Origin of the sequence: Rhodococcus sp. SORGH_AS_0301 (assembly GCF_030818285.1) — a bacterium.
Taxonomy (GTDB): Bacteria; Actinomycetota; Actinomycetes; order Mycobacteriales; family Mycobacteriaceae; genus Rhodococcoides.
Genome location: NZ_JAUTAC010000002.1, coordinates 281,343 through 396,685, shown reverse-complemented (window position 1 = coordinate 396,685; position 115,343 = coordinate 281,343). Strand labels below are relative to the sequence as shown.

Genomic DNA, 115,343 nt, shown 5'->3' with positions numbered 1-115,343 from the left:
AACGCCCCCGACTATCTCGCCGCCGGCGCCGACGTCGTCGCCGTCGGGTCCGCTCTCGAGGACGACACCCAGATCGACCTTCTGAAAGACCTCTCCCTCACCCGATAGGAGCCCTCCTTCATGCCCTCCCTGCTCCGTGACGCCTACACCCCGGCGTCGACCCGCTACGACTCGATGGCCTACCGGCCCGTCGGGACCTCGGGCCTCCTGCTGCCTGCCGTGTCACTCGGTATGTGGCACAACTTCGGCGACGACACGCCACTGCAGAAACAGCGCGAGATCATCCGCAGCGCATTCGATCTGGGCATCACCCACTTCGACCTCGCGAACGGCTACGGCCCGCCGATGGGCTCCGCGGAGAAGAACGTCGGCCGCATCCTGGCCGAGGACTTCGCGACACTCCGCGACGAGATCGTCGTCTCCACGAAAGCGGGATACGACTTCTTCCCCGGACCGTACGGCCGCGGCGGTGGTGCGAAGTACCTGCTGGGCAGCCTCGACCACTCGCTGACCAGTCTGCGGCTCGACTACGTCGACATCTTCTACAGCCACCGGTTCGATCCGAACACCCCGCTCGAGGAGACGGCCCGTGCACTCGACTCCGCGGTGCGCTCGGGCAAGGCACGGTACGCGGGCATCTCGTCCTACTCCGCGGAGCGGACCGTCGAGATGGCAGCTCTTCTCCGGGATCTCGGCACGCCGCTGGCCATCCATCAGCCGTCGTACTCGTTGCTCAATCGCTGGGTGGAGCAGGGAGTTCCGTCACTTCTGGACGTGCTGGACGCGGAGGGCATCGGCTGCATCGCGTTCTCTGCCCTGGCGCAGGGTCTGCTGACGACCAAGTATCTCGACGGCATCCCCGAGGGATCCCGCGCGACTCAAGGCAAGACCCTGCGTGACGGCATGCTGTCGGAGGAGAACCTCGGCAACGTCGCGGCACTGAACGGCATCGCCGAGCGGCGCGGACAGTCGCTGGCGCACATGGCACTGGCCTGGGTGCTGCGTCGCCGACAGGTCTCCTCGGTGCTCGTCGGTGCGTCCCGGCCGTCGCAGATCGCGGACAGCGTCGCAGCCCTCGACAGCCCGCCCTTCAGCGATCAGGATCTCGCCGACATCGACGAGTACGCCGTCGACGGCGGTCTGAACATCTGGCTCGCCTCGTCCACCGCATGAGCACCCCGGAACTCGCCGCGGTGATCGCCGACGAGACCGCGGTCAGCTTCGCCTCGTTCGACCTGGACGACGCCTGGGCTCTCGGTTGCCGGATGCGCGAGGCCGCGGCGACGCGTCGGCTCCCCCTCGTCATCGGCGTCGTGCACGGCCACCAGCGGGCGTTCCACACAGCTCTGCCGGGGTCGTATCCGGAGAGCGACGACTGGTTGACCCGCAAGACCAACACCGCCACGAGGTACGGGCGGAGCTCGCTGGGCGTGCTCGAGTTCTTCACCGCCACCGGCCGCGACTTCGATGCGCAGTCGCGCCTGCCCGCCGAGACGCACGCCGCCGCGGGTGGAGTGCTGCCGCTGCGGGTGGACGGCGTCGGAGTCGTCGGGTACGCGGGCGTCTCGGGTCTACCACACCGCGACGATCACGCGTTCGTCGTGGAGCAGCTGCGGGAGTACCTAGTGAGCCGATGAGCGCCGGCGCGCACAGGTTCCCGCGCCGCACACCCTCGTCCGCCGTATAGAAGGGGTGTGCACATCACGGAACCCGTGCACCCCACGCACGAGAGAGCGGACGCACCCGAATCGGGTGCGTCCGCTCTGTCGTCGTCGAACTAGTTGTGCGACGCGTCGAACCGCGAGTGCACGTCCGGCACGTGGACGTCACCGAGAACGCGAGCGATCTGGTCCTCGCTGAGACCCAACCGGCGCAGTCGTTCGCACACGGCGTCGAAGCTCAGCATCTTGGAGTCGAGTTCCTGTTGGAGCTCGGCGACCTCGGCGCGCAGCACCTCGGCCTCCTCGAGTGCGTCGAGAGTCTCCGCGGGCTTGGGCAGCAGCAGCGACAGCAGCCGGTCGCGGGCATCGGTGCTCAGTCCGTCGAACGGTGCGGAGCCCTCCGCGGCCTCGTGCTTGCCGACGGGAGCGGTCACCGGTGCGATCTCCGTGGTGTCCGCGGTGTCGGTGCGAGCCTCGTCCTTCTGCATGTCCACGGCGGTCTCGCCCTGCACGTCCGAGCCCTCGACGGGCACGGCCTGCTCACCCTGCGGCTTCAGGTCGATCGTGGTGCGCAGCGGGCGGTTCGGAATGAACAGCACCGCGAGCACGGTGACCAGTGCGACGAACCCGGCGATCAGGAAGATGCGTCCGGTGGCGTCACCGTAGGCGGTACGGATGACCGCGGCGATCGGGTCGGGCAGCGATCCGATGTCCAGGGTGCCGCCGCCGTTGGAGCCGGCGGGGACACCGAGGGCGGCGAGTCCGGAGGCCGAGTTGTCGGCGACGCGGGTGGCGAGGACCGATCCCAGAACCGAGACGCCGATGGCGCCACCGAACGTCCGGAAGAACGCGACGGTGGACGATGCCGCACCGATGTTCTGCACGCTCACGGTGTTCTGCACGGCCAGCACCAGGTTCTGCATCAGCATGCCGGTACCGAGGCCGACGATGGCGATGAAGACGCCCACGAGCCACAGGTTGGTGGCGTGATCGAGCGTGCCCAGCAGACCGAAGCCGACCACGAGCAGGAAGGAACCGGTGACGATGAAGGGCTTCCACTTGCCGAAGCGGGAGATCAGCTGACCCGAGCCGACCGACGAGACAAGCATGCCGGCGACGAGCGGGATGGAGAGCAGGCCTGCCGCGGTGGGCGAGTAGCCACGAGCGGTCTGGAAGTACTGACCCAGGAAGGTGGTGGCGCCGAACAGGCCGACACCCACGGCGACGGAGGCGATGATGGCGAGTCCGGTGGTGCGCTCGGTGACGATCTTGAGCGGGATGATCGGGCTCTTGACCTTCGCCTCGACGAGGACGGTGAGGATCAGCAGAGCGACACCGCCGCCGACGTACATCGCGGTCTCACGGGAGATCCAGTCGTAGTACCCGGCCTTGCCGGCGAACGAGACCCAGATGAGCAGCACGGACACACCGGCGGTGAGGAGAAGCGCGCCGAGCCAGTCGATGGAGACGTCGTCCTTGCGCTCGGTGGTGATGTGCAGCGTGCGCTGCAGCAGCAGCAGAGCGATGACGGCGAGCGGGATGCAGACGAAGAAGCACCAACGCCACCCGAGGGGGCTGTCGACGATGACGCCGCCGAGGATCGGGCCGCCGGACATCGAGACGGCCATGACGGCGCCCATGTAGCCGGAGTAGCGACCGCGCTCACGAGGAGACACGATGCTGCCGATGATGGCGACGACGAGTGCGGTCAGACCACCCATGCCGATGCCCTGCACCACGCGAGCGGCGAGCAGGATCGGCACGTTGTGCGCGAGGCCGGCCATGACGGAGCCGATGACGAAGATGACGAGCGAGCTCTGGACCAGCAGCTTCTTGTTGAAGAGGTCGGCGAGCTTGCCCCAGATCGGCGTCGAGGCCGCGTTGGCGAGCAGTGCCGTCGTGATGACCCAGGCGTACGCGGTCTGCGAGCCCTTCAGGTCACCGATGATGGTGGGCAGGGCGGTCGAGACGATGGTCGTGCTGAGCAGGGCGGTGAAGAGCCCGGCGAGCAGACCGATCAGGGCCTCGAGGATCTGCCGGTGCGTCATCGGGGTCGAGTCCGCGGCGGCCTCGGCGGGAGCCGAGAGCTGATCGGTGTCACTCACCCGGGAGGGCGGAGTGTCGTGTGTGACGGTCATGTCTGTGGTTCTTCCTATTCTCAGTTATGCGAGAGGATGCGCTGGCCGGAGTGCCGGGCCTGCGCCTCGTCGGTGAAGGTGGACGTGAGTCGACGGATGGAGTCGAGGGCGGCATTCGCCTGGTCCTCGTCCCAGTCCCCCAACATGCGGGACAACCGTGCGACTCGGTGCTCCTTGATGCGGTCCAAGCAGGCGAGTCCGGCGTCGGACACCCGAACCCGGGTGGCACGTCCGTCGTCGGGATCGGGAGTACGCACGACGTGGCCGGCGTCCACCAGCTCGGCGAGCTGACGGCTGAGCACGGACTGGCTGGTGCACATGGCGTTCGCCAGTTCGGACTGTCGGCACTCGCCGTGGGTGGCGAGCGTTCCCAGTACGCCGACCAGGGCGGCCGGCAACTCGGTGCGGTCGTCCCCCGTCGACACGGCCACGCGCAGTGCGCGGCCGAAGCGGAAGACTTCTTCCATCAGCAGCTCTGCTGTCTCGGTGTGGACGGCCACGGCGATCTCTCCTCGAACTCGTTTACTTGCTGTCTGCAACTATATAGATAGATACCTGAGGTAAACAACTATTAATGTGTCTCTCTTCCCGAGCCGTGGGGCGTGGCCCGGACCAGCAGTCGTCGCCGCCTCCTGTGAGTCCTCCAGAAGACGGCGAGCCCGACCGAACGGGCAATTCCCGCGGATAGGTTTCGTCCTGTGGGAGACGACCGGAACGAGGGGGCGGTCGTGTCCCCCGAACCGGACGGCGGCCCCGCCCGGGTTCCGCTGACGGGTGCGCAACGGCCGTTCTGGCTGGCCCAGCGCCTCGATCCCGACGCGGCACTCACCGTCGCCCTGTACGTCGACATCTCCGCTCCGGTCGGCTCCGGTGTCGACCTCGTTCGGTTGGAACGGGCGATGTACGCCGCGGGAACCGAGTCCGGCCTGCGGCAGACCCGCCTCGCGCAGGGAGAGAACGACGAGCCGTGTCTGATCCACGTCGAGGACGCCGTCATGAACCTCGACGTGCTCGACCTGCGCGGCGACGCCGACCCCGAGGCGTCCGCTCACGCGTGGATGCGCGCCGAGTTCCGGGAGCCCGTCGATCTCCACGGAACCGTGCTGGTTCGATGCGTGTTCCTCCGACTCGACGATCACCGCACGTTCCTGTATCTGCGGGCGCACCACGTGGTGCTCGACGGTCAGGGCGCCTTCACCCTCCTCGGACGTATCGCCGGCCACTACTCGGGAACGTCGGCTCCGGGACCGGCGCCGACGCCCGACACCGCCGCCCGCATTCACGATGCGGAGGTCGCCTACGCCGCGTCACGTCGCCACGACACCGACCTCGCCCACTGGCGCGAGCACCTCGCCGACGTCGGCGGCCCCACGGCCCTGTCGGCGGCACCCCCGAGCGCACCCCGGCAACCCGTCGCGACGCGCCTGCCGTGGACCCAGCCGAGGGGAACCGCAGCCGACCCGCTCGCCGTCGTCGCCGCTCTCGCCGTGCATCAGTCGCGGGTGCTCGACACCGACGTCGTGGTCCTCGGCTTCCCCGTCACCGGACGCACCACCGCCGCTCTGCGGGCGACGGCCGGGATGATGGCCAATCTGGTGCCGCTGCGGCTGACGGTCGACGCGACCACGACGGTGCGAGAACTGCTCGTACAGGTACGGCGGGAGATCACCGGAGCGCTTCGGCACCAACGCTTCCGGGACTGGGATCAGCTTCTGGCACCGGAGGTGCGGCCGTTCGGAGTCTCCTTCGGCCCCGTAGTGAACATCATGCCGTTCGTCGCCCCGTTGCAGTTCGACGACATCTCGGCTCCAGTCGGGATCCTGTCGTCGGGGCCCGTCCACGACACCGCGATCAACATCTACACCGGCGACACACTGACGCTGGACATCCAGTGGAACCCGGAGCGCTACGACGCCTTCGACATCGACCGGCACGGCGTGCGGCTGACGCGACTACTCGGCGGCATCGTCGCGGCGGACGACCACACCACCGTGGGCGATCTCGCGTTCCTGGACGACGGCGAGGCGTCCGATCTGCTCGACCGGTCGGGCGGGCCGGCACCGACGGCGACGACGCTGGGGGACCTCATGGCGGCGGTCGTGCGCAGCGACCCGGCGGCGCCGGCCGTGCGCGGCGGAACGGCCACGCTCACGTACGGCGAACTCGACGACGCCTCCGGGCGCCTCGCCCGCACTCTCCGCGATGCGGGGGCGACTCCGGGAACCGTGGTGGCGCTGGCACTTCCGCGGTCCGTCGACCAGGTGATCGCGCTCTGGGCCGTCGTGCGCACCGGTGCCGCGTTCCTCCCGGTCGACCCCGCGGACCCCGTCGAGCGGCTCGCCGCCGTGCTGGCCGAATCCGGGGTGACCCTCGTCGTCACGACGGATCGACATCCCGTCGATCTGCCGAGCGGAACGACCGGGATGTCCGTCACGGACGTCGCACCGGAGCCGCTGACGAGGGAGCGGCCGGCGATCACCGACCTCGCCTACGTCATGTACACCTCCGGCTCCACCGGCCGTCCGAAGGGCGTCGCCATCACCCACGCCGGACTGCACGGTGTCGTGGCCGGCCACCGCGCACGCGGTGCGGAGACACGGGTTCCGGAGGTCGGGGGCAGTCGCGTCCTCGCCGTCGCGGCTCCGACCTTCGACGCGTCGATCTCGGAACACCTTCTCGCCCTCGCACTGTCCGGCTGCCTCGTCGTCGCCGATTCCGACGCGTACTCCGGTGCACCTCTGCAGGATCTGCTGCGACGAGAATCGATCACCCACGCGATCCTGACTCCGCGGGTGCTCGAGACACTGTCCCCGACCGAAGCTCCGTCGCTGCGACAGGTCCTCAGCGTCGGCGACGTGTGCTCTCCCGCGCTGGCGTCCCGGTGGTCGACGTCACCGGACCTCCTGCTGCACAACGACTACGGACCCACCGAAGCCACGGTGTGGGCCACCGGGACCGCGCCGCTGACGGAGGCCGGAACCGTCACCATCGGGCGTCCCCTGCCCGGAGTGCGCGCCGTGGTGCTCGACTCCCGCCTGCGCCCCGTCCCGGTCGGAGTTCCGGGTGAGCTGCACCTCGCCGGAGCCGGCCTGGCCCGCGGGTACGTCGGACGGTCGGCGGAGACCGCGGCGCGCTTCGTGGCCGGGGTCGACGGAACGCGGCTGTACCGCACGGGTGACCGCGCACGGTGGACGTCGTCCGGTGACCTGGAGTATCTGGGGCGCACAGACAGTCAGGTCAAGGTACGAGGACGCCGCGTCGAACCCGGCGAGATCGACACGGCCCTCGTCGCGGTTCCCGGTGTGACGCAGGCCGTCACAGTGGTCCGCCGTGACGGCGACAGCGAGCAGCTGGTCTCGTACGTGACCGGTGACGCCGACCCCACGGACGTTCTCGCCGCCGTCGTCCGGACGCTGCCGAGCCACCTCGTCCCGGTGCACGTGGTGCCGCTGGACGCGCTCCCGCTGAGCGCCTCCGGCAAGGTGGACGTCCGCGCACTCCCCGAGCCGGAGCGCCGGACCACGACCCGCCGTGAACCCGCCTCCGACGTCGAGCGGCGGCTGCTCGACGCGGTGTCACACGTGCTGTCCCGCAACGATGTCGGGGTCGACGACGACTTCTTCGCGCTCGGCGGTGACAGCATCCTCTCGATCCGACTGGTCACCGTCGCGGCGGCGTCGGGCGTGCGGATCAGCGCTCGTGACGTCGTGGAACAACGCAGTGCCGCCGGGCTCGCGCGCGTGGCGGACACGGTCGGCACCGTCGACGAGCCACCCGGCAGCGGCATCGGCCGCGTCGACCCGACACCCATCGTGCGCCACCTACTGGAGCGCGGCGGAACACCGGATCGGTTCGCTCAGACCCTCACGCTCTCGCTCCCGGTCGGCATCGACCGCGCATCCCTGGTGTCCACGATCGAGGCCGTGGTCGCGCACCACGACATGCTGCGCTCCGTGCTCGTCCGCGACGCGGACGGCGTACACCTCGAGGTGCGCCCGCGGGATGCCGTCCGGGTCGACGGACTGCTGCGCCGCGGCGCCGATCTCGCGGTGGAGGACATCGTCGCGACACTCGATCCCGAGAACGGCGTGATGCTCGGACTCGGCTGGAACGGCGTCGGCGAGCACACGGCGGGACGACTCGTGATCGCGGCGCACCACCTGGTGGTGGACGTGGTGTCGTGGGGCGTCCTCGTCGCCGATCTCGTCGCGGCGTGGGCCGCGGTGCGCGACGGGGCCGCACCGACTCTCGCCCCCGTCCGCACGTCGATGCGGCGCTGGTCGTCCGGTCTCGCAGCGCACGACGCGAGCGCGCGGCTGCCGTACTGGACCGGCGTTCTGGACGGCCCGGATCCCGTTCTCGGACAACGACTCCTCGACCCCGTCGTCGATCGGGTACGGGACACGACGGTCCGGGACGTCGCCTTTCCAGCAGAGATCGCCGACGCACTACTGGTCCGCGCGCCCACCCTGTTCCACGCCGGACCGACCGACGCGCTCCTCGCCGCGCTCGCCCTCGCGCTGGCCGCCTGGCGACAGGACGACGCACCGACGAGGCTCGTCCAACTCGAGGGACACGGACGGGAGGACGACCTGGTTCCCGGCGCCGACACCGCGCGCACCGTCGGCTGGTTCACCACGGTGTTCCCCGTACGACTGGACCTCACGGGTCTCGACCTCGCCGAGGCGCTGCGCGGCGGACCTGCTGCGGGCGAGACGATCCTGCGGGTCAAGGACCACCTCGCACGAGTTCCCGACCACGGTGCGAGCTACGGGCTGCTGCGGCACGGGGCCGACGACGACGCGCGCGACGATCTGCGCTGGGCACCGCAGATCTCGTTCGCGCACCTCGGCAGGATGACGACGACGGACACCGGTGACTGGCTCCCGGTTCCCGGCATCTCCCCGCTGTCGGGACCACGGCCCGACGACCTGGGTGCGGCCGCCGTGCTCGAGATCGACACCGTCGTCCTCGGGGACACCCTGATCGCACGACTGAGCACGCTCGACGCCGTCCTGGCGGACGCGGACGTCGCGGCCTTCGTCTCGCTGTGGGTCGAGGCGGCGACGGCCGTCGCGCGCCACGTCGACACCCCCGGCGCCGGCGGGCGGTCACCGTCGGACTTCCCGCTGGTCGATGCGACACCATCCGATGTCGACGGGTGGACCGGGCGTCATCCCACGCTGATCGACGTCCTGCCCACCGCGCCACTGCAGGCGGGCCTGCTGGTGCATGCCCGTCTCGCCGCCGGGAGCGTCGATCCCTATGTGGTGCAGACGATCGTGCACCTCGGTGGAGCGCTCGATGCCGGCCGTCTGCAGCGGGCCGCGTACTCGCTGGTGGACCGTCACGACGCGCTGCGGGTCGCCTTCGACACCACCGCCGACGGGACGGACGTCCAGGTGATCGCGGCCTCCGTCACGGTGCCGTGGACGGAGGTGGACGTCCGGGCCGATCCCGACCCTGCCGCCGTGCTCGACGCCTTCCTCGCGCACGATCGCGGCGTCGCCGTCGACGTGGCCGCCGCACCGCTGCTGCGCGTCGCTCTGCTGCACACCGGGGACGAGCGGCACACCCTGGTGCTCACCCATCACCATCTGCTCCTCGACGGCTGGTCCCTGCCGATCGTCCTCGCCGACCTCCTGGCCGACTACTCCGGCGAGGAACCCCGGCGCGCGCCGCCTCCGCTCCGCGGCTTCCTGCAGTGGGTGAGCGAACGCGACACCACGGCCTCGCTCGCGGCATGGTCGGAGGCCCTGACCGGGTCGACCGAGGCGACGCTGCTCGCTCCCGCGCACGGTTCCGGAATCGACGAGGCACCCGGACAGCGCATCGCGACCCTGAGCACCGAGCGCACCGCCGAACTCGTGGCGCGCGCCGGCGCCGCGGGGGTCACGGTCAACACCCTCGTGCAACTCGCGTGGGCACTCGTACTGGGCTCCGCGGCGGGCCGTACCGACATCGTCTTCGGAGCCACCGTCTCGGGCCGACCGGCCGAGCTGGACGGTTCCGCATCCATGGTGGGGCTCTTCATCTCCACCGTTCCGGTTCGCGTGCGCCTCGAACGCGCAGCGACGGTGCGGGAGTCGGCTCAGCGACTGCAGCGTGAGCAGGCCGCGCTGCTCGATCATCATCACCTCGCTCCGTCCGCCATCGAGGCGGAGGTCGGGCCGGGCGCCGGATTCGACACGTCGCTCGCCTTCGAGTCGTATCCACTGGATCGCACCGCTCTGACCGCGGCGGCGGGTGACCTCTCCGTTCTCGGCGTCGAGGCGCGGGACGCGACGCACTACCCGCTGTCCCTGGCGGTCGAACCGGGAGAGAGCCTCGTCGTGCGCGCGACGCACCGCCGCGACGTCCTCGACACCGACGCCGTGGACCGACTGCTGGACCGACTCCTGCGGGTGCTCGAGGCACTCGACCCCTCGCGTGTGCTCGCCGAGATCGACCTGCTCGGGGCGACGGAGCGCACCCTCGTCACCGAGACGTGGAACTCCACCCGGCACCCCCTCGTCCCCACCACACTCCCGGGCGCCGTGCCGGCTCTGGATCCGTCCCGTGTGGCCTTCACTCACGGCGATCGACACGTCACCCGAGCCGAGTTCTCGGCTCGCGTCCACCGCCTCGCCCGGTACCTGATCAGCCGCGGCGCCGGACCGGAGACGGCCGTCGCGGTGGCGCTCGAGCGGTCGATCGATCTGCTCGTCGCCGTGCACGCCGTCGTGGCCACCGGCGCGCACTACGTCCCGCTCGATCCCGGCCATCCCGCGGAGAGGCTCCGACACGCAGTGACCATGTCGGGTGCGCGGCTCGGTATCGGGAGTGCGGCAACGCTTCCCGAGGACGTCGAGTGGATCACGATCAGCGATGCGCCCCTCGGGTCCTTCTCCGACACACCCCTCACCGACGACGATCGCCTCGCACCCCTGCGCCCGGACCACCTCGCCTACGTGCTCTTCACGTCCGGCTCCACCGGGCAGCCCAAGGGTGTCGGGGTGTCGCACGCCGCGATCGTGAACCAACTGCGTTGGCGCGCCGAGTTCGTCGGTGTCACCGCGGACGACGTCGTGCTCCACAAGACACCCGCCACCTTCGACGTCTCGGTGTGGGAGCTGTTCCTGCCGTGGCAGATCGGTGCCCGGGTCGTCGTCGCGGATCCGGACGACCACCGCGACGCCGATCTGCTGGTGGAACTGATCGCACGGCACCGCGTCACCGTGGTGCACGCCGTCCCGTCGACGCTGGCGCTCATGGCGGACGCACCGGGCCTCGCCGCCTGCACGTCGCTGCGCACGATCCTGTCGTCGGGCGAGGCACTGCCCGCGGGGGTCGCCGCCGCCGTCCGCGCCGTGCTCCCCGTACGAGTGGTGAACCTGTACGGGCCGACCGAAGCGGCGGTGGACGTCACCGCCCACGTCGTGACCGACGCCGACACGACGGACGTCCCCCTCGGGGGGCCGGTGTGGAACACGACGACCCTCGTGCTGGACGACGCCCTGCGCCCCGTTCCCATCGACGTCCCGGGCGAGCTGTATCTCGGTGGTGCGCAACTCGCCCGCGGCTACGCGCATCGCACCGCGTTGACCGCGGAGCGGTTCGTCGCCGGACCGGACGGATCTCGTCTCTACCGGACCGGCGATCGTGTCCGCTGGTCCGCCGCCGGCGACCTGCACTTCCTCGGCCGGAGTGACGACCAGCTGTCCGTGCGCGGCGTGCGCGTCGAGCCGGCGGAGATCGAGGCCGTGCTGACGCGGTCGGGCCTGATCGACCGCGCGGTGGCAACGGTCGTCGGAGACCGACTGGTCGCGTACGTCGTTCCGACACGGGGCCGTTCAGCCGTCACGGAGGCGCTGCTGCAGTCGCTGCGCTCGTCGCTTCCGCGCCATCTGGTTCCCGACGACATCGTGGAGATCGAAACCATTCCCCTCACCGCGTCGGGCAAGGTCGACAAGCGCGCGCTGCCCGCACCCGCGCGCCGCGGCCAGGTCCACCGCACTCCCTTCACACCGACCCAGCGTGTCGTCGCGGACATCGTGGAGGCCGTCCTGCAGACGTCCGCTCCGGTGGGTGCCGACGACGACGTCTTCGCGCTCGGCGCCACCTCCCTCAGCGCGGCGCGGGTCGTCGCGCGCATCCGGTCGGCGACCGGACGCGACCTGACGCTCCGCACGCTCTTCGACGTCCCGACCATCGCGGGGCTGGCTGCCGCCGTCGATGCGGGAGACGCGTACACCGACCACGGGTTCCACGCTGCGCGTCCCGACCGCATCCCGCTCACGCACGCCCAACACCGGATGTGGTTCCTCGACCGGTACGAACCGGGGTCCTACGTCATGCCGCTGGCGTTGCGCGTCCTCGGCGACCTGGATCTCGGCGCGCTGTCGTCCGCGATCGGTCACGTCATGACTCGCCACGAGATCCTCCGTACCGTCTACGCCGATGCGGACGGTGTCGTGCACCAGGTCGTGCTGCCGCCCCCGGCACCGACCACCCTCACGGTCACCGCCGTCACACCCGACGCACTGGCGGAGCGACTCTCGGATGCCCGGACCACGCGGTTCGACCTGGCCACCGAACCACCTCTGCGGGCCGAGGTGCTGCGCCTCGCCGACGACGAGCACGTCCTGCTGCTGACCGTGCACCACATCGCGGCGGACGGTCTGTCTCTCGCCCCTCTCACGCGAGACCTGCTGTCGGCGTATCAGTCCCATCGCTCGGAACGGGTACCGGCACAGTCGCCGCTGCCGGTGCAGTACGCCGACGTCGCTGTGCGGCAGACGGAACAGGGCGTCGACTCCGACGCGGCGGCATGGTGGGAGCGCCGTCTCTCCGGACTGCCCGACGTCCTCGACATGCCGCTCGACCGACCGCGCCCGGAGCGGCCCGGCCGGGCGAGCGCCGCGGTGCGCCTCGATCTCGACGACGCGACCGTGGCCGCACTGAGCGAGCTCGCCGTCGCTCACCGGGCCACGGTGTTCATGGTCGTGCACACCGCCCTCGCCGTCGCCCTCGCGCGCTGGACCGGGTCGACGGACATCGCGGTGGGATCACCGATCTCGGGTCGACCGGATCCTGCGCTCGACGACCTCGTCGGCCTGTTCGTCGACACCGTCGTGCTGCGCACCCGCGTGGATCCGTCGGAGTCGTTCGCCGAGCTGCTCTCCCGCACCCGAGACGAGACGGTGGACGCCTTCGCGCGCGCGCACGTCCCGTTCGACCACGTGGTCGACACCCTCGGTGCGGCTCGCACGTCGGCGCATCACCCGGTCTTCCAAGTCGTGCTGGCCTTCCAGGACGTGGATCCGCTCCAGGGCAGTCCCGACATCGAGGTGCTCGACGTCGGGCCGGCACCCGCGACCTTCGACCTCACCGTCGACGTCCGCCCCGCCGGCGCCGGCCTCGCGGTCGTCCTCACCTACGCGTGCGACCTGTTCGATCACACGACCGCGGAATGCCTCTCGTCCGTCCTCGAGCACGTGCTGCGCGCGGCGGCCCCGGGTTCGGAGATCGCAGTGGGCGACATCGCGATCCGCGGAGCGGACGAGCCCGACACGTGGACGCATCCCGACGCCCGCACGACCCCGACGACGCTCCCCGCCCTGCTCGACGCCCACGCGGACGGCTCCGCAGTCGCGGTGATCGAGGGCGACACCGTTCTCACGCGGGACGAGTGGGCACGAGCGTCGAACCGGTGGGCGCGCCGTCTGATCGCGCTCGGTGCCGGTCCCGAGACCGTCGTCGCGGTCGCCGTCGCCAGGTCGGCGCGGTACCTCGTTCTCGTCGCGGCGATCAGCCGTGCGGGAGCCGCGTTCCTCCCGATCGATCCCGAGCAGCCGAGGGCTCGGCTCGCGGACATCCTGACCGAGGCGGCGCCCACGCTGGTGCTCACCGACACGGCGGCGCCGTTCCCGACAGACGTCGTCCGGATCACGGTCGACGATCCCGCCACACTCGCCGCGGTCGCGGCGCTGTCGGACGCAGCGATCACCGATCGCGACCGTCGCTCGACTCTGCGACCCGACCACCTCGCCTACGTCCTCTACACCTCGGGATCCACCGGACGGCCCAAGGGCGTCGCCGTCACGCACCGCGGACTCCACAACGCCGTCCAGGACCAACGGGCCCGGCACGCACCGGCATCCGATGCCCGGGTGCTCGCTGTGTCGTCGACGACGTTCGATGCGTCCGTCGGCGAACTGGTCATCGCACTCGCACTGGACGCCGCACTCGTCGTCGCCCCTCCCGAGGTCTACGCCGGTGTCGAACTCCGCGACCTGATGCGGCGGCACCGCGTCACCCACACGCTGATGACACCCCGCGCTCTGGACGCGACACCCGATCCCGGCGGTGACCTCCGCGTCGTCATGAGCGCCGGCGAGGCGTGCCCGCCGAGTCTCGTCGACACGTGGGCACCCGGCCGGACGATGACCAACGTCTACGGACCCACCGAGGCGACCATCTGGTCGACGACGGCACTCCTGGCCGCCGGGGATCCCGTGACCGTCGGGTCCCCGACTCTCGGCGTCGAGGTCTCGCTTCGCGACGTCCGCCTGCACGCGGTTCCGGACGGCGTGGTCGGTGAGCTGTACGTCGCAGGCGACCATCTCGCACGCGGGTACTTCGGTAGGCCGGGACTCACCGCGTCCCGCTTCGTCGCGGCTCCCGACGGACAGCGGACGTACCGTACCGGAGACCTGATGCGCCGCAACGCCGTCGGCGACCTGCTGTACCTCGGACGGTCCGATCACCAGATCACGGTGCGCGGCCTGCGGATCGAGCTCGGGGACGTCGAGACCGCGCTCGTCGGCGCCGCGGGCGTCGGCGCCGCCGCGGCCGGGGTGATCGACGAGCGTCTCGTCGGCTACGTGGTCGCTGCCGACGGGCACAGCATCGACGCGGCAGAGGTGTCGGCCGCAGCCGCGGCGGCACTGCCGCGGTACCTGGTTCCCGCCGCGGTGGTCGTGATGGACGCACTGCCGATGACGACGTCGGGCAAACTCGACCGCGCGCGGCTGCCCCGCCCGCCCCTCGACACGGCCGAGTTCCGCGCTCCGTCCACCGCCGGGCAGGTCGCCGTCGCGGCCGTCTTCGCGACGGTCCTGGAACTCGCGGACCCCGTCGGACTCGACGACGACTTCTTCGCGCTCGGTGGCCACTCCCTCAGTGCCACCAGAGTCGCTGCCCGACTGCAGGTTCCGGTCCGTAGCGTGTTCGAGGCACCGACCGTGCACGCACTCGCCGCGCAGATCGACGCCGTGCCTCGGAGCGCGATCGCACCGCGGCGGACGCGGCCGCGCCCCGACGTGGTGCCTCTGTCGTTCGCCCAACAGCGCATGTGGTTCCTGAACACGGTCTCCAGCGACAGCGGCTACGTCATCCCGCTCGCACTCGGGCTGCGCGGTGTCCTCGACCACGGCGCGCTACAGGGCGCACTCGCCGACGTGGTCGACCGCCACGAGATACTGCGCACCGTCTACCCCGCCGTGAACGGTGTTCCGCGGCAACACGTTCTCGATCACGCGCGGATCGCGATCGACCGGGAGTCGGAGACACCGGAGGCCGTCCTCGACCGGATGGCGTCGGCACCGTTCGACCTGGCAACGGATCTCCCGCTGCGCGCCTCCGTCGTGGCGGTGACCGAGGAGCATCACGTCCTGCTTCTCGTGCTGCACCACATCGCCGCGGACGGCTGGTCCCTGGCGCCGCTCACCCGCGATCTCACGGCGTCCTACGCGGCGCGCCGGTCCGGCCGAGAGTGGACTGTCGACCCCCTGCCCATGCAGTACGCGGATCACGCCGTGTGGCAACAGGATCACGCGGACGACATCCGTGGTCGAGTCGCGTTCTGGACGGACCGCCTGGCCGGTCTCCCGGACGTGCTGCCATTGCCGACCGATCGACCGCGGCCGCCGGTGGCCTCGCACCGCGGGGCGCGTGTACGCGTGACGGTGCCGGACGCCACGACCGCGGCGCTGCGTGCGCTCGCCACCGCCCACCACGCGACGCTCGTCATGGTCCTGCAGGCGGCCTGGGCCGTCACTCTCGCCCGCGTGACGGGAAGCGAGGACATCGCCGTCGGAACACCGGTGGCAGGCCGCGGTCACGAGGATCTCGACGAGCTGGTCGGCATGTTCGTCGACACGGTCGTGCACCGCGCGTTCGTCACCGGTACCGATACCGTCGCGGCTCTGGTCGATCAGGTGCGCGAGGACACCGTGGCGGCCCTCGACCACGCCGACGTGCCGTTCGAGCTGATCGTCGACGCTCTCGATCCGGTGCGCTCCACCGCGCACCATCCCGTCGTGCAGGTCATGTTCGCGTTCCAGAACCAGACTCCGCCCACTCTCGTGGCCGCCGGACTGGAGATCGACGTCCTGGACTCGGTTCCCGTGGCCGCGCCGGTGGACCTGACCCTGGATCTCACGGAGACCGGGGACGGACTGAGCGGCGCACTGACCTACGCCGTCGACCTCTTCGACCGGCGGACCGCGGCCGGAATCGTCGACGTCCTGCTCCGCGTCCTCGACGCGGTGGCGCGCAGGCCCTTCGACCGGATCGGCGCCCTCGAGATCCTGCACCCGTCGGAGCGGGCACTGTTGCTCTCCCAGCACGGCAGCGCCGGACTACCACCGCGCGTGCTGCCTCGTCTGCTGGCCGACGCGGTGGCCGGCAACCCGGACGGGCCCGCCCTGATCGGGGAGCGCACGCTCACCTACACCGAGCTGGACCGCCGCTCCAACCGCTGGGCGCGGGCATTGATCGCCCTCGGCGCCGCGCCCGACACCGTCGTCGCCGTCGCGCTGCCGCGCTCGGTGGACCAGATCACCGCGGTGTGGGCGGTAGTGAAGACCGGCGCGGCGTTCCTGCCGATCGACCCCGACGGGCCACCGGACCGACTGCGGCACATGCTCACCGAGACGGGCGCCAAAGTCGCCGTCACCGCCGTGACGGTTCCCGCCGCACTGGTACGTCTCGCCACGGTGTCACCGACGGTCCTCGACACGGGCGCGGAGTCCGAGGCCGACGTGACGCCCGCCGACCGGCTCGGTGCCATCCGTCCCGACACCCTCGCGTACGTCATCCACACCTCCGGCTCCACCGGAACCCCCAAGGGCGTGGGCGTCACACACCGCGGCCTCGTGGACGCGTTGTGGGACCAGCGACTGCGCGGCGCTGCGCGGCCGGACCAGCGACTGCGTGAGGCTGCGGAGGCACGTGTGCTCGCGGTCGCGTCCCCCACGTTCGACGCGTCCATCGCCGAGCTGCTCATCGCCGTGGCCCTGTCCGCTCCCCTGGTGGTCGCTCCACCAGACGTGTTCGGCGGACCGGCACTGGGTCGCCTCGTGGCTGAGTCGGCGGTGACCCACGCTCTCCTCACGCCGCGAGTGCTCGACTCGCTGATCCCCGAAGACGTTCCGTCACTCCACGTCCTGGTCACCGCCGGTGAGGCCTGCCCACCGGCACTGGCCGCCCGGTGGGCCCCCGGTCGACGCCTGTTCAACGACTACGGTCCCACCGAGACCACCGTCTGGGCCACGAGCAGCGGCCCGCTCCGGGCGGACGACGCCGTGACCATCGGGCGGCCCGTCCGCGGGGTCGGCGCGCGGGTGCTCGACACGTTCCTGCGTCCGGTGCCGATCGGGGTGGTCGGAGAGCTCTACCTCGACGGCACCCACCTCGCGCGCGGGTACGTCGGCCGCCCCACCGCGACGGCCGAGCGGTTCGTCGCCGCGGCTCTGGGCGCGCGGCTCTACCGCACCGGCGACCGCGTGCGCTGGACCAGCGGCGGAGATCTGGAGTATCTGGGCCGCACCGACGTCCAGGTCAAACTGCGCGGATTGCGCATCGAGCCCGGCGAGATCGAGGCGGCACTCGCCTCGCACCCGTCGGTCGACCGTGCCGCGGTGCTGGTGCAGGACGACCACCTCGTCGCGTACGTGGTGCCGTCCGGCACGAGTGCCGTCGACCCCGCCGACCTCCGACACGACGCCGCGCGCCGCCTGCCGCGGTACATGGTGCCCGCGCACATCGTCACCGTGGACGCGATCCCGTTGACGGCGTCGGGCAAGCTCGACCGTCGCGCACTCCCGTCGGCCCCTCGCCGACCGACCTCCGGCCTTCCCGGGACCGTGGCGACGGTTCCGCGTCGCGAGGCGGTCGGCCCGGCCGAGCGCGCCGTCGCCGAGGCCTTCGCCACCGTGCTCGAGTTGCCGGAGCTGCCGGGGCCGGACGACGACTTCTTCGCTCTCGGTGGCCATTCGCTGTCCGCGACCCGGGTGGCCGCGCGGGTGTCGGCAGCGACGGAGCGCGAGGTGTCGGTGCGCGCGGTGTTCGACCACCCCACCGTGGGTGCGCTCGCCGCAGTGCTGGTCGCGGCGCCGACCGCGGCGCGCACTCCCCTGACGGCGGCGCCGCGCCCGGACAGGGTGCCGCTCTCCTTCGCTCAGCACCGGATGTGGTTCCTCGGCCGCGTCGACGCCGACCGCGGTGGACAGTTGATCCCGCTCGCGCTGAGGCTGACCGGTCCGCTGGACGTCGACGCGCTCCGGTCCGCCCTCGACGACGTGACCCTCCGGCACGAGATCCTGCGCACCGTCCATCCCGCCCTCGACGGCGTGCCGCACCAGGTGGTGTCGCCCACGGTCGACGTTCCCGTCGAGATCGTGCGCACCTCTGCCGCAGACGTCCCCGCGGCGGTACGCACGGCCGCGGCGGCGCGCATCGACGTCACCACCGAGACTCCGCTGCGCGCCACTCTTCTCGTCGTGTCGCCGACCGATCACGTGCTGGTGATCCTCGTGCACCACATCGCCGCGGACGGGTGGTCGATGGCGCCGCTCACGCGCGACGTCGTCACGGCGTACGCCGCTCGCGCGGAGGGACGGCCACTCGACCTACCACCGCTGCCCGTGCAGTACGCCGACCATGCCCTCGCGCAGCGCGCAGCGTTGGGATCGCTGAACGATCCCGGCTCCGCGTTGTCGCGACACCTCGATCACTGGCGGGAGCGGTTGGCCGGCGTACCCCTCGATCTCGCGCTGCCGACCGATCGCGCCCGGCCGAGAACCCCGTCGCAGCAGGGCGATCGGGTGCGGACCGTTCTCGACGCGGACGCGCTGGGCGCGCTCCGATCCGTCGCGCAGGCCCACGACGTCACCCTCTTCATGGTCGCGCACACCGCGCTGTCGATCGTGCTCGCCCAGTGGGCGGGAACCCGCGATCTCCTCGTCGGGACGGCCATCGCGGGTCGCACCGATCCGGCACTCGACGACGTGGTCGGCATGTTCGTGGACACGGTGGTCCTGCGGTCCACGATCGACGAGGACGGCACCGTCGCGGACCACCTCGCCGCAGCGCGCGAGACCACGCTGGACGCCTTCGCGCATGCCGCTCTGCCGTTCGAGACCCTGGTGACGGCCCTCGACCCGGTGCGTTCCACTGCGAGTCACCCTGTGGTGCAGGTGATGCTGACTCTGCAGAACACCGCGCCGCCGCGATTCCCCGTCACCACACCGGCAGTCGAGGTGCTCGATCTCGGCGGCGCTCCCGTGCAGTTCGATCTCGCCGTGACGCTGCGCGAGGACCAGGGGCGCCTGCTGATCGAGCTGTCCTACGCGACCGATCTGTTCGACCGGAGCACCATCGAGCGGGTCTCGCGCAGACTGGTGTGGACACTGCGGTCGATGACACGCGACACCTCGGTCAGGATCGGGGACCTCGAAACGGTGGAGCCCTCGGAGCGTGCCGCGATGCGTCCCCGCAGCGGTGCCCCCGCGCTGGCGGCCCGGACTCTCGACCACCTCGTGGCCGACGCGGTAGCGGCCCGTCCCGGCGCGATCGCCCTGCGGGCGAACGGCATCGACCTGAGCTACGCGGACCTGTCCGCGCGCGCGAATCGTCTCGCGCGGGAACTCATCGCATGCGGCGCAGGACCCGACGTCGTGGTCGCGCTGGCGATGCCGCGCTCGATCGACCATGTCCTGTCCGTGTGGGCCGTCGCCGCGGCCGGGGCCGCGTTCCTGTCGGTCGATCCCGCGCAACCCGCCGACCGAATTGCGCACATCCTCCAGGACTCCGGCGCCGTCGTCGTGATCACGGACTCCCGGTCCCAGCAGGCCAATTCGACCGCCGCGCGGTGGATTCCGCGCATCGTGCTCGACGATCCGGACGTCGTGTCGGCGCTCGACCGTCACCCGTCCCACACGGTGCTCGCGTCGGAGCGTCGTCCGGGGCTGCATCCGAGCTCGATCGCGTACGTCATCTACACCTCCGGCTCCACGGGCCGACCCAAGGGCGTCGCCGTGACCCACGCGGGCCTGGCGGATGCGCTGGCTGACCAACGTTCCCGGCGCGGCGACGTGCCGGACGTGCGTGTACTCGCGGTGGCCTCACCGACCTTCGACGCCTCGATCGCCGAGATGCTGATGGCACTGGCGCACTGCGGCACTCTCGTTCTCGCGCCGGCGCACGTGCACAGCGGCGACGAGGTCGGCGCGCTGATTCGCCACGAGAGGGTCACGCACACGATCATCACGCCCCGGGTGCTCGACTCCCTGGACCCCGCCGGCCTCGACTGCGTGCGCGTCCTCGTCGTGGGCGGCGAGGCCCTCCCGGATCACCTCGCGGCGACGTGGTCCGCCGGACGCGAGATGTACGACGACTACGGCCCCACCGAGACGACCGTCTGGGCCACCGCGCACGGACCGATCACGCCGGACCGCCCCGTCGGCATCGGCACACCGGTCCGCGGTGTCGACGCGGTGGTGCTCGACGGCCGCCTGCGGCCAGTTCCTCTCGGCGCCGTCGGTGAGTTGTACCTGTCCGGACCACATCTCGCCCGCGGGTACGTCGGGCAGACCGGGCTGACGGCGAGCCGGTTCGTCGCCGCGCCGTACGGACCGCCGGGCGCGCGCCTGTACCGCACCGGCGACCTGGTGCGGTGGAACTCGGCCGGAGAGCTGGCGTATCTGGGACGTAGCGACTTCCAGATCAAGCTCCGCGGACTGCGCATCGAGCCGGGCGAGATCGAGAACGCCGCCCTCGCCCATCCCGCGGTGACGCAGGCGGTGGTCCTCCTTCACCGCGACGCCGGAACCGGATCGGATCATCTCGTCGCGTACGTCGCCGGCGACGGGATCGACGTCGCTTCTGTCAGAGAGGCGGTGGCGGAACGGGTTCCGCAGTACATGGTGCCGTCGCGCGTCATCGCTCTGGACGCGGTACCGCGCACCACCGCGGGCAAGGTGGATCGGGCGGCCCTTCCCGCACCGACGTTCGCACCGACGGTGTACCGCGCGCCGACGACCTCGACGGAACACATGGTCGCCGACGCCTTCGCCCTCGTGCTGGGCGTCGGCGACGTCGGACTCGACGACGACTTCTTCGCCCTCGGCGGGACCTCGCTGACCGCGACCAGGGTGGCCGCACACCTCGGTCGTGCCGCCGGGGTCGACCGCGTGCTCCGACTCCTGTTCTCGCACGGCACCGTCGGCGCCGTCGCCGAGCATCTCGACCGCGAGGACGACGACGAGTCGATCGCCTCGTCCGACGCAGTCGGTCCCGTTCTCCGACTGGGCGGCGGAGACGAGCTCGCCCCGGTGTTCTGCATCCACCCGATGATGGGGCTGGCCTGGCCGTACTTCGAGCTCGGCCGCCACCTCGAGAGCGGCCGCCCCCTGTACGGCGTGCAGACGCCGGCGGTGGCGGACCCCGACTTCGCACCACGGTCGATGGACGACGTCGTCGAGCGCTACCTCGAGGAGATCCGTCGCGTGGATCCCGTCGGCCCGTACCACCTCGTCGGATGGTCGGTCGGCGGTGTGCTGGCCCATGCCGTCGCGGCCCGGATGCAATCGCAGGGCCACACCGTCGCGTCGCTGTCGCTGCTCGACCCGGTGCACAGCATCGTGCCGGGCAGTGCGGTCAAGAAGGCGCAGGCGGACGCCATGTTCGGCGCGTACCAGCACCTGACCGACGACCTGGCGGACATGACGCCGGACGCGCTGTGGTCGGTGTGGTCGGCGATGGGCGGCGACCAGCTACCGGTCTCGGACATCCAGGCGTGGTTGATCACCAAGGCGATGCTCACCCTGTTCGCCCTCGTCGACGAGCACGTGCCGCCGACCTACAGCGGCGCCGTCCTGATGATCGACTCCGACGTCACCGCCGTCGAACTCGGCCGCATGTCGGACTTCTGGTCGCAGTACTGCACCGGACCCGCCGACGTGGAGTCGGTACCGTGGCGACACGGCGAACTGCTGTCGAGCGACGCCGTGGCGGACATCGGTCCCCTGGTGGGACGGTGGCTCGGACGCGTGGAGACCGCGTCGTTACTGTCGACGGGTGAGTGAACGCAGCACGGATGGTTCCGAACCCGGCCAGTTCCACCTGCACGGCGCGTGGAACTTCCGCGACACCGGCGGCCTGCGCACGTCCGACGGCGGACGCACCCGCAGCGGACTTCTCTTCCGCGCGTCGGCACTCACGCACCTCTCCGACGAGGGCCGGGCCACGCTGGCCGGACTCGGGGTCAGCGACGTGTTCGACCTGCGCGGCGACGCCGAGGTGACGCGGTGGGGCTCGGACCGGGCCCCGGACACGGTCACCGTGCATCGCGTCCCCTACATCGCCGCGGAACGCGACGCGCCGCACGAGCGCGGCGTACCCGCCACCACCGCCCGCGGCTACCTCGACGGCGCCTACCGCGCCTTTCCGACGCTGCCCGGTGCGCGGGTGGCGATCAGGTCCGTGGTCGAGGCCCTGTCGTCCGGTACCTCGTCGCTGGTGCACTGCGCCGCCGGCAAGGACCGCGCGGGGTGGACCGTCGCCACCGTGCTGCGCGCCGCCGGCGTCGTCGAGGAGGACATCGTCGCGGACTACCTGCGCAGCAACGCCGCCGTCGCTCCACTCCGGCGCCACATTCTCGATCACGACGAGGTGGCCCCCGCCGACCTCGACGACGACCTGCTGGGCGTGCGGGAGGAGTACTACCGCGCCGGGCTCGATGCGATGACCACGGCGCACGGCTCGTTCGACGGCTACCTGGACCGGCTCGGCCTCGACCACGACGCCCTCACGGGACTGCGACGTGCGCTGGTGGACCCCCAGCGCTGATCAGCGCCCGGTGTAGGTCGCCTTGCCGGGCCCCACATCGAGGAAGCTGCGCACCGCGCCCTGCAGATCCTCGGTCTCGAACAGGGCACCCGACACCGCAGACGTCACCGAATCCGCATGGCGCACACCGCCGGAGCGCCACGCACCGATGATCTCCTTCGTGGCCGCATGGGCGCGCGTCGGCCCGTCCGCGAGCCGTGCGACGAGAGCCCTGGCGGCGGAGTCCACGTCCTCGTGGATCTGGTTGACGACTCCCCATTCGCGCATCGTCTCCGCCGTGTACAGGTCGCCCGTCATGACGAACTCACGCGCCCGGCCGCTGCCCGCACGCTCCGCCATCCTCTGCGGACCACCCATCGACGGAGTCAGACCCACCACCGTCTCCACCAGACCGAACTTCGCCTTCGGCGACGCGAGGATGATGTCGCAGGCCAGGGCGATCTCCAACGCGGCCGTCAACGTCAGACCGTGCGCGGCGAACACCACCGGGCAGGGCAGCGCCTCGAGCGGGTGGGCGATGGCCGCGAAGAGCCCCTCCCACAACGCCGTTCCCTCGGCCTCCGACAGCCCCTCGAAGACGTGCACGTCGACCCCACCCGAGACCACCTTGCCCTCCGCGCGCAGCAGCAGCGCACGCGGAGGAGCGGCCACCAGCTCGACGACGTCGGCCGTCACGGCATCGAACATCGCCTGGTCGAACAGGTTCAGGGCGCCGTGGGCGAACGTGAGGATCGCGACCTCGGCGCCCGCGTCGGTGGTGGTGCGCTCGAGACGGGTGGGCTTCTCACTCATGGATCGGAGCATGCCAGGTGAGCACACATCCTCGTTCTCCGGCCTCGGGCCTCCGCCCTGCCCGCCTACCCCGACCGGCCTCCGGCCTGCCCGCCTACCCCGACCGGCCTCCGGCCTGCCCGCCTAACGGACGGGCGTCGTCCCGGCCGGAACACTCGCCTCGACCGACGGATCCGGAACCGCAGCCCCGTGCCCACCGAAGTTGGGGCGCGCGTAGAAGAGCGTCGCGATCGCTCCGACCAGCAGGACCGCGGCCGGGAGGTACAGCGACTGGGCGAGCGCGGTGGCGAACGGTTCCGCCACCTGTGCCGGCACCCGGCCCGTGGACAGCTCGCCCGACGCGCCGGCCGCACCGGCGAACGGCACCTCGGCAGAGATGCGGGACTGCATCAGCACGCCGATACCCGCGCTGCCCAGCACAGACCCGGTCATGCGGGTGGTGTTGTAGACGCCGCTGCCCGCGCCGGCCTGCGACATCGGCAGGTTGCGGGTGGCCGTGGCACCGAGCGGAGACCAGATGAGCGCGTTGGCCACACCCATCAGTGCGATGGGCATGAGGAGCCGGACGATCGCCGTGGTCGGTGTCATCTCCATCGCGAGCCAGACGAGGGCGACGGTGAGCAGGGTCAGGCCGGTACCGGCGATGTAGCGCGGGTGCACGCGGTCCACCAGACGGCCGACGTTCGGCGCGAGCACGCCGGTGAGCACCGCCATGGGCACGAACAGCAGGGCCGAACGCGTGGGCGTCAGTCCGGTGACGCTCTGCGCGTAGAACATGATCGGCAGCATCATGCCCGTCATCGCGAAGCCCATGGCCGCGATGCCGATGTTGCTGAGCGAGAAGTTCCGGTCGCGGAACAACCCGAGCGGCACCAGAGGCTCGTTGCGGTTGCGCGACTGCCACACGATGAACGCGGCGAAGACGACCACGCCGACGGCGATGGAGGTCCAGATCCACCCGTTCCAGTCGTACTTCTGACCCTCCTGCAGACCGAAGACGATGAAGAACAGGCCGGCGGCGGACAGCACGACGCCGGGGATGTCGAACTTATGGTCGTTGGTGGGGAGCGTCGGCACGAACTTGACGGCCAGTGCGATGGCGACGACACCGACGGGGAGGTTGATGAAGAAGATCCACTCCCACCCGAACGCGTCGACCAGCACGCCACCGAGCAGCGGACCCACCAGGGTCGCGACGCCGGCGACCGCGCCCCAGGCGCCCATCGCGGCACCGCGCTTGTCCTTGGGGAAGATGCGGGTGATGACGGCCATGGTCTGCGGCGTGATCATCGCGGCGCCCAGGCCCTGCACGGCGCGCGCAGCGATGAGCATCTCGATCGACCCCGACACGCCACACCACAGCGAGGCGAGAGTGAAGACGACGAGCCCGCCGATGTAGAGGTTCTTCGGCCCGAACCGGTCGCCCAGACGGCCGGTCACGAGGAGCGGTACCGCGTACGCGAGCAGGTACGCACTGGTCACCCAGATGACGTTCGAGATGTCGGTCTGCAGACCCTCGAGGATCGCCGGCTGCGCGACGGCGACGATGGTGGTGTCCACGAGAATCATGAAGAAGCCGAGGCACAGGGTCCAGAGCGCGATCCAGGGGGACGCCTCCTTCACGGCCGGGCTGGTGGTGCTGGTCATCGGTGGTCCTGTCGTTCGGTGAGAATGCTGTCCAGCCAGGGGAGACGTCCGGAGTCGATGTCGTCGACGAAGGCCCGGAGCCAGGTGAGTTCGGCCTCGCGCAGGGCGAGGGTGTAGTCGAGGCCCACGGAGAAGAGCCGGGGAACGTGGCGATCGACGGCCATCGCATCGATGACGCGCATCTCGTCGAGATCCTTCTCCAGCAGAGCGATACGGGTACGGACGAGTGTCGCGACCTCCGGCCCGGGGAGGTTGTGCGACTCGGACAAGGCGAGGGTGAACTGCGAGTACTCGGGCGTGGGTTCCGCCAGGAGAGTACGCAGGGTGTCCGACAGAGCCGCCCGACCCGAGTCGGTCACCGAGTAGGTGGTGCGCTCGGGCCGATTACCTTCCCGTTCGGTGCCGACCGCCACGATCAGCTCACGCTCCGCCAGGCGGTCGACCGCGTGGTAGAGCGACCCCGGACGTACCTTGAGCAGTCGGTCGTCCTTGCGCTCGAGTAGGAGCTGATACATCTCGTACGGGTGCATCGGCCGCTCGAACAGGCACGCGAGCACGGCGATGGCCAGCGGTGTCACGCGTTCCATGTCGATCCCCTCGCCCGTCTATTCCGCTTGGAATATACGGCGCCGAGCATGGTCGCCACAAGCGGCGCTAGCGTGGACGGCGATGAACTCCCACCAGATCGACATCGTCCGTCTCGCCTGGGCGCGAGAACTGGGTCTTCCCGACGACGCCTCGCTCGACGACGCGGAGCGGTTGCACGTGGTCGACGACGACGCGACCCGCCTCACGTTCGTCGTCCTGGACGGCCACGCGGTCCTGGTCGGACCCGGCGACATCCTCGACCGCGCCGAGGCACTGGGCAACGACGTGCTCGCGACGCGGGACGGTCTCGCCGAGCTCGCGGGACAGCGCCGGGGTCGTTGCGGTGGACCACGGGTCCTCGCCTTCCTCGACGACAGTCGCGACGACGTGCGCGTCGAACACCCTCTGATCTCCCACGACGGGCACGATGTGGACCGCGTCCTCGCACTGGTGCCTCCCGACGACGCCACCGGGATCCGCGCGGTCGGCGTCGACTCGTGGTTCACGGTGTTCGACGACGCCGACGGTGAGGACGACGCTCTCCCCGCGGCCGCAGCCGGGTACGTCGAGTGGCGTGGCTTCCTCGCCGACACCGTCGCGGTCACCGTGCCGTCACGACGCCGGCGGGGGTACGGCTCGACCGCCGCACGGCTGGCCACGAACGAGGCCATCGACGCGGGACTCGTGCCGCAGTGGTCGGTGCCGATGGACAACGCGACCGCCCGGCTGTTCGGCCTCTCGCTCGGCTTCACCGAACTGGGAGTGCACATCGGGATGGAATTGACCGACCCCGGGTAAGTTACGACCATGAGCACCGACAGCGGTACCCCGTCCTACGTGGAGAAGGGCGGCTTCGACCGCGACACGAACTACATCGAGGACCGCATCACCGACGATCCGTCGTCGCGCTACCCGGTGGAGGCCGGTCGTTACCGCCTCGTCGTGGCCCGCGCCTGCCCGTGGGCCAACCGCGCCATCATCGTGCGTCGGCTCCTGGGTCTCGAGGACGCCATCTCGATGGGAGTGTGCGGACCGACCCACGACAAGCGGAGCTGGACCTTCGATCTCGATCCCGACGGCCTCGACCCGGTGCTGAAGATCCCACGTCTGCAGGACGCGTTTCTCGCGCGCTTCCCCGACTACCCACGCGGGATCACCGTGCCCGCCATGGTGGAGGTGTCGACGGGCGAGGTGGTCACCAACGACTACCCGCAGATGACGCTCGACTTCTCGACGGAGTGGACGCGGTACCACCGTGAGGGCGCACCCGACCTCTACCCGGAAGCGTTGCGCGGCGAGATCGACGAGGTGGCGGAACTGATCTTCCACGACGTCAACAACGGCGTCTACAAGTGCGGTTTCGCCGGCTCCCAGAGCGCGTACGAGAAGGCGTACGACGCTCTCTTCGCGAGACTGGACTGGCTGAGCGACCGCCTCGAGAACCAGCGATTCCTGGTGGGCGACACCATCACCGAAGCCGACGTCCGCCTGTTCACGACGCTGGCGCGGTTCGATCCCGTCTACCACGGCCACTTCAAGTGCAACCGGAGCAAGCTCTCCGAGATGCCGGTGCTGTGGGCCTACGCCCGAGACCTGTTCCAGACACCGGGATTCGGCGACACCACGGACTTCGTGCACATCAAGTCGCACTACTACGAGGTGCACACCGACATCAACCCGACCGGCATCGTGCCCAAGGGGCCGGACCTGTCGAGCTGGTTGAGCCCACACGGCCGGGAAGCGTTGGGCGGCAGGCCGTTCGGAGACGGCACTCCCCCGCCGCCGCCGAAGGAGTCGGAGCAGGTTCCGGCCGAGCACTGGGCCTGACGACCCGGACGGGTCGGAAGGATCTGCGTCAGGGACGCAGAGTGAGAATCCTCGGCCCGTCCTCGGTGACGGCGACCGTGTGCTCCCAGTGCGCGGATCGCGATCCGTCCGTGGTGACCACGGTCCAGTCGTCGTCCAACACGCGGGTCTCGTGGGTGCCCAGTGTCAGCATCGGCTCGATGGCGAGCGTCGACCCCACCACCAGCTCGGGGCCCTTGCCCGGCGCACCCTCGTTGGCGAGGAACGGCTCCATGTGCATCTCGCGGCCGATGCCGTGGCCGCCGTAGCCGTCGACGATGCCGTAGGTACGTCCGTGCGCCGCCGAGGCGGCCAGCGTGCCCTGCTCGATGGCGTGCGAGACGTCTGTCAGGCGGTTGCCCGGGAGCATCGCGGCGATACCGGCCTCCATGGACAACCGAGTGGCCTCGCTCAGCTGCTCGTCGGCCTCGATGACGGCACCGACACCGAACGTCCAGGCGGAGTCGCCGTGCCAGCCGTCGAGAATGGCGCCGCAGTCGATCGAGACGAGGTCGCCCTCGGCGAGCACGTCGGACGAGTTCGGGATGCCGTGCACGACGCGATCGTTGATCGAGCTGCAGATGCTGCCCGTGAAGCCGTGGTACCCGAGGAACGACGGCACCGCGCCGGCGGCGCGAATAACCGACTCGGCGACGGCGTCGAGTTCGAGCGTGGACACGCCGGGCTTCGCCGCGTCGCGCACTGCGACGAGGGCGGCGCCCACGACTGCCCCGGCCGCAGCCATGGCGTCGAGCTCACCGGCGCTGCGGAACGGGACCACCTTGCGCTTACGTCCGAAAGCCATGGGTCAGTCGTCGCCCTGGATCGCGTCGATGACCTTCTTGTTGACGTCCTCGACCTCGCCGACGGCGTCGACCGTCACGAGGCGACCGTGGCCCTTGTAGTACTCGAGCAGCGGAGCCGTCTCGTCGCGGTAGACCTTCATCCGATTCCGGATGACGCTCTCCTTGTCGTCCTCGCGCCCACGGGCGAGCATGCGCTCGACCACGACGTCCTCGTCGATGACGAAGGAGACGACGGCGTCGAGCGTCGTGCCCGCGTCCTCGAGGATGGAGGCGAGTGAGTCGGCCTGATCGGTCGATCGCGGGAAGCCGTCGAGGATGAAGCCGTTGGTGGCGTCGGGCTCGGCCAGACGGTCGCGCACCATGTCCACGGTCAGCGCACTCGGGACCAGGTCGCCCGCGTCGAGGTACTTCTTGGCCTCGATGCCCAGGGGCGTCTTCTGGCCGATGTTCGCGCGGAAGAGATCGCCCGTCGAGACGTGGGGAATTCCCAGCTTCTCCGACAGCAGCGTCGCCTGCGTACCTTTGCCTGCTCCGGGAGGACCGAGGAGGACGAGTCTCACTTGAGGAACCCTTCGTAGTTGCGCTGCATCAGCTGGCTTTCGATCTGCTTCACCGTGTCGAGTCCCACGCTCACCATGATGAGCACCGCGGTTCCGCCGAAGGGCAGGTTCTGGGCGCCACCGGAGTTACCGATGTCGAGGAACAGGTTGGGAAGCACAGCGATGGTGCCGAGGTAGATGGCACCGGGCAGCGTGATGCGACTGAGAACGAAATTGAGGTAGTCGGCCGTCGGACGTCCCGGCCTGATGCCCGGGATGAATCCGCCGTACTTCTTCATCTCGTCGGCACGTTCCTCGGGGTTGAACGTGATGGCGACGTAGAAGTAGGTGAAGAAGACGATGAGGCCGAAGTAGATCGCGATGTACACCGGGTTCGCCGGGTTCACCAGATACGTGTTGATGGCGCGTTGCCACCAACTCGGATCCGCCGCCGTGCTGGCATTGGTCAGCTGGGCGATGAGATTGGGGAGGTACAGCAGCGACGACGCGAAGATCACCGGGATGACACCGGCCTGGTTGACCTTCAGCGGCAGGTAGGTGGACGAACCGCCGTACATGCGGCGGCCGACCATGCGCTTGGCGTACTGCACCGGGATGCGGCGCTGGCCCTGCTCGACGAAGACGACGCCGATGATGATGGCGAGAGCGGCGAGGCAGACGAGCGCGAAGACGATGCCGCCGCGGCTGTCGAGAATCGACTTGCCCTCGGACGGGATGCGCGAGGCGATGCCGGCGAAGATGAGCAGCGACATGCCGTTGCCGACGCCGCGCTCGGTGATGAGCTCGCCGAACCACATGACCAGGGCAGCACCCGCGGTCATCACCAGCACGATGGTGACCAGTCCGAAGATGGACGAGTCCGCGATGATGTCGAGGTTGCAGCCCTGGAGCAGCTGCCCGCGCGAGGCGAGCGCAACGAGACCCGTGGCCTGCAGGATCGCCAGCGCGATGGAGAGATAGCGCGTGTACTGCGTCATCTTCGCCTGGCCGGCCTGGCCCTCCTTGCGGAGTTCCTCGAACCGCGGGATGACCACGGTGAGGAGCTGGACGATGATGCTCGCGGTGATGAAGGGCATGATGCCGATCGCGAACACGGACAGCTGCAGCAGAGCGCCGCCCGAGAACAGGTTGATCAGCGAGTAGATGCCGGCGGAGTCGCCACCCGACACCTGGTCGATGCACTGACGGACGTTGCCGTAGTCGACACCGGGCGACGGCAGCGTCGCGCCGAAGCGGTACAGAGCGATGAGGCCGAGAGTGAAGAGGATCTTCCGTCTCAGGTCAGGTGTCCTGAGGGCCGACACAAAGGCGGAAAGCAACGATCCTCCTGGACGGGGTGACTAACGAGGGAGATGGTCGGGGCGCACTGGCACCCCGTCGAACTCTAACAGCGCCGCGGAGTGCGCAGCCCGGGCCGAGCCGGACAACCCACTCACCGTGGCACCGAACGGCCGATGGCCGCAGCACGAGAGTCGTACCACGGCCATCGGTCCGTACTGCCGGAGGCCCGCTCACTCGTCGAGTGAGCGGGCCGCCGAACTCACAACTCGGTGACGGATCCGCCGGCTGCGTTGATCTTTTCCTTGGCACTGCCGGTGAACTTGTCGGCGGTGATGGACACCTTCACCGACAGGTCGCCGTCGCCCAGGATCTTGACGAGACGGTTCTTGCGCACCGCACCCTTGGCGACCAGATCGTCCTTGGAGATCTCGCCACCCTCGGGGAACAGTCGCTCGATGTCGACCAGGTTCACGACCTGGTACTCGACCCGGTTGCGGTTGGTGAAGCCCTTGAGCTTCGGCAGCCGCATGTGGATCGGCATCTGGCCACCCTCGAAGCCGGCCGGGACGTTCTTACGAGCGCCCGTGCCCTTGGTGCCACGACCTGCGGTCTTGCCGCGCTTTCCGCCTTCACCGCGACCGACGCGGATCTTCGCGCTTTTCGAACCCGGTGCGGGGCGAAGATGATGCAATTTGATGGTCACTTGGTGACCTCCTCAACGACGACGAGGTGACGCACCACGTTGATCAGCCCGCGGGTCTGCGGGGTGTCCTCGCGAATCACCGACTGGCGGATCTTCTTGAGGCCCAGCGTGCGAATGCTGTCACGCTGGTTCTTCTTCTGACCGATGGTGCTCTTGATCTGGGTCACTCTGAGGTCAGCCATGAGCTGCTCCTGCTGCTGCCTGGGCGCGAGCGCGCAGCATGCCGGCGGGAGCGACGTCCTCGATCGGCAGACCACGACGAGCCGCGACCTCTTCCGGACGCTGCAGGCTCTTGAGAGCCGCAACGGTGGCGTGCACGACGTTGATCGCGTTGTCGCTACCCAGCGACTTCGCGAGGATGTCGTGGACACCTGCACACTCGAGCACGGCACGCACCGCGCCACCGGCGATGACACCGGTACCGGGGCTTGCCGGGCGCAGCATGACCACACCGGCCGCAGCCTCACCCTGGACGGGGTGCGTGATCGTGCTACCGATCAGCGGGACGCGGAAGAAGCTCTTGCGAGCCTCCTCGACACCCTTCTGAATGGCGGCCGGAACTTCCTTGGCCTTGCCGTAGCCGACGCCGACCAGACCGTTGCCGTCTCCGACGATCACGAGGGCGGTGAAGCTGAAGCGACGACCACCCTTCACGACCTTGGAGACGCGGTTGATCGCGACGACGCGCTCGAGGTTGTTCTTCTCGGGAGCGTTGCCGCCCCGCGAGTCGCGACGGTCGCGACCTCCACGGTTGTCTCCGCCGCGGTTGTCACCTCCGCCTGCATTGGGTCCTGCGTTGGCTCCGGCGGGTCCGCTGCCGCCGTCACGCCGTTGACGTCCCGGCATCAGGCTGTCCTTCCGTTGGTGAGCTGAATCTTCGCTGCGTTGGTCATCAGAACGTCAGCCCGCCTTCGCGAGCTGCATCGGCGAGTGCCGCGATGCGTCCGGCGTAACCGTGGCCACCGCGGTCGAAGACCACTGCCTCGATGCCGGCCGCCTTGGCACGCTCGGCGATGAGAGCGCCGACCTTCGCGCCACGGGCCTTCTTGTCGCCCTCGGTCGCGCGCACATCGGCCTCGATGCTGGACGCGGACGCGAGAGTGCGGCCGGTCAGATCGTCGATCAGCTGTGCGTGCAGGTGACGCGAGGAACGGTTGACGACCAGACGGGGACGCTCGGCGGTTCCGGAGACCTTCTTGCGAAGACGGAAGTGGCGGCGCGTCTTGGACAGGCGACGACGCGTGGAGGCGTCCTTGCCCAGCGGGATGCGCTTCGGGTTCGCGTCGGAACCCTTCGTTGCTGCGGAGTTGCTCATCACTTACCTGTCTTTCCGACCTTGCGGCGGATCTGCTCACCCTCGTACCGAACGCCCTTGCCCTTGTACGGGTCGGGACGACGGAGACGACGGATGTTGGCAGAGATCTGGCCGACCTTCTGCTTGTCGATACCCGAGACCGAGAATCGGGTGGGCGTCTCGACCGCGAAGGTGATGCCGTCGGGCGCCGTGATCGGCACCGGGTGGCTGTAGCCGAGAGCGAACTCGAGGTCGCTGCCCTTCAGTGCCACGCGGTAGCCGACGCCGTGAATCTCCATCTTCGTGGTGTAACCGGTGGTCACACCCGTGATGAGGTTCGCGACGAGAGTGCGCGAGAGGCCGTGGAGCGAGCGGCTACGACGCTCGTCGTCCGGCCGGTTGACCGAGAGGGATCCGTCATCGTTCTTGGCGATGGTGATCGGCTCGGCGATGGTGAGACTCAAGGTGCCCTTGGGTCCCTTGACGGTGACATCCTGGCCGGCGATGGTGACATCGACTCCGGCGGGAACTGTCACAGGAAGCTTTCCGATACGCGACATAGTGGTGGCCTCCCTTACCAGACGTACGCGAGGACTTCGCCGCCGACGCCCTGATTGGCCGCCTGGCGATCGGTCAGCAGGCCGGTGGACGTGGAGATGATCGCCACGCCGAGGCCGCCGAGCACCTTGGGCAGATTGGTGGATTTTGCGTACACACGCAGTCCGGGCTTGGACACCCGACGCACACCGGCGAGGCTGCGCTCGCGGCTGGGGCCGTACTTGAGGTCGACGATGAGGGTCTTGCCCACCTCGGCGTCCTCGGTGCGGTACTCGGAGATGTAGCCCTCACGCTTGAGGATCTCGGCGATGTTCGCCTTGATCTTCGAGTGAGGCAGCTTCACCTGATCGTGGTACGCCGAATTGGCGTTGCGCAGACGCGTCAAGAAGTCTGCGATCGGGTCGGTCATGGTCATGACAGAGTTCATGGCCCTTTCTCGCAGCGGTTCCCATGCAGCACGTGCGAGCTGGTGCCCTGGTAGCAGGGCCTGACTCGTCCCGTCGTGGGCCTACAGCGAAGTGTTCTGTCCTGACCGACTGTTGCCGGTCAGGGGTTGCGCTCCTACCAGTGCAGACGTGAGCACTGGCGGGTGTTTCGAGCATCATGGCAAGAAACCTGAGTAGCTCGGGTCGTATGCAGGCATGACGGTACCCGGGCAACCGGTCAAGTGTAAGGGAGTGACCTGCGGGGACCAAATCGGTGCAGGTAGGGCGGGTGGTGCCGGTACTGCAGGGGTGCGCACACCGGTTCCGGTGGGCGGACACCCTCTGCAGCCTGCGGCAAGGGGTGTGCGCATCACGGAACGAGTGCGCGGCGGTGGTGTCGGCCGGGTGCGGCGTGAGGTGCCGGTGTGGCACTCGCCAGTGCCGCAGGGGGTGTGCACACAGGTTGCGATGGGCGAACACCCCCTCCGGCCTGCCGCAACAGGTGTGAGCCTCACGGGAGGTGTGCACGGTGCCCAGCGCCGGCCCGAACGGTTCACCGCGACATCGGTCGGGTTCAGCCGCGGAACCAAGTTCGGTGACCGATTGGTCCGTTTCGCTCCGCCATTCTCGTTCAGCCTTTTAGTGTCCATTCACAACGTTTATCGCGCACGACGAGTGATGGAGGACGATGTGAAGACCGGTGTACGCACATTCGGCAAGGTCGGAATGGTGGGAGCGGCAGCTGCTGCGGCGCTGTTGGCAGGGTCGGGAACGGCGTCGGCGGCGGTGCTCGCCGTCGTCGCGGTACCCACGCCCGGCGTCGAATCGATCAGCACGCTGGTGACCGTGACACCCGCTCTCGCCTTCACGGGCGCGGTGGACTGCACCGTCACCGCGACCGAAGTGGGTGACGAGACCAACACGGCGAGCGCCTCGGGCCCCGTCACGCCATTCCTGCCGATCGCTCCCGCCGTCGGCACCGTCGTCATCGACGGACTCGAGGCCGGGCTCTACAGCGTCGCGGTGAGCTGTGACGACGGCGGCACATCGGTCGACACGCTCGTCGACCTCCCCGTCACAGTGCTTCCGGAGGGCAGCCTCCCGCCCGTCGTCCCGCCTGTCGGTGGCGGTGGCTCTCTGCCGTTGGACATCTTCGAGAGCTGACGTTCGACGGCGCGAGCCCCGGTCCTCAGGGAGGTCCGGGGCTCGTCTCGTGGGCGGGTCGATCCCGCCGCTCAGTCCTTGCCGTCTCCCCGATCACGCACCCGGTCACCGAGATTCGCCTTCTCGTCGCGGTCGAGCGCATCCACGTCGATGAAGCGCGACTTGCCCTGCGTGGCACGGTTGACGAAGAACGTCACCACCCACAGCGCCACACCGAGGAGCAGCATCGCGCCGGCGATGCGGTACTGGATCATCTGCGCATCGGTCCGCGCCCACGGTCCGACGAGGAACAGGCACAGCGTGCCGCCCGTCACCGGAACCCACAGCGGTGCACTGAAGCCCGTCGTCTCCTTCTTACGCTTGAGCACCAGGTTGGCGACGTTGACCACCGCGAACACGCAGAGCAGCAGCAGCCCGGTCGTTCCGGACAGAGCGCTGACGACCGAGTTCCCCTGCAGCTGGTTGACCACCACGATCAGCACCAGTGCCATGACGGTGGAGAACATGATGGCCGCCCACGGCGAGCGACGCGTCGGCAGAACAGCGCTCAGCGACTTGGGCAGGATGCGCTGACGCCCGAGGCCGTAGATCAACCGACTCGCCATCAGCATGTTGATCAGCGCCGTGTTGGCGACGGCGAACACCGTCAGGTACGGGAAGATTTCGTCGATCGGCAGTCCCGGTGCGCCGAGTCTCACGACGTGGAGCAGGATGCCCTCGCTGCCGGAGTCGTAGTCCAGCGGCAGGACCGCGATCACGGCCACGACGACGAGAACGTAGATGAGGCAGGCGATGCCGAGTCCGGAGAGCATCATCTTCGGGAAGATCTTCTCGGGCTCCTTGGTCTCCTCGACCATGTTCACCGAGTCCTCGAAGCCGACCATCGCGAAGAAAGCAATGGTGGTCGCGACGGTGACGGCGAGGAACCAGCCCTTCTCGTTGGCGTCGTCGAACACGACCAGATTGGCGATGTCGCCCTCGGCGCTACCACTTCCCACCGCGACGAAGCCGATCGCGATGACGATGGCGAGCGCTGCCATCTCGATGATCGTCAGGATCACGTTGAACTTGACCGACTCGCCGACACCGCGCAGATTGATCGCCGCCAGCAGCAGCATGAAGGCCAGTGCGACCACCAATTGCGCTGTGTCGCCGGTGGGTACGTCGAACCACCCGATGCCGTCCTCGGTGCTGAAGGTCTCGTGCAGGCCGGCCAACAGGTTGCCCGCCACCACGTTCGAGGACGTCGAGGCGCTGGTGATGCCGGAGCAGATGACGGCGAACGCGACGAGGAACGTCGCGAAATGGATGCCGAAGGCCTTGTGCGTGTACAGCGCGGCGCCGGCGGCCTGCGGGTACTTGCACACCAGCTCGAGATAGGAGAACGCGGTCAGCGTCGCCACGACGAAGGCGAGGATGAACGGCAGCCACGCCATTCCGCCGACATTGGCGATCATGTCGCCTGTCACGGCGTAGACGCCGGCGCCCAGGATGTCGCCGACGATGAAGAGCAACAGCAGTCCGGGTCCGAGGACCCGCTTGAGTTCCGGCGTGGCCGAGGTCTCGGTCTCCGCGGTCTGAGTCATGATTCCTCCGCTCGCTCCCCCGTCGCGCAACACTAGGCCCGGTGAGGCGCCGGCGCGAGGCATACGGCGGGAGACACGCAGAGAGGAACAGACCGTTCGGACCGCGCGACATTCCTCGACGCACTGCATCCGTGAACGCCGACAGGCCCGAGCCGTGATGGCTCGGGCCTGTCGGGGTGTGTCAGGTGATCAGATCACCAGGAGCTCTTGTGCACTCCGGGGAGCTCGCCGCGGTGCGCCATCTCGCGCACGCAGATACGGCAGAGGCCGAACTTGCGGAACACGGAGTGCGGACGGCCGCAACGCTGGCAGCGGGTGTACGCACGAACCGCGAACTTCGGCTTCTTGTTGGCCTTGTTGACCAGTGCCTTCTTAGCCATACGCTCAGTTCTCCTTGAACGGGAAGCCGAGGTGCTTGAGCAGCGCGCGGCCTTCGTCGTTGTTGGTGGCCGTCGTGACGACGGTGATGTCCATGCCGCGAGGGCGATCGATCTTGTCGACGTCGATCTCGTGGAACATCGACTGCTCGTTCAGGCCGAACGTGTAGTTGCCGTTGCCGTCGAACTGCGTGCCCGACAGGCCACGGAAGTCCCTGATGCGGGGAAGCGCGATGGACACGAGACGGTCCAGGAACTCCCACATGCGGTCGCCGCGCAGCGTGACGCGCGCGCCGATGGGCATGCCCTCGCGGAGCTTGAACTGCGCGATGGACTTGCGAGCCTTGCGGATCTCGGGCTTCTGGCCGGTGATCGCGGCGAGGTCTGCGACCGCACCGTTGATCAGCTTCGCGTCACGGGCGGCGTCGCCGACACCCATGTTGACGACGACCTTGACGATGCCGGGGATCTGCATGACGTTGGCGTACTCGAACTCGGTGTTCAGCGCGTCCTTGATCTCCTCGCGGTAGCGAGTCTTCAGGCGCGGAACGATCTTGTTCTCGGTGGTCGTCATCAGATGTCCTTCCCGTTCTTACGGGAAATCCGAACGCGCTTGCCGTTGTCGTCGGTGCGGTAGCCCACGCGGGTGGGGTTGCCGTCCGAGTCGATGACCGCGACGTTGGAAACGTGAATGGGGGCTTCCTGCGTGACGATGCCGCCCGAGGAGGCGCCGCGCTCGTTGGCCGAGACAGCGGTGTGCTTCTTGATGCGGTTGACGCCCTCGACGAGGACCTTGGAGGTCTCGGGGTAGGCCGTGATGACCTTGCCCTTCGCTCCCTTGTCCTTACCGGAGATGACGAGAACCGTGTCGCCCTTGTGCACCTTCATCTCACAACACCTCCGGAGCCAGCGACACGATGCGCATGAACTTCTTCTCACGCAGCTCGCGGCCGACCGGGCCGAAGATGCGGGTACCGCGGGGGTCGTTGTCAGGCTTGATGAGAACGGCAGCGTTCTCGTCGAACTTGATGTACGAACCGTCGGCGCGGCGACGCTCCTTCGTGGTGCGGACGATGACGGCCTTGACGACCTCGCCCTTCTTGATGTTTCCACCGGGGATCGCGTCCTTGACGGTGGCGACGATGACGTCGCCGATCCCGGCGTAACGGCGTGACGAGCCACCGAGAACGCGAATGCACAAGATTTCCTTGGCACCCGTGTTGTCGGCGACGCGAAGCCGCGACTCCTGCTGAATCATGGGTCTCCTAGTGACCTGGATGTACGTACGCGGCGGATACCGACCCGACGCGCGCGGTCTGTGGCCCTGGCCGACGCATGCGTCTACCACGGGCAACCGCTCTAGTGTAGGGAACACGCGGACGGGATCCAAATCCCCACCACGCGCGACGGCACAGGTCTCTGTCAGGCGCCGGTGGCACACTGATGTCCGTGGACAGCCTCGCACGGGGGGAGAACCGCCCCGCACCCTCGGACAGCCTCGACATCTCCGTGTCCGGCGCCGCCGTGGACATCTCGGCGCTCCTGCTGAACTCCGCGGGCCGGGTTCGATCGGACGCGGACCTGGTCTTCTTCAACAACCCGGTCGGCCCCGGTGTGACGTACGGCAGCGGCGGGATCCGCGTGGACACCGGTGCGGTGCCCCGCGACGTCGACACCGTGGCCGTCACCGCCAGCCTGGACGGATCGGGCCCCACCACGTTCGGCGGCCTGGAGCCGACCATCTCCATCGGACCGGACCTGTCGTTCCGGATGAGCGGACTCACGAGCGAGACCGCCGTCGTGTGCGTCGAGATCTACCGACGCGGCGACGCCTGGAAGGTCCGCGCCGTGGGCCAGGGCTTCGACGACGGGCTCGCGGGCATCGCGACGAACTTCGGCATCACCGTCGACGACGAGCCCGCGCCGGCCACGACACCGGCACCGACACCGACACCGACACCGACCGTCGTCCCCACCACAGCAGCACCACAACCCGTACCGACGCAGGGAGCACTGGCCGTGAGAAGTGAACTGTTCGCCCCCACCCACGCCGAGGTCCAGGGCGTCGGCATCCAGAAGCAGGGCAGCAAGATGGCCCGCGTCGCGATGAACGGCGAGATCATGGCGCGCTCGGGATCGATGGTGGCCTACCAGGGCGACCTGAAGTTCGAGGCGCAGGGATCCGGCGGCATCGGCAACATGATCCGTCGCACGGTGACGGGCGAGGGTGTGCCGCTGATGAAGGTGTCCGGTCGCGGCGACCTCTTCCTCGCGAACGCTGCCCAGGACGTGCACATCATCGACCTCGACGGCAGCGACGGTCTCACCATCAACGGCGCCAACGTGCTCGCGTTCGACTCGTCGCTGTCGTACCGCATCGGCCGGGTCCAGGGTGCGGCCGCCAGCAGCAACGCGGGCCTGTTCAACTGCATCTTCACCGGGCAGGGGCGCATCGCCATCACCACCGACGGGCAACCCGTCGTGCTGAACGTCGACCAGCCCACCTTCGCGGATCCGCAGGCTGCGGTCGCGTGGTCGTCGAGCCTGCAGACCTCGGTGAAGAGCAACGATCAACTCAACTTCGGCACCCTCATCGGCCGCAGCACCGGCGAGCGCTTCACCCTGCAGTTCTCCGGGCAGGGGTTCGTCGTCGTGCAGCCGTCGGAGCAGCCGCCCGGCGGGTTCGTCGGCGGCACGGGCGGCGGGCAGCAGGCCGGTGTCGGCGGCGCGCTGGGTGGCCTGCTCGGACGGTGACCCGCGCGACACGGGTTCCCGTCCCCGGGTACGGTTTCGGGGATGGTAACCGACAGGGCAGGCCTGAAGTCGGCCGAAATCGGCCGCGGGGCGGTGGCCGGTCCGGTCTGCCTCGACACCAGGGCGGGGGTGATGACGTGACGACACGCGTCGACACCGCGACGCCCTGGTGGCACGACGCCCCGCTGGACCGGGTCGTACGACTGTCCGGCGCCGCGATGCGCGATCTCGCCGAGTCGGTGGACCCGCTGCCGTCCGATGCTCCGGCCGCACTCTTCTTCACCCTGTCGAACGGCTCCGCGTCGGAGATGGTGGACGCCGTCGTCGCCGCGATCGAGCAGGCCGCGCTCGACCTCGTCCCCTTCCTGCTGCCCGGCGATGTCGGCGACCGCTCGTCGCTGGCGCGCGACGCCGCGCGGACCCGAGCGCGGCAGTGGGCGTCGACGAGCGAACACTTCGGTCCGTACCTCGCCCATCTCGCGGGCGCGTCGACGTCGGGTCGTCCCCTGCGTGTCGACGCCTTCGCTCGCGAGACCCGAGCCGCCGGTGCCGCCCGCGTGATCGCCGACGTCCACGGGCGAGAGCGCGCCGTCCTCGTCGTGGACGTCCCCGCCGACGCCGACCCGGCAGCGGTGGCGACCGCCGCGGAATGGTGGTGCAGCACCGGGACGGGCGTGTGGTTGACCGGGGCCGGTGCACCCGCCGTGGACAGGTTCCCGGTGCTGACCGTGCGCACTCCGTCGACCCCGGACGACGTCGACACCATCGTCGACCGCTTCCGGCCGCTGAGCTACCCGCCCGTCGAGGGGCGTCCGTACGCGGCCAGCGCGGCGGAGATCCTGCTGGACCGCGTCCTCTCCACCCGCGAGTGGGCGGCGGGCCGACGCCACAACCGCTCCGTCCGGCCGACGACGTTGAGCAGACCGTTCACGCTGGACGTGTCGTGGGTCGATGAGAGGGTCGCCATCGAGATCGACGGCCACGAGCACCGTGCGCGTGCTCAGTTCGCCGACGACCGGTCCCGCGACAACCTGCTGCAGACGCACGGCTGGATCGTGCTGCGCTTCACCAACGAGGACGTGCTCGCGGACCACGAGAGCGTGATGACGATGATCGAACAGGCACTGCACCGACGACGATCGAAGGGGACTCCCACGTGAGCGCGAACGAGTTGACCGGCACCGAGGTGTCCGTGCTGATGGTGCTGATGGCCGAGGCACGCGCGGTGCGCAACCCCGAACTGTCGACGCTCGGGCCCGAGTTGAAGAAGCCCCACCGGGACCACCTCGCGTCGCTCGGCCTGATCGAGGTGGGCAAGCAGGGTCGGACGATGACCGTCGAGCTCACCGACAAGGGCTGGAAGCACTGCTCCGACCTGATGGGCACGCAGGCGCCGAAGGGTGCGGCCGGCCCCGGCAAGGCCCTGTTCACCGTCATGGCAGGCCTCGGCCGGTGGTTCCACCGCGACGACGTACGTCCCGCCGAGGTCTTCTTCCCGCGCGACACTCCGACGTCGATCACGGCGCCGCCGACGCCACCCAACGCCATCGTCGCCCCCGCGGTCCGCAGTGAACTGTCCGCCGCGGACGTCGAACAGCGGATCCGGTCGACGTACGCGGACCTCGCTCGTGAGCCCGGGGCCTGGGTGCGGCTGTCGCGGCTGCGGCCCGCCCTGTCCGACATCTCGCGCACGGATCTCGACGAGGCGCTCGCCCGGCTGCGACGCGCCCCCGACGTCTCCCTCATCCCCGAGGAGAACCAGAAGACGCTGACCGACGAGGACCGCGCCGCGGCCGTCGATGTCGGCAACCAGCAGAACCACCTCTTGGCGATCGAACAGTGATGGGCGGCTCCACGATGACGACCACGAAGTCCGAACAGATCCGCGCTCTCGAGTCGGTGCGGCTGAGTTGGGCCCCCACACCCGACGACGTGTGGCGGTCCCAGTCGGACGTCCACGTGCCCGGGATGCACGAGCGGGTGTTCACCGAGGTCATGAGTGCGTACACCGACGCCGAGAACTCGGACGACGCCAGTCCGCTCGGCGTCGTCGTGCAGGGCCCCGCGGGTTCCGGCAAGACGCACCTTCTCGGGCAGGTCCGCGAGGAGGTGCAGTCGCGCGGCGGCTACTTCTTCCTCATCCGGCTCCTCGACGCCGCGGGTTTCTGGCGCTCGACGCTGATGGGCATGCTCGACGATCTCAACCGCCCATCGGGTCGCGGTGACGACAGTCAGCTCCGCCTGGTCCTGCGGCGGCTCTGCGACATCGCCGGCGTGAGCGAGGACCAGCGGCGACAGGTCATGGGCGAGACCATGATCGACGCCGACACGCTGAACGAGTTCGTCACCGGCGTCTACAAGGCCCATCCCCGCCATCGTCGGACCTCCCAGCACACCCTGCGTGCCCTGGTCCTCTCGATCGCACCCGACGCGGCCGTGCAGGACATCGGCGACGCCTACCTGCAGTCGATCGACGACGTGGACGCCGACGAGTTCGAGTCGTGGGGCATCCGCCGCGCGGAGCTCGGTCACCAGGGCATCGCGGAGAACATCTCCCGACTGCTCGCGATCACGGGTCCCACCATCCTCGCCATCGATCAGATCGACACCCTCGTCGCGCAGGCGCGCACCGGCGCCGACAAGGACTACGCGGACGAGCAGGAGGACAAGGTGGTCGAGCAGCTCGCCCACGGTCTGATGACTCTCCGTGAGACGTTGCCGCGCACCGCCTCCGTGTTGTCGGCGCTGTCGAGCGCGTGGGATCTGATCGCCGCTCGCGGGGTCGCACCGATGCGTGACCGGTTCCGGGTGACGCAGCGGCTCAAGCCGATTCCGTCGTCGGACGTCGGCCGCCTGCTGCTCGAGCGTCGCCTCGAGGCGTGCTTCCGCGAGGTCGGCTTCGCCACCCCGCACCCGACATGGCCGGTGGCCGTCGACGCGTTCGACAAGGCGCCGGACTTCACTCCCCGCCAGCTGCTCATCGCCGTCGACAAGCACATCCGCCACTGCCTCGAGACGGGGGTCGCGACGGAACTGACCGACTTCGCCTCCAGCGGAGGGGGATCCGACACACCGTCGCTCCCCACGGCCAAGCGATCCGAACTCGAGGCGCTCGACGAGCGGTACGCGCAGTTGCGCAGCGCCGCGGACGTCTCGACACCGCTCGAACCCGGCACCGAGGACAGCCTCGTCCCGGCACTGCTCTCCGCCGGTCTCGACGCCTGGATCCACGAGCACCAGTCGTCCGACGACAGCCTCGCGCAGGATCCTCCGCCGAGCGGCCGCCCAGCATTGCACGCACGGCTCCGCCACACCGTCGACAGCGACACCGACGACGAGGAACACTGGTGCTTCCGCGCCGTCTCCTCCACCAATGCCCGTGCGGCCCTGGCCCGTATCGAGCGGGCCGTCACCGCGGCGGGTCTCCACATCGACATGCCGCGCCGTCGGTTGATCCTCATCCGCAACGCACCGTGGCCCAAGGGCGCGAAGACGGAACAGACCGTGGCGGCGCTGCACCGCGCCGGTGGTGTCGAGGTGCCGCTGAGCGAGGACGATCGCCGCTCGCTGCACGCCCTGGGCGCTCTCCGGTCGGAGAACTCGCCGGCCCTCACGTCGTGGCTGCTCGCTCGCAAGCCGGCGCACGAGATCGCGTTGTTCCGCGAGGTGCTGCCCGACGCGAGCGTCGTCGACGACGACCAGGCACTCATCGAACCCGAGGTGTCGCAGGCTCCCGCGGCAACTCCGCGCCGGGAGCAGATCGAGATGGGGACGGAGCTCAGCACCAACGCCGAGGTCCGCATTCCGCTCGAGGCGCTGCGCAAGCACACGGCGATCTTCGCCGGATCGGGCAGCGGCAAGACCGTGCTCATCCGCCGGCTGGTCGAGGGAGTGTGCCCTGCACGGTGTCTCGTCGATCGTGCTCGACATCAACAACGATCTCGCCCGCCTCGGGACACCGTGGCCGGAGGACGAACGCACGTGGCCGCCGGGCGACGAGGCGAAAGCTGCTGCGTACCTGCGGGACACGGACGTCGTCGTCTGGACTCCGCGCAAGTCGTCGGGGCGGCCGCTCAGTTTCCAGCCGCTCCCCGACTTCGCCAGCGTCGTCAACGACAAGGACGAGTTCGACGCGTCCGTCGAGTCGGGTCTCGCGGCGCTGGCTCCCGCCGCACTGGCGACGGGCACCACGGAGAAGGCGAAGCACCGCCAGGCGGTGCTGCGCGCGGCACTCGACGGGTTCGGGCGGCGCTCGGCCGGCGACATGTCGGACTTCATCGACCTGCTGGAGAATCTCCCCGCCGACGCCAGCGATCTGCGCGACGCCGTGCGCATCGCGGCCGATCTCGCCGAGAACCTCAAGGCCGCGATGACGAACGACCCGATGTTCGCCGGGTCCGGCACTCCCGTCGATCCGGGCGTGCTGCTCACCCCGGCCGAGGGAAAGAAGGCGCGCGTGTCCGTCATCAACCTCTCGGGGCTCACCACCGAGGAGCAGAAGCAGAGCTTCGTCAATCAGCTGCAGATGGGTCTGTTCGCTTGGATCAAGAAGAACCCGGCGGGTGATCGACCGCTCGGCGGACTCTTCGTCATGGACGAGGCGCAGAACTACGCGCCCTCGGACAAGGCGACACCGGCCACGCACAGCACGCTCGCACTCGCGTCGCAGGCCCGGAAGTACGGCTTGGGCCTCGTCTTTGCGACACAGGCACCCAAGGGGCTGCACAATCGCATCGCCGGAAACGCGGCCACCCAGTTCTACGGCCTGCTGAACAGTCCCGCCCAGATCCAGGCGGCGCAGGAAATGGCGCGCGCCAAGGGCGGTTCCGTACCCGACGTCGGACGTCTCCCCGCAGGTCAGTTCTACGCGGCCGTCGAGGGTTCGGAGTTCCGGCGTACGGCCACTCCCCTGTGCCTCACCTTCCACCCGAAGAGTCCCCCCACCGAAGAGGAGGTCCTCGCGCTGGCGCGCGAGTGAGAGGAGAAGTCCTGGCGCCGGCGCGCGAGTAGCGTTGTTCGCATGGCTTATAGATTTCTGGGCAACAGCGGACTCAAGGTTTCCGAGATCACCTACGGCAACTGGCTCACCCACGGGTCGCAGGTGGAGAACGACGTCGCGACCGCCTGCGTGAAGGCGGCTCTCGACGCCGGCATCACGACGTTCGACACCGCGGACGTCTACGCCAACGGCGCGGCCGAGACCGTGCTGGGCAAGGCGGTGGCGGGCGAGCGTCGTGAAGGTCTCGAGATCTTCACCAAGGTGTATTTCCCGGTCGGCGAGAAGGGCCCGAACGACACGGGGCTCTCGCGCAAGCACATCTTCGAGGGCATCGAGAACTCTCTGCGACGCCTCGGCACCGACTACGTGGATCTCTACCAGGCGCACCGATACGACCACGAGACGCCGCTCGAGGAGACCATCGCCGCCTTCGGTGACGTCGTCCAGCAGGGCAAGGCGTTGTACATCGGCGTGTCCGAGTGGACCGCGGACCAGCTCCGCGAAGCGCAGACACTGGCCCGGCAGCGCGGTTTCTCCATCGTCTCCAATCAGCCTCAGTACTCCGCACTCTGGCGCGTCATCGAGTCCGACGTGGTCCCGGCGTCCAAGGAACTCGGTATCTCGCAGGTCGTCTGGTCACCGCTGGCTCAGGGCGTCCTCACGGGCAAGTACGTTCCCGGACAGCCGCTTCCCGAGGGGTCGCGCGCGACCGACGACAAGGGCGGCGCGGACATGATCTCGCGCTACATGAACGACGAGACGCTGACGCGCGTGCAGAAGCTGAAGCCGATCGCCGACGACCTGGGCATCACGATGTCCCAGCTCGCCATCGCCTGGGTGCTGGCCAACGACAACATCGCGGCCGCTCTCGTCGGCGCGTCTCGTCCCGAGCAGATCGCCGACAACGTCAAGGCGCAGGACGTCACCCTCGACCCCGACGTGCTCGCCAAGATCGACGAGGCGCTGGGCGACATCGTCGAGAAGGATCCGTCGAAGACGGTGAGTCCCGAGAAGCGTCTGGTCTGAGGTCAAGATCAGGTAAAGGATCGGTCAGATACGTCTGAAGGCGTGCAGGATCCGGGATGCCGGGGTCGAATGAGACAGGACTTCCGTACCCCGGATCCTTGCGGCCGACGGTGGCACCCTCACCACCATCGAGAATGCCATCAATTCCACCTTCGAACCCGTCACCGAGGCGGTCACCACCGTCGTCTTCTTCTCCGTCGACATCGGCGGCGCGTCGGTCCCTCTGGTCGTGATCTGGCTCCTGGCCGCCGCGATCATCTTCACGGTCACCTTCAAGTTCCTGCAGGTACGCGGCGCCAAACACGCGGTGGAACTGGTCCGCGGGAAACACGACGACCCCACAGCACCCGGCGAGGTGAGCCACTTGGGAGCCCTGACCGCCGCCGTGTCCGGCACCGTCGGGCTCGGCAACATCGCCGGTGTCGCGGTCGCGGTCACCCTGGGCGGACCCGGTGCCACGCTGTGGATGATCCTCGCCGGCTTCCTCGGTATGGCCACCAAGTTCGTCGAGTGCACGCTGGGTGTGAAGTACCGCGACGTCCACGAGGACGGCACCGTCTCCGGTGGTCCCATGAAGTACCTCACCAAGGGGCTCGCGGAGCGCGGGATGAGCCGAGTCGGGAAGATCATGGCCACCGTCTACGCCGTGATCATCATCTTCTTCGGCATCTCCGGCGGAAACATGTTCCAGGCGAACCAGACCTACGCTCAGGTGCGCAGTGTCACCGGTGGCGACGAGGGTTTCCTCGGCTCGGACGGCGCGAAGTTCGGTTTCGGGCTCGTCGTCGCCGTGGTGATCGGGCTGGTCATCATCGGCGGGATGAAGTCCATCTCCGCCGTGACGGCCAAGCTGGTTCCCGCCATGGCCATCGTCTACGTGCTGGGATGCGCCGTGGTGATCGCCGTCAACATCGAGCAGGTCCCCGGCGCCATGAGTGCGATCGTGACGGGCGCCTTCTCCCCCACGGGCGTGGCGGGTGGCGTACTGGGCGTCATGATCATCGGCATCCAGCGCGCCGCGTTCTCGAACGGGACTGGGTTCGGCCTCCATCGCGCACTCGGCAGTCAAGACGCGTCATCCGGTCACCGAGGGATTCGTGGCCATGCTCGAACCGTTCATCGACACGGTCGTGATCTGCACGGCCACCGCTCTGACGATCGTCATCGCGAACACGCAGTCCTGGCAGGACCAGCGCGCCATCGTCGCGGAGACCGGCGCTCTTCCTGCCGGCGGCGTCACACTCACCTCGGACGCGTTCGAGACGGTGCTCCCCTGGTTCCCGTACATTCTGACGGTCGCGGTGGCGCTCTTCGCGCTGTCCACCGCCATCACGTGGGCCTACTACGGGTCGCAGGCGTGGACGTCCCTCTTCGGCCGCAGCGCCCTCGCCAGGCACAGCTTCACCGTCATCTTCTGCCTCTTCACCGTCGTCGGCACGGTGCTGTCGCTCGGATCCGTACTGGACTTCGCGGATGCGGCGCTGTTTGCCCTGGCCTTCGTCAACATCATCGGCCTCTACCTGCTGCTTCCCGTCGTGAAGCGGGAGTTGCGCGACTACATGGCGCATCGCCGGGGCGAGACGGTGGCGGTCGACGACGTGGACGTCACGGGCTGACCGCGCCTACGCCTCCAACGCCCCCGCGATCCGCTGTTCGATCTGTGCGTACGCCGTCGTCGGCAGCGTCACCAGGCCCTCGAGCTCGGTGCGCGCCTTGCGGTACGCCGCCTGTCGCTCGGCGGGGGTCGAGGCGCCGTCCAAGGCCATGCGCAGCAGCGACTGCGCGCGAGTGAGTCGGTTCTGCTCCGCCTCACTGAAGTTCCCGCGGCGGCGACGCTTGGCCTCGGACTCGGCGGCGGTGAACGCCATTGCGTAGTCGTGCACGGCCGAGCGGTAGAGCCGCTGCGCCTCGACATCGCCGACCAGTTCGTCCGCCGCCGACGGCCGGAGGGAGTCGGCTTCGAGCTTGGCTCGGTGGAAGGCCACCGTCATCGGGTCGCGCATGTTCGTCATCATGGGGAACTCGAGCAGGTTGATGACGTCGGTCTCGTAGGCGAACCACCGAGCGTTCACGTCGTCGTGCTCGGCGAGCGCCTTCTCGACGGATCGACGTTGTGTCTCCGCGTCCTGCTTCGTGGACTTCGAGAGTTCGAGCGCTGCGACCTTGGCCTGCTGCTTGATGCGGTACCGCTCGAGGCGACGATCCGCACGTCGCTCGTTGGCGGCGCTGACCGCCTTGGCCGCACCCGCGATGGACCCGCCGAAGACGAACCACAGCCACCAGTACTGGCCGGCGAACTGCATCACACTGTCCATGCCGATCCCCTCTCGTCCGGCCATCGTAGCGAGGACCGGAGAACGCAGAACGACCCCGCACTCACGAGGAGTGCGGGGTCGTCCATGGGTGCTGCAGGTGTTACTTGGCCTTCTCGAGGACCTCGACCAGTCGCCAGTGCTTCGTGGCGGACAGGGGGCGGGTCTCCATGAGCTGAACGCGGTCGCCGACGCCGGCGACTCCGTTCTCGTCATGGGCCTTGACCTTGGTGGTGCGTCGGATGATCTTGCCGTAGAGGGCGTGCTTCACACGGTCCTCCAGCTCGACGACGATCGTCTTCTGCATCTTGTCGGAGACGACGTATCCGATACGCGTCTTCCGGCTGTTGCGGGTGGTCTCTTCAGTCACTGTTTCCTCGCTCATGCTGCGTCACCTGCCGTGTCCTCGGAAGGTCCGGCGGCAAGCCCGAGCTCGCGCTCGCGCATCACGGTGTAGATGCGCGCGATCTCGTGGCGGACGACGCGCAGCCGACGGTTGTTGTCCAGCTGGCCGGTGGCCATCTGGAAGCGGAGGTTGAACAGCTCCTCCTTCGACTCACGAAGGCGGGTGATCAGTTCTTCGTCGCCGAGCTCGCGGAGCTCGGCAGCCGGGGTACCGGTAGCCATCAGAACTGAACCTCCCTCGTGATGATGCGTGCCTTGATCGGCAGCTTGTGAATCGCGCGCGTCAGTGCTTCACGAGCGATCTGCTCGTCCGGGTAGCTGAGCTCGAAGAGCACGCGGCCGGGCTTGACGTTGGCGACCCACCACTCCGGCGAACCCTTACCGGAACCCATGCGGGTCTCGGCAGGCTTCTTCGTGAGCGGACGGTCCGGGTAGATGTTGATCCAGACCTTGCCACCACGCTTGATGTGGCGGGTGACGGCGATACGGGCTGCCTCGATCTGACGGTTGGTGATGTAGGCGGGCTCGAGAGCCTGGATGCCGTATTCACCGAAGGTCACCTGAGTTCCGCCCTTGGCGGCACCCGAACGCTTGGGGTGGTGCTGCTTGCGGTGCTTGACCCGACGGGGGATCAACATGCGTCAGCCCTCCTTCTGCTCGGTCGTAGCGGGTGCATCAGCGGTTGCGGTCGCTGCGCGGCCGGCCTCGGTGCTGGTCGCCGTGGTGCCCGAGGCACCGCTGCGACGCGGACGAGACGGACGCTCGCGACGGGGACGATCGCCTGCCGGAGCAGCGGCGGCGACAGCTTCACGCTTGCCACCGACGATGTCGCCCTTGTAGATCCAGACCTTCACGCCGATGCGACCGAAGGTGGTCTTCGCCTCGTAGAGGCCGTAGTCGATGTCCGCACGCAGTGTGTGCAGCGGAACGCGACCTTCGCGGTAGAACTCGGAACGGCTCATCTCCGCGCCGCCGAGGCGACCGGAGCACTGAACGCGGATGCCCTTGACGTTCGGCTGACGCATGGCCGACTGAATGGCCTTGCGCATCGCACGACGGAAAGCGACACGGTTCGAGAGCTGCTCGGCCACACCCTGTGCGACGAGCTGTGCCTCTGACTCGGCGTTCTTGACCTCGAGGATGTTCAGCTGGACCTGCTTGCCGGTCAGCTTCTCGAGCTCGGAACGGATGCGATCCGCCTCGGCGCCGCGGCGACCGATGACGATGCCCGGACGCGCGGTGTGGATGTCGACGCGAACCCGATCACGGGTGCGCTCGATCTCCACCTTGGCGATGCCGGCGCGCTCCATGCCCGTGGCGAGGAGCTTGCGGATCTGCACGTCTTCCTTGACGTACTCCGCGTACTGCTTGTCTGCGTACCAGCGGGACTTCCAGTCGGTCGTGATGCCGAGGCGGAAGCCGTGCGGGTTGATCTTCTGGCCCACTACTGAGCTCCCTTCCGGCGACCACGTGTCGAGCCGCCGGTCTTGGGCAGGCTCTCCACGATGACCGTGATGTGAGATGTGCGCTTACGAATGCGGAACGCACGACCCTGGGCACGAGGCTGGAAACGCTTGAGGGTCGCGCCCTCGTCGACGAATGCAGCCGAGACGATCAACGTGCTCGGATCGAGATCCAGGTTGTTCTCCGCGTTGGCCGCTGCCGAGGCAACGACCTTGGCGACGGGCTCGCTGGCAGCCTGCGGTGCGAACTTGAGGATGTTCAGGGCATCCTCGACGCTCTTTCCGCGGACCAGGTCCACGACGCGACGGGCCTTCATCGGCGTCACGCGAACGTGCTTGGCCGTGGCCCGGGCGATCGGGTTGTCGGTGGGGGTGAAGTTGGTCATCGCCGCTTCGCCTTCCGGTCGTCCTTGATGTGACCCTTGAAGGTCCTCGTCGGCGCGAATTCACCGAGCTTGTGTCCGACCATCGCATCCGAGACGAACACCGGGACGTGCTTGCGACCGTCGTGGACGGCGAAGGTGTGACCGATGAAGTCGGGGGTGATGGTCGAGCGGCGTGACCAGGTCTTGATGACCTGCTTCGTGCCCTTGTCGTTCTGAACGTCCACCTTTTTCAGGAGGTGGTCGTCGACGAACGGGCCTTTCTTCAGACTGCGTGGCATCTGCTACTCCCTCCTGATTATCGCTTGTTCTTGCCGGTGCGGCGGCGGCGGACGATGAGCTGATCGCTCGGCTTGTTCTTGCGGGTACGGCCTTCCGGCTGTCCCCACGGGCTGACCGGGTGGCGACCACCGGAGGTCTTGCCCTCGCCACCACCGTGCGGGTGGTCGACCGGGTTCATGACGACACCACGGACGGTCGGGCGCTTGCCCTTCCAGCGCATACGGCCGGCCTTGCCCCAGTTGATGTTGGACTGTTCGGCGTTGCCCACCTCGCCGACGGTGGCGCGGCAGCGCACGTCGACTCGACGGATCTCACCGGACGGCATACGCAGCGTGGCGTAGGCGCCTTCCTTACCGAGGAGCTGAGCACCGGCACCGGCGGAGCGAACCATCTTGGCGCCGCCACCCGGACGAAGCTCCACCGCGTGGATGGTGGTACCCGTCGGGATGTTGCGGAGCGGGAGGTTGTTGCCGGGCTTGATGTCGGCCGTGGCACCCGACTCGATGGGCGAACCCTGCGAGATGCCCTTCGGCGCGATGATGTAGCGCTTCTCACCGTCTGCGAAGTGCAGCAGCGCGATGTTGGCGGTGCGGTTGGGGTCGTACTCGATGTGAGCGACCTTGGCCGGCACGCCGTCCTTGTCGTTGCGGCGGAAGTCGATGAGCCGGTAGGCGCGCTTGTGACCGCCACCCTTGTGACGGGTGGTGATGCGGCCGTGTGCGTTGCGGCCACCGCGGCCGTGCAGCGGGCGGATGAGCGACTTCTCCGGTGTCGAGCGCGTGATCTCCGCGAAATCGGAGACACTCGCGCCACGACGACCGGGAGTGGTCGGCTTGTACTTACGAATTGCCATGTTTGTCTCGTCCCTTGATCCTCGAGGACCCTCTGAGCTCCGGCCGCTTACGCGACCGGGCCTCCGAAGATCTCGATGGGCTTGCTGTCGGCCGAGAGGGTCACGAGCGCGCGCTTGGTGCTCTTACGCGTGCCGTAGCCGAATCGGGTCCGCTTGCGCTTGCCCTGCCGGTTGGCGGTGTTCACGCTGGTCACAGTCACGCCGAAGACCTTCTCGACAGCGATCTTGATCTGCGTCTTGTTCGAGTCCGGGTGCACGATGAACGTGTAGGTCCCCTGCTCGATGAGCCCGTACGACTTCTCCGAGATGACCGGGGCCAGCAGGATGTCGCGGGGATCGGCAATGGTGCTCACTTGTCCTCCTCCTGTGAATCCGTTGCTGCCTTGGCCGGTCCTGCGATGAACGTGTTCAGTGCCTCGACACTGAAGATCACGTCGTCTGCCTCGAGGACGTCGTAGGTGTTGAGCTGATCGGGCGCGATGGGGTGAACGCCGTCGAGGTTCTGGACGGACTTCCATGCGGCCAGGTCTGCGCGGCCGATGACCAGCAGAACCTTCTTGCGATCGGTGAGCTCCGCGAGGAACGTGCGAGCACCCTTGGTGGAGGGCACCTGTCCCGCGACGAGCTCGGTGATCACGTGGATGCGCTCGCTGCGCGCCCGGTCGGAGAGGGCACCGCGGAGAGCTGCAGCGATCATCTTCTTGGGGGTGCGCTGGCTGTAGTCGCGCGGCTGCGGGCCGTGGACGGTGCCACCGCCGACGAACTGCGGTGCGCGGGTCGAGCCCTGACGTGCGCGGCCGGTGCCCTTCTGGCGGTACGGCTTCTTGCCGCCACCGCGGACCTCGCCACGCGTCTTCGTCGAGTGCGTTCCCTGACGTGCCGCAGCGAGCTGCGCGACGACGACCTGGTGCATCAGCGCGATGTTCGCGGTGCGATCGAAGATCTCGGCGGGGAGATCGACGGTGCCGTTGGTCTTGCCACCGAGCTCCTTGACGTCGAGCGTCAGGTTGGCTTCGGTCTTCTTCTCGAGACTGGTCATGCTCGCGCACCACCCTTCACTGCGCTCTTGACGATCACGACGCCGCCCTTGCGGCCCGGGATCGCACCCTTGATCAGCAGCAGACCGTTCTCGGCATCGACCTTGTGCACCGAGAGGTTCTGCGTGGTGATGCGGTCGCTACCCATGCGGCCCGACATGCGCATGCCCTTGAAGACACGGCCGGGGGTCGCGCAGCCACCGATGGAACCGGGGCGGCGGTGGACAGCCTGCGCACCGTGGCTCGCGCCCTGGCCCTTGAAGCCGTGGCGCTTCATCGTTCCCGCGAAGCCCTTGCCCTTGCTGACTCCGGTGACGTCGACGAAAGCGCCGTCCTCGAACTCGGCTGCGGTGAGCTCCTGGCCGATCTCGTAGCCTGCGGCGTCGGCGACGCGCAGCTCCGCGAGATGGCGGCGAGGCGTGACGCCTGCCTTGGCGAACTGGCCGGTGACCGGCTTGTTCACCTTGCGGGGATCGATGGCACCGAAGGCGACCTGGACGGCGCTGTAGCCGTCGCGCTCCTCGGTACGGATCGCGGTCACGACGTTCGGGTCAGCCTTCACGACGGTGACCGGGACGACGCGGTTGTTCTCGTCGAAGACCTGGGTCATGCCGAGCTTGGTGCCCAGAATGCCCTTGGCCGGACGCTTGATGTTGTCAGTCATGGTTGTCTCCGCGCTCACTGAATGTTGACGTCGACGCTTGCCGGCAGGTCGATGCGCATGAGCGCGTCGACCGTCTTCGGCGTCGGGTCGAGAATGTCGATGAGTCGCTTGTGCGTGCGCATCTCGAAGTGCTCGCGAGAGTCCTTGTACTTGTGCGGCGAACGGATGACGCAGTACACGTTCTTCTCGGTGGGCAACGGCACAGGTCCGACCACGCGTGCCCCGGTGCGGGTCACGGTCTCGACGATCTTGCGCGCGGACGCGTCGATCGCCTCGTGGTCGTAGGCCTTGAGCCTGATGCGGATCTTTTGTCCCGCCACGCTTATGTCCTCTTCCTTGCCCTGGTTAACCGTTGGTCAGGTCTCTCGTCTCCGGATGTCGATCCGGAGAACCCGGCAGTGTGCTGACCCGACGCCGGCATGAAGCCGAGCGCGAGGCGCATCCATGAGGACGAACGTGGCGGACTCTCGCATCCACGCACACGCGTAGCCAGGAGGAATCCGTTGCCGCTGTTCATCTGTCATGGTTCTCCGGTCCACGCGGTCGGGCGTGTCGCATTCCCGCACATGATTTCTCCCTCGGCCCGAACTCGACCGGCGGGAGAACGCGGACCGGATGCGCCCATCGTGCCGGCGCAATCACTGCATGTCGTTCTCGTCGCATACCTCGACCGCGAGATCACGTCGCAACACGCACAACAGAGATCACCTCGGTCAAGGCAACCCGAACAGTATTACCCACGCCGGGGGTCGAGTTCAAATCGAGGCGGTACCGCGGCCGGAACGCACGGTCGATCGCAGCGATCCGCGCAGGTGGTACCCATCCGCACGTGGTGCAACCAGCGCGGACGACCGGTCAGCGCGCGGATTTACCGCGCCCGACCAACTTACCGCCGAGTAAGGTGCAGCCATGGCAACGGTCACCAGCACGTACGCGCTCTGGCAGCGACTCCCCGGCGGGATCACCCGCTCCCTGGCGTTCTCCGCGGGAATGTGTGTCCGCGTGCCCTTCTTCGCCACGGTCCTCCCCCGCGTACGGGAGCTCGCCCCCGGGCGGTGCGTGGTCTCCGGGCCCACGTGGTTCGGAGTGCACAACCACCTGGGCACCTTCCACGCCATCGCGGCCTGCAATCTGGCCGAGGTGGCGATGGGGATGCTCGCCGAGGCGACGATCCCCACGACCCACCGGTGGATCCCCAAGGGCATGAACGTCCAGTACCTGGCCCCCGGCAGATCCGGGCTCACCGCCACCGCGCTGCTCGACGATCGGCCGGACTGGGAATCGGTGACCAGCGGCGTGGAACTCGTCATCCCGGTCAGCCTGCGCGACGCCGGCGGCACCGAGGTCGTCCACGCCGACATCACCGTGTGGGTCAGCCCGCGGTGACTTCCGACCGGCCTCCGGCCTGCCCGCGGTGACGTCCGACCGGCCTCCGGCCTGCCCGCGGTGACATCCGACCGGCCTCCGGCCTGCCCGCGGTGACATCCGGTGCTCTGCTGTCGGTCAGCTCCCGGGAGGTGCTTCCGACAGCGCTGCCGGCCGGAAGGTGCGCTCGGTGAGCAGACGTCTCGGCGAGAAGGACCGGCGAACAGGGTCGTAGGCGCGGTACGGGAACCAGAACACCGCGTGCGAGAGCCAGGTGACCGGTGCGACGAGCCACCGCAACGACCAGTTCGAGCGACCGTGGATCTCGAAACTGGTGATGCCGGCCTTGACGAACGACGTGTACTGCAGCGGCGGTGTCAACGCGCGCCGCGGCGAGATGTCGGCCCACATCTCGGTGGGCTGGACGATGGAGTAGCCGGCCTCGATGAGACACAGCGCGAAGTCGATGTCCTCGTGCACGTCGGAACGGGACGTCAGCTTGTCCTGGACCGCGTCCCAGGCCTCCAGCCGCACCGCCATGTTGGCGCCGTGCATGTTGTCGATCTTCATGCCGTTGCCCAGGACCTTCGCCCGGACGAGCGCGTCGACGAGCCATTTCTTCGACCTGGTGAACGGTGAGTCGTAGGGCGCGCTCAATCCCGTGATACCACCGAGATTGAGATCGGAATCCGCGTCCCGGAATGTCTGCTTCACGGCGGACACCCATCCGGCGCCGATTCGGGTGTCCGCGTCGATACGCCCGATGATGTCCGATGTCGCTTCCCGGAAACCCGTATTACGGGAGAAGAACAATCCTTTTCGCGGTTCGTGCACGAGGCGAATCTTCGGCTCGCGCGCCGCGTACTCCTTCACGATCTGCACCGTGTCGTCCATCGACCCGTTGTCCACGACGATGACCTCGGACAACTCGTCGATCTGCGGCAACACGTGATCGAGACACGCTGCGATGTAGTCCTCCTCGTCGAGGACAGGAATGACGAGACTGGTGACCGTTCCCTGCAATGTCATGATCGGCGACCCCCTTTCCACCGTCGACAATAAGGGGACGCGCCGCAAAGTTCGACACGCTCGCGGCCGTGGCGCACAGCCGGAGAATCAGACTCCGAGGGACGCCGCCACCATGGGCCAGGATTCGTGCAGGTCCTCCTGCCAGTAGGCCCAGGAATGCGTTCCGTTGTCTCGGAACTTCACCGTGGCCGGAATGCCGAGTTGCGCCAGTCGCTCCGCGAACGTCCGCGTGCACGTGTTGGTGATCGACTCGATGCCGCCGCCCACGACGACCCGGTTGATCAGTGCGGGGACGTCGCCTGCGATGCGGGCACTCTGGAGAGTCTCGTCGAAGCCCGGCAGCCCACTCCCCGTGGTGACGTAGAGAGGAGTGCCGCGCAGCTTGTCCGCGTTGAGCAACGCGTCGTTGGCCGCCCACTCCGGACCGTCGTCGGGTCCCCACATGTTCTCCGTGTCGCCCCCGCCGCGCGCCTCGACCACGAGCTTGACGAAGGCGCGGCCCAGGTCGTCCGATGTGCCGGCACAGCCGCTGAAGGACGCGACCGACGAGTAGAAGCCGGGTCGATCGGCGGCCAGCATCAGAACCGCGCTCGCTGCCATCGAGATGCCGCCGACGGCCTGGGTACCCGTTGTTCCGAGCGAGCGGTTCATGAGAGGGGGCAGCTCGTCCAGCAGGAAGGTCTCCCACTTGTTGCGGCCGAGCTCCGGGTCGTCCGCGACCCAGTCGGTGTAGTAGCTGAAGGCGCCGGCCTTGGGCACGACCACGTTGACGTTCTTGTCCGCGAAGAAAGTGGACACATCGGCCTGATCGGGCCAGTTGCTCGACGGATCCTCGCCGCCACTCGCCCCGTTGAGCAGGTAGTACGTGGGGCGCGGGGCCGAGGTGTCGGCCGGCCGGAACACCTGCAGCGGAACCGACCGATCCATCGACGGCGAGTACACGGTGACGAGGTACTGCTGACCGCCGACGAACTCCACATTCTCCACCCGCGCACCCGAGGCGGTCTCGACCGCGGCGATCGGTGCGTCGTCCGCTCGGGCGACGGTGGGGGTGGCAGTCATGAGCGCACCGACCACCGCAGCGGCGACCAGAGCGGTGATCGGCCGTCGTGTCCACGTCATCGTCGTATCCCTCTCGCACTGCACTCCCGGCGACAGTGCACTGCCGTCACAGCAGTGTCATGCGCCCCATCGCCTCGCACTCTAGGCGACGTCACAGACGGGCGTGCGGCCATGCACGAGCAAGAAGATTCGTCATTCCGGTAACACGGGCCTGAAACAGGGCGATCATCGGGTACAGGCGGCCGAACGAGGCTGCGGCCCGGTGACAGCGTTCCGGCCCCGACCGAGACGAAGGCGGTACTTCCGATGGCGACACGACGACATACCTCCGCGGTGGGTGAGCCGATGGCACCGCGGGACGCGCTGAACTACTACTTCGAGAGCGAGCGCACGCCGGGCACCATCGTGCACGGCATCGTCGTGGACGCCGCCCGCTCGGACGGATCGCTCCGCACGCTTGCGGACGTCGAGCGCTTCGCGCGAAGCGTGCTCGACCTCCACCCTCTGTTCCGGCGTCGCCTGCGGACGACGATCGCCGACCTCGCCTTTCCCGTGTGGGTCGAGTGCGACGTCGACGTCCGCGCGCACGTGTTCGTCCACGATGCTTCCGCGGCCGACGAGCATCCGGACCACTTCCTGCGTCGACGAGTGATGGACGCCTCGAGCACGCCGTTCGACTTCGACGTCCCCGCGTGGCAGATCCACCTCGTGACAGGTCTGCGCGGAGTACCGGGCGTTCCCGAGGGCGGCAGCGTGCTCCTCCTCAAGGTGCACCACAGCGCCATCGACGGGATGGGCACCACGTCGCTCGTCCACCGGATGCTGGCCCCGCCGTCCGCGGACGTCTCGGCGCACCGCAACGACGTCTTCGACCGCGAGAGCATCGCCGTGCCGACCCCGTTCGCTGCTCTCCGTTCGCTTCCCCGCGAGTTCGCCGGTTTCGCCGGCCGCGGCGTCCGCCGGTGGCGTGCGGTCCGGCAGCTCGACCCTGCACAGCGACCCACCGCCCATCACTACCCGGCCACGCGTTTCAATCGAAATCTCGCTCCGGACATGACGTTCGGATTGGCGTGGTTCGACCTCGATCGTGTTCGCGCGATCAAGTCCGCCGTGCCTGGCGCGACCGTGAACGACGTCGTCATGACAGTGGTGTCGATCGCGCTGTCGGACTACCTGGGCGGCGAGCTCCCGGCCGCGAGCCTCGGGGCGTCGTTCCCCGTCGACGTGCGCACCGTCGACACGACGGGCGAGACCGCGAACCAGCTCGCGATCGCCGTGGTCGATCTGTTCACGGACGTCGCAGATCCGGTCGACCGTCTGCGCGCGGTCTCCGCGGCAGCACGCGACCGCAAGTCGGACCTCGCGACGCGGCTCCGCAGCCTCCCCTCCCATCCCATGAACTCGGCACCGGCCCCACTGCTGGCGGCGATCGCTCGACTGATGCCCCGCCGCCCCGCTGCCCCCACGACGACCGGCACGAACACGTTGATCTCCAACATCGCCTACGGCAACGACCGGATGGAGTTGGCGGGCGCGCCCGTGACGGGCGTGTTCGCACCCCTCCCCGTGGTGGAGGGGGTCCAACTCGCACACGTCGTCGTGTCGGCCGGCCGTCGGATGTGCCTGAGCGCGGTGTCCCACCGCGCCCTGATGCCGGACGTCGACCGCTACACGGCCCTGCTCGCCTCGGCGGTGGACACGCTCGCGGTCGCGACCGACACCAGCGAGCGCACGTCCGTCGCCACCGTTGCTTAGCATGCCTACAGTTTTGTTACAGCGTAAAAACGGGCATAAAGCTTGTACAGAACGTTCGGTCGGAGTAGCTTTCCCCTTCATCACATCGCTGAAGGGCCGGAACATGACCATGGCACGTCGGGGCACGGCCGAACGTGGTACCGCCATGCACGCACGCGACGCCCTCAATTTCTTCTTCGAGTCGCCGCTGACGTCCGCCGCCGTGGTGCACTGCTACGTCCTGGCCGACGGCGCGTCCGTGCGCTCCGTCGCCGATGCCGCCGAGTTCGGGCGCGGCATCCTCGCGCTCGATCCGCTCTTCACCCGGCGGCTGGTGTCGGTCCCCGCGAACCTGGCGTTCCCTCACTGGGTACCGACCGAGGTCGACGTCACCGAGCACGTCTACGTGCACACGCCGCGGGCGGGACAGAGCCGCGACCTGCTCGTGTCGATGATCACCGACTTCACGACCACACGGCTGCCGCGTGAACGCCCGCCGTGGCAGTTCCACTTCGTCCTCGACGTCACCGGCATCGACGGGGTGGCCGAGGGCGCCACCGTGGTGATCTTCCGGAGCCACCACAGCGCGATCGACGGCATGGGGTCCGTCGAACTGGTGAACCGCGTCTTCGGCCCGAACCCGACACCGCGCGTGGACCCGGACACTGCGGTGGACGTCCCGGGTCCCGTCCGAGCGGCACGCGCACTTCCGCGCGACATCGTGACCCTCACGGGAGCGGCGCTGCGGCGGCGAACGGCGGCCCGCGCGCTGAAGGCCTCGTCCGACTCCGGCACCGCAGCGCACGAATCCTTCCCCGCCACGCGCTTCAACCGTCGAGTACGCCCGTCGATGGTCTTCGACATGACGTTCTTCGAGATGAGCCGTGTCCGCGCACTGAAGAACAGGGCCGGAGGCGTCACTCTCAACGACGTCATGGTCACGGTCGTCTCGCTCGCGCTGTCCGCGTATCTCGCGGAGGACGGTGAGCTGCCCACCGACTCGTTGGGCACCACCATCCCGGTGAGCACGCGCGCCATGGGGGAGAGCACCAACGCCAACCGGATCGCGGTCGCGACGTTGTCGCTGCACACCGATGTGATCGACCCGGTGGTGCGCCTGCGGGCCGTGCACGCGTCGGCGTCGCGGGCCAAGGACCACGCCACCGCTGTCGCCACCCGGCTGCCGGCGCATCCGCTCACCGTGATGCCGGCGCCGCTGATGGCGTTGCTGGGCAAGACCATGAGGTCACCGGCCGCACCGGCACGGGTCGCCACCAACACGATGATCACCAACGTGCCGTACGGCGTGGGCGGAGTCACGATCGCCGGATCATCCATGGTGGGCGTCTTCGGGCCCCTCCCCACCGTCACCGGAGTGGCTCTGGCGCACGCCGTCGCCACCTTCGGCGCGTCGATGTTCGTGTCGGTCACGTCCGTGGACGACGCGATGCCGGACACCGCTCGATACATACGCCACATCCGCACCGCATTCGACCGTCTGGAGGCGGCGGTCGCTCCGAGCGACGCCGATCCTCCGGCGACGCAGGCCGCCGCCACCCCCACGACGATCACGGTCTCGCCGTGACGTCCTCTCACTCGTTCCGCAGCCCGAACCCGCACACCGAAGGACACGCCATGGCGCCCCGACACAGCCGCACTCCCGTCACCACGACGGACACCCCTCGCGCATCCGTCGGCGTCTGGACGCATGCACCCACGTCTCTACGCCGTCACGTGTTCGTCGTCCGTCCGGGATCCGAGAGCTCCACGCCGGATCGCATGTCGAGGCACCTGACCGACCTCGCCGCAGAGGCAGGTCTGCTCGGAACCGACGAGCACGCCCGGGTGACCGTCCACGCGCCGGGCGTCGCGGCCGGAACCGTCGTCGCGCTTCTCGACGCCGCGCACCCGTCGACCGACGCACCGTGGTGCCTCGACGTCTTCACCGAGGTGTCGGGCTTCGATGCGGTGCCGAGCGGATCGGCAGTCGCCGTGTTCCGCTCCGCAGTCGGGCCCGTCGAGTCGCGCACGATCACCCGCATCGTCGAGACCGTCCTCGCCCCCGGCCGTCCCGCTCGTCCGGGTGGTCCCGTGGCACGCCACGCGTACCGACCGTTCGACGGTGCCGACGCGCCGGCGTACCCGGCACCGCTGGGTGACGCCCGTTCGCTCGTCGCGCAGTTCCCCACCGTCCGACTCGAGCAGATCTCCGCGGGACTCGGTCAGACCACGATCGCGGACGTGGTGTCGACGGTCGTCTCCACCGCCGTGCGGCGCGCGGTTCCGGCCGGGACGTCACCCGTCACCGCTCTGCTCGTCGCGGACATGCCGGTCCCGCCGTCCGGGGTCGACACGCCCGACCTTCTGTCCTTCGGACCGCACATCGCGGAGGACGCGCGTTCCGTCACCGCAACCGTGTGCCGTGTCGGCGCAGCCACCGTGGTGACACTCTCCTCCTCGGTGCCTGCACTCGACCTCGCCACCGTTCTGCACCACGTGGAGGACGGGCTGCGAGGCCTGGAGCACTCCGCCGCCGCCCAGTTCTCTCGCCTGGGATCACTCTCTCGCCACGCACGGGAGCGCGCGAACGTCGCCTCCTGACTCACCTGCCACCACACAGTCGAAACGGGTTCGGCCGCGTCCTCGGACGTGGTCGGACTCGGTCCACCACCACGGCTCCCACGTGGAAGAAGTAACATCGGTCGGGGTTCGCGGGATGACTTCGACAGTGCCGCACGCTCGACACGTCGCTCCGCGACCGACTCGGTCGGGCATGATCGCTCTCGAGCGACGAGCACTGACGACACCGCACCCGACGACAGTGGAGACCAATGCCATCAGACGACACAGCCGTACTCGTAGAGGACGTTCACAAGTCCTTCGGAACGGTTGACGCACTGCGCGGCATCGATTTCAGCGTCCCCACCGGCTCCATCCTCGGAGTTCTCGGGCCCAACGGCGCCGGGAAGACCACCACCGTGAAAGTGCTCGCGACGCTGGTCCGACCGGATCGCGGGCGTGCGGTGGTGTCCGGCCACGACGTGGCGCAGGATCCTGCGGCCGTCCGGCGTTCCATCCTCATGACGGGTCAGTACGCCGCTCTCGACGACGCCCTTACGGGCCGGGAGAACCTCGTCCTCTTCGGTCGTCTCATGGGACTGACGAAGAAGTCGGCCCGTGTGCGCGCCGAGAACCTTCTCAACGACTTCGACCTGATCGAGGCCGGGGATCGACAGGTCCGCGGCTACTCCGGCGGTATGCGTCGACGCATCGACATCGCGTGCGGTCTCGTGGTGCGTCCGAAGGTCGTGTTCCTCGACGAGCCGACCACCGGACTCGACCCGCGCAGCCGCAAGGCGGTGTGGTCACTCGTGTCGTCGCTGCGAGACCAGGGCATCACGACGCTCCTGACCACGCAGTACCTCGAGGAAGCCGACGTTCTCAGCGACAGCATCATCGTCATCGATCGCGGTCGAGTCATCGCGCAGGGCACGGCCGACGAGTTGAAGTCGATGACGGGCGGCAACTACTGCCACATCAGCCCGCTGGATCCCACCGAACTGCGCCGCGCCGCAGATGCTCTCGCCGGTCTGCTTCCGCCCACCTTCAGCGCCGCCGACCTGCAGGGCGACAGCATCATCATTCCCGCACCGGACGGCCCCGGCACGCTGGCCGAGGCGCTGAAGAGGCTCGACGCCGCGGGCATCGAACTGTCCGACATCGGTCTGCGCCGGCCGTCCCTCGACGACGTGTTCCTGAGCCTCACCGGTCAGTCGCAGGGTGATGCGGCTCCGGCCGAACCCGCCATCGGCTCGGGCGCACCCTCGTGACGGCCACCCGAGACGCAGGACGTGCCTCGCACCGAGCACCGGAACCCACGGCGTTCAAGCAGTGGGCGAGCCTGTCCGGACGGTCCCTGGGATCGATGGCCAGGTCCGGCAGCCTCGTGGTCGCCGTGGTCGCCCCGGCCGTCTACACGGTCGGCTTCTACCTGCCGCTCCGGCTCGTCATGCAGTTCCAGGGCCTGGACTACGCCCAGTTCCTCATGCCGATCATCTGCCTGCAGGCCATGGCGTTCACCGCCATCTCCGCAGCGCAGCGTGCTGCCATCGAGGGTCAGTCGGGTATGACCACCCGTCTTCAGACGATGCCGGTCACCCCGTGGGTACCGCTGCTGTCGAGAGCGACGGCCAACCTGGTGCACGCGAGTCTCTCCCTGATAGCCGCGCTGGTCTACGGCTCCCTCATCGGGTTCCGATTCCAGGCAGGACTCGACGACGCCGTCATCTTCATGCTGTTCGCACTCCTCGTCGGCGCGGCGCTGACCACGGGCGGCGACGCGATCGGATCGTTGTCCCGGTCCCCCGAGGCCACCAGCCAGGCACTGACCCTGCCCCAGCTGATCCTCGGCATGTTGTCGTCGGGCTTCGTTCCCGAGACAGGCTTCCCCGAATGGATCCGTCCGTTCGTCCGCAACCAGCCCATCTCCCTCTTCTCGAAGGCCATGCGTGACATGGCCGAAGGGGGCGTCAACTCCGCGACACTGTGGCCGGCGATCGCCTGGGCGGTGGGCCTCATCGTGGTCCTCGTACCGCTCGCGGTCTGGGCCAGCACGAGGCGATCATGACCGACACCGCGTCCGAACCCCGCTTCGATCTGCGCGCGCTCCCCGAACCGGAACGCCTCGTGGGCGAACGCAGCCTCGCCGGGCTGGCGTCGCAGAGCGTGCTGCACTGTGGCCGCCTGCTCCGTCGCTGGGCTCGCGATCCGCTCACCATCATCCAGGCCGTCGTGTACCCGGTGGTCTTCCTTCTCATGCTCCGCACGGTGCTCGGCAACTCCGTGTCGGCGGCCACCGGAGAGAACAGCATCTTCGGCACCGTCCCGCTGATCGCCATGGTCGCCGCCATGTCCGGGTCGCTCGCGAGCGCGGTGGGTCTGCGCCGAGAGCGTGCGGCCGGTCTGGTGTCCCGCTTCCAGACCCTGCCGGTGCACCGCGCCGCGGGTCTGGTGGGTCGACTCCTGGCCGAGACCGCCCGCATCGTCACCACGACGTTGCTCATCGTCGTCGTCGGGTTCACGCTCGGCTTCCGGTTCGAGCAGGGGCCCGTTCCGGGCGTGCTGGCGATGCTCGTGCCGCTCGCGTTCGGCCTCGGGTTCGCGGTGTTCGTCACCTCGGCCGCGATCGTGACCACCACCTTCCCTCTGGTCGAGGCCGTCGGAATGGTGTTCACCATTCTCATGTTCTTCAATTCCGGTTTCGTCCCGACGCGGGCCTATCCGACGTGGTTGCAACCGTTCGTCGAGCACAACCCCATCTCCTGTGCGGTCGATTCGATGAAGGGCCTCACACTCGGTGGCCCGGTCACCTCCCCGCTGTTGCAGTCGCTGGCCTGGTCGTTCGGGTTGTTCCTGGTGTTCGTGGGGCCTGCGGTGCGTGGGTACCGTCGCGCCGCCGAGACGTTCTGACGCTGCCGCGACCGGCCGGTCACAATGGCCGCCCGATCGGCCCGAAAAGGGCGTAACAGAACGCTCGGTTCCGGCAATGTAGTCGCTGTAGGCGCGGCCCGCGGATGCTGGTCGGCGCAGTGGCCGAACGCGAGGACCGACGCCGTGACACGATTCCGACAGCCCTTCATCGGCGTTCGAGTATCACCCCGGGACGCGATCAACGTCCTCGCCGAGAGCGAGCGGGTGATCGCCAACCTCGTCGACGTGATGGTGTTCGACGCCGCCGGCACGATGGGAGCATCCCCGACCCACGCCACGGTGTGCGCGTGGATGCGTGGACGTCTCGACGTCTCCCCCGTGTTCCGCCGGCGGCTCCGACGGCGCGCCGGCGATCTCGGTGACCCGTTCTGGGTGACCGGCGACGTGGACCTCGACGACCACGTCGTCGTCACTCCGATCGATCGACCGGGATGGGACCCCGTCGAGCGCCACATCGCTCGGGTCATGGCCACTCCGATGACGCTGGCGTCGTCGGGGTGGGAACTGCACGTCCTGACGGGCATCCACGGCGTGCCGCACCTTCCGGAGGGCGCGACCGCGGTGGTGATCAAGGTCCATCACGCGTCGATGGACGGGTTGGGGCTGGTGGCCGTGGTCCGAGCCCTGTTCGCGTCTCCCGACCTCTCGCACGACGGACGTGTCGCGGAGCGCCGCGGAACCGCGGTTCCGGGCCCGATTCCGCCGCTGTGGAAGGACGCCGCCACGATGCCCCGCCGGACGGCGATGTTCGTCCGGACGATGGCGGCCGTGCGCCGGGCTGCACCCGAGACACCACGGCCACCGCGGCCCGCGACCCGCTTCAACGCCCGGATCGCACTCGACCACCGCGTCCGGATCGTCTGGCTGGACCTCGCACACGTCCGGACGATCTCGCGAGCCGTTCCCGGAATCACCGTGAACGACGTGCTGCTCACGGCGGTCTCCCTGGCACTCACCCAGTTCCTCGACCAGGCAGGGGAACACCCTGCGGCCACCTTGAGTACGACCATGCCGCTCGACATCCACGCGACCCACGACACCGCAGCGGCGAATCAGACCACGTTCGCGGACGTCGACCTGCACACCACGGTCGTCGACCCGCTCCTGCGCCTCCGCGCTGTGCACGCTTCGGCTGCCGACGCCAAGAGGCGGGTGCAGGATCTGACGTCTCGGCACGAGGTCAGCCCTTTCGACGTCGCCCCGCCCCTTCTCCTGCGGGCGATCGGCGCCCTGTCCACTCTGGCTCCTCACGACCGTCCGACAGTGCCGTCCACCACCGTGGTGTCGAACATGCCGCACGGAAGCGACGACCTGTGGTTCCTGGGCGCCCGCGCGGTGGCCGCGTTCATGCCGATGCCCACGGTCGACGGCATGGGACTCATCCACCACATCACCTCGCTCGGCGACCGTCTGGCACTCACCGTGACGGTCGAGTCGACCATGATGGCGGAGCCGGACCGCTACTGCGCGATGATCCGGGACGCCGTGGACGCGCTCGCGGCGGCCACGCTCGACGACGTCGCCGCGCCGCGCGCAGCGGCCCCCGCGAGCGTCGACACCGACTAGCCTCGCAGCGCCGTCCCGGTGAGCACCGTGACGTCCAGCGGCGCCGCCGCGGGTGCCTGATCGGCATCGCTCACGACGATGACCTCGAGGTCGTCCAGTCCCTGCGTGTCGAGCGACGCCAGTTGGGACTCGGACAGCACGACATGGGTGACCCACTCGTCGGCGAGCGCGTCGGCGAGATCGCCGGAGGCGTCGAGACTCACGGTCGTCGCTCCGGCCGCGGCAGCGACCACCACGGCGAGCACCTCGAGGTCCAGCGGCGCCCCGGCGGCCACCGCCACCCGCGATTCGTACGTCACCTGAAGACTGTCCGCAGTGATGCACGAGGCGAGCGCTGCGTGCGTCAGCGTGGCATCGCCCAGGGCGACGAGTGGATCGCCGGGACCGGCGGACACGATGCCGTCCGCGGCGGACAGCGGTCCGACCGGGCCCTGCGTGAAACGGTCGTCGGACGTCACCCGGATCGCGGTGTCCGCGTCCGTCAGCGTCGCGCCGATCTTCGCCGCGGCCCAGGTCGCCGCGATCCTGTCCTCGGGTGCCTCGACCAGCGGGGTGACCGGTCGGCCGGGCCCACCCCCCTCGGCCAGCAGGACCCGGGCGATGCGATTGGACCGGGCGTCCATCTCGGCCCAGCTGATCTCGAACTCGCCCCGTGCGTACGCGGGAGCTCCCGGATCCGCCTCGACGGACGCGGTGATCATCGAGGGCAGGTCGACGGGCTGCGGCCGACTCGTCTGCACGGCCGCGGCCACCGGCTCGTCGGCGTCGGTCGACGGGCCCGAGGCCAGGGCGATCGAGGAGACGGCACCGCCCGGATCCGCCACCACCGCGTCGAGCGCGGACGAGAAGACGGTGGCGAAGGTGGCCGCCGTGGCCTCGTCGAACAGATCGGTAGCATAGGTGACGATGCCGGTCACCGGGTCCGAGTGCTCGCGGTGAGGAGAGTCCTCGATGGTCAGCGTGAGATCGAACTGGGCGGGATCGAACGGGTTCTGCAACTGCTCGACGTGCAGACCCGCGAGATCGATCTCCGAACGCTCGGTGTTCTGGTACGCCAGAGCCACGCGGAACAGCGACGACGACCGCGCAGGCGCCACCGTGTCGACCACGGTGTCGAACGGCACGTCCGCGTGGGCGAACGCCGAGAGGGCGACACCCCGCGCATCGTCGACAAGATCGACGACGGACGCGTCCTCGTCGACCGCCAGGCGCAGCACCAGGGTGTTCACGAGCATGCCGACCAGAGGATCGAGTTCGGCGCTGCCTCGACCCGCCACCGCGGTGCCGACGCAGATGTCGGTCGACCCGCTGATGCGCGACAGGGCGACGGACAGCGCCGCGTGCACCACCATGAACGGAGTCGCGCGCCGCTCTCGCGCCAGATCGCGGACCAGCTCGTACGTCTGCGCCGGGATCTCGAAGCGCACGGAGGCACCCACACCGGACGGTGCCGGAGGACGCGGACGGTCCTGCGGCAAGGACAGCTCACCAGGGAGCCCTGCCAGGGTCTCGCGCCAGTAGGCGAGCTGACGTGCCGAGACCGACTCGGGATCTGCCGGGTCGCCCAGCAGCGTGCGGTGCCACAGGGCGTAGTCCGCGTACTGGACCTCGAGCGGCGTCCACGCCGGCAGCACGCCCGCCGTGCGCGACGCGAATGCCGTCACGACGTCGACGGTGAGGGGCGCGATCGAGAAGCCGTCGGCCGCGATGTGGTGCACGACCACGACGAGCACGTGCTCCTCGTCGCCGAGGCGGAACAACTCGACGCGCAGCGGCACCTGCGTCGTCACGTCGAACGGCGTGGTCGCCACCGCCACCACACGCGCCGCGAGCTCGGCCTCCGTCACCGGGATCGGGGTCAGCGGCCGGCCCACCGGTGCGAGCACGGACTGACGCCCGTGACCGTCGACGTCGGGGTAGACGGTGCGCAGCGTCTCGTGTCGGGCGACGACGTCGTCGACCGCGACGCGCAGGGCATCCACATCGAGTGGTCCCGTGAGCCGCAGGCCCATCGGCAGGTTGTAGGTCGCCGCCGTCGGATCGACACGGTTGGCGAGCCAGAGCCGTTGCTGTGCCGGAGCGAGAGGAACGACCTCGGGGCGGGGAGTCGACGTCAGGTGTCGGCTGGTGGTGACGACTGTGTCGAGGCTGTCCGCGAGGTCTGCCACCGTGGCCGCGTCGAAGACGGCGCGCAACGGCACCCGCACACCCAGCTCGTCTCCGATGCGGGCCGCGACGCGGGTCGCCACCAGCGAGTTCCCGCCGAGAGCGAAGAAGTTGTCGTTGAGCCCGACGCGCTCCACGCCCAGGAGTTCCGCGAGGACCTCGGCCACGACGCGTTGCTCCTGCGTACGCGGTGCGCGGTATCGCTGCACGTCCACCACCGGGTCGGGCAGCGCCGAGCGATCGAGCTTGCCGCTCGCGCTGACGGGCAGCGCGTCCAGGACGACCACGACCGGCACCATGTACGCCGGCAGGATGCGCGCCGCGTCCGCTCGGAGCAGGTCGGTGTCGACCGTCGCTCCCGGCGCGGGCACGACGTAGGCGACGAGCGTGTCGTCGCGGACGATGGCGACCGAACGGGCGACGCGCGACGACGCGGAGACCGCCGCCTCCACCTCGCCGAGTTCGATGCGCAATCCACGCAGCTTGACCTGGTGGTCGACGCGCCCCGCGAACTCGAGATGGCCGTGGTGGTTCCACCGGGCCAGGTCACCGGTGCGGTACATGCGCGCACCGTCGTGGCCGGGCAGTGCGACGAACCGGTCCGCCGTCAGGTCCGGACGCCCGTGATACCCCCGCGCCGCCTGGACGCCGCACAGATACAGCTCGCCCACGACACCGTCCGGCACGGGCCGGAAGCGACCGTCGAGCACGAGCGCGGCGGTGCCGTCGACCGGGATCCCGATCGGCACGGACGGCGGTTCGCCCCGCCCGACCGGATGTGCCGTCGCGTGAACCGCGAACTCGGTGGGGCCGTACAGGTTGTGCACGTCGATGTCGCACTTCTCGCGGAACGTGTCCACCGCGGCGCGACCGAGGGCCTCACCTGCCAGGAACACCAGACGCAGTGAGCGGCAGGCGTAGTCGTCAGCGGCCTCGGTGAAGACGGCGAACATCGACGGGACGAACGACACGGCCGTCACGCCGTACCGCGAGATGGCCCGCATCAGGTACTCGGGATCACGGTGACCGTCGGCATCGGCGACGGCGAGGGTGCCCCCGACCGCCAGTGTCGCGAACATCTCCCACACCGAGACGTCGAAGGTCATCGGGGTCTTGGCGAGCACCACGTCGTTCTCGGTCAGCGCATAGGTGCGCGCGAACCAGTCCACCTGGTGCGTGACGGCACCGTGCGGGACGGACACACCCTTCGGCACACCCGTCGAGCCGGACGTGAAGATGACGTAGGCGGTGGTGCCGGCGCGCACGGCGCCCGTCCGGTCGGCGTCGGTCAGCGGAGCGGACGAGACGGACGGATCGTCGAGTGTCGCCAACGACACGGCTCTCTCGCCCGCCACCGGGAGTGCGTCGGGCTCGGCCACGACAACGCAGCGCGCCGCGGTGGCGGCGACGATCTGATCGATGCGGGCCGCAGGCTGCTCCGGATCCACGGGGACGTACGCGCCACCGGCCTCGAGCACGGCGTACACCGCGACGAGTGCGTCGACCGAGCGCGGGAGAGCGACGACGACGGCGACCTCCGGGCCGACGCCACGCTCGACCAGGGATCGGGCGACGCGATTCACGCGCGCCGCGAAGTCTCCGTACGTGTGCGAACCCGCGGCGTCGACGAGTGCCGTCGCATCGGGGTTCTCGGCTGCGCGCCGACGGAATCGCGAGGTCAGCGAGACCGCCTCCGTGGTCCCCTCCGGCAACACGGGCGCCGTGACGCGCTCGCGTTCCACTCCGCCGAGCAGGTCGATCTCGTCGAGGACGACATCGGGATCCGCGGCCACCGCGCGGGCGACGGCCACGAAACGTTCCGCGAGGGACCCGATGGTCTCCCGGTCGAACAGGTCCGTCGCGTACGCGATGGTCGCGGCGAGACCGTCCGGAGCTCCGAGCGGTGTCAGGGAGTCCACGAGGGTGAACTGCAGGTCGAACTTGGCCACACCCAGATCGAACTCGACGGTCTCGAGGCGCAGGTCGGTCAGCTCGAAGTGCGCCTGGCCGAGATTCTGGAACGACAGGAGCACCTGGAAGATGGGGTGCCGCGCACGTGAGCGCGGCGGATCGATGACCTCCACGAGCCGCTCGAACGGGACGTCGGCGTGGGCGAAGGCACCGAGGTCCTGCTCGCGGATGTGGGCCAGCAGGTCGCGGTATCCGGCGCCGACGTCGACGCGGGTACGCAGCGCGAGGGTGTTGACGAACATGCCGATCATGTCGTCGACGGCGGCGTCGCCGCGACCGGCGACCGGTGTCCCCACCGTCACGTCGTCCGTGCCCGAGTGGCGTGCGAGCACGATCGCGAGGATCGAGTGCACGACCATGAACAGCGTGGAGCTGTGGGCGCGCGCCACGTCGACGAGCGCCGCGTGAAGCTCCGGTTCGATCGAGAAGGTGTGCGACGCACCGGCATACGTCGGCTCGGTGGGCCGCGACCGGTCGACCGGGAAGGGCAGCTCGTCCGGCAGGGCGGCGAGCGCGGTGAGCCAGTACCGCTCCTGCTGCGCGATGACCGACTCGGGATCGTTCTCGTCGCCCAGGGCGTCGCGCTGCCACACCGAGAAGTCGGCGTACTGGACGGGAAGCGGTGCCCAGGTCGGTGCGAACCACGACACCCGGGCGCTGTAGGCCGCCATGAGATCGCGGGCGAGCGGAGCCATCGAGGCGCCGTCCGCGGAGATGTGGTGCACGACGACGGCGAGCACGTGCGTGTCGTACGCGGTCCGGAACAGGGTCGCCGCGACGGGGACCTCCTCCGTCACGTCGAACGCACGACCGGCGAGCGCGGCCACCGCGGACGGCAGCGCGTTCTCGTGGACGTCGACCGGGGTGAGGTCGGGAACGATCGACTCCGCCGTCAGTGCGAGCTGCACGGGACCGTTCGGGGTGTCCGGATACATCGTGCGGAGCGACTCGTGCCGATCGATGACGTCGAGCATCGCCACCTGCAGCGCCGGCACGTCGAGATCGCCGACCAACCGGACGGCGAACGGGATGTTGTAGGCGGCCGACGTCGGATCGAATCGGTTGAGGAACCACATGCGGCGCTGCGCGTACGACAACGGCGGCGCGTCCTCGAGAGCGTCCGAGTCGGCGGCCGTGCGGCGGACCAGGGGTGGCCGCGGCGGGACTCCGGACTCGAACTGCACCCGTGCCGCCAGGGCCGCCACCGACGGCGCCTCGAACAGCGTCCGCACGGTCACCGTGGTGTCCAGAGCCTTGCCGAGTCGCGCGACCGCGCGAGTGGCGATCAACGAGTTCCCGCCGAGGGCGAAGAAGTCGTCGTCGCGACCGACCCGGTCGACGCCGAGCAGCTCGCCGAACACCGACGCGACGATCTCCTCGACCGGCATGGACGGCGCCCGGAACTCGTGCACCTCGACGACCGGTTCGGGCAGACTCCGCCGGTCGATCTTGCCCTGGACGGTGATGGGGAGCGCGTCGAGCACCATCACCGACGACGGCACCATGTGCGACGGCAGACTCTGCACGGCGAAGCGGTGGATCTCGTCGCTGTCGACGGTGCGGCCGTCCTGCAGGACGACATAGGACGCGAGCGCGAGGGAGCCGGACGACGGTCGGTGCGCGATGGTCACGGACGCGCGGACGCTCTCGTGCATCGACAGCACCGCGTCGACCTCGCCGAGTTCGACGCGCATGCCGCGAATCTTGATCTGGAAGTCGGCTCGGCCGACGTACGCGATCTCGGTGTCGGCCGACCAGCGCACCAGATCGCCTGTGCGGTACATCCGTGCGCCCGGCTCGTACGGCGACGCGACGAAGCGCCCCGACGTGACGCCGGGTACGTGGACATAACCCCGCGCGACGGACGGTCCCGACAGATACAGCTCGCCGACGACGCCCTCGGGCACGGGCCGGAGCCATGGATCGAGAACGAGGCACGAGGCTCCGCGCACCAGGCGGCCGACGGTGATCGGCGCGGCCGGATCCAGCGGCCGCGACATGTGGCTGATCATGGTGATCTCGGTGGGTCCGTACGCGTTGTACATGCGTCGGCCGGTACCCCACCGCGCCACGAGATCGGGTGGGCAGGCCTCGCCTGCGGTGACGACGTGCTGCACGTGATCGAGCCCGTCCGGATCGACCGAGGCCAGCGCGGCGGGGGTGATGGTCACGTGGGTGACCGCCTTCTCCGACAGGTAGCGCGCGAGTTCCTCGCCGCCGAAGACGTCCGCCGGCGACACCACCAGCGTCGCCGACCGGCTCAGGGCGGAGAGCATCTCGAACAACGACGAGTCGAAGCTGGGCGAGGCCAGGGCCAGGACACGGGAGGACGACTCGACGTCCAGACGCAGAGCGATGTCTCGCGTCAGGTTCGCGACACCGCCGTTGCCGACGACGACGCCCTTCGGGAGACCGGTCGATCCGGAGGTGTAGATCATCCAGGCCGGAGTCTCGAGGTGGATCGGCGAGAGCCGATGCGCGTCCGTGACGCGCGCCGGCGAGTACTGCGACACCAGGCGGTCGGTCTCGACGGCGTCGATCGCGAGCCAGTCGAGCGCATCGGGGAGGCTGCCCGCGCGGGTGGTGTCGGTGATCCCGAGGACGGCCCCGGAGTCGGAGACGAGGTGCAGGATGCGCGCGGTGGGCAGCGCCGGGTCGATCGGCAGGAACGCCGCGCCCGTTCGCGCCACGGCCCACGTGCTGAGAATCGAGTGCAGCGACCGTGGGAGGGCGATCGCCACGGTGGTCTCCGGCCCCGCGCCGCGGGAGACGAGCAGTCGAGCGATGCGGTTCGCCGAGGCGTCCATCTGCGCGTAGGTGAGGGCGCCGTGCGCCGTCTCGACCGCGATGGCGTCGGGCGACCCTGCGACGGCGTCGTCGATGACGTCGACGAACCGCCGAGGTCGAACGCTCGATGCTCCCCGCGCGGGCACCAGGGTGGCGCGCTCGTGCGGGGAGAGGACCTCGATGTCGAGGACCCGGCCGTCCGCGGCGCTGTGCGAGAAGCGCCGGAGGTAGTCGAGGAACCGCGACCGCAGGTCCTCGACGCGCTGCTGGGTGTAGAGGTTCGGGTTGGACTCGAAGTCGATCTGCAGCTCGTCGCCGTCGCCGGGAGCCGGGTACAGGTTGATCGAGAGATCCTCGACCGGGCCGGTGGTGAGCACGTGGTACGACCCACGAACGTCGCCGAGCACGATCTCGTTGTCGAACATCATCAGGTTCACGGTGGGACCGAAGAGGCCGCGCGTGTTCGTCATCTCACCCGCGTCGCGCCGGATGTCCTCGTGCCGGTACCGCTGTCGGCGCAGCGCACCGGTGAGTTCGCGCTGCACGCGGTCGATGACGTCGGACACGGTGGCGGCGGCGTCGACGCGGACGACGAGGGGAACGACGTTGGAGACCATGCCGCCCGAGCGCCGCAGGACCGCGCTCGCGCGGCCCGACACGGGGAGGGACAGCACGACGTCGGTGGTTCCGGTGGTGCGGGAGACGAACGCCGAGAACGCGGCGATGGCCAGCGTGACCGTGGTGGTGCCGAGCGAGTCGACACCCTTCGCGAGAGATTCCGCGACCTCGACGGGAGTGCGTCCCGACGCCGCCCGGCACGGCACCGAGACCGGTGCGGTGCTGTCGACGAACGAGACTCCGGTGGGGAGCGTCTCGAACTTCTCGGCCCAGTGGCGGCGATCGTTCTCGAATCGCGTCGACTCGCGGTAGGCGACGTCGTCGTCGTAGACCGTGCGGAGGTCGCCCGCCCGCGTCGGCGTCGGCTCGCGGCCCTCGACGAGCGCGGTGTAGTGCGCCGCGACCTGGCGGATCATGGTCATCGCACCGAAGCCGTCCAACACGATGTGGTGGATCCGGCAGTACCAGAAGTAGCGCTCGTCCTCGACCCTGATCAGGTAGGTGACGACCAGCCGGTCGGAGGTCATGTCGAGAGGCGCGGCGCACTCGGCGCGCATCCACTCGATCGCCGTCTCGACGGGAGTCGCATCCTCGCGCAGATCGAGGAAACGCACCGTGTCGGTGATGGACAGGTCGACCACCTGGGCCGGCACTCCGTCCTCTTCGACGATGCGCACGAACCCGGACCCGAACTGCCGGCCGACCGAGATCATCGCCGCCTCGAGAGCCGCCGCGTCGACCGGTCCACGCAGGTCGACGTAGTGGGCTATCGACACCGGCACGGAGCCGGCGAGCTGCTGAGCGAACCAGATCCCGCGCTGAGCCGCGGTCAGGGGAACCGCGTCGAGCACGGGCGCGGGGCCGTCCTCACGGGCGCCGTCGTCCTCCGCGTCCGTCGCCTCGGCGATACCGACGCTTCGGTTCGCTACGCGCGCGGTGTCGAACGACTGCACCGATCTGGACCTCCGAATCCGGGGACGACCGCACTCTGCGTCGTCGATGAGGATCGCAACCCGGTCCGCGCCACCCTCGACTGCTGGTCCTCGATCCGGTTATTCAGTGTTTCACAGTCCCAAAACCCCGACAAGGCAACCGGGTCCGACCATCGAGTTCGCTGCACGGTCCGCCGACGACGTACGACCCGAGTCGGTCGGCGAAAGCGAGACGCGATCACTGATTCGTCACGATTCGGGAGAGTACACAAAGCAGACCGAACCTTGTCGGGATCAGGCACGAACCACCTGGACGGAGACACCGCTGTCTACCGTGGAAGCGGCACCACCCGACGTGACATGCACAGGAGATCCCGTGAGCCGATTCCGGCGAACCACACGACGCTCCACCCCCACCCGAGGGCGACCGATGACGTCCCGTGACGCCCTCAACCTCTATCTCGAGTCGCCGCACACGTCGGCGATCCTCATCCACGCCTTCGTGGTCGACGTCGCCGCGGGCCCCGGTACCGGACTACGCACGCACGCCGATGCGGCGGCCTACGCCCGCTCGATCGTGCACCTCGACCCGATCTTCCGGCAGCGGCTCCACCGTTACCCCGGCGACATCCACTACCCCTTCTGGGTGGACGACCCCGACGCGGACGTCGACTCGCACGTCACCGTGACGCACCAGCAGGACGGCGACGTCGAGATCGTGCGCCGCCGGACGGTCGAACTCTCCCGTGAGTTCTTCGACTTCACCACCGGGCCGGCGTGGCAACTGCACTTCCTGGTGGACCTGCACGGCGTCGACGGGGTCCCCGACGGGGGCACGGTGATGATCGCCAAGTTCCACCACAGCGCGATCGACGGTGTGAGTGCCTCCGACCTCATCTCCCGCATGTTGTCCCCCACTCCGGCAGAGCCGCGACCGGAGACCGCCGAGGTTCCGGTTCCCGGTCGAGTGCGGGCATTCTCTCGCGTTCCGGCCGACCTGGTGCGCCTCGCCGCGGTGGCGGTCCGCTGGTCGACGCGGTCTCGTGCCGGGACCCCACCGGCGTCGTCGACCGCAGTGCCCGCGACACGGTTCAACGGTGACAAGGAACCGGACATGTCGTGGGACCTGGCCTGGTTCGACCTCGACCGCATCCGGCGCGTCAAGTCCGCGTACCCGGGCACGACGGTCAACGACATGCTGACCGCGATCATCTCGCTCGCCCTCTCGACCTATCTCGAGGAACGAGGCGAGTTGCCCGCCAGCAGTCTCTCGATCTCGATGCCGATGAGCACACGCTCGCTCACCGACGCGACCACCGCGAACCAACTCACGCCGATGATGGTCGACCTGCACACCGACGTGCGGGATCCGGCGGAACGCCTCCGCAAAATCCACGAGTCGCTGGTGGCAGCGAAGGAATCGGTGGCTCGCTCCACCGAGCGCACGGGCCCACCACACCCTCTCGGTGCGTTGCCCTCCGTCGTGGTCCCCGTGATCGGTGCCCTCACGCGGGCGCCGTCGATCGATCCCGCGACCGCGCCGGTGACCACGATGCTCAGCAACGTGAGCTACGGACGCGGGCCACTCGCGCTGCTCGGCGCGCCGGTGGTCGGCTGCTACGGAGTTCTTCCCGCCGTGCGCGGGGTGCATCTCACGCACTCGGCGCGGTCGGTCGGCACGTCGATCTCCCTGTCCGTCGCAGCGAACGCACAGTCCCTGCCGGACATCGAGCACTACATGGACGTCGTCCGACACGCACTCGATCTGCTGGACCCGGACGTCGACACGACTCGGGCCTGACCGCGGGCGGGACGGCGCTGGTCGCGTCGTCCCGCCCGCCGGTCCGGCGTCGTCAGCCCCCGATGGCCCGGCGGATCACCGGGACGATGACGTCCCACGCGGCGTCGGTGGTCATCGACCAGTGCGTCACGGGCACCGAGTACGCGTCGACCACGTCGGCGTAGGGCAACCAGGAATCGGCGTAGACACGCCCACTCGGGTCGTCGATTCCGGCCGCGAACAACAGGATCGTCCCGTCGAAGTGGGCAGGCTGGTGCCGTTCCATCAGCACACCGTTGTGTGCCGCGCCTCGCAACATCAGCTCGACCGTGCGCTCGTCGAGGACGTCCGCGACCGCTGGAGCGGACGCGATCAGGCGAGCGGCCTCAGCGGTGTTCTCCAACGGGACGTCCGGTACACCCTCCGTGCTCACACCGACCGCACCCAGAATGTCCGTCAACGACAGACCCGCCTCGGCGTCCAGCGACGACGTGGTCGGCGGCGTGCCGTACGTGTCGAGAACGGCCACCATCTCCACGGTCTCCCCGGCCTCGCGCATGAGCACCGCGACTGCCTGCGCCACCTTGCCACCGAAGGACCACCCCAGCAGTCGGTACGGCCCCTCGGGACGAACCGTCCTGATCTCGGCGAGGTAGCGCTCAGCCACCGCCACCAGTGACTCCTCCAGCGTGTCGTCCCCGGACAGGGCCGGCGTCTGGATGCCGTAGATCGGGATCTCCGGGCTCAGTCGCGACGCGAGACCCGTGAAGCTCCACGCCAACCCGACGATCGGATGGAAGCAGAACAGTGGTGCCTGATCGCCCGTGGTCCGGATCGGGAGCAGTATTCCGAGGGAGTCCTCGTGATCGGCCACGGACCCGGCTTCCACTCTCGTCGCGAGTGTCGCGGGCGTGGGCGAGGTGAAGATCCACTGCAGCGGCACTGTCGCCACGATGCCGTCCGACGACCTGATGGCGGAGACCAACTTGGTCGCACTCAGCGAGTTGCCGCCGAGCTCGAAGAAGTTGTCGTCCACGCCGACCCGGTCGACGCCCAGTACCGACGCGAAGGCCTCGGCGAACGCGGCCTCGATCGGGGTGGAGGGCGCCCGGTACTCCCGCTGGGCCGCCATCTCGGGGCTGGGCAGCGACTTGCGATCCATCTTGCCGCTGGCTCCGAGTGGGATGGCGTCGATGACGACGATCCGGCTCGGCACCATGTACGACGGCAGTCTGGTTCCCGCGAACTCCTCGAGCGCGGCGAGATCGACCGTCGAGCCCTCCTGTGGGACGACGTAGCCGATCAGGGCGGGGTTGCCGCCGAAGCGCTTGACCGCGGCCGCGGCCACGGTCACGCCGTCGAACGAGGCGAGAACCTTCTCGACCTCGCCGAGCTCGATGCGGAAGCCGCGGACCTTCACCTGATCGTCGGTACGGCCGATGTACTCGATGTCGCCGGCTGTGGTCCACCGGACGGCGTCACCCGTGCGGTACATCCGGCCGGGCTCGAAGGGGTTGGCAACGAATCGGTCCGCGGTGAGTTCGGTCCGGCCGAAGTATCCCCATGCCAGCTGGTCGCCGGCCAGGTACAGCTCGCCCACGACACCGTCCGGGACCGGACGCAGGGCACCGTCGAGCACGTAGACGCTGGTGTTCGCGGCCGGACGCCCGATGGGGATCGACGACGAGGTACCGGTGTACGCGCCCGAGAAACGGGTGACGGTGACGGCGGCCTCGGTCGGGCCGTAGAGGTTGTCCACCTGCGCGTCGCTGATCCGGCCGAACGCGTCGACACTGTCTCTCGGCAGCGCCTCGCCGGCGCAGAGCACGGCACGCACCGACGCCACGTCGGCGGCCTCGGCCACCGTGAGGAAGGCGACGAACGGGGACGGCACGAACACCGCGACGGTGACGTTCCGCGTGCGGATCAGATCCGCGATGTAGAGCGAATCGCTCTGCCCGCCCGGCTTGGCCAGCACCACCGTGGCGCCCGCGGTCAGCGGCCACCACAGCTCCCACACGGACACGTCGAACGTGACCGGCGTCTTCTGGATCACCGCGTCCGCCGTGGACAGCGAGTACTCCCGCGTCATCCAGGCCAGCTGGTTCGCGACGGCGGAATGACCCACCGCGACGCCCTTCGGCTTGCCCGTCGATCCCGACGTGTAGATGACGTACATCAGGTCGTCGCCCGTGATGGGCCTGGTGCGCTCCTCCTCGCGGATCGGTCCGAGGGCGAACTCGTCCAGATCCAACGTGTCCACGTCGACGCGTGAGCATCCCGTCTCGTCCAGATCCAGGACCACCGGGGAGACCGTCAGGACGCCGCGCGGACGCGCGTTCGCCAACACGTACCTGGTGCGCTCCGGCGGATGCTCGAGGTCGATCGGCAGGTACGCCGCCCCGGACCGCACGATCGCGTGCAGGGCGATCATCATGTCGAACGATCGCGGAATCGCGACCGCCACGAGGTCTCCCGGTCCGACGGAGTGGGCGATCAGATAGCGGGCGAGCGCCTGTACCCGCTCGTCGAACTCGCGGTACGTGAGCGAGACGTCGCCCGCCACGATCGCGGTGTCGTCCGGTGACGCCGAGAACTGACGATCGAGCATCTCGGTGACCGTCGGCGGCACTCCCGCCATCTCGGTGCGGTTGCGCTCGACCACCACGACGGACCGCTCGTCGTCGCTCATGATCTCGATGTCGCGGACCCGAGTGTCGGGCGCGAAGGCGACCGACTCGAGCACGCGCAGCAGACGATCGGCGAAGCTCTGCACGGTCGCCTCGTCGAAGAGCGACGTCGCGTAGGTGAACGCCATCTCCAGACCGCGTCCGTACTCGGAGTTCTCGTGTCCCTCGGCGACGACCAGATGCAGGTCGTACTGCGAGATCTCGGAGCCCGGTTCGAGCGCCGCGACCTCCAGGCCGGAGAGCGTGGCCTGTACCGGTGCGAGGTTCTGGAACGAGAAGCCCACCTGGAAGAGCGGGTTGAAGGCGGTCGACCGTTCCGGGTCCACCGCCTCGACCACGTTCTCGAACGGCACGTCCGCGTTGGCGAAGGCGCCGAGATCGACCGCCGACGCACTGCGCACCAGATCGACGAACGACAGGTCGGGATCGACGTCCAGTCGCAGCGCGAGCGTGTTCACGAACATGCCGACGAGGTGATCGAGCGCCTCGTCGCCGCGACCGGCGATCGGGGTGCCGACGACGACGTCGCGGGTGTTGCCGAGCTTGGAGAGCAACACCGAGAAGGCCGCGTGCACACCCATGAACAGCGTCGCCCGCGATCCTCGGCACACCTCCTGCAACGCGTCCATGACGCGCGCCGGGACGAAGAACCCGATCTCGTGTCCGCTCATGGACTGGACCTCGGGACGAGGTCGGTCGAAGGGCAGTTCGATGGGCCCGTCCAGCCCGGCCATCGACTCCTTCCAGTACGAGAGCTGTTCGGCGAGAACGGAATCCGGATTGTCCACGGCCCCGAGAACGTCGCGCTGCCACAACGTGTAGTCCGCGTACTGCACCTCGAGCGGACTCCACACGGGTGCGTTGCCCTCGGACCGGGATCCGTACGCGATCATCACGTCACGTGCGAGCGGAGCGACGGAGAAACCGTCCGCCGAGATGTGGTGCATGACGATCATCAGCACGTGGCTGTCCGCGCCGGTCTCGAGCAGGAGACCGCGCACCGGCACCCCCGCGGTGACGTCGAACCCGCGGGCGACGAACGACACCAGTCGCCCGCGCACGCGGTCCTCGGCCACGGAGTCCCGTTCGAAGTCGAGGGTGAGCTCGGCCGCCGGAACGATCTTCTGGAACGGTCCGAGTTCGTCCTGCGGGTAGTACGTGCGCAGGCTCTCGTGCCGGGCGACGACGTCCTGCACCGCACGCACGAGCGCGTCGACGTCGAGCGGCCCGGTGAGTCGCACGGCCAGCGGCACGTTGTAGGCCGGCGAGACGGTGTCGAACTGGTTCAGGAACCACATGCGCTGCTGCGCGAGCGACAGCGGGATGCGGTCCGGCCGTTCCCTGGCGACCAGCGGCGCGCGGGTGTCGGACGTCGCCGATTCCACCCTCGCGGCGAACCCGGCGACATCCGCGGTCTCGAACATCTCGCGAATGCCGACGGAGGTTCCGAGGCGCGCGTTGATCCGCGCGATGACCCGCGTGGCCGACAGCGAGTTGCCGCCGAGTTCGAAGAAGTTGTCGTCGACGCCGACACGCTGAACCCCGAGGACGGAGGCGAACGCGTCCGCGACCGCTTCCTCGACGGGAGTGGAGGGTGCGCGGTACTCACGGGTGACCGACGCGTCGACCGCGGGGAGCAGTCGGCGATCGAGCTTGCCGTTGACGCTGAGCGGAAGCTCGTCGATGACGACGATCCGCGCCGGAACCATGTACGCGGGGACCAGTCCTCGCATGGTCTCCCGGACGGCGTCGACGTCGACCGTGCTGCCGGCCTCGGGCACGGCGTAGCCGATGAGGACGTCGCCGCCGGCAATGCGCTTGACCGCGGCCGCGGCTGCGGACACACCGTCGGCCGACGTGAGGGCGGACTCGACCTCGCCGAGCTCGATGCGGAAACCACGCACCTTCACCTGGTCGTCGGTCCGCGCCACGAACTCCAGTTCGGGCCCGTCGGCGCCGGCGCTCCAGCGCACGGCGTCGCCGGTCCGGTACAGGCGGCCCTCGCCGAACGGGTGGGCGACGAAGCGCTCCGACGTCAGACCCGGCCGACGGTGGTAGCCGCGGGCGAGCTGCACGCCGGACAGGTAGAGCTCTCCCATGACGCCCTGCGGCACCGGTCGCAACCGGTCGTCGAGCACGTACACACGCACGTTCGCCTCGGGTGCGCCGATGGGCACGACACCCGACTCGGCCGCCGTGATGCGGTGGGCGGTCGCCGAGACCGCGGCCTCGGTCGGCCCGTACAGGTTGATCACGGGCGCGTCGGACAGGCGTGCGAACGCGGTGACCACGTCGCGCGGCAGCGCCTCGCCGATGCAGACGACGGCACGCAGCGCGGCGACGTCGTCGCGGGTCGCGACGGCCGTGAACGCACCGAGCAGTGACGGCACGAAGTCGGCCACCGTGACGCGCTCGTCGCGCATGAGGCGCGCGAGATACACCGGATCGCGGTTGCCCTCAGCGTTCGCCACGACGAGCCGGGCGCCCGTGGTGAGGGGCCACCAGAGTTCCCAGACCGAGAGATCGAAGGTCGAGGGCGTCTTCTGCACCATCGCGTCGTCGACCGTGAGGGCGAACTCCGACTGCATCCACCAGATCTGGTTCGCGACGGCACGGTGCGGCAGGGCCACGCCCTTCGGCCTGCCGGTCGACCCGGAGGTGTAGATGACGTACGCGATGTCACCTGGGAGGAGTGTGCGGCTGCGTTCGGCATCGGTGACCGGATCGGACGGGTACGTCGAGAGGTCGACCGAGGACAGATCGATCTGCACGAGGTCGCTCGACACGGCGAGCCCGTCGGGTCCGGTGATCACGAGTGACGGCCCGGCGTCCGCGAGCACGTACTCGGTGCGGTCCGCCGGGTGATCCGGATCGATCGGCAGGTACGCGGCGCCGGTCTGCACGACGGCGTACAGCGCGACGATCGAGTCGAGCGACCGCGGAACCGCGACGGCGACGAGATCGCCGGTGCCCACTCCCGACGCCATCAGGTGGCGAGCGGAGCGAGCGACACGGGCGCCGAGTTCGGCGTACGTCAGGGACTCACCCTCGAACGTGACGGCGACCGCGTCCGGGGTGGCCGCGACCTGCGACGTGAACATCGCGGAGAGCAGCGACGGCGCACCGTCGCGGTCGGTGGCGTTGACCGAGTCGATCAGCGTGCGCTGTTCGGCGTCGGACAAGACGTCGACGGCGCGCACCGGCACCGTCGGATCGTCCGTCACCGTGTCGAGAACGCGCAGCAGCCGCTCCACGAGCTGGTCTGCGGTACTGCGATCGAACAGCGCCGTCGAGAACGTCAACGCGCAGTCGAGCGCACTGGTGACACCGTCGCCACCTTCCTCCGCACCCACGAGCAACTGCAGATCGAACTGCGCCGCGCCGGTCTCGACGCCGAGGTCGGAGATCTCGAGACCGGGCAGGGTCAGCGAGATCTGCTCGAGATTCTGGAACGAGAAGCCGACCTGGAACAGCGGGTGGTACGCCGTCGACCGCTCGGGGTTGATCGCCTCGACGAGACGCTCGAACGGGACGTCGGCGTTGCCGAATGCCGCGAGATCGCGGCCGCGCGCCTGCTCGACGAGATCGGCGAACGTGCTGTCGGGGTCGACGTCGAGCCGCAGGCCCAGCGTGTTCGCGAACTGGCCGATCATCTGGTCGAGCTCCTGCTCGCCGCGGCCGGCGATGGGGGTGCCGACCACGATGTCGCGCGATCCCGACAGCTTCGACAAGGTCACCGCGAACGCGGCGTGCATCGCCATGAACAGCGTCGAACGCGACGCCGCGGCGACACGGTTCAGAGCGGACGCACGGTCGGCGGAGATGGTGAAGCGCACCGACTCGCCGTCCATGGCCTGGATCTCCGGGCGCGGGCGATCGAACGGCAGCTCGATCGGTCCCTCGATGCCCGCCAGTGCGGTACGCCAGAACTCGACCTGCCGGGCGAGCACGGACTCGGGATCCGACTCGTCTCCCAGCACCTCGAGCTGCCACAGGGTGTAGTCCGCGTACTGCACCGGCAGCGGCGCCCACACCGGAGCGTTGCCGGCGATGCGGGACGAGTACGCCACCATGACGTCGCGGGCGAGGGGCCCGAGCGAGAACCCGTCCGACGACACGTGGTGGATGACGAACGCCAGGATCTGCTCCGACGGTCCGGTCCGGTAGATCGCCGCTCGCACGGGCACCTCGGTGGTGACGTCGAACCCGCGAGTCACGAAGCCGTAGAGGCGTGCGCGGACGTCCGCCTCGTCGACGTCGTCGACCGTGAGCGACAGCCCCGTGCGGTCGATCGGCAGCACCACCTGGTGCGGGCCCTTCTCGCCCTCGGGGTAGACCGTGCGCAACACCTCGTGCCGCCCGACGACGTCCACGACCGCCTGCTCGAGTGCCGCGACGTCGAGATCGCCGGTGAGCTTGATGGCGAGCGGGATGTTGTAGGCCGCAGACGACGCGTCGAACCGGTTGAGGAACCACATGCGCTGCTGAGCGAGCGACAGCGGGATCTCGTCCGGGCGCTCGCGGGGAGCGAGCGGTACGCGGGTGCCGTACTCCACCGCACGCTCGGCGCGCAGGGCGAGACCGGCCGCGGTGGGCGCCTCGAAGATCTCCCGGATCCCGACGCGGGCGTTCAGTGCGGCGTTGACGCGGGCGATCACCTGCGTCGCCGACAGCGAGTTGCCGCCGAGCTCGAAGAAGTTGTCGTCCACGCCGACGCGCGGCACGCCGAGCACCGAGGCGATGGCTCCCGCCACCACTTCCTCCACCGGCGTCGACGGCGCGCGGTAGGTCGAGGCGGTGTCCACGCCGACCTGCGGCAGACGACGTCGGTCGAGCTTGCCGTTGACGCTCAACGGCAGTTCGTCGATCACGACGACGCGCTGCGGAACCATGTAGGACGGCAGCTGTTCCGCCGCCGCGGCCCGTACGGCGTCGACGTCCACGGTCGTGTCCGGACGGGCGACGACGTAGCCGACGAGGGTGTCTCCACCGCGTCCCGAGGACACGGCGGCGGCGGCCGCGGCCACCGACTCGTGGGACACGAGCACGCTCTCGATCTCGCCGAGCTCGATGCGGAACCCGCGGATCTTGACCTGGGTGTCCGTGCGATCGAGGAACACCAGTGCGCCGTCGGCGTTCCATCGCACGGCGTCACCGGTGCGGTAGAGCCGAGACCCGTTCTCGCCGAACGGATCCGCCACGAAGCGGTCGCTCGTCAGATCCGGGCGACCGACGTAGCCGAGTGCGAGCTGGACGCCGCCGAGATAGAGCTCTCCCCCGACGCCGGCCGGGACCGGACGCAGCCGGTCGTCGAGAACGTAGACGCGCACGTTTGCCTCGGGGGTACCGATGGGCACGGCTCCGGTCGCGCCGCGCACCGTGCGGTGGGCGGTCACGGAGACGGCGGCCTCGGTCGGTCCGTAGAGGTTGTCGAGCGGCGCGTCGGACAGTGCCTCGAACGCCCGGACGACGTCACGCGGGAGCGCCTCGCCGATGCACAGGACGGCGCGCAGGGACACGAGGTCCTCCCGCGACGCGACGGCGCAGAACGCACCGAGCAACGACGGCACGAAGTCGGCGACGGTGACGCGTTCCTCGCGCATCAGACGAGCGAGGTACGACGGGTCGCGGTTCCCCTCGGGCGACGCCAGCACGAGACGCGCGCCGGCGGTCAGCGGCCACCACAGTTCCCACACGGACAGGTCGAACGTCGCGGGCGTCTTCTGCACCATCGCGTCGGTCGCCGTGAGCCGGTACTCGTTCTGGATCCACGTCATCTGATTGGCGACGGCGCGATGCGGAAGGGCCACGCCCTTGGGACGACCCGTCGATCCCGACGTGTAGATGACGTAGGCGCGGTCCTGCGGCAACAGGGGCCGACTGCGATCGATGTCGGTGATGGGCGAGCCGTCGAAGAGCGACACGTCGACGGTCGCCAGATCCACCGTCGGGATCGTGGTCTCGACGGACAGCGGGGTGCCCGCGATGACGACGACCGACGGGGACGCGCTGTCGAGGACGTATTCGGTGCGTTCGGCAGGGTGGTCGAGGTCGATCGGCAGATAGCCGGCACCCGCCGCGACGACGCCGTACATCGCGACCATCGCGTCGATCGAGCGCGGGATCGCGACGGCGACGAGGTCACCGGTCCGCACGCCCTCACCGATGAGGAACCGGGCGAGACGGGACACCCTCTCGGAGAACTCACCGTAGGTGATCGAGTCGTCGAGATATGTCAGTGCCGTGGTGTCGGGCGCCGCCGCGACGCGCGCGGCGAACATGTCCGTGAGGAGCTCGGGCACGCCGGCCACCGCGGTGTCGTTGCGCGTGACGAGGATGTCGCGGCGCTCCTCGGGCGACAGGACGTCCACGGCGGCGATGCGGTCCTCGGGCCGCGCGGTGACGGCGTCGAGCACGCGCAGGAAGCGGTCGACGAAGACCTGTGCCGTGGACTCGTCGAAGAGCGACGTGGCGAAGGTGAGCATCGCGATCTGTCCTGCGGCGGCGTCCTCGCTGACGATGAGGTGCAGGTCGAACTGCGACACGTCGAAGTCGAAGCCCGCGTCGGAGACCGTGAGGTCGGGGAGTTCGAACCGGACGGGCGAGAGGTTCTGGAACGAGAAGCCCACCTGGAACAACGGGTGGTACGCCGTGGAGCGCACGGGGTTCAGTGCCTCGACCAGCTGCTCGAAGGGCACGTCGGCGTTGCCGAAGGCCGCGAGATCGGACTCGCGAACCGCGTCCACGAGGGCGCCGAACGTGAGGTCCGGGTCCACGTCGACGCGGAGTGCCAGCGTGTTCACGAACATGCCGACCATGTCGTCGAGCTCCGGCTCGCCGCGACCGGCGATCGGGGTGCCGACGGCGATGTCGCGACTGCCGCTGAGTGCGGACAGGGTGACGGACCAGGCGGCGTGCATCGCCATGAACAGCGTCGCGCGGCGCTCCTGCGCGATGCGGGTGAGCGCGGCGGTGGTGTCCGCGGAGATCTCGAAGCGGATCGACTTGCCCTGCAACGACTGCACCGCGGGGCGGGGGCGGTCGGTGGGCAGCGGCAGCGCGTCGCCGAGGCCGGCGAGACGGGTCCGCCAGTACGCGACCTGCCGCGAGACGACGGAGGTGTCGTCGTCCAGCGATCCCAGGACGGTCCGCTGCCACAGCGCGAAGTCGGCGTACTGCACCGGGAGCGGCGTCCAGCCGGGAGCCTCGCCGCGGACGCGGGCGGTGTAGGCCACCATGACGTCACGGGCCAACGGGCCCTGCGAGAAGCCGTCCGACGACACGTGGTGGATCACGATGCCGAGCACGTGCGCGGGGGCGTCTCCCGCCGCGTCCGTCACCTGCAGCAGGAGTCCGCGGACGGGCACCTCCGCGGTGACGTCGAAGCCGCCGGAGACGAAAGTGAACAGCCGTGCGGCGATGTTCTCCTCGGTGACGTCCTCGACCGCGAGGTCGAGCGGCACGTCGCGAGTGGGGAGAACCACCTGGGTCGGGCCGTCCGGAGTCTGCGGGTAGACCGTGCGCAGCGACTCGTGGCGGTCGAGGACGTCCCGGACGGCGAGCGTCAGTGCGTCGAGATCGAGGCGACCCTCGAGGCGGATGGCCAGCGGCACGTTGTAGGCGGGCGACGACGTGTCGAACTGGTTGAGGAACCACATGCGCGACTGCGCGAGCGAGAGTGGCACGTGAGCAGGACGTTCGACGGGCACCAGCGGTGCACGGGTGTCCGACGTCGACGCCGACTCGGCGCGCGCCGCGAACGTCGCGACGTCGGCCGACTCGAACATCTCACGGATGCCGATGCGGGTGTTCAGCCGGGCGTTGACCCGCGCCACCACCTGCGTCGCCGACAGCGAGTTGCCACCGAGCTCGAAGAAGTTGTCGTCCATGCCGACTCGCTCGACACCGAGCACCGCGGCGTACGCGGCGGCGACGATCTCCTCGACCGGGGTGGACGGCGCGCGGTACTCCCGCGCCACGTCCAGATCGATCGAGGGCAATCGGCGACGGTCGAGCTTGCCGTTGACGCTCAGCGGCAACTCCTCGATCACCACGATGCGCGCGGGAACCATGTAGCCCGGAACCGCTTCGGCCGCAGCGGATCGCACCGCGTCGACGTCGAGGGTGACGTCCTTCTCGGGCACCACGTAGCCCACCAGCAGCTCGCCGCCGGCGGTACGGGCGACGGTGGCGGCCGATGCGGCGACACCGTCGGCGGTGGTCAGCGCGGCCTCGACCTCGCCGAGTTCGATACGGAAACCGCGCACCTTGACCTGGTCGTCGGTGCGGGCGACGAACTCGAGCACCCGCGCGTCTCCGCGGGTGACCCAGCGGACCGCGTCACCGGTGCGGTAGAGCCTGCCGGACCCGAACGGATCGGCGACGAAGCGCTCCGCCGTCAGGGTGGTGTTGCCGAAGTAGCCGAGCGCCAGCTGATCGCCCGCGAGGTAGAGCTCACCCGCGACACCGACGGGTACCGGCCGCAGTCGCGAATCGAGAACGTAGACCTGCACGTTCGCCTCGGGTCCACCGATGGACACCGGACCCGTCTCGTCGGACGCGATGTGGTGCACGGTGACCGAGACCGCAGCCTCCGTCGGTCCGTAGAGGTTCACCACCGGAGCGTCGGACAGTCGGCCGAACGCGGTGACCACATCGCGCGGCAGCGCCTCGCCGATGCACAGGACCGCTCGCAGTGACGCGACGTCCACGGCCGACGCCACCGAGGCGAACGCACCGAGGAGCGACGGCACGAAGTCGGCGACGGTGACGTTCTGCTCGCGCATCAGTCGCGCGAGTTCGGCGGGGTCCCGGTTCGCCTCGGGCGAACCGATCACCAACCGGGCGCCCGCGGTCAGCGGCCACCACAGCTCCCACACCGACAGGTCGAACGTGGACGGTGTCTTCTGCACCATCGCGTCGTCCGCCGTGAGTTCGAACTCGTTCTGGATCCACCAGAGCTGGTTCGCCACTGCGCGATGCGGCAGCGCGACGCCCTTGGGACGTCCGGTCGACCCCGAGGTGTAGATGACGTACACGGGGTCCTCGGCCGACAGCGGGCGGCTGCGCTCGTCGTCGGTGACGGGAGCGTCGGAGAAGTCCGAGAGCTCCGCCGTGAGCACGTCGATCGTCGGGACGTCCGAGGGCGCCGACAGAGCTCGCCCGCCCAGCAGGATCAGCGACGGCCGGGCATCACCCAGCACGTACTCCGTGCGCTCGGCCGGGTGGTCGAGGTCGATCGGCAGGTAGGCCGCACCGGCCTGGACCACCGCGTACATCGCGACCATCGACTCGGTCGACCGCGGCATCGCCACGGCGACGAGATCACCGGTACGCACGCCGTCGGCGAGCAACCTGCGCGCCAGCCGTGCGACGCGAGAGCCGAACTCGCCGTACGTGAGTGAGACGTCACCCTCGGTCAAGGCCGCGACGTCGGGACGCTCGGCGACCCGATCGGCGAACATTCTCGCGACGGAGGTGGGCGCACCCGCGACACGAGTGTCGTTGGTGTCCACCAGGATCGACCGACGCTCGTCCGCGCTCAGGACGTCCGCGGTGTGCACCGGTGCGTCCGGACGGGCGATCAGCGCGTCGACCACGCGGGAGAAGCGCTCGGTGAACGACTCGGCCGTGGCACGGTCGAACAGCGCCTCGGCGAAGGTGAGCACCGACTGCAGCGAGCCGTCCTCGGCTCCCTCACTGACGATGAGGTGCAGATCGAACTGCGAGACCGCTGCCTCGAGCCCGACGTCCCCGACGGTGAGGTCGGGGAGCTCGAACGTCACCGGCGCGAGGTTCTGGAACGAGAAGCCCACCTGGAAGATCGGGTGGTACGCGGTCGACCGACGCGGGTCGACGGCCTCGACGAGCTGCTCGAACGGCACGTCGGCGTGACCGAACGCGGCCAGGTCGGCCGAGCGGGCGGCCGCGACCAGATCGGCGAACGACGCATCCGGATCGACGTCGAGACGCAGTGCCAGCGTGTTGACGAACATGCCGACCATGTCGTCGAGTTCGCGCTCGCCACGTCCGGCGATCGGGGTTCCGACGGCGATGTCGCGCGAGCCCGACAGGGCACCGAGCAGCACGGACCACGCCGCGTGCACGGCCATGAACAGCGTGCCCTGACGCGACGCGGCGACGGCGCGCAGTCCGGCCGTCTGCTCGGGGGTCAGCGCGAACTGCACCGAGTGGCCGAGCATGGACTGAACCGCCGGGCGCGGCCTGTCGGTCGGCAGCTCGATCGGATCGTCCAGACCGGCGAGGTGCTGCTTCCAGTACGCGATCTGCTGGGCGGTCAACGACTCCGGGTCGCTCTCCGATCCCAGCACCTCGCGCTGCCACAGCGCGTAGTCGGCGTACTGCACGGGCAGGGGTGCCCACTCCGGGATCGCTCCGGCGACGCGCGCCGAGTAGGCGACCATGACGTCGCGTGCCAGCGGGCCGAGCGAGAATCCGTCAGCGGAGATGTGGTGCACGACGATGGACAGCACGTACTCCGCCGCGTCGCCGGCCGGGTCGACGACCTCGAGCAGCAGACCGCGCACGGGCACGGCGGCCGTGACGTCGAACCCGGACGCGATGAACTCGAACAACGCGCCGGGCACACCGGCGATCTCGACCGGTCGCGGCGCCAGGTCGAGGGGAACGTCGTCCACACCCAGGATGACCTGGTAGGGACCCTCTTCCGACCCGGGGTACACCGTGCGCAGCGTCTCGTGCCGGGCGAGGACGTCGCGGACGGCCTCCTCCAGCGCGGCGACGTCGAGCGTGCCGGTGAGGCGCACCGCCAGCGGGATGTTGTACGCGGGCGAGCTGGTGTCGAACTGGTTGAGGAACCACATGCGGCGCTGTGCGAGCGACAGCGGCACCGGATCGGGCCGCTCGCCCGCGACGAGCGCGGGGCGACGACCGACTCCACCCGAGAGTGCGCGCGCCGCGAGTTCGCCCACGGTCGACGCGTCGAAGATGTCGCGCACGCCGATGTGGGTGTCCAGTGCCGCGTTGATACGCGCGACGGCCTGGGTGGCCACGAGCGAGTTGCCGCCGAGATCGAAGAAGCTGTCGTCGACACCGACCCGCTCCACGCCGAGAAGATCGGCGAACACCTCGGCGACGGCCTGGTCCTCGGGCGTCTCCGGGGCGCGGTACTCGGCCTGCTGCCGCACCAGGGTGGGCTCCGGCAGCGCGGCACGGTCGAGCTTGCCGACCGGGTTCAACGGCACGGAGGTGAGCGGCATGATCACCGCGGGCACCATGTGCGCAGGCAGGCTCTCCTTGACGGAGGCGTGCACGGCCGCGATGTCCAGGGTCGCGCCCGCCTCGAGCAGGGACGCCGCCGGCAGGACGTAGGACACGAGGTCGGTGACGCCACCGACGGATCGGTGGCCGACCGTCACGGCGAAGTCCACGTCCGGGTGCGCCGCGAGAGCGGCGTCGATCTCGCCGAGCTCGATGCGCTGGCCCCGGATCTTGACCTGGAAGTCGCTGCGGCCGATGTACTCGACGGTGCCGGCCTCGGTCCAGCGGACCACGTCGCCGGTGCGGTACAGACGGCTCCCCGCGGGACCGTACGGATCGGCGACGAAGCGCTCGGAGGTGAGCGTCGGGCGGCCGAAGTAGCCGCGCGCGACACCCGGTCCTCCGGCGTAGAGCTCACCGGGAACGCCGACGGGCACGGGCCGCAGTCGGCCGTCCAGCACGTACTCGCGAGTGCCCTTGCTGGGACCGCCCACCGTGATCGGATCGCCTGCGGAGAGGGGCACCGACGCGTTGATCATGATCGTCGTCTCGGCGGGTCCGTACCCGTTGACGACGGTGCGGCCGGACGTCGCCCACGCCGCCATCAGATCCGGCGGAAGAGCTTCGCCGACGGGCATGACGGCGCGCACGGACGGCACCGCGTCCGGTTCGACGGTCGCCAGCGCGGACGGCGTGATCACCATGTGGGTGACACCCTCGTCGGTGACGAAGCGCGCCAGATCGGGTCCGCCGTAGAAACCGGCGGGCGCCGGTGCCAGCGGCACGGCATTGCCGGCGGCCAGCAGGATCTCGAAGATCGACGCGTCGAAGCTCGTCGACGCCACGGCCAGGACGATCGACGCGTGGTCGATACCCAGCGAGTCCGTCTGTGCAGCCACCAGATTGGCGAGACCGGTGTGCGGGACGACGACACCCTTGGGGCGACCGGTCGATCCGGATGTGTAGATCATGTACGCCGCGTTGCTCATGCGCACGGCGCCGAGACGCTCACCGTCGGTGAGGCGCTCGGGCGAGCGGGAGTCGACGTCGGCCGCGAACTGCTCGTCGTCGAGGACGAGCCACCGCAGCCCGTCGACGTCGGCGGGGCGGTCGGCGACCGTCGTGATGCCGAGCGCCGCCGTCGAGTCGTGCACCATGTAGTCGATGCGCTCGGCAGGGTGTGCCGGGTCGACGGGCACCACGTAACCGCCCGCCTTGGCGACCGCCCAGACGCAGAGCACGAACTCGGGCGACCGCGGAACCGCCACGGCCACCACGACGTCCGGTCCGACACCCGCGTCGACGAGGACGCGCGCGAGGCGCGTGGCACGAGAATCGAGCTCCTCGTACGTCCACTGCACCGATCCCTGGCGGACGGCGAGTCTGCTGGGAGCGTGATCCGCGGCGTCCTCGAGGATCCGGACGAGCGTGCGCTCGTCGACGTCGGCGGATCCGCGGCGCGACAGCAGGTCGGCGCGCTCGTCGGCGAGCAGCGTCTCGATGCGGCCGACGGGTGCACCCGGTGACGTGGCGAACGCCGCGAACACGGCCTGCAGGCGACTGCCCAGTGCGGACACGTACTCGTCGGAGAACAGGTCGCGCAGGTAGCGCAGCGTCATGCGGATCTGCGTGTCCGCGAACGTGACCACGTTGATCGGGTAGTGCGTCGCGTCGAGCACCTGAGCGCCGGTGACGGCCATGCCGTCGATGGACGCGGCGGCCTTCAGGCCCTCCTCGTCCACCGGGTAGGACTCGAGAACGGTGATCGAGTCGAATACCGCGCCCGGGCCGACAGCGGTGGTGATGTCCGCCAGCCCCAGGTAGTGGTGGTCGAGCAACGCCGTCTGCTCCTCCTGCAACCGGAGCAGGAAGGACTCGATGCTGTCGGACTCGTCGATGCGCACGCGGACGGGCAGCGTGTTGATGAACAGGCCGACCATGGTCTCGACGCCCTCGAGGTCGGCGGGGCGACCGGAGACCGTCCCACCGAACGCGACGTCGTCGCGGCCCAGCTGGCGCGCGAGCACGAGGCCCCACGCCGCCTGCACGATCGTGCTGAGCGTGACACCGAGACGCGACCCCAGATCGGTCAGCTCGGACGTGACCTTCTCGTCCATGACGACCTCGACCCGACCCGTGTCGGTCGAGACCCCGGACGTATCGGTGATGCCCGACAACAGTGTCGGCTCTTCCGCCCCGGCGAAAGCCGTGGTCCACGCCTTGACCGAGACGGCGCGGTCGCGGACCGACAGCCACTCCAGGAAGGAACGGTAGGACCGGACCTCGGGAAGCAGCGACGCATCTCCGCGCAGCGCGTACAGCGTGAGGAGATCCTTGAGCACCAGCGGCATCGACCATCCGTCGATGACGATGTGGTGCGCCATGAACGACAGCGTGACCGCGTCGTCGGCGGTGCGGATCATCCGGAAGCGCACCAGCGGCGCGCTGTCCATCGCGAACCGGCGGTCCCGCTCGGTCTCGAGCTCGACGCGCAGGTCGCCCTCGATGTCGTCGTGGCCGCGCAAGTCGACGTCGACCCACGGGACCTCGGCGGAACTCGGAACCAGTTGCACCGCACGACCGTCCGCGGTGGTGCGGAACGAGGTCCGCAGCCCGTCGTAGCGCGCGAGCAGCGCACCGGCCGCGGCGACGAACCGGTCCCGGTCGACGTCGCCGGTCAGGTCCATCACGACCTGCATGACGTAGACGTCGGGAGCGCCGGCCGGCTGCATCGACGAGTGGAACAGCAGACCCGCCTGCAGCGGAGCAAGGGACCAGACGTCCTCGAGATGGGACCCGGCATCGGACATCTCGTTCTCGAAGACCTCGATGTCCTTCTGCGACACCGGCACCAGCGGTACGTCCGACGGCGTGAGGCCGCCGGCATCGCCGCTCCCGACGTGCTGAGCGAGCGCCGTGAGCGCCTCGACCCAGTAGGTGCCGAGCGCGGACACGTCCTCCGACGACAGGATGCCGCGGGGGAAGGCGAACGTGGCACCGAGCTGCTCGTCCGCGAGGACTGCGTTGATGTCGAGCACGGCGATCGCCGGCATGTCGGCATCGAGAGGCACGTCCGCGAGGGTGGTGATGTCGGACGACGGGAGGAAGCCCAGACCCTCCGCACCCTCGGGCAGCTCGCCCGCGGACAGGCGGCCCAGGTAGTTGAAGCTGATCTGGCCGACGGATCGCGCGAGAACCGAGCGTCCCGTCTCGTCGAGGTAGCGCAGCATGCCGTAGCCCATACCGCGATCGGGCACCGCGAGCAGCTGTTCCTTGACGGCCTTGACAGCTCGGCCGGCCGCGGCGCCACCGGCGAACGCGTCGTCGAGGTCGACGTCGGTGAGGTCGAGCAGCACGGGGAAGATCGACGTGAACCAGCCGACGGTCCGCGACAGATCCGCGAGTCCGGCGTCACCGAGCACGTCCTCCTCGCGGCCATGGCCCTCGAGGCGCAGCAGCAGCGACGACGTCTCGGTGCCGCGCTCACGGCGCCACTTCGCCACGGCCAGAGCCAGTGCGGACAACAGTCCGTCGTTCACGCCGCCCCGGAACACCTGCGGCAGAGCGGTGACGACGGCGGTCGTGACGTCCGCCGGGACGGTGACGCGCACCTTGTCGAGCGTGGCCTGCACGTCGACGGCAGGGTCGAGATCGCGGTCGCCGAGCAGCACGTCCTCGGACCGCACGACGGAACTCCAGAACGGCAGTTCCGAACGACGCGACGGCGCCTGGTCCACGAGCGCGTGCGCCCAGGTACGCATCGACGTGCCCACCGGTTGCAGAGTCGGCTCGGTCCCGGAGGACACGCCGAACCACGCGGTGACCAGGTCCGGCACGATGATGCGCCACGAGACACCGTCGACGGCCAGGTGATGGCCGGCGACGACGAGGTGGCCGCCGGTCGACGGCCCCCGGTCCAGCCAGACGAACTGCACGAGACGACCCTCGGCCGTCGACAGGCGATCCAGCGCCGAGTCGAGTGCCGTGCGAGCCACCTTCTCGAGGTCGTCGCCCGTGACGTCGGCATCGACGTCGACTCGGGTGAGCAGCGACGCGGCGTCCACCGAACCCGGTGCCGCGGTGACGATCTCGAAGCCGTCGTCGAGTGACCCGGTGAGGCGCGCGCGGAACATGTCGTGACGGTCCAGCACGGCCTGCAGTGTCGCGGTGATACCGGCCTCGTCGATACCTGTCGGCAGGTCCAGTACGACGCTCTGCGAGAAGCGCTCGTAGGCGCCGCCGCGGCGGGTCATGAAGTGCTCCACCGGGGTCAGCGGACGCGATCCGACGCCGCCACCCTCGAGCTCGGGCAGCATGCGGACGGCGTTCTCCCCCGACGACACGACGGCCGCCAGGGCAGCCACCGTGCGCCGCTCGAAGACGTCACGCGGGCTGAGGGACAGTCCGGCGGCGCGAGCACGCGACACCAACTGGATGGAGACGATGGAGTCGCCGCCCAGGGCGAAGAAGTCGTCGTCCGCGCCGACCCGATCGACGCCGAGCACGTCGGCGAAGACCGCTGCCAGCGCGCGCTCGGTCTCGGTGGCCGGCTCGCGGTAGGTGTCGGTGTCGGTACCGAACTCGGGCATCGGCAGAGCCCGTCGGTCGACCTTGCCCGTGGCACCCAGCGGCACCTCGCCCATGACGACCACGGCGGACGGGACCATGTGCGCGGGAAGTGATTCCGCTGCCCACTCGGTGACGTCCGACTCGCGCAGCAACGATCCCGCGGTCAGCGTGACGTACGTGACCAGCACCTTCGCCCCCGCTGCCGTGGTGAACGGCGTGGTCAGCGCGAACTGCACCTCGGGGTGCGAGGACACGACGGCGTCGATCTCGCCGGGCTCGATGCGGAACCCGCGGATCTTGATCTGCGAGTCGCCACGACCCACGTACTCGAGTTCGAGGTCGCCCGTCTCGGGGCGGCGCCACCAGCGCACGACGTCGCCCGTGCGGTACATGCGAGCACCGGGCTCGCCGTACGGATCGGCGACGAAGCGCTCGGACGACAGTGCCCGGCGCTCGTGGTAGTGCTGCGCCACACCGGGTCCCGCGGTGTAGAGCTCACCCGGCACACCGACGGGAACGGGACCCAGTCGACTGTCGAGCACCATGGCGCGACCGCCGCGGATCGGGCCACCGAAGGGCATGGGACCACCCGGCACCATGGGCTTGCCGATGTGCGAGACGATCGTGGTCTCGGTCGGTCCGTACACGTTGAGCATGCGGCGACCCGGCGCGAACCTGGTGACCAGGTCCTGCGAGTACGCCTCGCCGCCGACCGAGATGGTCTGCAGCGCACCGAGACCCGAGTGGTCGACCGAGGCCAGCGCGGCCGGGGTGATGAACGCGTGCGTCACCGCGTGACGGCGCAGGAACTGCGCCAGCTCCTCACCGCCGTACACGGTGGTGGGAACGATGACCAGCGCGGCGGCAGCGGGCACCGCGAGGAGCAGCTCGAGCAGTGAGGCATCGAAGCTCGGCGACGCGAAGTGCATGACGCGCGAGTCGCTCTCGACGCGGTACTGCTCGCGCTGGGAGACCCCGAGCTGATTCAGACCACGATGGGACACCGAGACGCCCTTGGGCAGACCGGTGGAACCGGAGGTGTAGATGATGTACGCGCGGTCGGCCGGCGTGACGGCCGTCCGGCGGTCGGCGTCGGTGATCGGATCCGCCGACGCGGCCGAGACCTGTGCCTGGATCTCGTCGGAATCGACGACAAGCCAGTCGATCTCGTCGGGCAGGGACGCCCGGTGCACGCCGAGCGTCAGGCCGACACGGACGCCCGAGTCGGTCACCATGTGCTCGATGCGATCGGCCGGGTAGTTGGGGTCGATCGGGACGAAGGCCGCACCCGTACGGGTCACCGCCCACATCAACGCGACCGACTCCGCGGAGCGCGGGACGGACAGCGCCACGGCGGATCCGGCTCCGATGCCCCGGTCGATGAGCACGCGGGCGAGTCGAGCCGAGAACTCGCCGAGTTCGCGGTAGGACATCGACGTCACGTCGAACAGGACCGCGGAGTCGAAGACCAGTGCCGGGCCGTCGGGGTTGCTCTCGACGGCATCGACGAGGAGGTCGCCGAGCGTCCGCTCCGCCACCGCGTCGTCCCCGGTGACGGGTGCCAACGACGCCGCCTCCTCGGAGTCGAGCAGTGGGATGTCGCCGACGGCGCGATCGGGCGTCTCGATCGCCGCGGCCAGCACGCGCTCGAAGCGCTCGCAGAACAGCGTGACGGTCTCCGCATCGAACAGGTCGGTCGAGAACGTCACCTCCATCGTCATGCCCGCGGCCTGTACGTCACCCGACCGGCCTCCGGCCTGCCCGCCGTCCTCCACCGTCTCGGTGATCTCGATGGACAGGTCGAACTTCGCGGAGTGAATGCCGGCGTCGTACCGGGCGACCTCGAGGCCGCCGAGTTCGAACGTCGTGCGCTCGAGGTTCTGGAACGCCAGCGCCACCTGGAAGAGCGGGTTGTGCGATGTCGAGCGCTCCGGAGCGAGGACCTCGACGAGCCGCTCGAACGGGATGTCCGCGTTGCCGAAGGCGCCGAGGTCCACGGTCTTCGTCTCGGCCAGCAGCTCGGTGAACGTGGCGTGCGGCGAGACCTGCGTGCGCAGCACGAGCGTGTTGACGAACATGCCGACGAGGTCGTCGAGCGCTTCCTCGCCGCGACCGGCGATGGGGGCACCGACGGCGATGTCGGTGGTGTTCGACAGTCGGGCGAGTACGACGGCGAGCGCACTGTGCACGACCATGAAGAGGCTCGCGTCGTGGGCGCGTGCGAAGTCTGCCGCGCGAGTGTGGATCTCGGCATCGATCGTGTGCTGGACCGCGGACCCGGCCCCGGTGGACACCGCGGGACGCGGGCGGTCCGACGGGAGCGTGAGCACCTCCGGCAGGTCGTCGAGCTGCGTCACCCAGTACGACTCCTGCTGCGACGCCAGCGATTCCGGGTCGGACTCGGAGCCCAGCATCTCGCGCTGCCACAGGGAGAAGTCGGCGTACTGCACGGTCAGCGGACGCAGCGGGCCGTTCTCGGACCACGCCGGCGTGCCGGCCTGACGTGCCGCGTAGGCGGTCATGACGTCGCGGGCGAGCGGGCCCATCGAGAATCCGTCGGCACTGACGTGGTGCACGACGAACGCCAGCACGGCCTCGGTGTCCGACGTCCGCAGCAGTGCGCCGCGCAGCGGCACCTCCGCGGTGACGTCGAAACCGGAGGTCACCATGTCGAGGACGCGCGCCTGCACGTCGTCCGCGGCGACCTCGGTCACGGCGAATTGTCCGGCGACCCGGTCGGCGGGCAGGATCACCTGGTACGGCGTGCCGTCCACCTGCGGGTAGAGGGTACGCAGAGACTCGTGGCGCTCGAGCACGTCGCCGACGGCCGCGCGCAGTACGCCCACGTCGAGCGCACCGCGCAGCGTGATGACGAGCGGGATGTTGTAGGCCGCCGACTCGGTGTCGAACTGGTTGACGAACCACATGCGGGACTGCGCGAGCGACAGCGGAATTCGCTCCGGGCGCTCCCTCGGCGCCAGCACGGGCCGGGTACGGCCGGTGTGTGCCGCGGCGTCGATCCGGGCGGCGAGCGCGGCCACCGTGGGCTTCTCGAACAGATCGCGGACGCCGATGGAGCTGGACAGCGCCTCGTTGACCCGCGCGACGGCGCGCATGCCGACCAGCGAGTTGCCGCCGAGCTCGAAGAACGAGTCGTCGATGCCGACGCGCGGGGCATCGAGCAGTGCGGAGAAGACGTCCGCGACGACCTTCTCGGACACCGTCTCCGGAGCCCGGTACTCCCGCGGTCCGGACACGTCCACGGGCTCGGGCAGAGCGCGGCGGTCGAGCTTGCCGCTGGGGCTGAGCGGGATCTCGTCGAGCACCGTCAGGTGTGACGGCACCATGTACGCGGGGACGCGCTCGGCGACCAGGTCGAGGACACTCGCCAGTTCCGGTGCGCGCCCGGCCTCCGGCACGATGTACGCCACCAGAGCTTCGCCGGTGCGCTCGTCGGAGTGCACGATGGCCACGGCGCGGGCCACGTCCGGGTGCGCGGTGAGAGCGGACTCGATCTCGCCGAGCTCGATGCGCAGACCACGGAGCTTGACCTGAAAGTCGGTGCGGCCGAGGAACTCCAGCTCACCCGACGCGGTGACCGAGACGAGGTCGCCGGTCCGGTACATCCGCTCACCGGTCGTGCGGGGATCGGCGACGAAGCGATCGGCGGTGAGGTCGGGCCGACCGAAGTACCCACGAGCCAGCTGCGCGCCCGTGAGATAGAGCTCTCCCGGGACACCGACCGGAACGTCGTGCAGACGCGAGTCCAGCACGCGCGCACCGGTGTTACGGATCGGGCGACCGATGGGCACGGTACGGACGTCCGCGTCGGTGGTCCGGTGCAGCGTGGACGTGACCGTCGCCTCGGTGGGGCCGTACGTGTTGTCGAGCTCGGCGGCCGACGAGGCCGCGAACCGACGCACCAGATCGGCGGACAACGCCTCGCCGCCCACCGACAGGTAGCGCAGCGATCCCGGCAGGGCCAGACCGGCATCGGACATGAAGAGCTCGAGCATGGACGGTACGAACTCGAGGATCGCGATGCCGTGCGAGCGCGCCTGGTCGAGCAGGTACTGCACGTCGAGGTGGCCGTCCGGACGCGCGACGACGAGGGTGGCTCCGAGCTGGAAGGGCAGGAAGAGTTCCCACACCGACGCGTCGAACGTCACCGGCGTCTTCTGCAGCATCGTGTCGCCGACCGTGAGGTCGTACGTCTCGTGCATCCAGAGCATCTGGTTCAGGACGGAGCGGTGCGAGACCGCCACGCCCTTGGGGCGGCCGGTCGAGCCCGATGTGTAGATGATGTAGGCGATGTTGGACGGCACGAGCGTGCCCGTCCGCTCCGCGTCCGTCAGCGGCTCCGCGGACACGTCGGCGAGATCAACTGTGTCGACGTCGATCACGTTGTGGTGCTCGGGCAGGTCCCGGTGATCGCGCGTGGTGGTCAGCACGACGACGGGCGCGGCGCTGGACAGGACGTACTCGGTGCGCTCGTGCGGGTGGTCCGGATCCACCGGCACGTAGGCGCCACCGGCCTCGAGCACCGCGTAGATCCCGATCATCATCTCGAGCGAGCGGCGCATGCCGACGGCCACGCGGGCGTCGGGACCGACCCCCAGTGCGACGAGGTGCCGTGCCAACAGGTTCACCCGCGTGGAGAACTCGGCATACGTGAGAGAGGTCCCCTCGTACACGAGCGCGGTCCGACTCGGATCCTGTGCGGCGCCGCGGCGGAACGCGTCGACGAGGGTCTCGGCGGGCAGCGGAGCGTCGATGCCGCGCAGCGCTGCGAGCTGCGTCTGCTCGCCGGAGGTGGTCAGCGGGAGATCGCCGACGGCGGTGGAGGAATCGGCCACGACGGCGGCGAGGATGCCGACGTAGCGTTCCGCGATGGTGCGTGCGGTGGGTTCGTCGAACAGATCCGTGGCGTACAGCAGCGATCCGTCGATGGGACCGGGCGACCCGTCGGGGTTCACCTGCTCCATGAGCGTCAGCGTCAGGTCGAGCTTCGCGACCGGCACGTCCGAGTCGAGGAGACCGATGGTGACGTCGGGCAGCTCGATCTCGGTGCGTTCGAAGTTCTGCAGCATGAGCAGTACCTGGAACAGCGGCGCGTAGGCGAGCGAGCGCTGGGGTCGCAGGATCTCGACCAGCCGGTCCAGCGGCAGGTCCGAGTTGCCCAGTGCATCGAGGTCCGCGGTGCGGGTGCGGAGCAGGAAGTCCTCGAACGACTCCCCCGGCTCCAGATGCGATCGCAGGACCAGCGTGTTGCCGAACATGCCGACGAGCGGATCGAGCGCCTGCTCGCCGCGGCCCGCGATCTGCGTGCCGACGGACACGTCGTCGGTCGCGGCCATGCGCGAGAGCAGCACGGCCAGGGCGGCGTGCACCACCATGAACAGCGTCGAGTTGGTGCGTCGCGCGAGGTCGTTCAGACCCTCGGCGACGTCCGACTCGAGTCGGAACGGCACCGTCGCACCGCGGGACGACGGCTGCGCCGGTCGCGGCCGGTCGGTGGGGAGTTCGATGACCTCGGGAGTGCCGGCGAGGGCGCGCGTCCAGAAGTCGATCTGCTTGGCGCTCAACGACTCCGGGTCGCTCTCGTCGCCGAGGAGCTCACGGTGCCACATCGCGTAGTCCGCGTACTGCACCTCGAGCTCGGGCAGCTCGGGAGCCGCACCGGCGCTGCGCGCCACGTAGGCCGTGGTGAGGTCGCGCACCAGCGGGGCGAGCGATCCACCGTCACTGGCGATGTGGTGCATGACCACGGCGAGGACGTAGTCCTGGTCCGCGATCTGGAACAGCTTGGCACGGAAGGGCACCGAGGACGACACGTCGAAGCCGTCGAGCACCACCGGGGTCAGTCGCTCGTACACCGAGCTCTCGTCGATCCGCTCCGGATCGAGCACCACCGACACCGACGACGCGGGCTCGATGCGCTGCACCGGACCACTGTCGGTCTGCGGGTAGACGGTGCGCAGCGTCTCGTGCCGCGTGATGAGATCCTCGAACGCGTGGCCGAGCGCCTCGAGATCCAGCGCACCCGTCATCCGCAGCACGACAGGCTGGTTGTACGCGGGCGACGTCACGTCGTACTGGTTGGTGAGCCACATCCGCTGCTGGGCGTAGGACAGCGGCAGGTCACCCGAGCGATCACGACGCACGAGCGGCGGCCGCTCCGGGGCACCGAGCGAGAGATCCACGCGCGCAGCGAGATCCGCGACGGAGGTCGCCTCGAACACGTCCCGCACCGCGATGCGGGACTGCGCCGCCTGGTTGATCCGGGCGACCACCTGGGTCGCGAGCAGCGAGTTGCCACCGAGTTCGAAGAAGGTGTCGTCCAGACCCACGCGCTCGGCCGACAACAGGTCCGCCAGCACCTCGGACACCGTGATCTCGGTCCGGGTCTCCGGGGCCCGGTACTCCTTCGTCGACGTGCCGATGGTCGGCTGCGGCAGCGCCGCGCGATCGAGCTTGCCGACGGGTGTGAGGGGCACGGCGTCGATGACGATGATCTCGGACGGCACCATGTACGCGGTGAGGCTCCGGCCGACGAAGGCCGTGACGTCGTCGACGTCGATCTCGTGGCCCGGCTCGGGCTGCACGTAGGCCACGAGCACCGTCGAGCCGTCGGGCAGCTGATGACCGGCCGCCGCGGCGAAGCGGACGTCCGGGTGCGCCGTCAGGGCGGCGTCGATCTCGCCGAGTTCGATGCGGAACCCGCGGACCTTCACCTGGAAGTCGGAGCGGCCCAGGTAGTCGACCGCGCCGCCGCTGCGCACGCGGGCGAGGTCACCGGTGCGGTACACGCGCGAGCCGGGTTCACCGAAGGGGTCCGCGACGAAACGCTCCGCGGTGAGCGACGGCCGACCGTGATACCCGCGGGCCAGACCGGGGCCGGCCGCGTACAGCTCACCGGCGACACCGGCCGGGACGTCGCGCAGGCGGCCGTCGAGCACGGGCGTGCGGAAGTCGCGGATCGCGCCGCCGATGGAGACGGGCGCGTCCGGGAACAGCTCCGCGCAGTTGGTCATGATGGTGGCCTCGGTCGGACCGAAGCCGTTGAACATGCGGCGGGTGTCGGTCACGAAGCGGGACACCAGTTCCGGCGGGCACGCCTCACCGGCGGTGACCACGACCCGCAGGTCGGGCAACTCCGACGGCGTGACCGAGGCCAGCACGGACGGGGTGATGACGGCATGGGTCACCCGCTGCTCGCGCAGCAGAGCCGTCAGATCGTCGCCACCGAAGACGTCGGGCGGCGAGACGACCATCGTCGCTCCGGACCCCACGGCCATGAGCAGTTCGAAGACCGAGGCGTCGAAGCTCGGGGACGCGACGGCGAGGGTGCGGGCGGACGCGTCGATACCGAAGCGCTCACGCTGCTCGGCGACCAGGCTCGAGAGGCCGGCGTGCGTCACCTCGACGCCCTTGGGTCGACCCGTCGATCCGGACGTGTAGATCATGTAGGCCGTGTTCGCGGGGCCGAGCACCCGCACGCGATCGGCGTAGGTGACCGGCTCGGCGGACCGTGCGTCGACGGCGGCGTCCAGGTCGGCGTCGCCCAGGACGAGCCAGCTGGGGCCCACTCCCTCCGGCAGGGTCTCGCGGTGCTCCGTGGTGGTGATCCCGAGGGTGGCCCCCGAATCGGTGAGCATGTACTCGATGCGGTCCGCGGGGTACTTCGGATCGACCGGCACGTATGCCGCACCGGTCTTGGCGACCGCCCAGATCGACAGGATCGACTCGGCGGACCGCGTGACGGCCAGCGCCACCACGTCCTCGGCGCCGATGCCGCGCGCGATCAGCTCGCGCGCCAGCTTCGACGACGCCGCGTCGAGCTCGCGGTAGGTCCACTCGGTGGTCGCGCCGGACTCGTCGCGGAACACGAGAGCCACACCGTCGGCGTTCGCCTCCACGGCGGCCGCGAGGATCTGCGGCAGGGTGGCCGCGCGAGGACGCTGCCGGCGACGCGGGCGTTCCCTGGTCGGACGCTCGCGGCGGGGTGCCCCCGCGCGTCCCGGACGTTCCGCCCGCGACCGGTCCTCGTTCGAGGTCTCGTCGGGAGTGCCATCCGTCATCGTCGTGCTCCTCGTGAATCGATACCGAGCCTCGCCCGTGGTTGCCCACCGACGATCCCGCTGCGTACTCGCGACACTCCCCGCGGATGCGCGCACGCGTGCTTCATGGGGCGTCGCCCCATCTGATCCACCCTATCGAGCAGGGCGGCGCGCACGCCGCTCACCCGGGTGGTGTGAACGGCGCCTGTCACCGTGGTGTGGACGGATCCCGTCATGAGCTCCGCATGGCGAGTCCGATACCCGTCGAGGTCAACGGCACGACGTCGATCTCGGTGCCGTCGGCGAAGCCGTCGCACGACTCGCTGTCGCCCCGGCCCGCGTCGGTGACCACCACGGCGAGATCCTCGAACTCCCCGGCGTCCACCGCCGACAGGTCCGACGGGGTGGCGAACAGGTGCGTCACCCACTGATCGAGCAGCACGTCCGTCAGCGACTCCGCCGCACCGTCCTGCACCAGCACAGCGGCGCCCGCGACACCGGCGACCAGCGCCCGCAGCGCCTGCGACACGGTCGAGACCGCCGCCGTCGCGAACAACCGGGACTCGTAGTCCACGGCGAGTCGATCGAGTTCGGCGGACACGATGCCGGAGAGCTCGTCGAACGTGAGCACGCCGACCGAGCCCGTCCCGGTCGGCAGGACCAGCGCCGGATCGGCTCCGTTCTGCGGGCGTGCCCGATCCGCGTACGTGACGGGGCGCGCGGAGAACTGCGCCACGTCGTCGGCGGCGTCGTCCACCGACAGGATCAGCGGCGCCCGACTCCCGTTGCGGGATGCGCCGGACAGCACGATCACGTCGGGTGCGACTCGGCCGATGTCCAACGCCGCGCCTGCCTTGAGGATCCCCCACCACAGGGCCAGGGTGTCCGTGTCGAGGCCGGAGTCGCCGGACCGGACCGCGACCGTCGACCCGGCACCGACTCCTGCCCCCGCGAGCCAGCGCGCCAGGCGGTTGGAACGAGCGTCGAGGTCGGCGTAGCTGACCTCGTTCTCGCCGATCACGACGGCGGGGGCGTCCGGATCGGATTCCACGGCCGACGCGAACGACGTGACCACCGACGGTCCCGAGTACGCCGCGGGAGTCGTGGGCTCCACCACGGGCGCCGCGGTGACCACCTCGGCGAGCGGCAGATCGGCGACGACGCGCGTGGGTTCGGTGACCCCGGCCCGCAGCACCGACGCCAGATGCCGGCCGAAGGTCTCCACCGTCTCCTCGTCGAACAGCTCGGTCGAGTACGTGAACATCATCGTCATGTCGCCGCCCGGCTTCCGCGAGCCGTCGTCGTCGACCGTGAGCAACAGATCGAAGTTGGCGGGCTCGAACGGATTCTCCAGTTCGGACACGGTGATCTCGGGCAGCTCCACCCGCGCCGGCGTGATGTTGCGGAACGCCAGTGCGGTCTGGAAGAGCGGCGGCACCGATCCCGTGCGCTGCGGCGCGACGGCGTCGACGACGGTCTCGAACGGCACCTCCGAGTGCGCGAACGCGTCGACGTCCACGCGACGGGCTGCGGCCACCAGTTCGGCGAAGCTCAGATCCTCGTCGACCCGCAGACGCAGGGCCACCGTGTTGACGAGCATGCCGACCAGGTTGTCGAGCGCCGGATCTCCGCGGCCCGCGAGAGCGGTGCCGATCGCGATGTCCGTCGATCCGGACAGGCGGGAGAGGACGACGGCGAGTGCCGCGTGCACCACCATGAATCGCGTCGCGTTGTGGTCGCGCGCCAGTGCCTCCACCCGGTCCGCCGCGAACCCGTCCACGGCGAAGTGGACGGACGCACCCTCGCGGGTGGGCGACGCCGGCCGCTCCCGGTCACGCGGCAGGTCCAGCTCCGGGGGCAGGCCGTCGAGAGCCTGCTTCCAGTAGGCGATCTGGGCGGACGCGACCCGACTCGGCGTCGCGGGGCGAGCCGATGACGTCGCGCTGCCACACCGCGTAGTCCGCGTACTGGACGGGGAGCGGAGCCCACGCGGGGTCGACGCCCTCGGTGCGTGCGAGGTAGGCGGTGACGAGGTCGCGGGTCAGCGCCACGCGGCTCACGCCGTCCGCGGCGATGTGGTGCACGACGATCGCGAGCACGGCCTCGGTGGAGACCTCAGGGTCACGGAAGACCGCGAGCCGCAGCGGGACCGCCGTGGTGACGTCGAAGCCGCTCGTCGCGAGAGCGACGAACTCGTCGATCCAGCGCGCGGACGGAACGTCCTCGACCGCGAGCTCGACGCCCGCCTCGTCGACCGTGAGGATCTCCTGCCGCGGTACGCCGTCCGTGTGGGGATAGACGGTGCGGAGGATCTCGTGCCGCGTCACGAGGTCGTGCACGGCCCGGCGCAGGGCGTCGAGATCGAGACGGCCCTCGAGTCGGATGCCCAACGGCAGGTTGTACATCGGCGACGACGGGTCGAGCCGGTTGCTCAGCCACATGCGCTGCTGCGCGAGTGCCAGCGGGATCACGTCGGGACGGGGACCGGCGACGAGCGCGGGTCGATCGGACGCGCCGAGCTCGGCGACGACCGCCGCGAGTCGGGCGACGGTGGTCGCGTCGAACACCGCGCGGACCGGAACGTGCACGCCCAGTTCGGTACCGATGCGGGACGCGACCTGCGTCGCGACGAGCGAGTTGCCGCCGAGCCCGAAGAAGTCGTCGTCCAGGCCGACGGGCGTGACGTCGAGGATGTCCTCGAAGACCCCCGCGATCGCCTTCTCCACCCGCGTCTCGGGTGCGCGGTACGTGCGATCGGAGTCCTCGGTGACCTCGGGCAGCGCCTTGCGGTCGAGCTTGCCGTTCACGGTCAGCGGCAGACGGTCCAGCTCGACGATGCGCGCGGGAACCATGTACGCCGGCAACAGCGAGGCGACGTGTTCGGTGACTGCCGCCGCGTCGACCGTGGAGCCCGATTCGGGCACCACGAACGCGACCAGCACGTCGCCGGCCGGACGCCGCACCACCGACGCCGCGGCCCCCGCGACACCGGGCGTGGACGCCACCACGGTCTCGATCTCGCCCAGTTCCACGCGGAAACCGCGGATCTGGACCTGCGCGTCCGCACGTGCGAGGTACTCCAGTGCACCGTCGCGGTTCCACCGCACGACGTCACCGGATCGGTACATCCGCTGACCGGCCAGGTACGGGTTGGCCACGAACCGGGTGGCGTTCAGGTCGGGGCGACCGACGTAGCCCTGTGCCAACTGATCACCCAGGACGTAGAGCTCACCGGGAACTCCGACGGGCACGGGCCGCAGGGCGTCGTCGAGCACGATGCCGCCGAGCCCCGGGACGGGAACGCCGATCACACTGCCCTGGGCCGCGGCCGCGAATGCCGCCGTCAGCTCCTGGTAGGTGACGTGCACCGTCGTCTCGGTGATGCCGTACATGTTCACGAGGCGGGGACTGTCGTCCGCGTGCCGCGCGTACCAGCGCTGCAGCTGCGACAGATCCAGCGCCTCACCGCCGAAGACGACGTGGCGCAGGGACAGCTCGGTGCCCGCCCGATCGCGCTCGGCCTCGGCGAGTTGGTAGAACGCCGACGGTGTCTGGTTGAGCACCGTCACGCCCCGGTCGGCGAGCATGTCCAGGAAGTCGCCCGGCGAGCGCGCGGTCCAGTGGTCCACCACGACGACGCTGCCGCCCGTGGTGAGCGCGCCCCACAACTCCCACACCGAGAAGTCGAAGGCGTAGGAGTGAAACATCGTCCAGACGTCGTCGGGTCCGAAGCCGAAGTACTGCTCGGTGTTCGTCAGCAACGTCACCACGTTGGTGTGCGGGATCGCGACACCCTTCGGGTTCCCGGTGGATCCGGAGGTGTAGATGATGTACGCGACGTCGTCCGGCCGTGCCATGGGCAGCAGCGCGGTGGACCCCGCCTCCGAATCCGATTCCGGCGCCACCACATCGGTGTCCACGACGACGGTCAGGCCGTCGCGGCGCACCTGGTCCTCGAGCCGCGCGGAGACCACGGCGAAGCGCGCACCGGAGTCGGCGACGACGTAGTCGACACGGTCACCGGGATACTCCGGGTCGATCGGCACGTAGGTCGCGCCGGCCCGCATGACGGAGAACAGCACGGCGACCAGATCCACCGACCGGTCGCACACCACCGCGACCCGATCGCCGGACCGCACCCCCATCGCGTACAGCCTCGCTGCAGCAGCGCGCGAACGAGAGTCCAACTCGCCGTACGTGATCGAGACCTCGCCGAACCGCACCGCACTCGCCTCGGGGTGGCTCGCCGCGTGATCGAGCACCCGCGAGACGATGGTGTCGTCGCCCACGGGACGGCCCTCGGACACGCGCTGGATAGACCTCTCGGCGACCACGCGGTCACTGGCGTCGAGCACGTCGATGTCGGCGACCGACACACTGGGATCGTCGACGATGGTGGTCAGCACCTGCACGAACCGGCGCGTGATCGCCTCGATGGTCGAGGCGTCGAACAGTGTCGACGCGTACGAGAACGTGGCCGGCATACCGGCCGGACGGCCCGCGTCGTCGGTGCGGTCGGTCATGGTCAGCTGCAGATCGAACTTGACCACCTGCAGGTCGAGATCGACCGTGGACAGGCGCAGTCCGGTGAGTTCCACCGTCGAGTGACCCATGTTCTCGAACGCCAGCATCACCTGGAAGATCGGGTGACGCGACTCCGACCGCGCCGGGGACAGCACCTCCACGAGACGCTCGAACGGCACGTCACTGTTGGCGAACGCCTGCAGGTCGCGTTCGCGGACGTGGTCCAGCAGCGCGTCGAACGGCTGGCGACTGCCCACGGTGGTGCGCAGCGCCAAGGTGTTGACGAACATGCCGACGAGGTCGTCGATCGCCGCGTCGCCGCGTCCCGCGACCGGGGTACCGATGACGATGTCGTCGGTCGAGCTGATCTTGGCGAGCGTCACGGCCAGCGCCGAGTGCACCACCATGAAGAGCGTGGTGCGGTGGCGCCCGGCCAGGTCGATCATCTTCGCGTGGAGCTCGGCATCGATCTCGAACGCGTGCGCTCCGCCGCTGAGCGACGACCGGGACGGACGGGCCCGGTCGATCGGGAGCGGCAGCAGATCCGGTGCGTCGCGCAGGGTCTCGACCCAGTAGCGCTCCTGCTGCGCGATGAGCGACGTGGGATCGTCCTCGGACCCCAGCACCTCCCGCTGCCACAACGTGTAGTCGACGTACTGCACGGGCAGTGGGGTCCACGTTGGCGCGTAGAACGCGATGCGGGCGCTGTAGGCCGCCATCAGGTCGCGCGCGAGGGGTGTCAGGGATGCACCGTCGGCGGAGATGTGATGCACCACGATGGCCAGCACGTGGTTGGTCTCGCTGATCTGGAACAGGCGACCGACCAGCGGGACGTGCTCCGTGACCTGGAAGGTGGTCATCGCGAAGGAGATCAGCACGCCGTGCAGATCCTCCGCGTCGACCGGCACGGGTGTCAGGTCCGGCACCACGGCCTCGGGATCGTGGACGACCTGGACCGGTCCGTTCTCGGTGTCCGGGTAGGACGTCCGCAGCGCCTCGTGGCGGTCGACGACGTCCATGATCGCGACCTGCAGCGCGGCGATGTCCAGATCACCCTCGAGGCGCAGGGCCAACGGGATGTTGTAGGCGACCGACGACGGGTCGAACTGATTGAGGAACCACATGCGGCGCTGCGCGAGCGACAGCGGCACCGGCCCGGTCCGCTCGCGGGGCACCAGCGGCGTGCGGGTCTCGCCGTGGCCACCCTGCTGCAGCCGGGACGCGAGCGACTCGACGGTGGGTGCCTCGAACAACGTGCGCACCGAGACCTGTGTCCCCAGTGCGGCACCCAGACGGGAGACGGCGCGCGTCGCGATGAGCGAGTTGCCGCCGAGAGCGAAGAAGTCGTCGTCGAGTCCGACCCGGTCGACACCCATCAGTTGCGTGAAGACGGATGCCACGATCTCCTCGACCACGGTGGTCGGGGCGCGGAACTCGCGCGTCGCGAGCACCGGCTCGGGCAGCCGCCGGTGGTCGATCTTGCCGTTGACGGTGACGGGCAGGCGGTCCAGGACCACGACGGCGGCAGGGATCATGTGCGACGGAAGATGCTGCGCCGCATGGCGTAGCAGTTCGGTGTGCTCGAGCGTCGTGTCCGGACGCAGCACGACGTACGCCGCGAGCACCGTGGCCCCGGACGACTGCCGGTGCGCCACGGTGACGGCGGTACGGACGCTGGGATGCTCGGCGAGCACCGCGTCGATCTCGCCCAGTTCGATGCGGAAGCCGCGGATCTTCACCTGCGAGTCGGCGCGACCGACGTAGACGATGTCGCCGTCCTCGGTCCACCGGACCAGGTCACCGGTGCGGTACATGCGCCCGCCCGGCTCGGCCCACGGTCCGGCCACGAAGCGCGTGGCGGTGAGCGCGAAGCGATTGGCGTACCCGCGGGCGAGGTCCACACCGGCGAGATACAGCTCACCCACGACACCCACGGGAACGGGCCGGAGCCTGTTGTCCAACACCACCTGTCGCGTTCCTCGGATGGGCGACCCGATGGTCACGGGAGCACCGGGCACCAGTGGATCGGAGATCGATCCGATCATCGTGGTCTCGGTGGGGCCGTAGGCGTTCCGCAGCGCGGTGCGCGGAGCCCAGCGTGCCGCCACCTCGGACGGCAGTGCCTCACCGGCGCTGATGATCGACTCGATCTGCTCGAGACCGTCCGGGTCCAACGATCCCAACGCGGCCGGCGTGATGACGACGTGCGTGACGTTCTTCTCGCGGATGTAGTCCGCGAGTTCCTCTCCGCCGAACACCCCCGACGGAGCGAGAGCCAGCGTCGTCGCCGACGAGAGCGCCATCAGCTGCTCGAAGATGGACGCGTCGAAACTCGGCGACGCGACACCGAGGACGACCGACTTCGTCGACACCCCGTACGAGACGGTCATCTCGCCGATGATGTTCGACAGTCCGTCGTGGCCGACGGTGACGCCCTTCGGCAAGCCGGTGGATCCCGAGGTGTAGATCATCCACGCAGCGGTGAACGGTCGGACCGGAGCCGATCGCTCGGCGTCGGTGATGCGGGCGGGCGAGCAGACCTCGAGGTCGCCGCACAGCTCGTCGTCGTCGACGACGAGCCAGTCGATCGTGTCCGGCAGGTCCGCGACGTGTCGTCGGGTGGTCACGCCGATCCGGGCGCCCGAGTCCCCGAGCATGTGCACGATGCGCTCGAGCGGATACGCCGGGTCGATGGGCAGGAAGGCGCCGCCCGACGCCACGATCGACCACGTCGCGTGGATCATCTCGACCGATCGACCGAGTGCGACCGCGACGACGCTCTCCGGTCCGACGCCCCGCGAGATCAGCAGCCGGGCCAGGCGGTTGGAGCGCGCGTCGAGTTCGGCGTACGTGACCGATTCCGACCCGCACGTGACGGCCACCGTGTCCGGAGCGGCGTCGACGGCGCGGGCGATGATGTCGCCGAAAGTGACCTGCGGGAAGCTCTCGCCGCCCAGCGCGGGGACGAAACGCCGCCGCTCGTCGTCGGTCAGCACCTCGAGCGACCCGAGCGGTGCGTCGGGCTCGGCATCGATCAGCGCATCGAGGAAGCGCACGAAGCGGGCACGATGCGCGTTCAGCTGGTCCTGCGTGTACCGCAGCGGGTTCGCCTCGAAGTCGATCCGCAGTTCGCGGCTGTCCGCACCGGGATAGATGTTCAGCGCCAGGTCCTCGACCGGACCCGTGGTCAGGACGTTGTACGAGCCGTTGAGGTCGCCGAGCCGCAGCTCGTCGTGGAACAGCATGATGTTGATCGACGGGCCGAACAGTCCGCGTTGGGTCGCCGACTCGCCGCTGTCGCGACGAATGTCCTCGTGGCGGTAGCGCTGCCGGCGCAGGGCGCCGGTGAGTTCGAGCTGGGCGCGGGACGCGGACTCGGCGACCGTGCAGCTCGGCGGGAGTGCGAGACGCAGCGGGACGACGTTGGAGACCATGCCGCCCGAGCGACGCATGGCCGCCGTCGTGCGCGCCGAGACCGGCAGGCTCAGGACCGTGTCCTCGGCCCCCGTCATGCGGGAGACGAACGCGGCGAAGGCGGCGACCACGAACGGTGCCGACGCGGTGCCGAGTTCGGTGACCCGCCGGTCGAGGCGCTCGGCGAGGTCGGTGGAGACGAAGCCACCGGCGATGAGCGCGGGCGACGTCGGCGGAGCGGTGACGGCCGAGAGGGACGGCGGATCCGGGAGGCTGCGCACTCTCTCCGCCCAGTACGCGGCGTCCTTCTCGAAGCGGTCCGACGAGCGGTACTTGGCGTCGTCGACATAGAGATCGTTCAGATCGACGGCCTTGGAGGGTTCGGGCTCCCTGCCCTCCACCGCTGCCGTGTACAGCGCAGCGGTGCGCTGGATCATCGTCATCGCGCCGAAACCGTCGAGCGCGACGTGATGGATTCGGGAGTACCAGAACCACCGCTCGTCGCTCAACTGCAGCACGTGGGACACCACGAGGCGGTCGACGAGCATGTCCACCGGCGTGCTGTACTCGCGCGTCATCCAGTCCATCGCCGCGGCTTCCGGGTCGGACTCGGAGCGCAGGTCGAAGTAGGAGATGTGATCACGCATGCTGAGGTCCACGTACTGGAACGGCTCGCCGTCCACCTCGGCCAGACGCAGATAGCCCGATCCGAACTCGCGGCCCGCCCGGTCCAGCGCGTACTCGAGACGGTCGAGGTCGAGGCTTCCGTTCAGCTCGACGTAGTGCGCGATCGCGATCGGCACGTCCCCGGCCAACTGCTGCGCGAACCAGATGCCGCGCTGTGCTCCCGACAGCGGGAACGCGCCCTCGGGCAGCACTCCCGCCGAGCTCACCTGCGTCTCGCTCGTCACCGTCTCGTCGGGGCGGTCGTCGTCAGCCGGTCCGCCGTCGAACCGTGCACCGTCATCCACTCGTCTACTCCCCGTGATCTCTCGCGACACCGTGCTCGCGCACCGCGCCCCGGCCGACCGAGCCCACCGTCGTGAACGGTGGCAGGACAGCGATTCCCCCGATTCGCGATCCGTACCCGGCGCTGTGCCCGTCGATTCGCCCGTGGGCGTCGTGCTCCACTTCCACCTCATTCCTTACCGGAATGCGGGCGCCACTCGTTACGTCGCTGATCAGTGACGATGAATCGACGTGGTCGATGACAGTCCTTTCGTTGGCAAGCAGCCCTCCATGCTAGTCGACCACGTCGGGTACGACCCAACGCGCTCGCCGCGCAACGCGAGAAAAGGGTGTGTGAGCAGGGACGACGCCCTCGGAACACGGTCCCCACCCCCGTCACGAGGAATGGTACGAAAACGGTCGACGATCCCGTTTCCGGAGGGATTGTCGGACTTTCCACCGAACAGGCGCCGCCCGTGGCCCACCGACGCGCCGAATGCGGCCCGCGACGCTCCCGGCGGCGTCGACCGGGCGTGGAACATGCACCCACACCGCGAGACTGTTGTCACACATCGACACTACCGCCGGGTAGCGACACGGGTCGGGTTGCTCGCCACCACGTGTGTCTCCGACACGGTGGCGAAGGCTCAGGACACGTGGGTCGCGCGCCCACCGCTGATCGTGGCGATCACCGGAACGGACCGCAGGTCGGCGTTCGACAGGACGTACGGGGACTCGGCGAGCACGACGAGATCGGCGGCGGATCCGACGGCGACACCTGCGCGCCCACCCGATGCCGCCCGCAGTGCGACGTCCATCGGCACCGCCTCGCCCGGATGCCAGGACGGTCGCTCGTCGTCGGTGCGGAACACGGCGTCGGCGACGGCCGACCGCGGATCGGGCGGGGAGACGGGAGCGTCGGACCCGAACTGCAGCAGCGCGCCGTGGCGGTGCAGCGAGTGGTAGCCGTACGCGATAGATCGTCGGCCGGACCACAGCACGTCGGCGACGTCGCGGTCGGTCACCGCGTGCTGAGGCTGGACAGAGGCGACGACGCCCAGCGCCGCGAACCGGTCCAGGTCTTCCGGGCGGACCTGCTGCGCGTGCTCGACGCGTCCACCGACGACGGGGAGAGCACCCGAGTCCATGAGCGCGCGCACGGTCTCGAAGGCGTCGAGCACGACGGTGTTGGCGCGGTCACCGATGGCGTGCACCGCGGCGGCGATCCCACCGCCCGCCGCGCGCGAGATCAATCGCACCAGCTCCGGATGGTCGACGAGCAGCAGCCCGTGTGCCTCGGCGTCGTGCGTCGCCGGCGCCGCGTGCCCCGCGTCGGGATAGGGGTCGTGGCAGCAGGCCGTCCGCGTGTTGAGCGACCCGTCGGCCATGATCTTCAGCGGCCCCATGCGGAGCATGCGGCCCGTGTCCGCGGCGACGTCGCCGGTCCGGTGTCCGGCCGCCAGAGTCTCGTCGAGCCACGTCGGCCACGTCGACGCGCTCACCCGCACCGCCGGACGACCGGAGGCGAAGCGCCGCGTCCACGCGGTGAGGTTGTCGTCGAACTCGAAGTCGAGGACCTCGGTCACGCCCCGCGCGGCGAGATCCTCGGTCGCCTCGCACACGTACTCGTCGAGCACGCCCGTACCGACACGCGCGTCGACGGCACTCGCGATCGCGATGGCGTCGTGATCGCGGAAGACACCGGTGGGGTGATCGACCGCGAGCTCGCGCAGCAACGCCGGGGAGAGCCAGACGGTGTGCAGATCCATGCTCGTCACCGCGACGGACACACCCGGCAGCGCGGCCTCGAGCATGTCCTTGTGCGGTGCGTCCGGCCAGAGGGCACCCCGGAAGCCCTGTGCACGAACGTCGCCGGTGAGGCCCGACGCCACCAGCAGGTCGACGAGGTGCCGTGCACTGGTGGCCGCGCCGACGTCCAGTCGGCGGCGCGCGAGTGCCCACTGCGCCATGTGCAGGTGCCCGTCGACGAACCCGGGCAGCACCACTCCCCCGCGCCCGTCGACGACGGTCTCGGCGGAGGCGGGAGTCAGGCGCTCCCCGGGTGCCGAGATCTCGCTCACCAGGTCGTCGACGATGCGGACGTCCGAGAGGTCGTCCCGCGCGGGATCGACGCGCACACGTTGCAGCAGCACGATGTCAGACCCTAACGGTGCGCGGGTCAGGTCAGTTCGCGAGAGGAGTCCTTGAGATCGACGCCGGACCGCCCGAGCGTGCGCGCACCCGCGACCAACGATGCCGTCACCCGCGCCGCGTGGTCGTAGTGCATGCCGCCGGGCGGGTGGATGTTCGAGATGCAGTTGCGCTCGGAATCGTTGCGGCCCGGCTTCGGACCGTGCGTCAGATAGATGCCGAGGCTGTCCGCCACCGAGAGACCGGGACGCTCGCCGATGACGACGATCAGCGTGGACACCCCGAGCGCAGCGCCCACGTGGTCACCCAGCGCCACCCTGGCCTGGGTCGCGATCACCGGGGACGCGATCGTGAACGTACCCAGCGACTCCTTCAGCGCAGCGAGCAGACCCGCACCGTGATCCATCAGTGCCCGCGGGGACAGACCGTCGCACAACACGATTCCGATGTCCGCGTCGACCGTGTCGACGCCGGACAGGTCCTCGGGCTGCCGTCCCAGATCGGGACGACGCAGATACTCGCTGCGGGTGGACGCCTTGCTGGACACGACCACCGGATCACCGAGTCCGACGGCGGCGATCTCCCGAGCGAAGCTGTCGGTGTCGAGCGGCATGTGGACCGCGTCCCGCGCCGCGGCGTGGGCGGCCCGGAACTCGAGCACCCGCGTCGTCGGCAGGGCGTCCCCCGCCCGGCCGAGCCCGATGCGCGCCTGCGTCGTGACACGCAGGTCGGTCCAGAAGTCCGATGTGCTCATGCCGGCGTCGTCAGTGCTCGCAGCGGCGACGACGCGGCGTCGACGGGCAGGACCCGCCCCGCGTCGTCGGTCATCCCCAGCCGGTGCATCCACGCCTCGAACTCGGGAGCGGGCTTGAGGCCCAACACCTGCCGGACGTAGAGGGCATCGTGGAAGGACAGGCTCTGGTAGCCGAGCATGATGTCGTCGGCACCCGGCACGGCGATGACGAAGGCAGCGCCCGCGGCACCGAGCAGCGTCAACAACGTGTCCATGTCGTCCTGGTCCGCTTCGGCATGGTTGGTGTAGCAGACGTCGACACCCATCGGCAGGCCCAGGATCTTGCCGCAGAAGTGATCCTCGAGGCCGGCGCGGATGATCTGTTTGCCGTCGTATAGGTACTCGGGTCCGATGAAGCCCACCACCGTGTTGACCAACAGCGGATCGAGAGCGCGGGCCAGCCCGTACGCGCGGGTCTCGAGCGTCTGCTGATCGACCGGCTTGCCCCCGGTACCGAAGTGGGAGTTCGCGGACAGCGCCGAACCCTGGCCCGTCTCCAGGTACATGACGTTGTTCCCGACAGTGCCGCGGTGCAACGACTTTCCCGCTTCGTTGGCCTCCAGAAGCATCGGCACCGTCACCCCGAAACTGGAGTTGGCACCCTCGGTTCCGGCGATGGACTGGAACACGAGATCCACCGGGACACCCTTGCCGATCAGGTCCACGGTGGTCGTGACGTGGGAAAGTACGCACGACTGCACCGGAATCTCGAAACGCTGGCGGATCTCGTCCAGCAGATACAGCAGATCCGCTGTCGCAGCCGGTGAGTCGGTCGCCGGGTTGATACCGATGACGGCGTCGCCCGAGCCCATCAGGAGACCGTCCAGCGTCGCCGCGGCGATGCCGTGCGGGTCGTCCGTCGGATGGTTGGGCTGCAGGCGGGTGGCCATCGTTCCGGGCAGACCGATGGTGGTGCGGAACGCCGAGATCACCGCCGCCGCCCGCGCCACCGCGATCAGATCCTGGTTGCGCATGATCTTGCTCGTCGCGGCCACCATCTCCGGGGTGAGGCCGGGCGCGACGTCCCGCAGTGTCCGGGCGCTGTCGGGTTCCGCTGCGACCGTGAGCAACCAGTCCCGCAGACCGCCCACCGTCAGATGCGAGACAGCGTCGAATGCCTGCGCGTCATGGCTGTCGATGATGAGGCGGGTGACCTCGTCGCTCTCGTACGGCACCACCTGCTCGTCGAGGAACGTCTGCAGCGGGAGATCCGCCAGAACCCAGGCGGCGGCGGCACGTTCGGCGTCCGACTCCGCCGCGCAGCCTGCGAGTTGATCGCCCGATCGCGCCGGGGTGGCCTTCGCCATGACCTCGACGAGACCGTCGAAGGTGTACGTGGTTCCCGAGATCTGCTGGTGGTAGGTGCTCACCCGAGTTCGTCCTCGGCAGCGGCGAGCGCCGCGAACTCCTCGTCCGGGGAATTGGCCACCAGGTGATGGCGGCTGTAGACGCCGAAGTAGACCATGAAGAGCGCGAACACGACCAGGCACCACAGCGCCGCCTGACTGTCCACGAGGAACGTCGCGATCACGGCGAAGGCGGCGATGACGAGCGCGAATCCGGTCGTGACCGTGCCGCCCGGGGTGCGGTACGGACGCGGCATGTCGGGCTCGCGGCGACGGAGCACGATGTGGCTCACCATCATCAGAACGTAGCTCAGCGCTGCCCCGAAGACGGCCATGTTCAACAACATCGAGCCCTTGCCGGTGAACGTCAGGGCGAAGCCGATGACGCCGG

General features: G+C 69.3%; 62 protein-coding genes and 2 pseudogenes (2 of these 64 cut by a window edge). 23 read left to right on the top strand and 41 right to left on the bottom strand.

The window, feature by feature from the left end; translation table 11 throughout:
- The 3 genes in view from QE397_RS02455 to QE397_RS02445 are tightly spaced (at most 12 nt apart) and all read left to right on the top strand, a layout consistent with a single transcriptional unit that may run on beyond the window.
- On the top strand, positions 1-108 hold the final stretch of the coding sequence (locus tag QE397_RS02455; protein ID WP_222630489.1) for a bifunctional 4-hydroxy-2-oxoglutarate aldolase/2-dehydro-3-deoxy-phosphogluconate aldolase. 504 nt of this gene lie to the left of the window's left edge; only the last 108 of its 612 coding nucleotides appear in the window; the start codon falls outside the window, past its left edge; it ends in the stop codon at positions 106-108.
- 12 nt (positions 109-120) lie between these two features.
- Entirely contained in the window at positions 121-1,173 is a 1,053-nt protein-coding gene (gene mgrA, locus QE397_RS02450) for an L-glyceraldehyde 3-phosphate reductase (RefSeq protein WP_307091438.1), read from the top strand.
- On the top strand, positions 1,170-1,637 hold the full coding sequence (locus tag QE397_RS02445; protein WP_307091436.1) for a heme-degrading domain-containing protein: 468 nt from the start codon (positions 1,170-1,172) through the stop codon (positions 1,635-1,637). The genes mgrA and QE397_RS02445 overlap by 4 nt, the downstream gene beginning before the upstream one ends.
- Positions 1,638-1,777: 140 nt before the next feature.
- On the opposite strand, the gene QE397_RS02440 is transcribed toward QE397_RS02445, so the two are convergent.
- Complete coding sequence (locus QE397_RS02440; protein ID WP_222631082.1) at positions 1,778-3,709, bottom strand: MDR family MFS transporter; 1,932 nt, start codon at positions 3,707-3,709, stop codon at positions 1,778-1,780.
- Positions 3,710-3,819: 110 nt separating this feature from the next.
- Positions 3,820-4,299 (bottom strand): MarR family winged helix-turn-helix transcriptional regulator, encoded by a 480-nt coding sequence (locus QE397_RS02435; RefSeq protein ID WP_027504681.1) that lies wholly within the window; start codon positions 4,297-4,299, stop codon positions 3,820-3,822.
- A 228-nt stretch (positions 4,300-4,527) separates the two neighbouring features.
- Between QE397_RS02435 and QE397_RS02430 the strand changes: the two genes are divergently transcribed.
- Positions 4,528-22,149 carry an amino acid adenylation domain-containing protein gene (locus QE397_RS02430; protein ID WP_307091434.1) on the top strand — a complete coding sequence of 5,874 codons (17,622 nt, stop codon included), beginning with the start codon at positions 4,528-4,530 and terminating at the stop codon, positions 22,147-22,149.
- Positions 22,142-22,912 carry a tyrosine-protein phosphatase gene (locus QE397_RS02425; protein WP_307091432.1) on the top strand — a complete coding sequence of 257 codons (771 nt, stop codon included), beginning with the start codon at positions 22,142-22,144 and terminating at the stop codon, positions 22,910-22,912. The genes QE397_RS02430 and QE397_RS02425 overlap by 8 nt, the downstream gene beginning before the upstream one ends.
- Here QE397_RS02425 and QE397_RS02420 read toward each other — a convergent pair whose 3' ends face one another.
- The 3 genes from QE397_RS02420 to QE397_RS02410 all read right to left on the bottom strand — a co-directional run bounded on the left by QE397_RS02420 (position 22,913) and on the right by QE397_RS02410 (position 25,938).
- A complete protein-coding gene (locus tag QE397_RS02420; RefSeq protein ID WP_307091430.1) occupies positions 22,913-23,704 on the bottom strand; it encodes an enoyl-CoA hydratase/isomerase family protein in 792 nt (263 codons plus the stop codon). It lies immediately after the preceding gene.
- 123 nt (positions 23,705-23,827) lie between these two features.
- Positions 23,828-25,351 (bottom strand): MFS transporter, encoded by a 1,524-nt coding sequence (locus tag QE397_RS02415; protein WP_307091428.1) that lies wholly within the window; start codon positions 25,349-25,351, stop codon positions 23,828-23,830.
- A complete protein-coding gene (locus QE397_RS02410; protein ID WP_056441868.1) occupies positions 25,348-25,938 on the bottom strand; it encodes a PadR family transcriptional regulator in 591 nt (196 codons plus the stop codon). Before QE397_RS02410 ends, QE397_RS02415 begins: the two co-directional genes overlap by 4 nt.
- Positions 25,939-26,020: 82 nt before the next feature.
- Between QE397_RS02410 and QE397_RS02405 the strand changes: the two genes are divergently transcribed.
- Positions 26,021-26,737 carry a GNAT family N-acetyltransferase gene (locus QE397_RS02405; RefSeq protein WP_056441865.1) on the top strand — a complete coding sequence of 239 codons (717 nt, stop codon included), beginning with the start codon at positions 26,021-26,023 and terminating at the stop codon, positions 26,735-26,737.
- 9 nt (positions 26,738-26,746) lie between these two features.
- On the top strand, positions 26,747-27,766 hold the full coding sequence (locus QE397_RS02400) for a glutathione S-transferase family protein (protein WP_222631663.1): 1,020 nt from the start codon (positions 26,747-26,749) through the stop codon (positions 27,764-27,766).
- Positions 27,767-27,794: 28 nt separating this feature from the next.
- Here the strand turns inward: QE397_RS02400 and map are convergent, their stop codons facing one another.
- From map to rpsH, 9 genes are all read right to left on the bottom strand, one after another.
- The gene (gene map / locus QE397_RS02395; protein ID WP_307091425.1) at positions 27,795-28,589 is read right to left on the bottom strand and encodes a type I methionyl aminopeptidase; all 795 of its coding nucleotides are present in this window, start codon (positions 28,587-28,589) and stop codon (positions 27,795-27,797) included.
- A gap of 3 nt (positions 28,590-28,592) precedes the next feature.
- Positions 28,593-29,150 (bottom strand): adenylate kinase, encoded by a 558-nt coding sequence (locus QE397_RS02390; RefSeq protein WP_204868926.1) that lies wholly within the window; start codon positions 29,148-29,150, stop codon positions 28,593-28,595.
- Positions 29,147-30,469, bottom strand: a complete 1,323-nt coding sequence (gene secY, locus QE397_RS02385; protein WP_027504673.1) for a preprotein translocase subunit SecY — start codon at positions 30,467-30,469, stop codon at positions 29,147-29,149. Before secY ends, QE397_RS02390 begins: the two co-directional genes overlap by 4 nt.
- 221 nt (positions 30,470-30,690) lie before the next feature.
- Positions 30,691-31,134, bottom strand: coding sequence for a 50S ribosomal protein L15 (gene rplO, locus QE397_RS02380; RefSeq protein ID WP_027504672.1), 444 nt, complete (start codon positions 31,132-31,134; stop codon positions 30,691-30,693).
- Positions 31,131-31,316 carry a 50S ribosomal protein L30 gene (gene rpmD / locus QE397_RS02375; protein ID WP_027504671.1) on the bottom strand — a complete coding sequence of 62 codons (186 nt, stop codon included), beginning with the start codon at positions 31,314-31,316 and terminating at the stop codon, positions 31,131-31,133. Before rpmD ends, rplO begins: the two co-directional genes overlap by 4 nt.
- Positions 31,309-31,980, bottom strand: a complete 672-nt coding sequence (gene rpsE / locus QE397_RS02370; RefSeq protein WP_027504670.1) for a 30S ribosomal protein S5 — start codon at positions 31,978-31,980, stop codon at positions 31,309-31,311. Before rpsE ends, rpmD begins: the two co-directional genes overlap by 8 nt.
- A 46-nt stretch (positions 31,981-32,026) precedes the next feature.
- Positions 32,027-32,449 carry a 50S ribosomal protein L18 gene (gene rplR / locus QE397_RS02365; protein ID WP_037184745.1) on the bottom strand — a complete coding sequence of 141 codons (423 nt, stop codon included), beginning with the start codon at positions 32,447-32,449 and terminating at the stop codon, positions 32,027-32,029.
- Entirely contained in the window at positions 32,449-32,988 is a 540-nt protein-coding gene (rplF, locus tag QE397_RS02360) for a 50S ribosomal protein L6 (RefSeq protein ID WP_027504668.1), read from the bottom strand. Before rplF ends, rplR begins: the two co-directional genes overlap by 1 nt.
- A 14-nt stretch (positions 32,989-33,002) precedes the next feature.
- On the bottom strand, positions 33,003-33,401 hold the full coding sequence (gene rpsH, locus QE397_RS02355; protein ID WP_027504667.1) for a 30S ribosomal protein S8: 399 nt from the start codon (positions 33,399-33,401) through the stop codon (positions 33,003-33,005).
- A 688-nt stretch (positions 33,402-34,089) separates the two neighbouring features.
- Between rpsH and QE397_RS02350 the strand changes: the two genes are divergently transcribed.
- Positions 34,090-34,575, top strand: a complete 486-nt coding sequence (locus QE397_RS02350; protein ID WP_056441854.1) for a hypothetical protein — start codon at positions 34,090-34,092, stop codon at positions 34,573-34,575.
- 71 nt (positions 34,576-34,646) lie between these two features.
- Here the strand turns inward: QE397_RS02350 and QE397_RS02345 are convergent, their stop codons facing one another.
- The 5 genes from QE397_RS02345 to rplN all read right to left on the bottom strand — a co-directional run bounded on the left by QE397_RS02345 (position 34,647) and on the right by rplN (position 37,796).
- Positions 34,647-36,161, bottom strand: a complete 1,515-nt coding sequence (locus QE397_RS02345) for an APC family permease (RefSeq protein WP_051613170.1) — start codon at positions 36,159-36,161, stop codon at positions 34,647-34,649.
- Between the two features lie 194 nt (positions 36,162-36,355).
- Positions 36,356-36,541, bottom strand: a complete 186-nt coding sequence (locus QE397_RS02340) for a type Z 30S ribosomal protein S14 (protein ID WP_027504665.1) — start codon at positions 36,539-36,541, stop codon at positions 36,356-36,358.
- 4 nt (positions 36,542-36,545) lie between these two features.
- The gene (rplE, locus tag QE397_RS02335) at positions 36,546-37,112 is read right to left on the bottom strand and encodes a 50S ribosomal protein L5 (protein WP_027504664.1); all 567 of its coding nucleotides are present in this window, start codon (positions 37,110-37,112) and stop codon (positions 36,546-36,548) included.
- On the bottom strand, positions 37,112-37,426 hold the full coding sequence (rplX, locus tag QE397_RS02330; RefSeq protein ID WP_027504663.1) for a 50S ribosomal protein L24: 315 nt from the start codon (positions 37,424-37,426) through the stop codon (positions 37,112-37,114). Before rplX ends, rplE begins: the two co-directional genes overlap by 1 nt.
- A 1-nt stretch (position 37,427) precedes the next feature.
- Positions 37,428-37,796 carry a 50S ribosomal protein L14 gene (gene rplN, locus QE397_RS02325; protein WP_027504662.1) on the bottom strand — a complete coding sequence of 123 codons (369 nt, stop codon included), beginning with the start codon at positions 37,794-37,796 and terminating at the stop codon, positions 37,428-37,430.
- 185 nt (positions 37,797-37,981) lie between these two features.
- On the opposite strand from rplN, the gene QE397_RS02320 reads away from it, so the two are divergent.
- The 6 genes and pseudogenes from QE397_RS02320 (at position 37,982) to QE397_RS21745 (ending at position 46,933) form a co-directional block, all read left to right on the top strand.
- Complete coding sequence (locus QE397_RS02320) at positions 37,982-39,292, top strand: AIM24 family protein (protein WP_373425204.1); 1,311 nt, start codon at positions 37,982-37,984, stop codon at positions 39,290-39,292.
- A gap of 137 nt (positions 39,293-39,429) precedes the next feature.
- Complete coding sequence (locus QE397_RS02315; protein ID WP_307091411.1) at positions 39,430-40,452, top strand: endonuclease domain-containing protein; 1,023 nt, start codon at positions 39,430-39,432, stop codon at positions 40,450-40,452.
- Positions 40,449-41,135 carry a hypothetical protein gene (locus QE397_RS02310; RefSeq protein WP_222630467.1) on the top strand — a complete coding sequence of 229 codons (687 nt, stop codon included), beginning with the start codon at positions 40,449-40,451 and terminating at the stop codon, positions 41,133-41,135. The genes QE397_RS02315 and QE397_RS02310 overlap by 4 nt, the downstream gene beginning before the upstream one ends.
- A gap of 14 nt (positions 41,136-41,149) precedes the next feature.
- A pseudogene (locus tag QE397_RS02305) lies at positions 41,150-44,270 on the top strand (helicase HerA domain-containing protein).
- Between the two features lie 42 nt (positions 44,271-44,312).
- Positions 44,313-45,317 carry an aldo/keto reductase family protein gene (locus QE397_RS02300; protein ID WP_307091409.1) on the top strand — a complete coding sequence of 335 codons (1,005 nt, stop codon included), beginning with the start codon at positions 44,313-44,315 and terminating at the stop codon, positions 45,315-45,317.
- 229 nt (positions 45,318-45,546) lie between these two features.
- A pseudogene (locus tag QE397_RS21745) lies at positions 45,547-46,933 on the top strand (alanine/glycine:cation symporter family protein).
- A gap of 6 nt (positions 46,934-46,939) precedes the next feature.
- Here QE397_RS21745 and QE397_RS02275 read toward each other — a convergent pair.
- The 12 genes from QE397_RS02275 to rpsJ all read right to left on the bottom strand — a co-directional run bounded on the left by QE397_RS02275 (position 46,940) and on the right by rpsJ (position 53,036).
- Positions 46,940-47,632, bottom strand: coding sequence for a hypothetical protein (locus tag QE397_RS02275; RefSeq protein ID WP_307091402.1), 693 nt, complete (start codon positions 47,630-47,632; stop codon positions 46,940-46,942).
- 100 nt (positions 47,633-47,732) lie between these two features.
- Positions 47,733-48,014, bottom strand: coding sequence for a 30S ribosomal protein S17 (gene rpsQ / locus QE397_RS02270; protein ID WP_027504655.1), 282 nt, complete (start codon positions 48,012-48,014; stop codon positions 47,733-47,735).
- Complete coding sequence (gene rpmC / locus QE397_RS02265) at positions 48,011-48,256, bottom strand: 50S ribosomal protein L29 (RefSeq protein ID WP_027504654.1); 246 nt, start codon at positions 48,254-48,256, stop codon at positions 48,011-48,013. The genes rpsQ and rpmC overlap by 4 nt, the downstream gene beginning before the upstream one ends.
- A complete protein-coding gene (rplP, locus tag QE397_RS02260) occupies positions 48,256-48,672 on the bottom strand; it encodes a 50S ribosomal protein L16 (RefSeq protein ID WP_027504653.1) in 417 nt (138 codons plus the stop codon). The genes rpmC and rplP overlap by 1 nt, the downstream gene beginning before the upstream one ends.
- Before the next feature lie 3 nt (positions 48,673-48,675).
- Entirely contained in the window at positions 48,676-49,479 is an 804-nt protein-coding gene (gene rpsC, locus QE397_RS02255; RefSeq protein ID WP_027504652.1) for a 30S ribosomal protein S3, read from the bottom strand.
- Complete coding sequence (gene rplV, locus QE397_RS02250; RefSeq protein WP_027504651.1) at positions 49,479-49,883, bottom strand: 50S ribosomal protein L22; 405 nt, start codon at positions 49,881-49,883, stop codon at positions 49,479-49,481. The genes rpsC and rplV overlap by 1 nt, the downstream gene beginning before the upstream one ends.
- Entirely contained in the window at positions 49,880-50,161 is a 282-nt protein-coding gene (gene rpsS, locus QE397_RS02245) for a 30S ribosomal protein S19 (protein ID WP_027504650.1), read from the bottom strand. The genes rplV and rpsS overlap by 4 nt, the downstream gene beginning before the upstream one ends.
- 17 nt (positions 50,162-50,178) lie before the next feature.
- Positions 50,179-51,015 carry a 50S ribosomal protein L2 gene (rplB, locus tag QE397_RS02240; RefSeq protein ID WP_027504649.1) on the bottom strand — a complete coding sequence of 279 codons (837 nt, stop codon included), beginning with the start codon at positions 51,013-51,015 and terminating at the stop codon, positions 50,179-50,181.
- Between the two features lie 47 nt (positions 51,016-51,062).
- Complete coding sequence (gene rplW, locus QE397_RS02235) at positions 51,063-51,368, bottom strand: 50S ribosomal protein L23 (RefSeq protein ID WP_027504648.1); 306 nt, start codon at positions 51,366-51,368, stop codon at positions 51,063-51,065.
- The gene (rplD, locus tag QE397_RS02230) at positions 51,365-52,054 is read right to left on the bottom strand and encodes a 50S ribosomal protein L4 (RefSeq protein ID WP_027504647.1); all 690 of its coding nucleotides are present in this window, start codon (positions 52,052-52,054) and stop codon (positions 51,365-51,367) included. The genes rplW and rplD overlap by 4 nt, the downstream gene beginning before the upstream one ends.
- Positions 52,051-52,716, bottom strand: coding sequence for a 50S ribosomal protein L3 (gene rplC / locus QE397_RS02225; protein ID WP_027504646.1), 666 nt, complete (start codon positions 52,714-52,716; stop codon positions 52,051-52,053). Before rplC ends, rplD begins: the two co-directional genes overlap by 4 nt.
- 14 nt (positions 52,717-52,730) lie before the next feature.
- The gene (gene rpsJ / locus QE397_RS02220; RefSeq protein ID WP_003938093.1) at positions 52,731-53,036 is read right to left on the bottom strand and encodes a 30S ribosomal protein S10; all 306 of its coding nucleotides are present in this window, start codon (positions 53,034-53,036) and stop codon (positions 52,731-52,733) included.
- A 589-nt stretch (positions 53,037-53,625) separates the two neighbouring features.
- Between rpsJ and QE397_RS02215 the strand changes: the two genes are divergently transcribed.
- Positions 53,626-54,102, top strand: a complete 477-nt coding sequence (locus tag QE397_RS02215; protein WP_027504645.1) for a hotdog fold domain-containing protein — start codon at positions 53,626-53,628, stop codon at positions 54,100-54,102.
- A 117-nt stretch (positions 54,103-54,219) separates the two neighbouring features.
- Here the strand turns inward: QE397_RS02215 and QE397_RS02210 are convergent, their stop codons facing one another.
- Positions 54,220-55,110: a glycosyltransferase gene (locus QE397_RS02210; RefSeq protein WP_051613102.1), complete on the bottom strand. Its 891-nt coding sequence runs from the start codon at positions 55,108-55,110 to the stop codon at positions 54,220-54,222.
- Between the two features lie 87 nt (positions 55,111-55,197).
- Positions 55,198-56,232, bottom strand: coding sequence for an alpha/beta hydrolase family protein (locus QE397_RS02205; protein WP_222631704.1), 1,035 nt, complete (start codon positions 56,230-56,232; stop codon positions 55,198-55,200).
- 246 nt (positions 56,233-56,478) lie between these two features.
- On the opposite strand from QE397_RS02205, the gene QE397_RS02200 reads away from it, so the two are divergent.
- The 7 genes from QE397_RS02200 to QE397_RS02170 all read left to right on the top strand — a co-directional run bounded on the left by QE397_RS02200 (position 56,479) and on the right by QE397_RS02170 (position 64,962).
- Positions 56,479-57,927: a wax ester/triacylglycerol synthase domain-containing protein gene (locus QE397_RS02200; RefSeq protein ID WP_307091394.1), complete on the top strand. Its 1,449-nt coding sequence runs from the start codon at positions 56,479-56,481 to the stop codon at positions 57,925-57,927.
- 103 nt (positions 57,928-58,030) lie between these two features.
- Complete coding sequence (locus QE397_RS02195) at positions 58,031-59,491, top strand: wax ester/triacylglycerol synthase domain-containing protein (protein WP_307091392.1); 1,461 nt, start codon at positions 58,031-58,033, stop codon at positions 59,489-59,491.
- A gap of 50 nt (positions 59,492-59,541) precedes the next feature.
- On the top strand, positions 59,542-60,507 hold the full coding sequence (locus QE397_RS02190) for a hypothetical protein (protein WP_307091390.1): 966 nt from the start codon (positions 59,542-59,544) through the stop codon (positions 60,505-60,507).
- 230 nt (positions 60,508-60,737) lie between these two features.
- A complete protein-coding gene (locus QE397_RS02185; RefSeq protein ID WP_027504640.1) occupies positions 60,738-61,736 on the top strand; it encodes a daunorubicin resistance protein DrrA family ABC transporter ATP-binding protein in 999 nt (332 codons plus the stop codon).
- Positions 61,733-62,533, top strand: a complete 801-nt coding sequence (locus tag QE397_RS02180) for an ABC transporter permease (RefSeq protein WP_037184733.1) — start codon at positions 61,733-61,735, stop codon at positions 62,531-62,533. The genes QE397_RS02185 and QE397_RS02180 overlap by 4 nt, the downstream gene beginning before the upstream one ends.
- Positions 62,530-63,375, top strand: coding sequence for an ABC transporter permease (locus QE397_RS02175; protein ID WP_027504639.1), 846 nt, complete (start codon positions 62,530-62,532; stop codon positions 63,373-63,375). Before QE397_RS02180 ends, QE397_RS02175 begins: the two co-directional genes overlap by 4 nt.
- A 144-nt stretch (positions 63,376-63,519) precedes the next feature.
- Complete coding sequence (locus QE397_RS02170; RefSeq protein ID WP_222645516.1) at positions 63,520-64,962, top strand: wax ester/triacylglycerol synthase domain-containing protein; 1,443 nt, start codon at positions 63,520-63,522, stop codon at positions 64,960-64,962.
- On the opposite strand, the gene QE397_RS02165 is transcribed toward QE397_RS02170, so the two are convergent.
- On the bottom strand, positions 64,959-73,457 hold the full coding sequence (locus QE397_RS02165) for a non-ribosomal peptide synthetase (RefSeq protein ID WP_307091384.1): 8,499 nt from the start codon (positions 73,455-73,457) through the stop codon (positions 64,959-64,961). The two genes, QE397_RS02170 and QE397_RS02165, sit on opposite strands and share 4 nt — an antisense overlap.
- Positions 73,458-73,866: 409 nt before the next feature.
- On the opposite strand from QE397_RS02165, the gene QE397_RS02160 reads away from it, so the two are divergent.
- Positions 73,867-75,237 (top strand): wax ester/triacylglycerol synthase domain-containing protein, encoded by a 1,371-nt coding sequence (locus QE397_RS02160; protein WP_307091382.1) that lies wholly within the window; start codon positions 73,867-73,869, stop codon positions 75,235-75,237.
- A 52-nt stretch (positions 75,238-75,289) separates the two neighbouring features.
- On the opposite strand, the gene QE397_RS02155 is transcribed toward QE397_RS02160, so the two are convergent.
- From QE397_RS02155 to eat, 7 genes are all read right to left on the bottom strand, one after another.
- Positions 75,290-101,797, bottom strand: a complete 26,508-nt coding sequence (locus QE397_RS02155; protein ID WP_307091379.1) for a non-ribosomal peptide synthase/polyketide synthase — start codon at positions 101,795-101,797, stop codon at positions 75,290-75,292.
- 211 nt (positions 101,798-102,008) lie between these two features.
- A complete protein-coding gene (locus tag QE397_RS02150) occupies positions 102,009-103,619 on the bottom strand; it encodes a condensation domain-containing protein (protein ID WP_307097319.1) in 1,611 nt (536 codons plus the stop codon).
- Complete coding sequence (locus QE397_RS02145; protein ID WP_307091377.1) at positions 103,609-110,685, bottom strand: non-ribosomal peptide synthetase; 7,077 nt, start codon at positions 110,683-110,685, stop codon at positions 103,609-103,611. The genes QE397_RS02150 and QE397_RS02145 overlap by 11 nt, the downstream gene beginning before the upstream one ends.
- A gap of 624 nt (positions 110,686-111,309) precedes the next feature.
- Positions 111,310-112,815, bottom strand: coding sequence for an amidohydrolase (locus tag QE397_RS02140; RefSeq protein WP_307091375.1), 1,506 nt, complete (start codon positions 112,813-112,815; stop codon positions 111,310-111,312).
- Between the two features lie 26 nt (positions 112,816-112,841).
- The gene (eutC, locus tag QE397_RS02135; RefSeq protein ID WP_307091372.1) at positions 112,842-113,567 is read right to left on the bottom strand and encodes an ethanolamine ammonia-lyase subunit EutC; all 726 of its coding nucleotides are present in this window, start codon (positions 113,565-113,567) and stop codon (positions 112,842-112,844) included.
- On the bottom strand, positions 113,564-114,976 hold the full coding sequence (locus QE397_RS02130) for an ethanolamine ammonia-lyase subunit EutB (RefSeq protein ID WP_307091370.1): 1,413 nt from the start codon (positions 114,974-114,976) through the stop codon (positions 113,564-113,566). Before QE397_RS02130 ends, eutC begins: the two co-directional genes overlap by 4 nt.
- On the bottom strand, positions 114,973-115,343 hold the final stretch of the coding sequence (eat, locus tag QE397_RS02125) for an ethanolamine permease (RefSeq protein WP_307091368.1). The gene runs 1,060 nt beyond the window's last position; only the last 371 of its 1,431 coding nucleotides appear in the window; the start codon falls outside the window, past its right edge; it ends in the stop codon at positions 114,973-114,975. Before eat ends, QE397_RS02130 begins: the two co-directional genes overlap by 4 nt.

Excerpts from the sequence above, each read along its gene's own strand:
- QE397_RS02300 (WP_307091409.1), top strand. The coding sequence starts at position 44,313 with ATGGCTTATAGATTTCTGGGCAACAGCGGACTCAAGGTTTCCGAGATC.
- QE397_RS02320 (WP_373425204.1), top strand. The coding sequence starts at position 37,982 with ATGTCCGTGGACAGCCTCGCACGGGGGGAGAACCGCCCCGCACCCTCG.
- QE397_RS02345 (WP_051613170.1), bottom strand. The coding sequence starts at position 36,161 with ATGACTCAGACCGCGGAGACCGAGACCTCGGCCACGCCGGAACTCAAG.
- QE397_RS02350 (WP_056441854.1), top strand. The coding sequence starts at position 34,090 with ATGGAGGACGATGTGAAGACCGGTGTACGCACATTCGGCAAGGTCGGA.
- rplP (WP_027504653.1), bottom strand. The coding sequence starts at position 48,672 with ATGTTGATCCCCCGTCGGGTCAAGCACCGCAAGCAGCACCACCCCAAG.
- map (WP_307091425.1), bottom strand. The coding sequence starts at position 28,589 with ATGGCTTTCGGACGTAAGCGCAAGGTGGTCCCGTTCCGCAGCGCCGGT.
- rpsH (WP_027504667.1), bottom strand. The coding sequence starts at position 33,401 with ATGACCATGACCGACCCGATCGCAGACTTCTTGACGCGTCTGCGCAAC.
- QE397_RS02155 (WP_307091379.1), bottom strand. The coding sequence starts at position 101,797 with ATGACGGATGGCACTCCCGACGAGACCTCGAACGAGGACCGGTCGCGG.
- rplE (WP_027504664.1), bottom strand. The coding sequence starts at position 37,112 with ATGACGACCACCGAGAACAAGATCGTTCCGCGCCTGAAGACTCGCTAC.
- rplX (WP_027504663.1), bottom strand. The coding sequence starts at position 37,426 with ATGAAGGTGCACAAGGGCGACACGGTTCTCGTCATCTCCGGTAAGGAC.
- rplB (WP_027504649.1), bottom strand. The coding sequence starts at position 51,015 with ATGGCAATTCGTAAGTACAAGCCGACCACTCCCGGTCGTCGTGGCGCG.
- rpmC (WP_027504654.1), bottom strand. The coding sequence starts at position 48,256 with ATGGCTACCGGTACCCCGGCTGCCGAGCTCCGCGAGCTCGGCGACGAA.
- QE397_RS02215 (WP_027504645.1), top strand. The coding sequence starts at position 53,626 with ATGGCAACGGTCACCAGCACGTACGCGCTCTGGCAGCGACTCCCCGGC.
- rpsS (WP_027504650.1), bottom strand. The coding sequence starts at position 50,161 with ATGCCACGCAGTCTGAAGAAAGGCCCGTTCGTCGACGACCACCTCCTG.
- rpsQ (WP_027504655.1), bottom strand. The coding sequence starts at position 48,014 with ATGAGCGAGGAAACAGTGACTGAAGAGACCACCCGCAACAGCCGGAAG.
- QE397_RS02190 (WP_307091390.1), top strand. The coding sequence starts at position 59,542 with ATGGCGCCCCGACACAGCCGCACTCCCGTCACCACGACGGACACCCCT.
- QE397_RS02195 (WP_307091392.1), top strand. The coding sequence starts at position 58,031 with ATGACCATGGCACGTCGGGGCACGGCCGAACGTGGTACCGCCATGCAC.
- QE397_RS02410 (WP_056441868.1), bottom strand. The coding sequence starts at position 25,938 with ATGGAACGCGTGACACCGCTGGCCATCGCCGTGCTCGCGTGCCTGTTC.
- rplV (WP_027504651.1), bottom strand. The coding sequence starts at position 49,883 with ATGACCAACTTCACCCCCACCGACAACCCGATCGCCCGGGCCACGGCC.
- eutC (WP_307091372.1), bottom strand. The coding sequence starts at position 113,567 with ATGAGCACATCGGACTTCTGGACCGACCTGCGTGTCACGACGCAGGCG.
- QE397_RS02185 (WP_027504640.1), top strand. The coding sequence starts at position 60,738 with ATGCCATCAGACGACACAGCCGTACTCGTAGAGGACGTTCACAAGTCC.
- QE397_RS02340 (WP_027504665.1), bottom strand. The coding sequence starts at position 36,541 with ATGGCTAAGAAGGCACTGGTCAACAAGGCCAACAAGAAGCCGAAGTTC.
- rplC (WP_027504646.1), bottom strand. The coding sequence starts at position 52,716 with ATGACTGACAACATCAAGCGTCCGGCCAAGGGCATTCTGGGCACCAAG.
- QE397_RS02175 (WP_027504639.1), top strand. The coding sequence starts at position 62,530 with ATGACCGACACCGCGTCCGAACCCCGCTTCGATCTGCGCGCGCTCCCC.
- QE397_RS02160 (WP_307091382.1), top strand. The coding sequence starts at position 73,867 with ATGACGTCCCGTGACGCCCTCAACCTCTATCTCGAGTCGCCGCACACG.
- QE397_RS02445 (WP_307091436.1), top strand. The coding sequence starts at position 1,170 with ATGAGCACCCCGGAACTCGCCGCGGTGATCGCCGACGAGACCGCGGTC.
- QE397_RS02415 (WP_307091428.1), bottom strand. The coding sequence starts at position 25,351 with ATGACCAGCACCACCAGCCCGGCCGTGAAGGAGGCGTCCCCCTGGATC.
- QE397_RS02200 (WP_307091394.1), top strand. The coding sequence starts at position 56,479 with ATGGCGACACGACGACATACCTCCGCGGTGGGTGAGCCGATGGCACCG.
- rplD (WP_027504647.1), bottom strand. The coding sequence starts at position 52,054 with ATGACCAGTCTCGAGAAGAAGACCGAAGCCAACCTGACGCTCGACGTC.
- QE397_RS02420 (WP_307091430.1), bottom strand. The coding sequence starts at position 23,704 with ATGAGTGAGAAGCCCACCCGTCTCGAGCGCACCACCACCGACGCGGGC.
- QE397_RS02205 (WP_222631704.1), bottom strand. The coding sequence starts at position 56,232 with ATGACGTGGACACGACGGCCGATCACCGCTCTGGTCGCCGCTGCGGTG.
- QE397_RS02400 (WP_222631663.1), top strand. The coding sequence starts at position 26,747 with ATGAGCACCGACAGCGGTACCCCGTCCTACGTGGAGAAGGGCGGCTTC.
- rpsE (WP_027504670.1), bottom strand. The coding sequence starts at position 31,980 with ATGCCGGGACGTCAACGGCGTGACGGCGGCAGCGGACCCGCCGGAGCC.
- mgrA (WP_307091438.1), top strand. The coding sequence starts at position 121 with ATGCCCTCCCTGCTCCGTGACGCCTACACCCCGGCGTCGACCCGCTAC.
- QE397_RS02275 (WP_307091402.1), bottom strand. The coding sequence starts at position 47,632 with ATGGACAGTGTGATGCAGTTCGCCGGCCAGTACTGGTGGCTGTGGTTC.
- rpmD (WP_027504671.1), bottom strand. The coding sequence starts at position 31,316 with ATGGCTGACCTCAGAGTGACCCAGATCAAGAGCACCATCGGTCAGAAG.
- QE397_RS02405 (WP_056441865.1), top strand. The coding sequence starts at position 26,021 with ATGAACTCCCACCAGATCGACATCGTCCGTCTCGCCTGGGCGCGAGAA.
- rplN (WP_027504662.1), bottom strand. The coding sequence starts at position 37,796 with ATGATTCAGCAGGAGTCGCGGCTTCGCGTCGCCGACAACACGGGTGCC.
- QE397_RS02210 (WP_051613102.1), bottom strand. The coding sequence starts at position 55,110 with ATGACATTGCAGGGAACGGTCACCAGTCTCGTCATTCCTGTCCTCGAC.
- rplR (WP_037184745.1), bottom strand. The coding sequence starts at position 32,449 with ATGAGCAACTCCGCAGCAACGAAGGGTTCCGACGCGAACCCGAAGCGC.
- QE397_RS02440 (WP_222631082.1), bottom strand. The coding sequence starts at position 3,709 with ATGACGCACCGGCAGATCCTCGAGGCCCTGATCGGTCTGCTCGCCGGG.
- rplF (WP_027504668.1), bottom strand. The coding sequence starts at position 32,988 with ATGTCGCGTATCGGAAAGCTTCCTGTGACAGTTCCCGCCGGAGTCGAT.